At 52.6% G+C, this 97,863-nt stretch carries 86 protein-coding genes, 1 tRNA gene and 5 pseudogenes (1 of these 92 cut by a window edge); 35 read left to right on the plus strand and 57 right to left on the minus strand.

The window, feature by feature from the left end; translation table 11 throughout:
- Both cmoA and cmoB read left to right on the plus strand, forming a co-directional pair.
- Positions 1 to 96: the end of a carboxy-S-adenosyl-L-methionine synthase CmoA gene (cmoA, locus tag C7434_RS07350; RefSeq protein ID WP_039343163.1), read on the plus strand. It extends 633 nt beyond the left edge of the window; 96 of the gene's 729 nt are visible here — the last part of the coding sequence; its start codon lies beyond the left edge, outside the window; the stop codon is at positions 94 to 96.
- Positions 93 to 1,061 (plus strand): tRNA 5-methoxyuridine(34)/uridine 5-oxyacetic acid(34) synthase CmoB, encoded by a 969-nt coding sequence (cmoB, locus tag C7434_RS07355; protein WP_006120261.1) that lies wholly within the window; start codon positions 93 to 95, stop codon positions 1,059 to 1,061. The genes cmoA and cmoB overlap by 4 nt, the downstream gene beginning before the upstream one ends.
- 3 nt (positions 1,062 to 1,064) lie before the next feature.
- Here the strand turns inward: cmoB and C7434_RS07360 are convergent, their stop codons facing one another.
- Positions 1,065 to 1,688, minus strand: a complete 624-nt coding sequence (locus C7434_RS07360; protein WP_058701779.1) for a LysE family translocator — start codon at positions 1,686 to 1,688, stop codon at positions 1,065 to 1,067.
- A 146-nt stretch (positions 1,689 to 1,834) separates the two neighbouring features.
- Between C7434_RS07360 and C7434_RS07365 the strand changes: the two genes are divergently transcribed.
- Positions 1,835 to 2,932 (plus strand): glycerol dehydrogenase, encoded by a 1,098-nt coding sequence (locus C7434_RS07365; RefSeq protein ID WP_033741989.1) that lies wholly within the window; start codon positions 1,835 to 1,837, stop codon positions 2,930 to 2,932.
- 3 nt (positions 2,933 to 2,935) lie between these two features.
- Here the strand turns inward: C7434_RS07365 and C7434_RS07370 are convergent, their stop codons facing one another.
- On the minus strand, positions 2,936 to 3,781 hold the full coding sequence (locus tag C7434_RS07370) for a hypothetical protein (RefSeq protein ID WP_058701778.1): 846 nt from the start codon (positions 3,779 to 3,781) through the stop codon (positions 2,936 to 2,938).
- Positions 3,782 to 4,130: 349 nt separating this feature from the next.
- Between C7434_RS07370 and C7434_RS07375 the strand changes: the two are divergent.
- Positions 4,131 to 5,237 (plus strand): annotated as a pseudogene (locus tag C7434_RS07375) (site-specific integrase).
- A 146-nt stretch (positions 5,238 to 5,383) separates the two neighbouring features.
- On the opposite strand, the gene C7434_RS07380 reads toward C7434_RS07375, so the two are convergent.
- A complete protein-coding gene (locus tag C7434_RS07380; protein WP_133745268.1) occupies positions 5,384 to 6,373 on the minus strand; it encodes a hypothetical protein in 990 nt (329 codons plus the stop codon).
- A gap of 131 nt (positions 6,374 to 6,504) precedes the next feature.
- Positions 6,505 to 6,816: pseudogene (locus C7434_RS07385) on the minus strand (DUF4113 domain-containing protein); the annotation flags it as partial.
- A gap of 111 nt (positions 6,817 to 6,927) precedes the next feature.
- Between C7434_RS07385 and C7434_RS07390 the strand changes: the two are divergent.
- Positions 6,928 to 7,917: a P63C domain-containing protein gene (locus C7434_RS07390; protein WP_133745269.1), complete on the plus strand. Its 990-nt coding sequence runs from the start codon at positions 6,928 to 6,930 to the stop codon at positions 7,915 to 7,917.
- Positions 7,918 to 8,107: 190 nt separating this feature from the next.
- On the opposite strand, the gene C7434_RS07395 is transcribed toward C7434_RS07390, so the two are convergent.
- From C7434_RS07395 to C7434_RS07455, 13 genes and pseudogenes are all read right to left on the minus strand, one after another.
- Positions 8,108 to 8,428: a hypothetical protein gene (locus tag C7434_RS07395; protein WP_133745270.1), complete on the minus strand. Its 321-nt coding sequence runs from the start codon at positions 8,426 to 8,428 to the stop codon at positions 8,108 to 8,110.
- A 12-nt stretch (positions 8,429 to 8,440) separates the two neighbouring features.
- On the minus strand, positions 8,441 to 10,231 hold the full coding sequence (locus C7434_RS07400) for a phage tail fiber protein (RefSeq protein ID WP_133745271.1): 1,791 nt from the start codon (positions 10,229 to 10,231) through the stop codon (positions 8,441 to 8,443).
- A 5-nt stretch (positions 10,232 to 10,236) separates the two neighbouring features.
- Complete coding sequence (locus tag C7434_RS07405) at positions 10,237 to 10,530, minus strand: hypothetical protein (RefSeq protein WP_133745272.1); 294 nt, start codon at positions 10,528 to 10,530, stop codon at positions 10,237 to 10,239.
- A 64-nt stretch (positions 10,531 to 10,594) separates the two neighbouring features.
- The gene (locus tag C7434_RS07410; protein ID WP_133745273.1) at positions 10,595 to 11,035 is read right to left on the minus strand and encodes a cell envelope integrity TolA C-terminal domain-containing protein; all 441 of its coding nucleotides are present in this window, start codon (positions 11,033 to 11,035) and stop codon (positions 10,595 to 10,597) included.
- Between the two features lie 446 nt (positions 11,036 to 11,481).
- Positions 11,482 to 12,105: a hypothetical protein gene (locus C7434_RS07415; protein ID WP_133745274.1), complete on the minus strand. Its 624-nt coding sequence runs from the start codon at positions 12,103 to 12,105 to the stop codon at positions 11,482 to 11,484.
- A 57-nt stretch (positions 12,106 to 12,162) separates the two neighbouring features.
- A complete protein-coding gene (locus tag C7434_RS07420) occupies positions 12,163 to 12,639 on the minus strand; it encodes a lysis protein (protein WP_133745275.1) in 477 nt (158 codons plus the stop codon).
- Positions 12,636 to 13,175 (minus strand): annotated as a pseudogene (locus tag C7434_RS07425) (lysozyme). Before C7434_RS07425 ends, C7434_RS07420 begins: the two are co-directional and overlap by 4 nt.
- The gene (locus tag C7434_RS21940) at positions 13,153 to 13,530 is read right to left on the minus strand and encodes a phage holin (protein ID WP_166649047.1); all 378 of its coding nucleotides are present in this window, start codon (positions 13,528 to 13,530) and stop codon (positions 13,153 to 13,155) included. Before C7434_RS21940 ends, C7434_RS07425 begins: the two are co-directional and overlap by 23 nt.
- 152 nt (positions 13,531 to 13,682) lie before the next feature.
- Positions 13,683 to 14,009 carry a hypothetical protein gene (locus tag C7434_RS07435; protein WP_133745276.1) on the minus strand — a complete coding sequence of 109 codons (327 nt, stop codon included), beginning with the start codon at positions 14,007 to 14,009 and terminating at the stop codon, positions 13,683 to 13,685.
- Between the two features lie 39 nt (positions 14,010 to 14,048).
- On the minus strand, positions 14,049 to 14,450 hold the full coding sequence (locus tag C7434_RS07440; protein WP_133745277.1) for an antiterminator Q family protein: 402 nt from the start codon (positions 14,448 to 14,450) through the stop codon (positions 14,049 to 14,051).
- 20 nt (positions 14,451 to 14,470) lie between these two features.
- Positions 14,471 to 14,764 carry a DUF1364 domain-containing protein gene (locus C7434_RS07445; protein ID WP_133745278.1) on the minus strand — a complete coding sequence of 98 codons (294 nt, stop codon included), beginning with the start codon at positions 14,762 to 14,764 and terminating at the stop codon, positions 14,471 to 14,473.
- Positions 14,761 to 15,354 (minus strand): annotated as a pseudogene (locus tag C7434_RS07450) (DUF1367 family protein). Before C7434_RS07450 ends, C7434_RS07445 begins: the two are co-directional and overlap by 4 nt.
- A gap of 1 nt (position 15,355) precedes the next feature.
- The gene (locus C7434_RS07455) at positions 15,356 to 15,997 is read right to left on the minus strand and encodes a replication protein P (RefSeq protein WP_133745279.1); all 642 of its coding nucleotides are present in this window, start codon (positions 15,995 to 15,997) and stop codon (positions 15,356 to 15,358) included.
- 30 nt (positions 15,998 to 16,027) lie between these two features.
- On the opposite strand from C7434_RS07455, the gene C7434_RS07460 reads away from it, so the two are divergent.
- The 10 genes from C7434_RS07460 to C7434_RS07490 all read left to right on the plus strand — a co-directional run bounded on the left by C7434_RS07460 (position 16,028) and on the right by C7434_RS07490 (position 21,436).
- Positions 16,028 to 16,222, plus strand: a complete 195-nt coding sequence (locus C7434_RS07460; protein ID WP_133745280.1) for a cell division protein FtsZ — start codon at positions 16,028 to 16,030, stop codon at positions 16,220 to 16,222.
- A 76-nt stretch (positions 16,223 to 16,298) separates the two neighbouring features.
- Entirely contained in the window at positions 16,299 to 16,604 is a 306-nt protein-coding gene (locus tag C7434_RS07465) for a hypothetical protein (RefSeq protein ID WP_133745281.1), read from the plus strand.
- Between the two features lie 10 nt (positions 16,605 to 16,614).
- Positions 16,615 to 17,307 (plus strand): RecE family exodeoxyribonuclease, encoded by a 693-nt coding sequence (locus tag C7434_RS22160; RefSeq protein WP_226374490.1) that lies wholly within the window; start codon positions 16,615 to 16,617, stop codon positions 17,305 to 17,307.
- Between the two features lie 258 nt (positions 17,308 to 17,565).
- Positions 17,566 to 18,855 carry a PD-(D/E)XK nuclease-like domain-containing protein gene (locus tag C7434_RS22165; protein WP_226374491.1) on the plus strand — a complete coding sequence of 430 codons (1,290 nt, stop codon included), beginning with the start codon at positions 17,566 to 17,568 and terminating at the stop codon, positions 18,853 to 18,855.
- 23 nt (positions 18,856 to 18,878) lie between these two features.
- The gene (locus tag C7434_RS22170; protein ID WP_226374492.1) at positions 18,879 to 19,034 is read left to right on the plus strand and encodes a hypothetical protein; all 156 of its coding nucleotides are present in this window, start codon (positions 18,879 to 18,881) and stop codon (positions 19,032 to 19,034) included.
- 99 nt (positions 19,035 to 19,133) lie between these two features.
- Positions 19,134 to 19,973: a RecT family recombinase gene (locus C7434_RS07475; protein ID WP_226374527.1), complete on the plus strand. Its 840-nt coding sequence runs from the start codon at positions 19,134 to 19,136 to the stop codon at positions 19,971 to 19,973.
- 459 nt (positions 19,974 to 20,432) lie between these two features.
- Positions 20,433 to 20,627, plus strand: coding sequence for a hypothetical protein (locus tag C7434_RS07480; protein ID WP_133745283.1), 195 nt, complete (start codon positions 20,433 to 20,435; stop codon positions 20,625 to 20,627).
- Complete coding sequence (locus tag C7434_RS21945) at positions 20,624 to 20,797, plus strand: hypothetical protein (protein ID WP_166649048.1); 174 nt, start codon at positions 20,624 to 20,626, stop codon at positions 20,795 to 20,797. Before C7434_RS07480 ends, C7434_RS21945 begins: the two co-directional genes overlap by 4 nt.
- Positions 20,794 to 21,204, plus strand: a complete 411-nt coding sequence (locus C7434_RS07485) for a helix-turn-helix transcriptional regulator (RefSeq protein ID WP_133745284.1) — start codon at positions 20,794 to 20,796, stop codon at positions 21,202 to 21,204. Before C7434_RS21945 ends, C7434_RS07485 begins: the two co-directional genes overlap by 4 nt.
- Entirely contained in the window at positions 21,176 to 21,436 is a 261-nt protein-coding gene (locus C7434_RS07490; RefSeq protein WP_133745285.1) for a pyocin activator PrtN family protein, read from the plus strand. Before C7434_RS07485 ends, C7434_RS07490 begins: the two co-directional genes overlap by 29 nt.
- A gap of 250 nt (positions 21,437 to 21,686) precedes the next feature.
- Here the strand turns inward: C7434_RS07490 and cutC are convergent, their stop codons facing one another.
- On the minus strand, positions 21,687 to 22,439 hold the full coding sequence (cutC, locus tag C7434_RS07495; RefSeq protein WP_033741990.1) for a copper homeostasis protein CutC: 753 nt from the start codon (positions 22,437 to 22,439) through the stop codon (positions 21,687 to 21,689).
- A gap of 86 nt (positions 22,440 to 22,525) precedes the next feature.
- Between cutC and C7434_RS07500 the strand changes: the two genes are divergently transcribed.
- Entirely contained in the window at positions 22,526 to 23,668 is a 1,143-nt protein-coding gene (locus C7434_RS07500) for a PatB family C-S lyase (RefSeq protein ID WP_133745286.1), read from the plus strand.
- On the opposite strand, the gene C7434_RS07505 is transcribed toward C7434_RS07500, so the two are convergent.
- Positions 23,665 to 24,225 (minus strand): VOC family protein, encoded by a 561-nt coding sequence (locus C7434_RS07505; protein WP_110267419.1) that lies wholly within the window; start codon positions 24,223 to 24,225, stop codon positions 23,665 to 23,667. The two genes, C7434_RS07500 and C7434_RS07505, sit on opposite strands and share 4 nt — an antisense overlap.
- A gap of 630 nt (positions 24,226 to 24,855) precedes the next feature.
- Between C7434_RS07505 and argS the strand changes: the two genes are divergently transcribed.
- Together argS and aqpZ are read left to right on the plus strand one after the other, a co-directional pair.
- The gene (argS, locus tag C7434_RS07510; protein WP_006120253.1) at positions 24,856 to 26,586 is read left to right on the plus strand and encodes an arginine--tRNA ligase; all 1,731 of its coding nucleotides are present in this window, start codon (positions 24,856 to 24,858) and stop codon (positions 26,584 to 26,586) included.
- 322 nt (positions 26,587 to 26,908) lie between these two features.
- On the plus strand, positions 26,909 to 27,604 hold the full coding sequence (gene aqpZ, locus C7434_RS07515; RefSeq protein ID WP_133745320.1) for an aquaporin Z: 696 nt from the start codon (positions 26,909 to 26,911) through the stop codon (positions 27,602 to 27,604).
- A gap of 98 nt (positions 27,605 to 27,702) precedes the next feature.
- Here aqpZ and C7434_RS07520 read toward each other — a convergent pair whose 3' ends face one another.
- The 18 genes from C7434_RS07520 to C7434_RS07605 form a co-directional block, all read right to left on the minus strand.
- Positions 27,703 to 28,095, minus strand: a complete 393-nt coding sequence (locus C7434_RS07520; RefSeq protein ID WP_033741996.1) for a flagellar protein FlhE — start codon at positions 28,093 to 28,095, stop codon at positions 27,703 to 27,705.
- Positions 28,092 to 30,185, minus strand: coding sequence for a flagellar biosynthesis protein FlhA (gene flhA / locus C7434_RS07525; protein ID WP_133745287.1), 2,094 nt, complete (start codon positions 30,183 to 30,185; stop codon positions 28,092 to 28,094). Before flhA ends, C7434_RS07520 begins: the two co-directional genes overlap by 4 nt.
- Positions 30,178 to 31,329 (minus strand): flagellar biosynthesis protein FlhB, encoded by a 1,152-nt coding sequence (gene flhB, locus C7434_RS07530; protein ID WP_033742222.1) that lies wholly within the window; start codon positions 31,327 to 31,329, stop codon positions 30,178 to 30,180. The genes flhA and flhB overlap by 8 nt, the downstream gene beginning before the upstream one ends.
- Positions 31,330 to 31,519: 190 nt before the next feature.
- A complete protein-coding gene (cheZ, locus tag C7434_RS07535; protein ID WP_006120247.1) occupies positions 31,520 to 32,161 on the minus strand; it encodes a protein phosphatase CheZ in 642 nt (213 codons plus the stop codon).
- 9 nt (positions 32,162 to 32,170) lie between these two features.
- A complete protein-coding gene (gene cheY / locus C7434_RS07540) occupies positions 32,171 to 32,560 on the minus strand; it encodes a chemotaxis response regulator CheY (RefSeq protein ID WP_006120246.1) in 390 nt (129 codons plus the stop codon).
- 39 nt (positions 32,561 to 32,599) lie between these two features.
- Entirely contained in the window at positions 32,600 to 33,649 is a 1,050-nt protein-coding gene (locus tag C7434_RS07545; protein WP_006120245.1) for a chemotaxis response regulator protein-glutamate methylesterase, read from the minus strand.
- Positions 33,649 to 34,521, minus strand: coding sequence for a protein-glutamate O-methyltransferase CheR (cheR, locus tag C7434_RS07550; protein ID WP_006120244.1), 873 nt, complete (start codon positions 34,519 to 34,521; stop codon positions 33,649 to 33,651). The genes C7434_RS07545 and cheR overlap by 1 nt, the downstream gene beginning before the upstream one ends.
- 82 nt (positions 34,522 to 34,603) lie before the next feature.
- A complete protein-coding gene (locus C7434_RS07555) occupies positions 34,604 to 36,280 on the minus strand; it encodes a methyl-accepting chemotaxis protein (protein WP_039343223.1) in 1,677 nt (558 codons plus the stop codon).
- Positions 36,281 to 36,389: 109 nt separating this feature from the next.
- Entirely contained in the window at positions 36,390 to 37,952 is a 1,563-nt protein-coding gene (locus tag C7434_RS07560; protein WP_039343187.1) for a methyl-accepting chemotaxis protein, read from the minus strand.
- A gap of 255 nt (positions 37,953 to 38,207) precedes the next feature.
- The gene (gene cheW, locus C7434_RS07565; protein WP_006120241.1) at positions 38,208 to 38,705 is read right to left on the minus strand and encodes a chemotaxis protein CheW; all 498 of its coding nucleotides are present in this window, start codon (positions 38,703 to 38,705) and stop codon (positions 38,208 to 38,210) included.
- A gap of 23 nt (positions 38,706 to 38,728) precedes the next feature.
- The gene (cheA, locus tag C7434_RS07570; RefSeq protein WP_199227839.1) at positions 38,729 to 40,720 is read right to left on the minus strand and encodes a chemotaxis protein CheA; all 1,992 of its coding nucleotides are present in this window, start codon (positions 40,718 to 40,720) and stop codon (positions 38,729 to 38,731) included.
- A gap of 11 nt (positions 40,721 to 40,731) precedes the next feature.
- Positions 40,732 to 41,991, minus strand: coding sequence for a flagellar motor protein MotB (gene motB / locus C7434_RS07575; protein WP_033741999.1), 1,260 nt, complete (start codon positions 41,989 to 41,991; stop codon positions 40,732 to 40,734).
- On the minus strand, positions 41,988 to 42,875 hold the full coding sequence (motA, locus tag C7434_RS07580; RefSeq protein WP_006120238.1) for a flagellar motor stator protein MotA: 888 nt from the start codon (positions 42,873 to 42,875) through the stop codon (positions 41,988 to 41,990). The genes motB and motA overlap by 4 nt, the downstream gene beginning before the upstream one ends.
- 131 nt (positions 42,876 to 43,006) lie before the next feature.
- Positions 43,007 to 43,585 carry a flagellar transcriptional regulator FlhC gene (flhC, locus tag C7434_RS07585; RefSeq protein WP_033742000.1) on the minus strand — a complete coding sequence of 193 codons (579 nt, stop codon included), beginning with the start codon at positions 43,583 to 43,585 and terminating at the stop codon, positions 43,007 to 43,009.
- Positions 43,585 to 43,935 carry a flagellar transcriptional regulator FlhD gene (gene flhD / locus C7434_RS07590; RefSeq protein WP_006120236.1) on the minus strand — a complete coding sequence of 117 codons (351 nt, stop codon included), beginning with the start codon at positions 43,933 to 43,935 and terminating at the stop codon, positions 43,585 to 43,587. Before flhD ends, flhC begins: the two co-directional genes overlap by 1 nt.
- Before the next feature lie 978 nt (positions 43,936 to 44,913).
- Positions 44,914 to 46,350 carry an alpha,alpha-trehalose-phosphate synthase gene (gene otsA / locus C7434_RS07595; RefSeq protein ID WP_033742002.1) on the minus strand — a complete coding sequence of 479 codons (1,437 nt, stop codon included), beginning with the start codon at positions 46,348 to 46,350 and terminating at the stop codon, positions 44,914 to 44,916.
- The gene (otsB, locus tag C7434_RS07600; protein ID WP_033742004.1) at positions 46,347 to 47,135 is read right to left on the minus strand and encodes a trehalose-phosphatase; all 789 of its coding nucleotides are present in this window, start codon (positions 47,133 to 47,135) and stop codon (positions 46,347 to 46,349) included. Before otsB ends, otsA begins: the two co-directional genes overlap by 4 nt.
- A gap of 512 nt (positions 47,136 to 47,647) precedes the next feature.
- Entirely contained in the window at positions 47,648 to 47,911 is a 264-nt protein-coding gene (locus C7434_RS07605) for a hypothetical protein (protein WP_133745288.1), read from the minus strand.
- A 67-nt stretch (positions 47,912 to 47,978) separates the two neighbouring features.
- Here C7434_RS07605 and pmrA point away from each other — a divergent pair, with 67 nt between their 5' ends.
- The 4 genes from pmrA to C7434_RS07625 all read left to right on the plus strand — a co-directional run bounded on the left by pmrA (position 47,979) and on the right by C7434_RS07625 (position 50,942).
- Positions 47,979 to 48,665 (plus strand): two-component system response regulator PmrA, encoded by a 687-nt coding sequence (gene pmrA, locus C7434_RS07610; RefSeq protein ID WP_033742008.1) that lies wholly within the window; start codon positions 47,979 to 47,981, stop codon positions 48,663 to 48,665.
- Positions 48,662 to 49,729: a two-component system sensor histidine kinase PmrB gene (gene pmrB / locus C7434_RS07615; protein ID WP_033742011.1), complete on the plus strand. Its 1,068-nt coding sequence runs from the start codon at positions 48,662 to 48,664 to the stop codon at positions 49,727 to 49,729. Before pmrA ends, pmrB begins: the two co-directional genes overlap by 4 nt.
- Before the next feature lie 388 nt (positions 49,730 to 50,117).
- Entirely contained in the window at positions 50,118 to 50,657 is a 540-nt protein-coding gene (gene msrA, locus C7434_RS07620; RefSeq protein ID WP_006120229.1) for a peptide-methionine (S)-S-oxide reductase MsrA, read from the plus strand.
- Positions 50,658 to 50,854: 197 nt separating this feature from the next.
- A tRNA-Ser gene (locus C7434_RS07625) sits at positions 50,855 to 50,942 on the plus strand.
- Between the two features lie 738 nt (positions 50,943 to 51,680).
- Here C7434_RS07625 and C7434_RS07630 read toward each other — a convergent pair.
- Positions 51,681 to 52,628, minus strand: a complete 948-nt coding sequence (locus tag C7434_RS07630; RefSeq protein WP_033742015.1) for a sulfonate ABC transporter substrate-binding protein — start codon at positions 52,626 to 52,628, stop codon at positions 51,681 to 51,683.
- A 95-nt stretch (positions 52,629 to 52,723) separates the two neighbouring features.
- Positions 52,724 to 54,613: an aliphatic sulfonate ABC transporter substrate-binding protein gene (locus tag C7434_RS07635; RefSeq protein WP_033742018.1), complete on the minus strand. Its 1,890-nt coding sequence runs from the start codon at positions 54,611 to 54,613 to the stop codon at positions 52,724 to 52,726.
- 274 nt (positions 54,614 to 54,887) lie between these two features.
- Between C7434_RS07635 and ssuD the strand changes: the two genes are divergently transcribed.
- From ssuD to C7434_RS07660, 5 genes are all read left to right on the plus strand, one after another.
- Positions 54,888 to 56,060: an FMNH2-dependent alkanesulfonate monooxygenase gene (gene ssuD, locus C7434_RS07640; RefSeq protein WP_033742020.1), complete on the plus strand. Its 1,173-nt coding sequence runs from the start codon at positions 54,888 to 54,890 to the stop codon at positions 56,058 to 56,060.
- Positions 56,061 to 56,075: 15 nt separating this feature from the next.
- Positions 56,076 to 57,488, plus strand: coding sequence for an FAD/NAD(P)-binding protein (locus C7434_RS07645; RefSeq protein WP_033742022.1), 1,413 nt, complete (start codon positions 56,076 to 56,078; stop codon positions 57,486 to 57,488).
- 71 nt (positions 57,489 to 57,559) lie between these two features.
- On the plus strand, positions 57,560 to 58,969 hold the full coding sequence (locus C7434_RS07650) for an LLM class flavin-dependent oxidoreductase (protein ID WP_033742023.1): 1,410 nt from the start codon (positions 57,560 to 57,562) through the stop codon (positions 58,967 to 58,969).
- 196 nt (positions 58,970 to 59,165) lie between these two features.
- Positions 59,166 to 60,620: an MFS transporter gene (locus C7434_RS07655; RefSeq protein ID WP_058701492.1), complete on the plus strand. Its 1,455-nt coding sequence runs from the start codon at positions 59,166 to 59,168 to the stop codon at positions 60,618 to 60,620.
- The gene (locus tag C7434_RS07660; RefSeq protein WP_006120222.1) at positions 60,613 to 61,815 is read left to right on the plus strand and encodes an acyl-CoA dehydrogenase family protein; all 1,203 of its coding nucleotides are present in this window, start codon (positions 60,613 to 60,615) and stop codon (positions 61,813 to 61,815) included. The genes C7434_RS07655 and C7434_RS07660 overlap by 8 nt, the downstream gene beginning before the upstream one ends.
- A gap of 78 nt (positions 61,816 to 61,893) precedes the next feature.
- Here the strand turns inward: C7434_RS07660 and phoH are convergent, their stop codons facing one another.
- From phoH to putP, 5 genes are all read right to left on the minus strand, one after another.
- On the minus strand, positions 61,894 to 62,682 hold the full coding sequence (gene phoH, locus C7434_RS07665) for a phosphate starvation-inducible protein PhoH (RefSeq protein ID WP_006120221.1): 789 nt from the start codon (positions 62,680 to 62,682) through the stop codon (positions 61,894 to 61,896).
- A gap of 579 nt (positions 62,683 to 63,261) precedes the next feature.
- Positions 63,262 to 64,548 (minus strand): iron uptake transporter deferrochelatase/peroxidase subunit, encoded by a 1,287-nt coding sequence (gene efeB / locus C7434_RS07670; protein ID WP_033742025.1) that lies wholly within the window; start codon positions 64,546 to 64,548, stop codon positions 63,262 to 63,264.
- Positions 64,549 to 64,550: 2 nt separating this feature from the next.
- On the minus strand, positions 64,551 to 65,672 hold the full coding sequence (efeO, locus tag C7434_RS07675; RefSeq protein WP_033742027.1) for an iron uptake system protein EfeO: 1,122 nt from the start codon (positions 65,670 to 65,672) through the stop codon (positions 64,551 to 64,553).
- A gap of 50 nt (positions 65,673 to 65,722) precedes the next feature.
- Complete coding sequence (gene efeU, locus C7434_RS07680) at positions 65,723 to 66,550, minus strand: iron uptake transporter permease EfeU (protein WP_033742028.1); 828 nt, start codon at positions 66,548 to 66,550, stop codon at positions 65,723 to 65,725.
- A gap of 190 nt (positions 66,551 to 66,740) precedes the next feature.
- Positions 66,741 to 68,225: a sodium/proline symporter PutP gene (putP, locus tag C7434_RS07685; protein WP_033742030.1), complete on the minus strand. Its 1,485-nt coding sequence runs from the start codon at positions 68,223 to 68,225 to the stop codon at positions 66,741 to 66,743.
- Positions 68,226 to 68,666: 441 nt separating this feature from the next.
- On the opposite strand from putP, the gene putA reads away from it, so the two are divergent.
- Complete coding sequence (gene putA, locus C7434_RS07690; protein ID WP_033742031.1) at positions 68,667 to 72,611, plus strand: trifunctional transcriptional regulator/proline dehydrogenase/L-glutamate gamma-semialdehyde dehydrogenase; 3,945 nt, start codon at positions 68,667 to 68,669, stop codon at positions 72,609 to 72,611.
- Positions 72,612 to 72,821: 210 nt separating this feature from the next.
- Here the strand turns inward: putA and C7434_RS07695 are convergent, their stop codons facing one another.
- The 9 genes from C7434_RS07695 to C7434_RS07735 form a co-directional block, all read right to left on the minus strand.
- Entirely contained in the window at positions 72,822 to 73,901 is a 1,080-nt protein-coding gene (locus C7434_RS07695) for an acyltransferase family protein (protein ID WP_033742227.1), read from the minus strand.
- Positions 73,902 to 74,325: 424 nt separating this feature from the next.
- Positions 74,326 to 75,408, minus strand: coding sequence for an acyltransferase family protein (locus tag C7434_RS07700; RefSeq protein ID WP_033742034.1), 1,083 nt, complete (start codon positions 75,406 to 75,408; stop codon positions 74,326 to 74,328).
- Positions 75,409 to 75,645: 237 nt separating this feature from the next.
- Complete coding sequence (gene tcyN, locus C7434_RS07705) at positions 75,646 to 76,398, minus strand: L-cystine ABC transporter ATP-binding protein TcyN (protein ID WP_033742035.1); 753 nt, start codon at positions 76,396 to 76,398, stop codon at positions 75,646 to 75,648.
- Positions 76,395 to 77,063, minus strand: a complete 669-nt coding sequence (gene tcyL / locus C7434_RS07710) for a cystine ABC transporter permease (RefSeq protein WP_006118891.1) — start codon at positions 77,061 to 77,063, stop codon at positions 76,395 to 76,397. Before tcyL ends, tcyN begins: the two co-directional genes overlap by 4 nt.
- Complete coding sequence (gene tcyJ / locus C7434_RS07715; RefSeq protein ID WP_033742037.1) at positions 77,063 to 77,863, minus strand: cystine ABC transporter substrate-binding protein; 801 nt, start codon at positions 77,861 to 77,863, stop codon at positions 77,063 to 77,065. The genes tcyL and tcyJ overlap by 1 nt, the downstream gene beginning before the upstream one ends.
- Before the next feature lie 132 nt (positions 77,864 to 77,995).
- The gene (locus tag C7434_RS07720; RefSeq protein WP_006118889.1) at positions 77,996 to 78,982 is read right to left on the minus strand and encodes a D-cysteine desulfhydrase; all 987 of its coding nucleotides are present in this window, start codon (positions 78,980 to 78,982) and stop codon (positions 77,996 to 77,998) included.
- Between the two features lie 191 nt (positions 78,983 to 79,173).
- A complete protein-coding gene (fliZ, locus tag C7434_RS07725; protein WP_033742041.1) occupies positions 79,174 to 79,677 on the minus strand; it encodes a flagella biosynthesis regulatory protein FliZ in 504 nt (167 codons plus the stop codon).
- Positions 79,678 to 79,727: 50 nt separating this feature from the next.
- A complete protein-coding gene (locus C7434_RS07730; RefSeq protein ID WP_133745289.1) occupies positions 79,728 to 80,450 on the minus strand; it encodes an RNA polymerase sigma factor FliA in 723 nt (240 codons plus the stop codon).
- Between the two features lie 143 nt (positions 80,451 to 80,593).
- Positions 80,594 to 81,562 carry an HNH endonuclease signature motif containing protein gene (locus tag C7434_RS07735; protein ID WP_006118886.1) on the minus strand — a complete coding sequence of 323 codons (969 nt, stop codon included), beginning with the start codon at positions 81,560 to 81,562 and terminating at the stop codon, positions 80,594 to 80,596.
- Positions 81,563 to 81,904: 342 nt separating this feature from the next.
- Here C7434_RS07735 and C7434_RS07740 point away from each other — a divergent pair.
- From C7434_RS07740 to C7434_RS07770, 7 genes and pseudogenes are all read left to right on the plus strand, one after another.
- Positions 81,905 to 82,033 (plus strand): annotated as a pseudogene (locus C7434_RS07740) (sugar phosphate nucleotidyltransferase); the annotation flags it as partial.
- Entirely contained in the window at positions 82,031 to 82,222 is a 192-nt protein-coding gene (locus C7434_RS07745; RefSeq protein WP_226374530.1) for a dTDP-4-dehydrorhamnose 3,5-epimerase family protein, read from the plus strand. The pseudogene C7434_RS07740 and the gene C7434_RS07745, both read left to right, overlap by 3 nt.
- The gene (gene rfbD, locus C7434_RS07750) at positions 82,222 to 83,088 is read left to right on the plus strand and encodes a dTDP-4-dehydrorhamnose reductase (RefSeq protein ID WP_133745290.1); all 867 of its coding nucleotides are present in this window, start codon (positions 82,222 to 82,224) and stop codon (positions 83,086 to 83,088) included. Before C7434_RS07745 ends, rfbD begins: the two co-directional genes overlap by 1 nt.
- A gap of 12 nt (positions 83,089 to 83,100) precedes the next feature.
- Positions 83,101 to 83,943, plus strand: a complete 843-nt coding sequence (locus C7434_RS07755; RefSeq protein WP_033742047.1) for a WcbI family polysaccharide biosynthesis putative acetyltransferase — start codon at positions 83,101 to 83,103, stop codon at positions 83,941 to 83,943.
- Positions 83,944 to 84,346: 403 nt separating this feature from the next.
- Positions 84,347 to 85,513, plus strand: coding sequence for a carbamoyl-phosphate-synthetase (locus C7434_RS07760; protein ID WP_033742049.1), 1,167 nt, complete (start codon positions 84,347 to 84,349; stop codon positions 85,511 to 85,513).
- Between the two features lie 9 nt (positions 85,514 to 85,522).
- Complete coding sequence (locus tag C7434_RS07765) at positions 85,523 to 86,632, plus strand: Gfo/Idh/MocA family oxidoreductase (RefSeq protein WP_033742051.1); 1,110 nt, start codon at positions 85,523 to 85,525, stop codon at positions 86,630 to 86,632.
- A 33-nt stretch (positions 86,633 to 86,665) separates the two neighbouring features.
- On the plus strand, positions 86,666 to 87,772 hold the full coding sequence (locus tag C7434_RS07770; protein WP_033742052.1) for an FkbM family methyltransferase: 1,107 nt from the start codon (positions 86,666 to 86,668) through the stop codon (positions 87,770 to 87,772).
- Positions 87,773 to 88,014: 242 nt separating this feature from the next.
- Here the strand turns inward: C7434_RS07770 and C7434_RS07775 are convergent, their stop codons facing one another.
- The 4 genes from C7434_RS07775 to C7434_RS07790 form a co-directional block, all read right to left on the minus strand.
- Positions 88,015 to 89,157 carry a DegT/DnrJ/EryC1/StrS family aminotransferase gene (locus C7434_RS07775; protein ID WP_039342620.1) on the minus strand — a complete coding sequence of 381 codons (1,143 nt, stop codon included), beginning with the start codon at positions 89,155 to 89,157 and terminating at the stop codon, positions 88,015 to 88,017.
- Positions 89,158 to 89,233: 76 nt separating this feature from the next.
- Complete coding sequence (locus C7434_RS07780; protein ID WP_033742057.1) at positions 89,234 to 92,707, minus strand: glycosyl transferase family 2; 3,474 nt, start codon at positions 92,705 to 92,707, stop codon at positions 89,234 to 89,236.
- Positions 92,708 to 92,837: 130 nt separating this feature from the next.
- Positions 92,838 to 96,530: a glycosyltransferase gene (locus C7434_RS07785; RefSeq protein ID WP_033742059.1), complete on the minus strand. Its 3,693-nt coding sequence runs from the start codon at positions 96,528 to 96,530 to the stop codon at positions 92,838 to 92,840.
- A 186-nt stretch (positions 96,531 to 96,716) separates the two neighbouring features.
- Positions 96,717 to 97,622, minus strand: a complete 906-nt coding sequence (locus C7434_RS07790) for a flagellin (protein ID WP_039342628.1) — start codon at positions 97,620 to 97,622, stop codon at positions 96,717 to 96,719.
- Between the last annotated feature and the right edge of the window lie 241 nt (positions 97,623 to 97,863).

Consider the following 97,863-nt stretch of genomic DNA (forward strand, 5'->3'; position numbering starts at 1 on the left):
GAAACGCACAAGGCGCGCCTGAAACAGGCCGGTTTTTCTCATGCTGAGCTGTGGTTTCAGTGTTTTAATTTTGGTTCGTTGGTGGCATTAAAATGATCGACTTTGGCCGTTTTTATCAGCAAATCGCCGTGGGTCCCCTGGCAAAATGGCTGGAGGTGCTGCCTGCGCAAATCAGCGAGTGGCAGCGTGAAAATCTGCACGGGCACTTCCGTGACTGGTACAAGTCGCTGGAATATTTACCCCAGCTGGAACCTCAGCGGCTGGACCTGCTGCACAGCGTCAGCGCCGATCGGGACGATATCAGCGATCGGCACCGTCAGGGCATTGAGAAACTGCTGCGTAATCTGATGCCCTGGCGCAAAGGCCCCTATTCGCTTTACGGCACCGAAATTAATACGGAATGGCGCTCAGACTGGAAATGGGATCGCGTGCTGCCACACATCTCCTCGTTAGCCGGACGCACTGTACTGGATGTGGGCTGTGGCAGTGGCTACCATATGTGGCGCATGATCGGGGCAGGCGCGCACCTTGTGGTCGGTATCGATCCCATGCAGCTGTTTCTGTGCCAGTTCGAAGCCGTCCGCAAGCTGTTAAATGACGACCGCCGCGCCCACCTGCTGCCGCTCGGCATCGAACAGCTGCCGGTGCTTCAGGCGTTCGATACCGTGTTTTCCATGGGCGTGCTTTATCACCGCCGTTCGCCGCTGGATCATCTGATGCAGCTGAAAAATCAGTTAGTGAGCGGCGGCGAACTGGTCCTGGAAACGCTGGTGATTGAAGGCGATGTGAATCAGGTGCTGGTGCCGGGCGAACGCTATGCTCAGATGCGCAACGTCTACTTTATCCCCTCCGCCGAGGCGCTGAAAAGCTGGCTGGAGAAATGCGGCTTTGTCGATGTGCGCATTGTGGACTTTGCCGTTACGACCACAGATGAACAGCGCCGGACCGACTGGATGACCAGCGAATCGCTGGCGGAATTCCTTGATCCTGCGGACAGCAGCAAAACCGTTGAAGGTTATCCCGCACCGCTGCGTGCGGTGCTGGTCGCCACAAAGCCGTAATGCTCAGCGGCGAGACAGCGCCAGTTTCGCCGCGAAGCCAATAAAGACGCAGCCCGTCAAACGATCCATGATTATTAACACGCGTGGCTTCCTGAGCTGTGCCGCAAAATAGTGACTGCTGCCAATCAGCACGCTGCTCCAGATCAATCCAGTCACCATATGTGTCAGGGCCATCAGGGTGCACCAGACCGGGACCGAACCGCCCTGAGGGATAAACTGCGGTAAAAATGTTACGTAGAAAACGCCCACTTTAGGATTCAACAGATTCCCCAGTAACCCACGCAGAAAGCAGGCCAGATGCGTTTGCTGCGACGGCGTTTCGGCGGGCAGCGCTGCATTCTGGCGACGCGGATGCCACAGTAACCTGACGCCCAGCCAGAGCAGATAGGCTGCGCCAGCCCACTTCAGCAGGTTATACGCCGTTTCCGATGCCAGCAGCAGCGCCCCCAGCCCCAGCCCGACCGCAATGCCCCACGACAGACAGCCCGTCGCCACGCCCAGCGCGGTCGCACTGGCTCGTCGCCAGCCCTGTGCCGCCGCCGATCGCAAAATTAATGCCGTATCGAACCCCGGCGTCAGGGTCAAAATGATGATCGCAAACAGAAAAGCGAGGAATGAAGTCGTCACAGGCGTACTCCTGATTAGAAGTGCTTAACAATAACAAGCGTTTTTCACGCTGTACAGACAGCCTGGCGCGATTAACTGCTACGCTTTTTAGTGGCGTTATTAGCGGGCCGGTAACGGTCTCAATTGAAAAACCAGGAGCTACGATCATGAGTAAATTTATTTTCTCTTCGCCTCGCAAATATGTACAGGGTGCGGGCGTGCTCGATGAACTGGGAGAGTATGTCACGGAATTGGGCAATCACGCTTTCGTGGTGGCTGACGATGTCGTCTGGGGGCTGATTGGTGAGCGGGCGCAGTCTACGCTGGAAAAAGCAGGCATTACCCTCAGCCGTCAGCAGTTCAATGGCGAAGCCTCCAGTAATGAAATTACCCGGTTAAGTCAGCATGCGCAGCAGCAGGGCTGTAACGTGGTGATTGGTTTGGGTGGCGGCAAAACGCTGGATACGGTAAAAGCCGTGGCCGATGAACTCAAACAGCCGGTAGTGATTGTGCCCACCATTGCCTCAACCGATGCGCCCTGTAGCGCGCTGTCTGTTATCTATTCCGACAGTGGCGTTTTTGAAAGCTACCGTTTCTACAGTAAAAATCCCGATCTGGTGTTAATTGATACCGCCGTGTGCGCCGCCGCGCCCGCCCGCCTGTTCGCGTCCGGCATCGCCGATGGTCTGGCGACCTGGGTGGAAGCCCAGGCGGTGGCCCGTAGCCATGCGAAATCGATGGTCAATGGCGATCCGACTATTGCCGGTCTTGCCATTGCCCGGGCCTGTGAAGAGACGCTGCTGACGTGGGGCTACAGTGCCTATATCGCCGTCTCGGAAAAACGCGTCACGCCAGCGGTAGAAGCGGTAGTGGAAGCCAATACATTGCTGTCCGGTTTAGGCTTTGAAAACGCCGGTCTGGCAGGTGCGCACGCGATTCATAACGGATTCACCGCGATTGACGGCGATATCCACCATCTTACTCACGGTGAAAAAGTGGCCTACGGTACGTTAACTCAGATGGTGCTTGAGCAGCGTCCCGATGAAGAAATTGCCCGCTACATCCGCTTCTACCGTTCGATCAATATGCCGACCACGTTAAAAGAGATGCATCTGGACGGGGTGAGCTGGGAAGATCTGGTAAAAATCGGCGCGCTGGCGAACAGCGAGGGCGATACGCTGAAAAACCTCAATCCTAACCTGGCACCGGAACAAATCGCCCATGCGCTGCTGGGCCTGGATGCGTTCAGTAAAACGGTAAAATAGGGGCTATTCTGTCGCCTCAGTGGGTTTGTCCCAGTACTGATACTTATAAACCGCACTGAGGTGACGCTGCACCGTGCCTTTCTCAAAAACTTCGGTTTCATTCAGGTAACTCAGGGTGCAGTTGCCCTTGTCATCCCAGAACTGGCATTCATCCACGGTGCGCAGAGTGCTGACGTCGGTTGATGCCGTGCCGTTCAGGCGCAGCTCCCGCCCTTTATCGTCATAGGTATAGGTGTCTTTTCGCCGGGCAGAGGTGGTGCGGGTGACGAGGCCCTGCGGACTCCACGCGTAACGGTATTCCCCGTTGCTGACGGGATCGGTTCCGCGTGCAATGCTTTTCAGCAAACGATAGTGTTTATCGTAGCGGTACGTGGTGTCCGTGAATCCCGATTTGCCCATGCTGATGAATTTGTCTGAGGCGCTGATAATATTGCCGTTTTTTCCCTTGTGCCAGTTGATGGTGCCTTGTCGGTTATCCACCACCACTTCCTTTCCCTGTTTCAGTACTTTTACCAGATACGCATATTCGGCCACCCAACCTTCCTGCACACGCACCAGATGTTGTTCCATGCTCAGAATGACGTTACGCTCATTTTTGTCATAACTGATATCCGCCACCAGCAGGTCGCCACAGGGATCAAACTGCCCCAGCACCCGCTTTTGCGAATTGACGTCTTTGCCAAACTCCCCTGCGACAACCTGACGTACCGCCCCTTTCGCACTGCCGCCCAGCAGAATCCAGTTATTACTGTCAGAGACCGCTTTACTGTTTGATTTGCACGCGGCAAAGGTTAAGGGCGCATGGCATCCCATCACGGTGAGAACAGCGGAAAGCAGAATGCATCGCATGGCAGGGCCTCTGACATCAATGTCGATTAGGGTTAAGCTGATGACCCGCAAACGGGGGAACAGAACAGGGAAAGCAAAGCCGCGTTGACGGCAAACGGCGACACAGAATGCACACAATGCGTTGTTTCATCATCCACTATAGCGGAATACCGGACAAAAAATACCCCAGCAAATGTGCTGTGGAGCAAAAATTTAAAAAATAAATAAATCAAATAATATCAAATTGTTATATCGAAATAGTGCATTTAAAATTGCAAATTACTGTACATTAATACAGTATTATTTTCTATTTATTATCACCGAGGTCCCCTTCCAGCACCCCATGGGGACTTAACTTTAAGGGTATACCATGGCCTTCTATTCGATTGAGAAGCGTAAAACATCAACTGGTGAAATACGCTATCGCTGTTCTGTCGGTGTTAAAAAAGGTGGTAAATATTTTTACCGTGAAAGTAACACTTTTCCGAAGTTGGCCTTAGCAAAATCATGGGGACTATAACGAGTTGCTGACTTAGAAGCTAACGGATTGCCAGCTAAAATGAAGCCTTCTTCTATGACGTTTGGTGAGCTTATGGACCTCTACATGAGCCACCCACACATTAAGTATGGCAAAACTAAAGATGAAACGCTGCGTTTAATCAGACGTTGCGAGATAGCCACCATTCCCATTTCCTTGTTAACTCAGAAAACTTACATTGAACATGCGCAGTTTCGTGCATCGCAAGGGGCTGGGCCAGCGACAATCCGTAACGATATCGTATTCATTGGTTCTGTACTTCATGTAGCTAAACCAATGTTCGATGTAGATGTCAACTTGGATGATTTTGGTTATGCAAAATACCAGTTAAACAAAATACGTTTGATTGGATCATCTCAGAAAAGAAGCCGGCGCCCCTCGAACGATGAAACCGATAAGCTAATTGAGGCTCTTAAAAAGAGAGAGGACTCTTCATACAAAAAAAAACCCTTCTCTGGCCTTTTTTTGTTTTCAATTCTCACATGTATGCGTATAGGTGAAGTTACTAGAATCAGATGGGAAGACATTGATGATAAGCAGAAGGCTGTATTAGTTCGTGACAGAAAAGATCCTCGTAAGAAAGATGGTAACCACATGAAAGTAGCGCTCTTAGGTGATGCATGGAAATTTGTTCAGAATCAACTCAGAATTGATGCAAGAATTTTTCCTTTTAACGCAAAACATATATCAAACACTTTTGCTCAAGAACGGGACAAGTTAGGTATCGAGGATTTGAGATATCACGACATGCGCAGAGAAGGAGCAAGCCGTTTATTTGAGGCTGGTTTTACTATTGAAGAAGTTGCGCAGGTAACTGGCCACAGGTCGCTTTCTACTCTCTGGCAGGTTTACACAGAACTTTTTCCTCGGTCTTTGCATGACAGATTCGAATACCTCAAAAAAATAAATAATTATAAATTAAGTACTAGCTTAAAGTAATAAAATGAGATGAACGAGGACTTACTTTTTCTCTAAAATATTCCCTAAGGTTTAAAACCCCGCGATAATCCACTATCTTACTAACACAGAACTAACCTTTTACAGTCAAACTAACAAAAATTAAAAGCAAGTCGCATTTTAGATTTTCATTTTTGCTTTAGCTTCATCAATTCAGATAAAATGTTCGTTAACTTAGAATCAGATTCATTTTTAATTTTATCTTTCTCTAAAGATACAGTTGTTTGCCCCTTCTCCAACACAAAGTTTCTTTCTGTTTGCATTAGATTCAATGATAATTCTTTTATCATATCTTCATTTTTATATTCTAATGCATACTTCAAAGCCATTGTTTTCATCTCAATATTTGTGATTTCATTTTGAAAGTATTTTATTTCTTCAAACCCGTTTTTATATAGCCTTAGAAAAAAATATGCGAACAACTCAACAATCAGAACAAATGAAAATTTAGGCAAAAGATGTATTATAAAACTCACCCCTTTAAAACCATCGTATTGAGAATCATAAAGAAACACTGCAAGAACAACTATCCCAGAGATAGCAATAGTAGAGCCAATACCTAGATTAGCGCCGCCACGCCTGTTCAATCTTTCAATTTCATTTTCCAATCTGAATATCATTTCTGATTGAGCTTTAGAAATCTCGGTGTTTTTCTTGTATTTTTCAATATCCTGTTTAAGACTATCTTCGGCAAGTCGAATAGTATTACCAACTATTCTCTTCTTAGCCTTCTCAATAAAGTCCGCCCTTTCCTCATCAGTCAGGTTTAATTTTTTTTCCGATGAATCATTATTTTCAAGCCTCTTGATTCTTGCCTCTAACAATTCAATCTTTGCTTTATTTACGAAATCCCTATATTCATTAAAGGCGTTGACATCTTTCTTAAGTTTTTTTCCGCCAACATCTTTATTAAGATATCTGATTATGAAATATAAAAAGGTGGACACTGATATAAACGTGAGGGAAATAGTAAAAATTATATCTGCATTAGTCTTAACGAACTCATTAGCTTCTTTCTTTGTCAAAACAACAAAAATAACACTAAAAAAACCAATGACAAGCGCCAGAGCATCAAAACTTAATATTTTACTTAAAACCTTAACGACAAAATTAAACATTTTTACATTTTTCTTTGATGGTTTTTTAAAGAAAATAGATGATATTGATACAATTTGCAATTAATATTTTAACTCACTTTTGAGGTCATTTTTTCCCCATCAAGTTTGCTTCCAAAAGTAAAGTGATCAGGTCACTTTACTTTTGGAAGATCCGCGTATTTTGTTGTGTATGCCGGCGAAAGCATCTCGCGCTTCATCGCCCATGATTTCTCAATCCCCTGACCTGCAAAAAACAAACTGTTTTTACCACTCTGAGTTAGGCCATCAACAACACGCATTAGCGTTTCACTGTTTGGCTGTGGTCGGTACTCATCAAAAATGTTTAGTTGCGCCACACCCTGGCTGTAAAAATCCCCAAGCATTACACCTGCTTTCATATAGTGATGACCATACGGCCACATCCCCTCAAGCGCATCCATAGCCACCTGTATGATGTCGCGAGTAGTTAGATAAGCAGCAACACATACCTCATATAGCAAGCAAAATTTATTTTTCTGCTTGCCATAACAGGCATGCATGTTTATATTTTATTCAACTTATCGTGGAGATTGGCTATGTCAGAAGAAAAGAAGAAATCTGCAGGCGGTAAAGCAAGAGCTAAGAATCTAACTCCAGAAAGAAGATCTGAAATAGCCAGAATGGGAGCAATTGCAAAGTCTCTTCCGAAAGTAACTCACAAAGGAATCCTCAAAATTGCTGAAGTTGAGATTCCTTGTTTCGTGCTTGATGATGGTAGAAGAGTAATAACAGGAAGAGGACTTACGGCTGCAATTGGTATGAAAGGACGTGGCCAAGGGGTTGCGAGGATCACTGGTCATAGAATGCTTACTTATAATGAAAACAGTGACTTAGCCATGGCCATTGAAAACCCCATTAAGTTCATTGGGGGCTCCCCAAAAGTGGGGGTGCCAAGTGATGGTTTCGAAGCAACTGTACTTCAAGAGTTGTGTGAAGCAATTCTTGTGGCTAACGATAACAAAATACTTACTACGCCTCAGGAAGAGCGTTACCTTGCCTTTGCAAATATGTTAATCAGGGCATTTGCCAGAGTTGGTATAGTTGCTCTTGTAGATGAGGTTACTGGTTATCAAGAAATCCGCCCACGTGACGCGCTACAGGCTTATTTAGACAAAATAATCAGTAAAGAACTTGCTGCATGGGCAAAAAAATTTCCTGATGAATTTTACGAAAATATTTATAAACTTCGCGGATGGCCATGGGCTGGTATGAGTAAAAACCGGTTTAGCGTGGTTGCTCATTACACCAGAGACTTGGTTTATGAGCGACTAGGGGATGGAATCCTTGATGAGCTTGAAAAAAAATCGCCCAAAAACGATTCAGGTGCCAGGAAGAATAAACTACACCAATGGCTCACTAATGACGTAGGCAATCCAATGTTATCTCAGCACTTACATTCTATAGTCATGATTCAGCGCCTGGCCATAGCAAATGGTTACGGCTGGAATAAATTTGTAAAAATGGTCGATCAAGTTATGCCCAAAAAAGGAGGGACATTCGAACTTGAGCTTACAGACCCTACATAACAAAATGATCCACCCGGCTAATGTGCCGGGTTTTGTCATTTTCTGAACATCTGCGATTAAGAAATTAGTTAAGCATTTGGTCGGAAAGAGTAATTTCTTACGGACTTACAAACTCGAAATTATTGCGATGTGGATCCTATGCTCTCCTTGATTTTAGAAATGACCGTATCCGCTAAAGCCGGGTTAGCCTTCACTTCTGAAAATATGTCAGAGAGCATTTGCAGGATTTTTGTTTCCTCAGTGGGTGCGTTGTCGACTGGCGCTGGTGGGGTGTAGGTTTCACCCATTTGCCGTTAGACCATTCCCCCGTTTCTTTGTTAACAGTAGCGTTCTGATACTGAGCCTTATAAAAACCATCGCCAACGAGATCAGCAGTCCAGTTATCTGGATGTCCCCCGTCAACATAGTCAAAAAGATAGAAGCCCTGCGCATCAAGTTCATTCAGCTTCGGTGCAATTACGCTAATTGTGTGGGGCTGATCTTGCATGTTCATTTCATTGTTGCTAACCATTACTAATCCTCATTACTGAATACAGAAGTTGATTGTCAGGTGCATATCTGCATTTCCGCCTGTGTTGTAAATTCTGATTGTTCCGTCATTGCTGATAACTAAGCGAGGCGGTATGTTTGCGGATGCCCCGACCGCAAATGGCACAGCATGGATAGAAGCTGGCGGTCGGTAGCCGGTTGGAAGCGTTGCCAAAATTGTTCCGTCTCCAGTGTTTCCGCCTGCCGCATGCAGATCGATAAATGTCAGCCCCAATATTTTCCTAAACACCGCTCTTCCAGCCACTGACCAGCCACCTGTCAAAGTTAACTGACTCCATGGCGTACCGGTAACATCTGCTCCCTTGAATGAGTCGAGAATGCGAGGGTCGTTACCGACAGCCGCTGAACTTGCGTCGGTACCAAATTTTACAATGTTCGCCCAGGCGGCTGCTTTGTCGGCTACATCACTAAGGTTGCTGGCTTTTTTAAGTTGGTTCTCTGGGTTTGCTGACTGCGCGCGGTCAGCATCAGATTTAGCGCTTGTTGCTGATTGCGCCGCCGCGCCTGCTGAATTAGAGGCGTTAGTAGCTGACGTTGACGCATTGGCTGCTGAATTCGATGCACTGGCTGCGCTGTCACTGGCTTTTGATGCGTAATGCAGGGCTGAAAATTTCCCTCCAGTCACCTCAGTGCCTACCGGATTAGCCGCCCAATTCTGAGCCAGATTTGCGCTGTCGCTGGAATTACCTGCTGAAACAGATGCTGCGCTTGCACTTGAGGCTGCCGCCTGCTGACTGCTGGCCGCATTGCTTTCACTGTTTTTTGCTACCGTGGCGCTGCCAGCGGCCGCCGTGGCACTCTGTCCCGCCGATCCGTTAACCGTAAAAAGCTGATTGTAAGTAACGGCATCCTGCGGCTGAGAACCATCAGCGAGGCCGGTTAGCCTGAGTCCCTGCGCATCCCAGTTACCGCCAACGGGTTTACTGATTGAGCTCGAAAAGCTGGCGTTAATCTCCTGGAGTGCCAGCCAGATGCGATCAAAATCATCGTTGACTACGTCAGCCAGCAGATCGCCGTTGTCTGCGTAATCAGTCTGGCGAGTGTATGGCGTGGCGCGCTTGATCAATACTTCAAGCCCGTTGGCGGGTGCGGTAGTGAATACCACGTTACCGCCCTGGCTGTTGCCAACGCCGGTGGCCTCGATGCTGTCAGTGCTGCCAAGTTGCTGTTGCAGGCTCTGGCGCTGTGCTGTTTCGGCCTGGATACGCTGCTGGCGCTGCTGTTCAGCAATGCGGGCTGCCTCTGCCTGTCGCGCGGCTTCTGCTGCGGCTGCCTGTTGGGATGTTTGCTGTGCTGCCTGCTCTGGCCCCCTACGGTTAATCTCCTGCTGAATGTTGTTCAAAGAGGCTTGCTGGATAACTCGATTAAACCCGTTAAGCCGTGGATTCGTTAACGCCTGCTGTGCCTGGCTAGCCATGCGCTGTAGATCAGCAAAGCTGTATTGCCCCCAGGCACTGCCAGCATTGCTGCCGCTATTCCCCCCGTTGCCGCTGTTACTCCCACCGTTATTGCCATTTGGCGAGGTTCCCATTGTCCAGCCGCCTTTGGCAGTGACTGAACTTCCAGCAAAAGGCCCATCTAGCAATGTGTTATTAAGCGCCTTATCGTTACTCCACGAATAGCCACCACCACGATTAAAACCTACACCGGAGACTGAGCCGCCAAACAATCCACCAGTGCGGCCGCCGTAACCATTACTTCCCCCACCACTGCCATTATCTCCAGCAGCCCCGCCAACGGATGAACCAACTCCACCTGCTGCCATGGTTATTACTCCTCTGAATCAATGGCCGCCCAGCCATGCTTATTCAGCACCATGCCAGCCCACTTATCGCCAATTTTTGGTTTTGCAGCGTGGTACATGTTAATTACGTTTCCCTTTTCAGCTTCTACCGCTACCTGCTCCGCCATAGTTTCACTGTGAGGCGCTGGGGTGGTACTGGCGACGATCTCGCTCACCTGCTCCTGAATTGTCGGCTGACTGGTGTTCTCGTCTGCGCCAGGTGTTTCGATTTTGGTTCTACGTGGGCGACCGCGGCCGCCGTTTGGTTTACTTTGTTCCATCGGTTCACCTCAATTTTCAGACATAAAAAAACCCGCCGTAGCGGGTTGTCGTTTCTGGTTTAGATCAATTCGGCGCGAATCTCGACGCTACCTCGCCACCGAGAACTTTTGGCATTTTAGGGAATATGCCAGCCTTGATCGTTTCTTTGATAACACCGATAACCGCTGAACAAAGTCCAGGATCGCCACCCTCAGATTTTATTGAAACAGGCATCTGCCCTTCGGGTTGCTTAATTCGTACATTGCAATACTTACCGGCGTAGGAATTGACATCATAAAACTGAGACAGAACGGCGTTGGTATACTCACACAGCCACATATTAACTTCTTGCTTATTGCCCTCAAAATGGTTCTCGGATTCACACTTCTGTTGAATCTGCGCGATTCTCTCCGATGCAGGCGCTGAGGCTGGTAACGGTTTGTAGTTCGTTTGGCTGTGGTCTGATTGTGTCGTTCCACAACCGGCCAACGCCATAACGAACAAAACACCAATTAATTTTTTCATTTTTCTAATCCCAGAGTAATGTTTCGCCAGTTATATCACAGCAGGCCAACACCTGACAGTCAGGCAGAACGGCAGCGGGTGCAGAGGATAATTTCACGAAAACAGACCGCTTTTAACATAATAGGTCTAATGCGCACTTCGCCAGCATGCCAAATTGAAATGTCACCGTGAAACCTGCGTTTTCCTCAGTTATCCAGGCGAAAGCCACAAAACGACACTGCATAAACGGTGCATAAAACAGGCCCAAAAATGCATAGCCTCAAAACAAATCGAAACGCCCGTTTTCTGGGTTTTCCTGAATTTATGGTGCAGTGATTTTTTTCAAAAAAAAAACGATAACCGCATTTCCCTCTTTACCGCGCGCACGTGCGCGAAAAGACGCGCGCGATAAGAAGTGCGGTGACAGCTTTGTAATCGCTTGCCACCGCCATCATAAGAATCAGTCTTTATGAAAAATCAATAGCATGTTCACTATTAATCACGTAATCCACTTTGATTATTTGCCCTTGAGTATCGCCTGTTGAACTCGAAATTTCCGTAATTTTAAGAAGGGCGTATCTACCGTATCTGTTCTGCAAAATGATAACGTCATCGCGGTCCGGTGATTTATCTTCATTGGTAAGACGATATTTCGTAACGTCCTTAACTTCATTAAAAAAACCAACGTCATTTGCAACACCACTCAACTGAGTGTTTGGGTCATACCTAACTATAAGGTGCACAGAGGTCGGAGAGTTAGTCCCGAGATGAGCAATAAACTTGTATTTGTCCTCTCCTATTTCAATGCGCTTACTGTTATGCATATCAACAACAATTGAATCCTTAAGCCTTGTAGAGGTGTAGCGTGCTTTGAAGGGCCAATAGAGCGTCACTACAGGGATCGAACTTGCAAAAAAAGTTACTAAAGGCTCAACGTTTAGCCTTACGAACCAAGGCCATCCCTGAAGGCTAACGAAGTGTTTTTCTAATTCCCAGTTTTCTTTAGCAAACCAGAAAAAAGACAGCGCCACGGTTATGACACTCAAACTAAAGATCGTCTTTTTCTGGCCCTTACTGTAATTCTCGCTCATGATTCTCTCCTTAACGTAAAAATTCGTTATCGGAAAAAACCACTAAAACATTAGCGTTCATTGACATTGCTCAGTGATGTACTGCTGTAATCCCGCTATCTGCTTCCCTGCTATTTCGATTCTATCTCTGAGGGTGAAATAATCCCGTTGAGCGGAGTCTGTAAGTCTGGGGGTGGCAGCATCAGCCATGCCGGTGGCGCTGGCGGGGCCGGTCGTGGCTGGCTTACAGGTGGCGTTGAGTCGCAACCTGCGCTTGCCAGAATCAACATCAAGCTTAAGCTGATTGATAGTTGCTTTAGCATCGTTAAGTTCCTTTGTGTATTTGGCATCAAGCGCAGCAACTGAACGCTGGCGACGCTGCATATCGTTAATTGTCTCCTGCTGCTGCTCTGCCTGAGTTTTCCAGCCGTCGCGCTGCTCTTTAAACTTCACCGCGCTGTTTCGGTAATGGCTGGTGGCAAGTATCAGGCCAGCTATTAACACCACCAGCAGAATTGCCGCTACCAGGCTCACATTCGCTTTAAGCCACGTCATAGATCCAGCCCCCAGCAGGTAAGCTCTGATTCCTGGTCACGGCGGATAACCTGTCCGTAACAGCCATTAGAGCGAATGCGGCAATCTTTCCCGCCGTCGAATATCCAGCGCTTAATTTCAGCGCATGCGCCTTTACGATCACCGCTGTTTAATTTCCGGTAGAACGTTGATGGCAGGCATTTACCGGGGCCGATATTCCACGGACAGAATGACGCTATGCCAACCTTCTGCGGTTCGGTCAGTGGAACGTGTACGTTTTTATCTACCCAGGCTAACGCTTTGGCCTATTCTGCTCTGTCGATAGCACGGCACTGGTCAGCGTTCAGACGCATGCCCTTTACAACCGGCTTGCCATTAACACGCGTCACGCCGCCGCATATCGTCCAGATGCCTCCGTTGTCGGCGTATGCAATGAGGCGTGAACCCTCTTTTTCCTGCTGAAACTGATCCATCAGAACGGGGGCAGTGGCGCCACCAGCTATCAGGGCTACCATTGCCGCGCTCAGGGTCTTTTTAAGACTGGGTGACATCGCCATTTTTACCGTCCACGCTTTTGATTGTTGTGTTAAGCGCGGCGATTACTGCTGGCGAATCGCTGGAAGTTAATTTCGATGACCGCTGCGCCAGATTCTGGATTGCCTCTGTGCGTAAACGATCCTGCTCAATATCAAACTGGTGAGACGCCTCTTTGCGGGCATCATCGCGGCGTTTGTAATAAACGTTGACTGCGAATGTTGCGATACCCAGCAGCACGCCGCTGGATAAGCCGATAAAATTCCAGTCAAGACCGTGGAACCATTCAAACCAGCCGCCCCAGCCGCCTACAATTAACCCGCCAGATGTACCGTAATACAGGGTTGACGCTATTTTGTCTGGCATAGTTTTGCCCATGTGAATACCTCCGTGAGTTGACGGAAGCTGTGAGTAGCGGGAAAGGAAATAAAAAAGCCCCGCACAGAGGCGAGGCTTATAAGCTGTGTGGCGTAGTGACCACCCTTAGCAGAATATCTGTTTTTTACGATCGTAAACTTTTTCTTTAACTTCTAATCACCAACGCATTGATACTGTTTTGTAATACTGCCATTAAGCAACATTCCATATCCATTTCTCATGCCTTCAATCCTTGCATGGGGCGTTAATTCTTCTGCACTTTTGTAACCCCACTTAGAGCAAACTTTAGCTGCTATACCTACAGCATCACCCCATCTTGCACCGCTTCCATCATCACTGAGAGGGAGACTATCAGATTTGACAAACCCAACAGTCACTATTCCAGCAGAACGGTCAGCATTTACAACTTCAACTGGTTTTCCAGTCGAAGAAGCACACCCAGAAATTAATAAAATTGCAATGAGTATTGTTTTTTTCATAGCTTAATAATCTCTTTAAGAATTTTGGAAATGCAGAAATTAAGACGCTTTCTTTGCAAAACCATCATGCTCTACGTGAGGATCCATTTCCAGTTGAATATCCAACATTAAAAGCATGCCCTCCACAACACCCTCTGCTTTCTGCAACTGTTTGCCAATATACGTATCAGAGCAGCCATGTAACCGGGCAAGCTGCATAAAAGTTTTACGGTAGATGTAGTAATCCACCAGCAGATCATACATATCGAAATTATTTTTCATGAGCCGTGCCATGCAGCGATCGATAGTAATTCCGTCTTTGTCAGTGCATGAGGCGCGGCTACGTTGCTTCGACGGAAATACCCCCTTAAAGCCCGCCGCTATTGGCGCGTATCCTACGTTATCGCCGCCAGAGCATGACCACGCCCCCCGGCGCTCAAGAACCTGTTGAATATCACGCATAGCCTCACCCCAGATAATTATTATGAAAATATTAACGGCTCATCGATAAGCAATTGCTGTGTGCGAAAAACGCCCTCTGCGTGATACAGGCGGAGTTTATCGCGGGTAAAATCAGTTTTAATTCTGCCGTCTATGGCATCGTGACAGGCGTTACATGCGAAAGCGCCTTGTATGTCTGGCGGTTTAATTCCGGTACCGCATGAATCGGAAAGGCGATAATGCGCCAGTACTGTGGTTTCAGGATTGTGATTACATATGCTGGGAATTCTCACCAGGCAATTGCGGCCACGCGCTTCCTTGCGGATATTTGTCATGCGGCAAACTCCTGTAGCTGCGCGGCAGCGTTCTCTGCTGCCTGCTGGCTGTCGAATTTACGAAACAGGATTTGATACCAGAGGACATTAAGAACCGCTTTGTAAACCTCCTGAAATTCGTGCTCTTTCATGTTGGCGAACGAAATTGATTTGGCTTCGCGGCGCTGAGTGCCATCGGGCAAAATATATTCGTCGTAAAAGCCGGCCGTCATTACCGCCCATTTGCGGAATGCTTCGAACGACTTAACCAGCGCCACACCCTCAGCGCGATTGGCTCCTGTACGCGACAGAAATTCGTCCAGGGTTTCACTTAACACGCTTTGCTGGCCGGTCAGCGTACTGAGGTAATCCACGTACTGGCGCAGTAACGATTTCTCGGATTCCAGCACAGCGCCAGCCGTGGGCGTCCAGTACTCAAAGCCCAGATTCAGCAGTGCAAAAAAGCGTTTGTGGAAATTGTAATTACGCGCCTGACGCACGTCGCAACTCAGCTAGGCACCGGTTTTGATGCGCGCCAGCACTTCGGCGGCTTCAGCGTTGGCCACCATCATGGTTGTGGCAGAGGTTTTAACCAGATGCATTTGAGCCATATCACACCATCCCTTTTCGGCGCAGATATTCAGCCTTAAGAATCGCGGCAGGCGTTGGGCCGCTGTCCTGTGCTGGTGCTGATAAAGCCTTGCGAACGGGTGGCACAGGCTTGCCCTCAGTAACGCGGTCATCCCAATACTGAATCAGCTTTTTAGCCTCGGCCAGCAGTTCAGGTTCGGTAAGCTGACGCTCATTGCTGCGGCGGCGTAGTTCCAGGCAGATGTGATACATAACCGCCTGTGACCATGGGTATTGTTCGCTGGTGGGGTACCGGAAAACCGTCCTGCGCCAGTGCCAGAACTCTTTAAGCACCTCAGCGGCGGTAATCCCCAATGCGCCTTTGCCCTCACGGCACCAGGCGACGAACTGGCCAGGCGACGGCAGGAAGGGTTTTTCCTGTTTACGGGCTGCCCGCATGCCAGCGTTGACCTGCGCCATTGTGGTGATCCCGTTCTCGCGAAATGACAAAAGCCACTGGCGCCGGAATTCGTTTAATTCCTCCTGGGTGCGCAGATTTGCCATGGCAGCCGGGAAAGCCGCACGCAACTGACCAAAGAGCGTGTTAAAAATTTCGGCAACCTGCTCTACCTGCTGCGGCGCATCGTCCTGAATTTCCGCCAGACCGTTTGCAACACGTTTCATGTTTTCACGGTCAAGGTTAAGGAGATCACCATGTACGGTACCGCTTTATTGCCCCGCCGTGATGTGCTTCCGGGCACGCTGATCCGCTACAACGGTAAATCATGGCTGGCGTCTGCCAACGTCGATAAAGGGCTTTATGCACGGTCTGTTTTTAAAAGTGTCCGCATTACCAGTGAAAAAATTGAAGTTGTTTTAAATAATCGCGGGCAACCGCAAGTTAATTAAATCTCAGCACAAATATATCCCGTGGCGCATGCGTCAGGTAAATCCACATTCTGAAATCAGAAAAGGAAGATTAATTATGGCGCTTAACTTTGCCGTTGAATTAGAACCCGCCAGCGTAATTGCTAATGAAAATCACCGTGTTGATTCTATTTCTGTTGCCGGTGAAATTATTGGTTATATCAGCGTGAGTAAAGCTGATGACATCACAACTGCTTTTAATGCCGCTGGCCGTATTAGCGATGAGCACTGCCCTAACTGCGCCCTGCGTACCCTGTTCGCATGGAAAACTGGCCTGGACGTTGATGCAGTACAAATCGCCTCTGATGAAAATCCGGCTGCTGTCGTTATGTCCGCAATTATCTCTGCCGCTGTAAGACACTGAGGAACCGGCCATGACTGCACTTAAACCTTTCTTCGTATATCTGCGCGCCAAGAAAAAAGCAGGCCAGAAAGACCACGTTTTCTGGGAAACGCGCGCCAGTAAAAACCGCGTCACTCGCGATGCCGCCAACGCTATGGAAGATGCCGGACTCAGTGAGGAAGATTTCTTTTCTCCTGCTGTGACCAATTTCCATGTGGTTGACGATCTGCCGCCAGAGGGTGTGCTCGATTCCTCATGGTGTGAGCGCTACCAGCTTGCCAGCGACAAAATGAACTGGGAAAAAAACCCTGGCGCCGAAGGCTCAACCACTGCTGAACCCGCTGCACCAGCAACGGTTGATCCTGTCGTTGAAACTGAAACCACGCTGGACGGCATTATTGCCCTGGAAGATTTGACCGTTGAACAGGCTGTTATCGGTGCGTGGATTTTTGGCACTCAACGCGAATACACCAAAGTGGATTTAGCCGCGGTAACTGCGCTGGCGATGGATACCGACGAATCCTATCCGCAAAACCTGCTGCTGGTGGCCCGCAATACCAAAGTGATGCAGTTGCAACACGCCTACCGGCTAACGGTTGCAGAATGGGTTGAAGCGGCTAAATCCGTGTGGGTGCCCGGTACCGCCGTTCCGCAGGTTTCTGACCTGCTGAAATTCACTGGCGAATGGCTGGATGCGCACAATGATGCCTCTGCCCGCGCCTAGGGTAATCACAGTCGCCGCAGTGACGTTACGGCGAAATGGGCTGCCCGTATCACTGGCAAATCTCAAACCGTGACCACCTCCACTGTGACAGAGAAAACCGCCAGCGGTGCCACGGCGGGCGGCGGTATCAAAACTGATCGCAATCCTGACTATGAACATACCCTGCAAACGCTGGGTATCGAAATTGCCTGCGCCCTGTTCCCGTCTGATTTTGACATTTACGAAATCCCTACGCCGATTTTCCGTAGGGCGAAGGAAATGGTCGCCGAACGTAATGATCCCTGTGCAGCATGGAATCGCGCCCTGAGCAACACGCCCGGCATCCTTGATAACTCACGCGCGGCTATCTTTGCTTTAATCCGCTCTGCGCCGGAAGACATTCACCTTACCCCGGGGCAGTTGCAGTACTACATCAATTCAACCCTGGCCGAAACAGACCACGCCAATCCGTCACAGGAAACGCTTGCGGCTGCTCACAGCACAAATAATGCCATAACACCTGAGCCAGAGCCTGCCCCTGCAACAACGGCGGTGCCAGTGGCTGACGAGCCTATTAAAAATATGGGTAACGGCATATTTGATGTCACTGCCCTGCTGGGTGAAACCGCCGCGCCACAGGTGGAAACTCATGCGCCAGTAGCAGAACCGGTAACAGCAGAGCCAGCAGAAACCACCTCAAATGAGAGTGAAAAAACGGAAGTGGTGCCGGAAATCGCTGATATAGCTGAAACATTCCCTGCTGTGTTTGAGCCTGGCCTTTATGAAAATATTCCAAACGAGGCATACCATGCCGCCAGCGGTATCAGCAGCAGCATGGTTAAAGATGCCCGGATCAGCCTGATGTATTTCCACGGCCGCCACGTCACTGGCGTAATTCAGCGTGAAGTCACCGACGTGCTGACGTTCGGCACCCTAGTACATACGCTGGCGCTTGAACCAGAAAAGCTGGAACAGGAATTCGCTATTTTCCCCGGTATCCCCGCAGGCGCATTCACTAACACCGATTCACTCAAGGCATTCATCCGTGAATTTAACGCGGATAAGCCGAAAGCCGAACAACTGAAACTCACCGGCAAAAAGGAAGAATTACAGGAGGCCATTCGTGCCGTGAAACCTGATGCAATCTTCGCAGACGAGTTTGAGCAAAAATGGCTGAACGACAATTGCCACAAAACCATTCTGACTTCATCACAGATGAGCCTGGCGACAGATATACGCACTGCACTGCTGCGTCACCCATCAGTCGCAAACCTACTTAACCACCCGTCACGTGTTAACGAGGTTAGTTACTTCGGTATGGATGACGAAACCGGTTTAGAGGTGCGCGTACGTCCAGATATTGAACTGGAAATCGACGGAATACGCATTGCTGCTGACCTGAAAACCACCAGCATGGGCCGCATTAAGCAGGGCTATTTACGCCCCGCCTGCACCGCGAAATCACAGAGCGCGATTACCACCTCAGCGCGGCGATGTATTCCGAGGTTGCTGGCTTCGATCAGTTCTTTTGGATCTTCGTCAACAAAGACCCTGGCTACCACTGGGTAGCGGTTATTGAGGCGTCACAGGATTTGCTTGAACTGGGCTCGCTCGAATATCACCGCACCATGTCAGCTATTGCCCGCGCGTATGACACCGGCATCTGGCCTGCCCCGATTACCGACGATTACACCGATGAACTGAATGATTTTGATTTGCGCCGTCTTGAAATGCTGCGCCCCGTTTAAGGAAACCAGATTATGACTACCGAAATCGTAGCCTCAGAAAACAAGAATCAGAAAATCGACAACATTTCGATTCTGACCAACGGCGATTTATTTAATCGCATGCAGTCACTGGCCACCGTTATGGCGGCCAGCGGGGAATGTGTGCCGGCACATTTCAGGGGCAAACCAGAAGCATGCATGGCAGTTGTCATGCAAGCCGCGCGTTGGGGCCTTGACCCGTTCGCCGTTGCCCAGAAAACCCATATCGTTAGCGGCACCCTGGGCTATGAGGCTCAACTGGTTAACGCAGTGATCAATACCATGTCGCCAACAAAAGACCGCCTTCACTTCGATTGGTTTGGCCCGTGGGAAAACGTCATTGGCCGCTTTGAAGAAAAAACCAGTTCCAAGGGCAACAAATATATTGCTCCGGCCTGGAGCCTGAAAGATGAGGCGGGCATTGGGGTAAAGGTCTGGGCGACGCTCAAAAATGAAAACGAGCCCCGCGAACTGACTATTTTGCTGTCACAGGCGCAGGTGCGTAACTCAACATTGTGGGCCAGTGATCCCCGCCAGCAACTGGCCTACCTCGCAACCAAACGCTGGGCGCGTCTCTATTGCCCGGATGTGATTTTAGGTGTGTACACGCCAGACGAAACGGAAGAACGTCAGGAGCGTGAAGTATTCGACGCGCCAGAATCACGCGTAAATCTGGCCGGTCTTTCTTCGGCAGCATCACCGGAAAATTCCGCAGCCGCAGCAGAGCCAGCGCAGGCCGATACTCAGCCTGCGACTAACACAGTGGACTTAGCCGAAAAATTTCGTCTGGCCATCATCAATGCAGATGCTCCGGCAGTCGTACAGACCCTGCGCGGTGAGATCGATAAAGCAAAATCCAGCCTCGGTACCGCGCTGTTTGTCGAATTAAAAATCGTGCCGTTGCCCGGTTCTACCTGCTGACCGCGATCGAAAAACTCAACCAGGCGATTAACGAACTGCCTAAACCCGGCGCTGATGGTGCCAGTGATGCATTCGCCGCGCTGGAACGCCTGTACACCAGCAACAAACGTCATCTGGGCGCAGAACTGGAAGAACAGTACAGCGTCACTCTGGCCGACATGAAACCCGAATACGCCGCATAACTCGTCGGCCCTTCGGGGCCGGTTAAGGAAATAGATATGAGCCACGATTTCATCGGCCTTAAATATGCCAGGCGGTTTGAGCCCGACGATGGTTGCGATCACACAGCGCTGATCGTCTGGGGAATGCGCCGCCGCGCCAACATCCGTAACGGCATAAATGCACCACGTCCGGTACCAGTAAAAGTGATTGAGGTTAGAGCCAATGACGAACGTAAGTCACCTAAAGCAAAGCGCGCTAAATCTACTGGAAAGCCTGCCAGCGCCACAGGCAGAGCTTTTGACACTCCTGTTGGAAGCGTTCGAAAAAGAGCAGCAGCGCAGCACTGTGTTGGCTGAGGCGGCCAGCTTTGTGGCGTCGCCCGCCAACTGGATTCAGCGTGACGACAATATCTGGGAGTGGCGCGTGTCATCCCGTAAAGAATTTATGCAGGTGCTTAAGAGCGCCTTAGCCAAAGCGGAGATTATGCAATGAGACACGTCACCGCCACCGAAGTAATGATCGCACAGAACGATCAGTTAGCGCGGGATCCTCGGCACCTGAAACGCCTCATGGAGTTCTGGCCACGTGAAAATATTGTGCACTGCATGGCGAAATTACTGTTGGAAGAAATCGAGCGTAATAACGCTAAAGAGGAACCATGAAATATAAATTTTCTCTTAGCCTGGCAGTACGCAAGTTGTGCCGCCGCCAGGGGCTTTACTTGAGTCAGTTCGCAGAGCGTGCGTCAATTTCAAAATCAACGCTTCAGGATGTAATGAAAAGCAATTCACCCAAGCTGGAAACATGTGAACGTAGTGCGGCGGGGTTCGGCATACCGTTGGCAGAATTCATTGCTGAGGGCTATCCAATATCAAAAAGAGAAAAGATGATAAGGTTACCGGCCGTTTGCAGACCCAACATTGATGACGCTAGCGAAGTTAATGCGATCAGAGCTTACGCGGTAGCTGAAGGGGAAACTAAATATATGAGCAAAGCGCTATCAGCTATTAGCGCAGCGGGTGTCAAAGTAGAGGTGATGCATGAACACAATGTTTTTACTGATGGCTGAATACGAAACTGCTGCTGTACCGCTTAGTCAGGTATGCGAGAAGTATTTTGGAATGAAGGCTTTCACCGCAGAGCGAAAGGCAGCAGATAATAAACTTCCAATTCCAACATTTAGAACCGGCGACAGTCAGAAAGCACCAAGGATGATTCATATTGCAGACCTCGCAGATTACATTGACAAGCAGCGTGCCGAGAGCAGGCAAATCCATCAGTCAATTTATGCTAGGAATTGAATACTTGAAACTCTGATTGCCCGGCTAATGAGTCGGGCTTTTTTTCCGAACAGGAAATCGTAGTCTTCAAATTGTCGTTGATTTCAGTGCTTTTACGGTTTATTTTCACAAGCAAAGGGTCCCCATGAGCACCCATTTGACATTAACCTATTGTTTTGGATAAAAAATACCCCAGCAAATGTGCTGGGGTTTGGTACTTGCAAACATCACGTCATCAATCGGCGTGCTGCGCGGCAAAACTGGTTATGAGTCAGGCCACCCGGGCGGTATTCATTTGCATGACACTTTTCATTGCCTCTACAACATCACCATCGACGCAGTAACGGCTGAACTCATCAATTTCGGCTTCGGAACACATGGAAACACCCGCTTTGCGGTAACGCATCGGTGATGCCACCAGGTGGCTTGCCGAGCTGTGTACCTCACGAATATCTGCATCAAGAAACTTTTGCAGGTTACTTAAACGAACGCCAGCACCTGCCATAATGATAGGACCGCTGCTGTATTCATTAAGTTCCCTCAATAATGCAATTCCGTTTTCCGCACTCTGCTGCTGCCCGGAAGTGAGGATACGTTTCACGCCAAAATCGGTTAAAACATCGAGCGAACGTTTTGGCCGGTGGCAGAGATCGAAGGCGCGATGGAAGGTCACCGCCATGCCGTCGCACAGCGCCATGATCTGCCGCATCTGCCCCACATGAATATGGGCATCTTCATCCAGCATCCCTAACACTACGCCCGGAAAGCCCAGTTCGCGAATCCGCGCGACATCCGATTTCATTGCCTCGAACTCCCGGCTGGAATAGCAAAAATCTCCGCCGCGCGGGCGGACAATAGGATGCACCGGAACAGAAATGTCACGACGGGCGACTTCCAGCATGCCAGCAGAAGGTGTCAGGCCGCCTTCACGCGGTGCCGCACAGAGTTCAATTCGATCGGCCCCCGCCTGTTGAGCGGTTAAGGCACAATCCACCCCATAGCAACAAATTTCCAGTGTGGTCATTCTCTTCTCCTTTACATGACGTCCTGTTCACGCCAAATTCGTCAGGTATGCTTATCCCTTAGAACAGTTTACGTGGAAAACTAACTATGACATTCAATTTTGACCAACGGATAGACCGCCGTCACAGTGATAGCCTTAAATGGCACAAATATGCGGGCCAGGATATTCTGCCGTTGTGGGTAGCGGATACGGATTTCCGATCGCCTACCCCCATCATTGAGGCCATTAAAGCCCGCGTTGATCATGGTGTTTTCGGCTATGGCGATAAGCCTCAGGGATTTATCGATGCGCTGATTGCCCGCTGTAAATCACGCTATCGCTGGGAAGTTAAACCGGAATGGGTGGTCGTGTTGCCCGGCGTAGTCTGCGGGTTAAATCTGGCCGTGCGGGCGTTTACCGCGCCGCACCAGGGTACCGTCGCGCCGCATCCCATTTATCCCCCTTTCCGTTCAGCCGCGAAGCTGGCTGAACGAGATCAGTTGAATCTGCCTCTGACGTTGCAGGAAGGCCGCTGGGTCATGGATCTCACTGCAGCAGACGGCCACATGCAGGACAAAACGTTGCTGATGCTTTGCAATCCGCAGAATCCTGGCGGCACGGTTTACCGCCGGGAAGAACTTGAAGCGCAGCTGGCCTTTGCGCAGCACCATGATTTAATCGTCTGCTCTGACGAAATTCATTGCGATTTACTGTTAACGCCGGGGCTGCAACATATCCCCTTTGCCTCCCTGAGTGATGATGCGGCCCAACGGAGCATTACGCTGCTTTCGCCATCCAAAACCTTCAATATTGCCGGGCTGGGCGCTTCCGTCGCTGTGATCCCGGATCCTGAACTACGGGCGCGATTCACCGCCGTGCGCCAGGGCATTGTGCCCTCAGTCGATATTCTGGCCCTGGTTGCGGCGGAAGTCGCCTGGCGGGCCTGTGATGACTGGCTTGATGCCCAGCTTGATTATCTGCGCGGCAACCGGGACTGGCTGGTTTCCGAAGTCAATGCGCTGCCCGGCCTCAAAATGACCTCTCCGGAAGGCAGTTATCTGGGCTGGATCGATGCGCGTGAACTCCAGGTTGCCAGCCCGGCGCTGTACTTTGAAAAACACGGGCTTGGCTTCTCGCCAGGGCGCGACTTTGGTGATGACGGCTTTGTACGGATCAATTTCGGTTGTCCCCGCGCCTTGCTGGAAGAAGCCGTCAGACGGCTCAGACGCGCGGTTGAAGCCCGGGGCTAGCGCTGTTCACTGGCCACAATCTCGTCCAGTCGCCATGGGTGAAACTTAATCGTGGTTTCCCCATCGGTCACTGCCAGCGTAGGATTCGGCAGACGCTCGTTTTCCCCTTTCGGTGAGCTGGTTTTGAATGAAATACCCGGCTGTGTGAGTGCCTGATCGGACAGCAGCGCCATGGCACGCATGCCCAGTGTTTCAGGCTCGCCTCGTAATACCACCTCAATATGTTCCCAGCGCTCGTGGCGGTAACGTTTTTCACCCGGCCAGGGCAGCTCAACGACGTCTATCGCCCAGCCGGCAATCATTAACGGTTGGTGCAGCTTAAATAAACATACCGGTCGTCCGTTAATCATCGCCGCCGAGAACTGCTCCCCGAGTTGCAAAAACCCTTTTTGCCAGCGTTCGGCCGTCGCATTCTGATGACACCGCACGGCCACATGATCGACGTCGAGGTCTGTAGAGTTTAACCCCAGACGCTGTGAAAAATTTTGTAACCGTTCTTCGAAAGCCGCTAAATCGGCCTGTAAATCGTCCAGTTCGGGTGGAAATATCATGCTCACCGTAAGCTGTCTCCTCACTTTTTTATGACCAGGGAATGCTGTAACTCATTGTTACTGAACTATCGTAATGAACAAAAGGGTAAGATTCATCTTATTTGGCTGGCGTTTTACGAGAAAAGCAAAAAATTAACGCTTTTAATTCAGATTAATCTTCTGGTTAGATCCACCTTTTTGTTGACAAAAGTAACTTAAGTTACTGTTTTGTATGGTTATCATTAACACAATAAGATAAGTCTTACTTAACAGTGGCATGATTGCAGCCTGCATAGCTTTCTATTAAATTTGCATTAACACTATTATAAGGAAAGTTTTTATGACGATGCTCATCGTAGTTGCCATCTTAATTGCACTGATGGGGTTTGCCCTTGCGCGCCACTGGAAGGTACGTGCAGACAAAAGTGTTAAAAACGCGCGCCGCGCGCGTCGTCGCTAATCTCTGCGGGAAACATCTTCGGCTCTGTTTCCCTGCCTTTATCGCGCTACTGACTCACGCTGACAATTCACGTATACTTTTTCCCTCATTTTTTCCTTTTGCCGGGCCAGGACCTGTGGTCATTGCACCCGGCAGAATCATGACGACAGCCCGCTGCCCAAATAGCGTGCTTTTCTCTGCATATGTAAGGTAACCCGGTGAATATTCAGGCGCTTCTTTCCGCAAAAGTCAGTCAGGCAATGGTGCTGGCTGGTGCTCCCTCCGATTGTGAACCTCAGGTTCGTCAGTCGGCTAAAGTTCAGTTTGGTGATTATCAGGCTAACGGCATCATGGCCGTGGCGAAAAAACTGGGCCAGGCGCCACGACAATTAGCTGAAACCGTGATTCAACATCTGGACCTCACTGGCATTGCCAGCAAAGTGGAGATCGCGGGGCCGGGCTTTATCAACATTTTCCTGGATCGTCAGTGGCTGGCCGACCATGCCCGGCAGGCGCTGAATCATCCGCGCCTTGGCGTGAACCCGGTCGAACCACAGACAATCGTCGTGGACTACTCTGCCCCCAACGTGGCGAAAGAGATGCACGTCGGCCATGTGCGTTCCACTATCATTGGCGACGCCGCGGTGCGCACCCTCGAGTTTCTGGGTCACAACGTGATCCGCGCGAACCATGTGGGCGACTGGGGCACGCAGTTCGGCATGCTGATTGCGTTTCTTGAAAAACAGCAAAATGAAAACCACGCGGAGATGGCGCTGGCGGATTTAGAAGGTTTTTACCGTGAAGCCAAGCGCACTTACGATGAAGATCCTGAGTTTGCAGAGCGTGCGCGCGGCTATGTCGTGAAGTTGCAAGGCGGTGACGACTACTGCCGTCAGATGTGGAAAAAGCTGGTTGATATCACCATGACGCAAAACCAGCATATCTACAACCGTCTGAACGTCACCCTGACGCGTGATGATGTGATGGGTGAGAGCCTCTATAACGACATGCTGCCGGAAATTGTGGCCGATCTGAAAGCCAAAGGTCTGGCCGTCGAGAGTGAAGGCGCCACCGTGGTATTCCTGGAAGAATTCCAGAACAAAGAAGGTGAGCCGATGGGCGTGATCATCCAGAAAAAGGATGGCGGCTATCTTTACACCACCACCGATATTGCCTGTGCCAGGTATCGCTATGAAACCCTGCATGCGGACCGCGTAATTTACTACATCGACTCACGTCAGCATCAGCATTTACAGCAGGCGTGGACCATTGTCCGTAAAGCCGGCTATGTGCCTGCGTCCGTTCCACTTGAACATCATGCGTTCGGTATGATGTTGGGTAAAGATGGCCGTCCGTTTAAAACCCGCAGTGGCGGCACCATTAAGCTGTCAGATTTGCTGGATGAAGCCTATGAACGCGCGTACACGCTGGTACGCGAGAAAAACCCGGACATGACGGAAGAGGAAGTCAGCACACTCGCGGAAGTCGTCGGCATCAGCGCCGTGAAATATGCCGATCTGTCAAAAAGCCGCACCACTGATTACATTTTTGACTGGGATAATATGCTGGCGTTTGAGGGCAATACGGCGCCTTACATGCAATATGCTTATACGCGCGTGCTGTCCGTGTTCCGTAAAGCCGGTATCGACGCCGATGCGATTCAGGCAGAAATCGTGCTGACGGATGACCGTGAAGCCCTGCTGGCAACGCGTTTGCTGCAGTTTGAAGAGGTCATTACCCAGGTGGCACGCGATGGCACACCGCATGTGATGTGTGCCTATTTGTACGATCTGGCGGGCCTGTTCTCCGGCTTCTACGAGCACTGTCCGATTCTGGCCGCAGAGGACGACGTGACGCGCCTGAGCCGTTTACAGATTGCGGCACTGACCGCAAAAACCCTGAAACTGGGTCTGGATACGCTGGGGATCAAAACGGTCGATCGCATGTAATCTGTTAAGGCGCTGAGAGCTGACTGTTCTCAGCGCCTGCCTCAACCTCGCCCTTCCCGCTCTGCCCGTCACCCGCACAATTTTCCTTCGTGTAGCGTCATCTTTGACATTGCCCTCCCTGTCTCCACGATACAAAGACGTTAATTCGTATTTCAGCACCAGAGATGATCGCAGCACGCGCCGTGCAAACCCGCTCAGGCAACCCTGATGTCGCGTATATCAAGGTCCTGTCGGGACAAGATTCTTTTCTTATTCCCGCGCTCTACTATAAGCCCGCGTTTTATCAGGTTTAACGTGTTAACGAGAAAGGAAGAATAAGTTGATGTTAAGAAAAGCGGTTGCCGAGCTGTTCGGCACCTTCTGGCTGGTATTCGGAGGCTGCGGCAGCGCCCTGCTCGCCGCGAATTTTCCCCAAACCGGGATTGGGTTTGTGGGCGTGTCTCTGGCATTTGGCCTCGCCGTACTGACAATGGCCTTTGCGGTAGGCCACATTTCGGGCGGTCACTTTAATCCCGCCGTCACCCTGGGCTTATGGGCCGGTGGCCGCATCGACAGCAAGACCATCTTGCCCTACATCGTGGCACAGATGGCTGGCGGTATTGCGGCGGCGGGCGTGCTGTATCTGATCGTCAGTGGTCAGGCTGACTTTACGATGGCAGATAAGGGTTTCGCTGCCAACGGCTTTGCGGCGCACTCGCCAGGCGGCTATTCCCTCTGTGCGGCCGTCATCACTGAACTCGTACTCAGCGCGTTCTTCCTGATGGTTATTCAGGGTGCGACGGATAAACGCGCGCCGGCGGGTTTCGCTCCCATTGCGATTGGTCTGGCATTAACGCTCATTCACTTAATCAGTATCCCGGTAACCAATACCTCGGTGAATCCGGCACGCAGTACCGCAATGGCTGTTTTTCAGGGAGGCTGGGCGTTACAGCAGCTGTGGGTTTTCTGGCTGGTACCGATAGCGGGTGGCGTTGCGGGGGGATGGCTTTACCGCTTTCTGCTGCAAAAAGACGCGTAGCCTGAACCGCGTTATGACATCGGGAGTGATCGGGCAGACCGACAGCATCAGTCTCTTGATGATGCTTGTCAGTCTGCCATGAACAGGGCGAAAAAGGCTTAGTGGTAGTTGACCGTCACCGCTGTGCTGACGACCTTCAGCCCCGGCGGCAAACTTCCGCCACCGGCGAAGCCAAACACCATATGTAACGTTTCACCGGCGGCGACCTCAGCCAGACCGCGTGTGCTGCCGCTGGCACCGTCCAGTTCGGTACAACGCTGTTCTGCACAGAGCCGGACCTGTAAACCGGAAGGCACCGGTTGGGTAAACTGATAACGCCAGTTCACCACGGTGATCGCCCCACTGACCTGACCTGGCGGGGTCAGCGGCTGCGACGACTGCCAGCTTCCCCGGTTCGCCATCAGTGGACCCGCCGCGCTGGCGCTCCAGGCACCGTCAGCGGCCTGAGCAAACAGCGGAAGCAGCAGCGAAAACAGCATTAGCGATCTCATTGTTTGCCACCGATGGTTGCGGTCATGCGAATCTGACGGTTATCGCTTAATTCCATATTGGACAGCACCACCAGCTGCGGCATGTTACGGCGCAGGAAGCGTGCCAGTAAGGCGCGTAACGGATGATTGACCAGCAGGACAGGCGGCGCGCCCATCATTTCCTGCCGTTGCAGGGCCTCCTGCGTCTGGGCTAACAGCCGATCGGCCAGGCCTGGCTCAAGTCCGCCACCGCCCTGCAAGGCCTGCAGCAGCAGGCGCTCCAGTGTCGCATCCAGGCCAATCACCTGCACTTCACCCGTGCCCGGGAACCACTGCTGCGTAATCGCTCTGCCCAGCGCCACGCGCACCACGCTGGTGAGTTCCTGCGGATCGCTTTGAACCGGCGCATGCTCTGCCAGGGTTTCAATAATGGTGCGCATATCACGAATCGAAACGCGCTCAATCAGCAGGTTCTGCAGGACTTTGTGCAGCGTTGTCAGCGTAATCACGCCAGGCACTAAATCTTCGGTCAGTTTCGGCATCTCTGAGGAGACGCGGTCCAGCAGTTGCTGCGCTTCCTGACGGCCAAACAACTCACTGGCGTACTGGCCAATCAGATGATTAAGGTGCGTCGCCACAACGGTACTGGCTTCTACTACGGTAAAGCCCTGAATCTGGGCCTGCTCTTTGAGCGCACCGTCAATCCACACCGCCGCCAGGCCAAAGGCAGGATCGACGGTTGCTTCACCCGGCAAGGTACCCGCGGCTGTGCCGGGGTTAATCGCCATCCAGCGTCCGGGATAGGCATCACCGCTGCCAATCTCCACGCCTTTCATTAAAATGCGGTAGCGCGCGGGTGGCAATTCCATGTTGTCACGGATATGCACCACCGGCGGCAGAAAGCCAACATCCTGCGCCACTTTTTTACGGATACTGCGGATACGACCAAGCAACTCACCGTTCTGGTTGTGATCGACCATCGGAATCAGGCGGTAACCCACTTCCATGCCCAGCGTGTCTTCAAGCTGCACATCAGTCCAGGAGGCTTCGGCAGAGGCAGGCGTTTCCATGGATTTTGCGATGCTGCTCGGCGATTCGACATTCTTCTTCGGCTGCATCTCGCGGCCACGTAACCACCACGCCAGCCCCAGTAAGGCCGCCGTAAACAGCAGGAACACAAAGTTAGGCATGCCAGGCACAAGCCCCAGCAAACCGATTACGCCGGCACTCAGCATGAGGACGCGCGGATCTTTGAACAGCTGCCCGACCATCTGCTCGCCGACGTCCTGGTCGGTTGCCACGCGCGTCACGATAACACCCGCCGCGGTAGAGATGACCAGCGCAGGGATCTGTGCGACCAGACCGTCACCGATGGTTAACAGCGTATAGGTTTCTGCCGCGTGGCCCGCATCCATACCATGCTGAACGATCCCCACCAGTAAACCACCGATCACGTTAATGACCATGATCAAAATACCGGCGATGGCATCCCCGCGTACAAACTTACTGGCACCGTCCATCGAACCGTAAAAGTCCGCTTCCTGAGTCACTTCGGCGCGACGACGCTTCGCTTCATCTTCGCCAATCAGACCCGCATTCAGGTCGGCGTCGATAGCCATCTGCTTACCCGGCATCCCGTCAAGCACAAAGCGCGCACCCACTTCGGCGATACGGCCCGCACCTTTGGTGATAACCATAAAGTTGATGATCACCAGGATGATAAACACCACGATCCCGATGGCGAAGTTTCCGCCAACCAGGAAGTGGCCAAAGGCTTCCACCACCCGTCCCGCCGCCGCGGCACCGGTATGCCCTTCCAGCAAAATAATACGCGTAGAGGCTACGTTCAGCGACAGGCGCAGCAGGGTCGAAAACAGCAGAATGGTGGGAAAGGCCGCAAACTCCAGCGTGCGCTGGGTAAACATGGCGACCAGCAGCACCATAATCGACAAGGCAATGTTAAAGGTAAACAGCAGATCAAGGATAAACGGCGGTAAGGGCAGAACCATCATCGACAAAATCATGATGATCAGCACCGGACCCGCAAGGACCTGCCATTGCATGTCTTTGAAGTTGCCTGGAAGGCGTAGTTTAGCGGCCAGATTAGCCATCGTTTTTGCTCTCTCCTGCAAAGTCCATCTCTGCCGGGACCGGCAGGTCTTTAGGTTTTACGGGCACCAGGCCACCTTCGCGCTTCCAGCGGCGAAGCTGCCAGACCCAGGCCAACACTTCCGCGACGGCCGCATAAAGGGCGCCAGGAATGTGTTGTCCGATTTCGGTATGACGGTATAACGCACGCGCCAGCGGCGGTGCTTCCAGAACCGGAATGCGGTGTTCTGCGCCCAGTTCACGAATGCGTAAGGCGATCTCGCCAGCGCCTTTGGCAATAACCTTGGGCGCACTCATTTTCTTCTCGTTATATTGCAGCGCAACCGAATAGTGTGTTGGGTTGGTAACGATCACGTCGGCCTTGGGCACATCGGCCATCATGCGACGACGGGCTGCCGCACGCATCTGCTGACGAATGCGCCCTTTAACGTGCGGGTCACCTTCCTGCTGCTTGTGCTCATCGCGAATTTCCTGGCGTGACATCCGCAATTTTTTAAAGTGGCTGTAAAGCTGCCAGAAAACGTCGTATCCCACCATGGGGATCAGGCCGAGCATGACCAGCGCACAACAGATAGCGATCATGTCCATGCCATGGATCAGGGCTGTGGTCGGCGACTCGGCAATCAGCCGAAGCATATCGGGCCAGTGCGTCCAGATGTACCAGCCTGCCACGCAGCCCACCAGAATGGTTTTCAGAATGCCTTTAAACAGCTCCGTCCAGGCCTGCGCGGCGAACATGCGTTTGAAGCCTGGCAACGGGTTCAGCTTGCTAAAATCCACTTTGATGGATTTGCCGCTGATGACCACGCCGCCCAGCAGCATCGGTGAGGCAATGGCCACCAGAACCAGCCCGCCCAGAAGCGGCAGAAGCGCGGCAATGGCCTGCATGATCAGATTACCGACGTGGGCGATGATAATTTTGTCATCGGTCACCATGCCGTGGTCGAAACTGAGTCCGGTTGACACCATTGCCGCCAGTCGATGGGCCATTGCCGTCCCGCCAACCCATAAAATCATGATGCCTGCCAACAGCATCAATAGTGAGGTTAACTCGCGCGAACGCGGAATCTGGCCCTCTTCACGCGCTTTTTCAAGTCGGTGGGCCGTGGGCGATTCTGTTTTGTCCTCATCACTGTTTTCTGACACCACAAACCTCGGTTGGCAGGAATTCTGAGCATAGAATGCCAAATTTGAGTTTGGTTAAAGCGTGGATAAAACGTGAAAAACACATGCTCTTTCACGGATAGCAAAAGAGAAAAGCGGAGTGGCCCGCGGTGAGCAGGCCACTTTTCAGAAGGGACCATCGCAATTTCGCGATGGCGAGACAGCCAGGTGATTAGAAACCGAGGCTGTCCAGCAGGTCATCTACCTGATCCTGGTTCGCAACAATGCCAGGGGCGGCAGCGTTAACCTGAGGACCGTTAAGCAGCGTAGTGCCAACCTGACGTTTTTCGGCGCTCACTTCTGGCATGTTTTCCAGCAGCACCATTAACAGCTGGCGCTCGATCTCCTGAATCACATCCATCATGCGTTTGATCACCTGACCGGTGAGATCCTGGAAATCCTGCGCCATCATGATGTCGAGCAACTGCTTGTTAGTAAAAGAGGTGTGCTCAGGCACTTCCCCTAAATACTGACGCGTATCCGTCACCAGCTCGCGCGCATCGGCAAGTTCAATAGGATTCTCAAACCATGCATCCCAGCGTCCTTTAAGCGCAATCGCTCCCGCTTCCATTTTGTCCTGGTGCGGTTGCGCTGCTTCGACGCTGTTCAGCGCCCGGTCGGCCGCCTGAGCGGTCTTTTGCACTACATAGTCCAGACGATCACGGGCGTCAGGAATGGCTTCAGCAGCTTCTGCAATGGCCTGATCCAGCCCCAGCTCACGCAAACTATCACGCAGCATGCGTGTCAGTGAACCGATGCGGGAAATGATATCTTGTGCCGCGGCTTGCTCAGCTGATTTCGGAAGGTCGCTCATCACATCTCCTTACATACCCAGTTTTTCAAAAATTTTGCCCAGCTTCTCTTCAAGCGTGGCGGCCGTAAACGGCTTAACGACATAGCCGCTTGCACCCGCCTGAGCGGCAGCAATGATGTTTTCTTTTTTCGCTTCAGCCGTCACCATCAACACAGGCAGACTGGCCATGGCCGCATCTGCGCGAATGGTCTGCAGCAGTTGCAGGCCATCCATGTTAGGCATGTTCCAGTCGGAGATAACGAAATCGAAACCACCTGCCTTGAGTTTGGTTAACGCATCGACGCCGTCTTCCGCTTCTTCTACGTTATTGAAGCCCAGCTCTTTCAGCAGGTTACGGACAATACGACGCATCGTATTGAAGTCGTCCACCACTAAAAAGCGCATATTTTTGTCAGCCATATCTACTCCTGTGTTATCTCGCCCGGCAGGACGGGCCTGTTAAATACGCAATGCCTGTCCGGCGCTAATTTTCGCCAGCATGTGCTGGCTGATGTTGCTTAAATCCACTACTTCGCTCACACCGCCGCTGGCTATCGCCTCGCGTGGCATGCCAAAAACGACACAACTTGCTTCATTTTGCGCGATGGTCCAGGCGCCGGCACGATGCATTTCCAGCATGCCTGCTGCCCCATCGTTACCCATACCGGTCAGGATCACGCCAACGGCATTTCGCCCGGCGTTGATCGCCACCGATTTAAACAACACATCGACTGACGGTTTATGACGGTTAACTGGCGGACCGTCGTTCAGCTTCACGACATAGTTCGCACCACTGCGACCCAGCTCCATGTGCATCGCGCCGGGCGCGATATAAGCATGGCCAGGAAGAATACGCTCACCATCTTCGGCCTCTTTCACCGTAATCTGGCAGAGCTTGTTTAGCCGCTCGGCAAACGAACGGGTAAATCCCGGTGGCATATGTTGCGTAATCAGCAGCGCAGGGCTGGTGGCCGGTAGCGGCTGCAATACGTGGCGGATGGCTTCTGTACCGCCCGTCGATGAACCAATCGCAATCAGCTTTTCACTACTCAGCAGCGGACCGGCTTTCAGCGTGACCGGGGCAGGCATGGTGGTGCGCACATGCAGACGTGCCCGGGCAGCCGCGCGAATTTTATCGCCAATCATCTGGCTGTAAGCCAGCATACCTTCACGAATGCCTAACTGTGGTTTGGTCACGAAATCCACCGCACCGAGCTCAAGCGCACGCAGCGTGATTTCTGAACCCTGTCCCGTCAGTGATGACACCATCACGACCGGCATCGGGCGAAGACGCATCAGTTTTTCAAGAAAATCCAGTCCATCCATGCGCGGCATTTCAACATCCAGCGTCAACACCTGCGGATTAAACTGTTTAATTAAATCGCGGGCCACTAATGGATCCGGGGCCGTCGCCACCATTTCCATATCAGGATGACTGTTGATGATTTCTGTCATCAGTTGCCGCATCAGCGCAGAGTCATCTACGCACATCACGGTAATTTTGCTCATCATCTTTCCTTCGTCAGTCCATAAACGGTTTGCCCACGCAGCCAGAACTCTTTACTAATCTGGCTAAAGTTTTCTGAGTGTCCGGCGAACAGGATGCCGCCAGGCTTAAGCAGTGGAACAAAACGACGTAGAATTTTTTCTTGTGTTTCTTTATCGAAATAGATCATTACGTTACGGCAGAAAATGGCATCGAACGGACCCGGCAGGTTCCAGTCGTTGGCCAGCAAATTCAGCTGACTGAAATTCACCATATTCGCCAGTTCGGGGCGCACACGCACCATGCCAGCATGCGGGCCCGTACCCCGTAAAAAGAAACGTTGTAGCTGTGCAGGCGACAGCGTCCGTAATTCTTCCTGGCGGTAAACGCCCGCCACGGCTTTTTCCAGAACCTGGGTATCGATATCACTGGCATGGACCTGGAATTTACCGGGTCCGGTTCCCAGCGTTTCGGCCAGGGTAATCGCGATAGAGTAAGGTTCTTCGCCCGTTGAGGCGGCCGTGCTCCAGACGCTGAAATTGCCCTGACGTTTACGTGCATGTTCCGCCAGGATAGGAAAATGGTGCGCCTCGCGGAAAAAAGCGGTCAGGTTAGTGGTCAGAGCGTTGATAAACGCCTGCCACTCAGCACTGTTAGGATCGTTCTCCAGCAGGGCCAGGTAGCGACCAAAATCATCAATATTCAGCGTGCGCAGACGACGTACCAGACGGTTGTAAACCATCTCGCGCTTATGATCGGCCAGCACGATACCCGCGCGCTGATAGATGAGCTGGCTGATACGGCGAAAATGGGTATCGGAGAGGGGCAGCCGCTGCACCATCTGTGAGAGCAGCGTTGTCGCCTCTGGTTGATCTAATAACGTCGATTTCTTCATCTTTGCACCTGGCCTGAACTACACCTGTTAAACGTCTGCTGCTATGCCCAACCGCACATCAGCGGTTGGGCCATCCAGGCAATTAGAAGGTTTCCCAGTTCTCATCACTGCGTGATGAGGGTTGGCGAATGCCCTCTGACGGACTTTCTAAACGTAAACTTTTTGCCGCCGTTGTCTTGTTAACGGCCTGCGTGACAATTTCTTTACCAATATTGAAGACAGAAACCGCTTGTTTTAAGTTGCTGGCCTGATCTTCCAGTGCCGCAGCGGCGGCGGCCGACTCTTCAACCAGCGAGGCGTTCTGCTGTGTCACGCGATCCATCTCGGTCACGGCCAGGCCAACCTGGTCGATGCCACGGCTCTGTTCGTCTGAAGCAGAGGCAATCTCTCCCATGATGTCGGTGACGCGTGTGACGGCGCTGACGATTTCGTTCATGGTATCGCCTGCGCTTTCAACCAGGACTGAACCGGTATTCACGCGACTGACGGAGTCCTCAATCAGCCCTTTAATCTCTTTCGCCGCCTGTGCACTGCGCTGTGCCAGATTGCGCACCTCACCGGCAACCACCGCAAAGCCACGGCCCTGCTCACCCGCGCGTGCCGCTTCCACGGCCGCATTCAGTGCCAGGATATTGGTCTGGAAAGCAATGCCATCAATCACGCTGGTGATATCGGCAATTTTTCTGGAACTGCCCGCAATTTCTTTCATCGTGGTCACGACACCGTCCACCACTTTGCCGCCCTGCTGTGCGGTTTCAGAGGCATTCAGCGCCAGCGTCGACGCCTGACGGGCATTTTCAGCATTTTGCTTCACGGTCGCGGTAAGCTGTTCCATGCTGGCAGCGGTTTGCTCCAGCGAAGCCGCCTGCTGCTCTGTTCGCGACGACAGATCGTTATTCCCTACGGCAATTTCGCTGGCGCCGGTATAGATCGCATCGGCCCCATCACGGACGGTGCTGACCGTACGGACCAGTTCACGTTGCATCTCCTGCAGAGACGTCAGCAAATCGCCAATTTCATTACGTACGGTAATGGCGATAGGCTGCGTCAGGTCACCCCGTGCGATATGCTGGATATGATCGATACTCTGTTTTAACGGGCGAATCAGCAGGCTGCGCATAAGATTCCACACCAGCACGATCACCAGCAGCGTAACGACCAGCGTCCCCGCAACCAGCATAATCATGCGCTGATAAGCGGCATTATTGGCATCGATGCCTTTCTGGCTCAGTACCAGGTTGTAGTTAAGCCAGTCGTCATAATCTTTTTGGAATTTGTCCTGATAACTTTGTGTCGGCTGATCAACAAACCCTTTAAAGTTGCCGTTGCCCAGAAACACAATCAGTTCCGCCAGACCATCGTGGAATTGTTTGTAATTGGCCTGTAGCGTCAGCACGTTAGCCGCACTTTTTCCTTTCTCTGACAGGTTGGCATTGAATAATTCATAGCCCTTTTCAGCCTGTTTCAGCTCACTGTCAGCCAGCGCCACCAGCTCTTTTACGGTGGCTCCCGAACCTGCCATCTGCCCATCCTGCAAATAACGAATGCCCGCACGGTTTAAGGTATTACGTGCCTGGACAAGCGCAACCCATGACGTTCCCATGGCGCGTTGCAAGGTGCTAAGACGCTGGTTATAAGCAAAGTTTTCTTTATCTTCCGTAACCGTTTTGAAAAATACCCCACCCGAGAAAACCTGCAGCAAGGCAAAAAGCCCCAGTACACACAGGAGGCCGGTGACAACGCGTACTCGACTAAACATAGAAACCTCATTCATTAGCAATTCGATTCTGTTTATCGGCCCGCGCAGGCGGAACTTTACTGACAGCGTGAATTGATCATCACGCTGGCAGTAAAAACTGTCAGAACGCTTAAGTACGGGAGATTTTGAAGACGGAAACGGCCTGGGACAGTGAGCTCGCCTGTTGCTCCAGCGCGGCGGCGGCGGCGGCAGATTCTTCCACCAGCGAGGCGTTCTGTTGCGTCACGCGATCCATTTCTGTCACCGCCTGCCCCACCTGATCGATACCGCGGCTTTGTTCATCCGATGCCGAGGCAATTTCACCCATGATGTCGGTCACGCGGGTGACGGCACCCACAATATTATTCATGGTGCTGCCCGCGCTCTCGACCTGCTGCGAACCACTGTCAACGCGGGCAACAGAATCTTCAATCAGCCCTTTAATCTCTTTGGCAGCCTGCGCACTGCGCTGCGCCAGGCTACGTACTTCGCCGGCGACAACCGCGAAGCCACGGCCCTGCTCGCCTGCACGCGCCGCTTCGACGGCGGCGTTCAACGCCAGGATATTCGTCTGGAAAGCAATACCATCGATCACACTGATAATGTCAGCGATTTTCTTAGAACTGTCTGCAATTTCTTTCATTGTGCTGACGACGCCATCCACAACTTTGCCACCCTGCAAGGCGGTTTCAGATGCGGTATGGGCGAGTTGTGAAGCCTGACGCGCATTATCCGCATTTTGTTTCACCGTGGCGGTCAGTTGCTCCATGCTGGCGGCGGTCTGCTCAAGCGAGGCCGCCTGCTCTTCCGTGCGTGCGGACAAATCGTTATTGCCCGCGGCGATTTCGCTGGCACCCGTAAAGATCGCATCGCAACCGCTGCGGACTTCACCCACCGTTGTCACCAGAGATTGTTGCATCTCACGGATCCCGGCGGCCAGTTGGCTCATCTCATTACGGCCTTCTACCTTCACTGGCTGCGTCAGATCACCGGAGGCAATCGTGCGGATATCCACCAGCAGACGTTGCAGAGGATAAATCAGCACCTGGCGCAGGCCAAACCAGCAACCAATGATCACCACGACCACCAGAGCGCCGACCATGCCCAGCAACCACATCATCTGAGTAAAGGCTTGCTGGTTTTGTTCTGCACCGTGGGAAGACAGCTCGCTCTGCTTAAGACGCCAGGCCGTATAGGTGGCCTGCATGGCCTGTTGCTTCTGTTCAATGTTCTGTTTGAACATGCCTTCCAGATCTTTGGCTTTCAGGCTGGCGATCATCCCGCGCAGACCGGTCAGATAGGCGGCAAAATGGTTTTGTAACTGATCGCGCATTTCGGTATCCGCGCCTGGCGTTTCCGGAATGGCATTAAACTCGGCAAGATACTGCTCACCTTTATTGGCTTCGCTAATGGCTTTGTCCGTCAGGCTGTCCAGCTGACCGCCGTTCATTTGCGATGCCAGACTGGTTTGTAACCGCAACATGGCGCGGTTGAGCGTAGTACGTGACTGGTTCAGAGCCATATAGGCATCCGTCATGGCCGCCACGTTGCGTGTTGAAATCTGCGACAAGGCAAACGCCGCTTTATCATTATTGAGCGCTGACCAAAACAGGCTGCCTGACAGCAGTTGCAGGGCACCGAAAAGCATCAGTACCGTAATCAGACTGGTCACCACTTTTATCCGTTTTAACATCTTTTTCCCCGACTAAATAAGTAACGTGCAGGGGCTGTATCGGCGGCAACGCAGGATGTTTTAGCCATTCCGCTTTTAAAAAGGGGTTCAAATGACTTTTGTAATTATTGAAACCAGAGCAATATGCTAATCCTGGAGCAGGATCACAGACAGCGTGTTTTTTGAAAGGTCGACGGGTGAAGGAAAGGCGGTGATGACAGGTTCGGCGTGCAGAATAACAACACGGGCCAGCGTTGGCTGGCCCGTGTTTAACGATTACGCGGTACGCAGGTTGTCGACCAGCGCCATCTCTTCGCTGCTCAGCAGCTTTTCGATGTCGACCAGAATCAACATGCGCTCGCCCAGTGCACCCAGACCTGTCAGGTACTCTGTTGACATAGTCACAGCGAACTCAGGTGAAGGACGGATCTGTTCCTGCGTCAGCGACAGGACATCCGACACACCGTCAACCACGATACCGACGACGCGGTTTTCGAGATTCAGCACGATCACCACGGTATTTTCGTTGTACTCAACGTCTGGCTGTGAAAACTTCACGCGCAAATCGATAATTGGCACGATAACGCCGCGCAGGTTTGTCACGCCGCGAATAAAATCAGGCGTGTTGGCAATGCGGGTTACCTGATCGTAACCACGAATTTCCTGAACCTTCAGAATATCGATGCCGTACTCTTCATCACCCAGCGTGAAGACCAGGAACTCCTGTCCAACGGTTTCGCCAGCAATTTTTGTCACGGTTGCCATTCCACTCATGTTATTTACCCTTTCGTTATCAATCAGGCGGCAGCGCCGGCCACACGTTTTTCACGGTTAAGTGATTGCAACGCCGAAACGTCTACAATCAGCGCCACGCTGCCATCGCCAAGGATGGTGGCGGCTGAAATACCTGGAACTTTGCGATAGTTGCTTTCCAGGTTTTTGACCACAACCTGGTGCTGACCGATTAACTGGTCCACCAGCAAAGCGTAACGCTTGCCCGCGCTCTGCAGAATCACCACAATGCCCTGCGTCGCTTCGGTTTTCGCCTCTTTCACGTCAAAGACGTTCCACAGTTCAACCAGTGGCAGGTATTCGCCGCGCACTTCCAGAACACATTCGCCGCCCGCCAGGGGTTTCAGCTCTTCAGCACGCGGCTGTAACGATTCCATCACCGCATTCAGCGGCAGAATAAAGACTTCGTTCGCTACGCGCACTGACATGCCGTCCAGAATCGCCAGCGTCAGCGGCAGCAGAATACGGATGGTGGTGCCTTTGCCTTGTTTTGAGGCAATTTCAACATGGCCACCCATTTCCTGAATGTTACGTTTCACCACGTCCATGCCCACACCGCGGCCAGATACGTCGGTGACCTGCTCTGCCGTTGAGAAACCTGGCGCGAAAATCAACATGCCGACTTCTTCATCGCTCATGTTTTCATGCACCGGCAGTCCCGATGACAGAGCTTTTGCCAGGATACGTTCGCGGTTAAGGCCCGCACCGTCATCTGACACTTCGATACAGATGTTGCCGCCCTGGTGTTCTGCTGACAGCGTCAGATTACCTGTGGCAACCTTACCTGCCGCAATACGTTTTTCCGGGGTTTCGATGCCGTGGTCAAGACTGTTACGCACCAGGTGCGTTAACGGATCGATGATACGTTCGATCAGACTCTTATCGAGTTCCGTCGAGCTACCCAGTAACGTCAGTTCAACTTCTTTGCCCAGCTTGCTGGCCAAATCACGCACCAGACGTGGGAAGCGACTGAAGACGTACTCCATAGGCATCATACGAATCGACATCACAGATTCTTGCAGGTCACGCGCATTACGCTCAAGCTGCCCCATGCTGTTCAACAGTTCGCCGTGCGCGACCGGGTCCAGTTCACCTGAACGTTGTGCCAGCATTGACTGGGTAATCACCAGTTCACCCACCAGGTTAATCAGCTGATCGACCTTCTCAACCGCAACACGGATGCTGCTTGATTCGCTGGTCTTCGCGGGCGCGGCAGCGCGTTTGCTTTCGCGTTTCACTGCGGCAACCGGCAATTCGGTCACGGTCGCAGTCTGAACATCGGCAACCGCAGGCGCATCCACGCTTTCGGCTACCGCCGCGGCAGCGTCAGCACCCGGGAAGCGAATCTGCGCTTCATCAATAACGAAACACAGCACAGCAATAATGTCGTCTTTGCCTACGCCGGTAATGTGGCACTCAAGCGTATTGCTGCCTTTCTTCACGTTGCTGAGCGTGCCAAGATTACCCAGCTCTTCCAGCATCAGGTCGATATCTTTTTCTTTCAGGTCGACCAACTGGAGGTGAACACCTTCAGCATCAGTGGAGGCGGATTCTGCCTGACTGACAGGCGTTTCAAGCGCAACCACAACCGGTGCTTCAACCGGCTGACCTTTCGCCTCTAACGCCAGCTGGCGTAATGCTTCACAGATATACTTGAAGCTTTCCGCGTTAGGCTCTTGCGCGGTTTTATAAGCATCTAGCTGTTCCTGCATAATATCTTTAGTTTCCAAAAACAGATTGATGATGTCGGTGCTGAGCTGCATCTCGCCGCGACGAGCACCATCCAGAATGTTTTCCAGGATGTGGGTTGTTTCCTGTAAAACCGTAAAACCAAAGGTTCCGGCTCCGCCTTTAATCGAGTGGGCGGCGCGGAAGATGGCGTTAAGCTGTTCAGAGTCTGGCTCCTGGGGATCGAGTCCCAACAGGTGTTGCTCCATATCCGCTAACAGCTCATCGGCTTCATCAAAAAACGTCTGGTAAAAATCGCTGATGTCCATGCTCACGGGAATCACCTCGGCTGTGAGGGGGCTGCTGTATTCACCGCACCTGCCGAAGACGCTGGCGGTGCGGAGGTTGTTTTCGTTGCATCCGCCGGTAGGGCTGACGGTGCAGGCGTTATTGTTGTTACCGCACGAACCGAAGAGGTTGACGTCGCGGAGGTCGCTGTTTTCGCCGCGACCGCCGGTGAGGCTGACGATGCGGAGGCTGCTGTTTTCACCGCGCTCGTCGATGACGCTGACGAGGCGGCGGTCGCGGCTTTCTCTGCGCTCGTCGATGCGGCTGACGGTGCGGAGTTCGCTGTTTTCACTGCATCCGCCGACGTGGCAGTTGCAGGTTTGGAAGATGTTTTATCAGCCGCATTACTGCCGGGTGCTGACGGCGCGGTCACTTTTTCTAAGGCAGAGGGATCGCTAATCTGAACCGCGTCACTTTCTGCGTTCTCTTTCTCAATCGCGGCTTCGGTATCATGGTTCAACACCAGCAAACTGATACGACGGTTAACGGCATCATCGCCGCCGCGATTTTTCAGTTTCATGGTATCCGCCATGCCGACGATACGCAGAATCTTTCCACCATCCAGCCCACCAATCACCAGTTCACGACGTGACGCATTGGCACGGTCCGCTGACAATTCCCAGTTGCTGTACCCTTTATCACCGGTCGCATACTGAATGTCATCCGTATGGCCCGCGATACTGATACGGTTAGGGATGTCATTCAAAATCGGGGCAATCGCGCGCAAAATATCACGCATATAAGGTTCAACTTCTGCACTGCCGGTCTTGAACATCGGGCGGTTCTGGCTGTCGATGATCTGAATACGCAGCCCTTCATCAACCATATTAATAATCAGGTGCGGACGCAGCGCTTTCAGGCGCGGATCAGCTTCGATTAACTGGTCGAGCTTTTCACGCAGGCGGTTGAGGCGAATTTCATCCAGCTTGCGTTTCTGCGCATCCATATCCACAACCTTTTTGACTTCACCTTCTTTCTTCGTAGCATCGTCTCCTCCGCCTGGGATCGGGCTGCTACTGTCGCTACTTCTCTGTCCACCCGTCAGCGCCACTTTTAAGGGCGTCTGAAAATATTCTGCTATCTGGATAAGCTGTTGTGGGCTGGCGATCGACAGCAGCCACATCACCATAAAAAATGCCATCATCGCCGTCATAAAGTCGGCATAGGCGATTTTCCATGAGCCATGTCCTCCTTCATGTTTTTTATGTTTGCGCTTTCTAATCAGCACAATTGGGCGATTGCCATGTTTCATGAGGTCTGATCCGAAGTCTGTTTAGCCGGGTTCTTCGCGTTGCGAACGTGTTCTTCCAGTTCGCTGAACGATGGACGCTCAGCTGAATAAAGCGTTTTACGACCAAACTCGACGGCGATCTGCGGTGCATAACCGTTCAGGCTGGAAAGCAATGTCACTTTCACGCACTGCATCATCTTGGTCGTTTCAGCACACTTCTGACGTAATACCGACGCCAGAGGCGAAATAAAACCGTATGCCAGTAAAATCCCGAGGAACGTTCCCACCATGGCATGTGCCACCAGTGCACCCAGCTCGGCGGCTGGACGGTCAGCTGACGCCAGGGCATGAACCACGCCCATTACCGCCGCAACGATACCGAAAGCGGGCAGGCCATCGCCGACGGCAGCGATACTTTGTGCCGGCACTTCACACTCGTGTTCATAGGTTTCAATCTCTTCATCCATCAATGCTTCGATTTCGAAAGCATTCATGTTGCCGCTCACCATCAGGCGTAAATAATCGGTGATGAAGTCGACTAACTGTTTATCGGCTAAGATGCGGGGATAATTAGCAAAAATTTCACTCTGGGCGGGATCTTCAATATCACGCTCAAGCGATAACATGCCTTGCTGGCGAGATTTCGCCATCAGCCGGTAAAGCAATGCCATGAGATCCATGTACACCGCTTTGTTGTATTTCGAGCCGCGGAACAGCAGCGGCAGAGCTTTGAGGGTCTTCTTGATCGATTTACCGTTGTTGCCCACCAGAAACGCGCCGACGCCCGCCCCGGCGATCATCAGCAGTTCTGCAGGCTGGTAAAGCGCGCCAAGATGGCCGCCCACTAAAGCGTATCCGCCCAACACGGAACCTAATACAACGATGTAACCTAAAATTATCAGCACAGAAAAATCCTTACGTCCGTAACGTGTTGGTCGACGTTAAGCCAGAGAAACCGGAGATGTTCACCCTGTGGAGGCAAAAAAAAAGCAGCGGGATTAACCGCTGCTGGATGACTTCCACATTGCGAACAAATTTAAACGGCGTGTTTAACCTGTTCATCCAGCAGTTGTGGAAAGATATCGGCAGTATCTGCAGAAAGTTTACGTCTTTTTACGGCACGTGATGGTGGCTGGCACAGGCTGCAGACAAAGCTGCCAACAGGCTGATGTGCATGATTAATAAAGCTGCCGCTGCAGCATTTACAATCTGATAATTCCAGCATACCGCTTTCAACGAATCGCACCAGGGTCCAGGCGCGTGTTAGCGCCAACAGCGGGCCCTCGTCCGATTGCGGGCACTGCTCGAGATAAAGGCGGTAGGCTTTAATCACCGCATCAATCCCTTTGCTCAAACCGGTTTTCAGTAAAAACGTCCAGGCATTACAGAACATTGAGGCATGAATGTTCTGTTCCCAGGTCATGAACCAGTCAGTCGAGAATGGCAACATACCTTTAGGGGGTGGACTGCCACGCAACTCTTTATAGAGTTTGATCAAGCGACCGCGGCTCAGCTGCGTCTCGCTCTCCAGCATTTGTAAGCGCGCACCCAGTGTGATCAGCTCCATAGCGAGCTGAATATCACGCGCTTCCTGAACAATACTTTTCTCACCCATTATACCGCCCTCTTTTTAGTAGGCGCGGCGTCTTTCGACGCACTGCGTAATAAACGGCTGGATAAAAGAATCCCAGTATGGATTTGTTGTAAATCATCCACACGTGATTCCTGCGTCAGGCGATTAATAACGGTGCTATCGGTGAAACGAAACTGACACACAAGTTGGTTGGTCTCAGCTAATTTCACCATTTCAGGTAAGGTTAATTCAGACAATGCGTCAGCCATCTTTTCATCGATCCCGAGGCGAAACATCGCAGAAGCTTTTTCCTGGTTAATTAATCGCTGCGCGAGCAGTAAATATGACAAGTTGATATCGTAAATATGTTTTAGTAATTCAGATGTACCCATTTTTCCATCCTGAGAGACGCGACGTAACTTACCGCAGATGACATCTCTGCGTATCGAGCTGCTGGTTGGTAAATCTAAAGATGGCAAAATAATTAAACATAAAAAGCAATGGTTCTGAGTTCTGCTTCTTTTTGCGACCCTGTCTGTCCGGTCAGAAGTCAATCTTTTCAGTCCACCTTATTCTTAAGTCGATAACCTTCTTCCCTGAGGCTTGCTTGCTTTTTTTAAGACTAATCCGAAAACAAGGCAAATCTATATCGGATGATCCTTACATACAACGACAGTTCGGTGAAATTTTAGATAAAGTGTGACGCAGGTCACACTTTTACCTCTATTTTCTTCAGTAACGCTTTATTATCCCTTCCTCACTGTCTGTTTTTTGCGCAATTTGACGTTTTTTTTACAGGGATTTGTCCTGAGCTGGACTTAATTGGCTACAAAAATCAGGGATGATTCTGTAAGGCAGGCAGAATTCCTGTTTATCTCAATGAATGGAATTTGCACCCTATTTAGAACCAGCCAAAACCATAAAACCAGTGGAATATGCTACCCATGGCGCGCATTATTTGTATTTAAATTAGTCAGTTAGGTGATAAGACAAAAAGAAGGGAAAACAGGGGCAGAAGGCCGACAATTCTGATTACGCGCTTTCTGACAATCCGTCGTAAAGGCTGAAAGCAACCCGTTTAGAGAGCGTACACCGATGTAACAAGGAGTTACATTAAGGATATGAATGAATTGCAGGCAGGAGAGTTTTATGCATTTTAACTATCGGCAGGAATGAAGAGAACTTTAGCTTAAACAGGTAAAGAAAGTGAATGGTGGTGTTAATTGCACATTTTTACGCCACTTTGCCGTCAGACGGACGCCTGGCGACGCAAAAGCGCTTTTGAGTTAGGGGACAATCATTAGCAACAGCGTGTATGCAAAAGCGGCGGGATGTAACGCACAGCAAGCCTTCCCTGGCTTGCTCTGCTGTCAGGCGAGTTTCGGAAAGGTGGCAACCTTGTTTGCCATGCCGTGATCGGCACTCCGCGGGGCAATCTTCTCAAGATCACGCAGGAAGTTTTCGCGCCATGCGGTGATGTCGTTTTTACGCAGTACCGCCATCATATCGTTATAGCGTGAGATACGCTCGGTACGGGGCATGGTAATCGCTTTATCCAGCGCCGCGGCCACTTCATCGCGGTCATAAGGGTTCACGATGAGCGCGGACGTCAGCTCGTTAGCCGCACCGGCAAAACGGGACAGTACCAGCACACCCGGATCGTCCGGGTCCTGCGCCGCCACGTACTCCTTCGCCACCAGGTTCATCCCGTCACGCAACGGCGTCACTAAGCCGACATCCGTTAAACGGAAAATTTTCATCAATAAACGACGGTCAAAGTGCTGGTTAAGATAATAGAGTGGCGTCCAGCCCAGGGTGCCGTATTTCCCGTTGATGCGCCCTGCCTCGGTTTCTAACTGATGACGAATATCCTGATAGGCCTGCACATCGCCACGAGACGTTGGCGCAATCTGCGAGTAACGAATCTTGCCGTGATGCTGCGGGTAGTTTTCCAGCAGCGCTTCATACGCCAGGAAGCGTTCCGGCAAGCCTTTCGAGTAATCCAGACGTTCGCAGGCAATGATATTGCGCACATCGCCCAGCTCCTTCTTCATCGCCGCCATTTTGGGTGGCAATGGCCCTTCAGCCATCTCCTTAATGCTGTCAGGTTCAATCCCTATCGGGTACACCTCCGTCATAAAGGTATTGCCATAGGCGCGATGTTTTTTGTCACCTTTATTCTGCAACTGCGTCAGCTGGCTCACACTGTCGAGGAAGGCGACGCGATCAGATTCCGTCTGGAATCCTAACAGATCGTATTCGCACAACATTTCCAGCAGTTCTCTGTGCGGCGGCAGCGCATTGAAAATTTCGGGCGTCGGGAAAGGAATATGCAGGAAGAAACCGATGCGGTTGTTGATGCCTGCCCGGCGCAGCGCGGCGGCAAACGGCAGGAAGTGGTAGTCATGAATCCACAGAATGTCGTCAGGCTTGATCAGCGGTTTCAGCCGCTGCGCGACGGCATCATTAACTTCGCAGTATCCTTCCCAGGCTTCACGCTGGAACTGCACCAGGTCTAAGCGGTAATGGAAAGCAGGCCAGATAACGGTATTAGAAAACTGACAATAATAGAGATCGTACTCGTTCTGGCTCAGCGGGAAGGAGGCATATTCAATACCATCATGCTCCGTTACCGATACCGGGTTTTCTTCCTCACCCGAAAATTCACTTATCTCACCGTTCCAGCCAAACCACAGTCCACCCGTGCTTTTCAGCGCATCCAGGATGCCAACGGCAAGGCCGCCCGCGCTGGTTTTGTTCCCATTTGGCATGGCGATACGGTTAGATACAACAACTAAACGACTCATAACCTAAACTCCTTACCAACGTTATCTTGCTCTAATTGTAATCGTGTTCTTTCCAGCCAAGCATAGACATCCGTAACGTCATGTAAACGATAACGTGCCTGGCTTTCGCCTTCTCCCACTTTCACGGAAATCCCGTGCATGGCATTGACGGCGGCAAAGCCTTTCTCATCGGTCAGATCGTCACCGATGAACACCGGAATACGTCCCGCGAACGGGGCTTCCTGCATAAATGCCTGTACAGCCGCGCCTTTATCAATGCCGGTCGGTTTAATTTCAACCACACACTTTCCGGGCTGCAACGTCAGACCCGAGAAACGTTCGACGGCGGCCTGCGCAAGGTGCAATATGTCCTGCTCATGTGCCATCGCCCGACGATAATGGAGGGCAAACGCCATCCCTTTCGCTTCAAGCTGCGTATCTGGCCAGTGGGCCATTTCGGCTTCCAGCATCTGTTTTAGCTGACGTTCAGTCTCTTCGGGCAGTGACACGCGGTGCACCTTGCCCTCCGCGTCACGACGTTCAGCGCCATGCACGCCGGCAGCCGGCGCGTGCAACGGTGCCGCAAGCGCATCCAGTTGCTCAACAGGACGACCTGATACCAGCGCCAGCGCGCCGTGGCATAAAGAAGAGAGGCGTTGCAGCTCTGCTACAACCTGTTCTGGAATGAAAGCGGCATCCGGCTGGGGCTGTATCGCTGCCAGCGTGCCATCAACATCAAAAAAGAAGGCATACAGACCGCCGCTCAATGACGGAAACGAGGCATTACTTTCTGCCGTCTGGGTCACGTGTCTTCTCCTGTAAACGGGTTCATCATCAGGACATCGCAGCAGAGAGCGTTCAGCAAGAGGTCGGCGCAAGGCCGAATGAAGTAAGGAGACTGCGCGGTAAAACCCTGCAATTCGGTAACTCTTTCTCCAAAAACATACGCGTTAAGTGCTGAAAAACTCACTGACTGTCGTTGTCGCCCCATAAAGTGTAGACGCAATCCTGCATTCTGCCAGAAATATGCATTTCCTGTGCCAGCCGTCACGCTTAATTCTGCTGCTGGCAATAACGGCGATTACCGGCCTGCTCACGCCGACTTATTTTGCGCCTGCAAAAAAGAAATAAAAATGTAATAAATGGTCCTGTTTAAGGTTTTCCTAATCTTTCTTATCCATACTGTTCACTTATTACCGTCTGACTTTCATTGTTGCGCGTTAATGCGAATGTATTAGCCAATAATAATGGAGACATTCACTAATGATTCAACCCGGATAAAATAACATTTTTTATTATTCCGACTTTATATTAATAGTCAGTCCGTCATGTTGCCCTTTCGCATTTGATAAAACGTCTTATTACGGGTTAAGGCATTATGCCGGGCGAGACGAAAAGGGGCTGATTTGCAGCCCTTTATCTCATCTTTAATTAACGTTTCCGCTGAGCTAATTTGAGTGACAACATTCGTCATGTCAGCAACAATCCCGGCATGTTTGCCCAAAGCAGGCACAGCCGACGAAACCGGGACGGCCTGCCTTATCCACTTGCCGGACAAGGTTGTCAAGGTGAGTTCGCGCAAGAGCGACCCGCTATTGCTGTGTCCGGTCATCGGTACTGATACAAAAGAGGTATCCTGTTAAGCGCTTATGAAAATATTAATTGTTGAAGACGATGCTCTGCTGCTGCAAGGTCTTGTTCTGGCGCTGGAAGGCACGGGCTATGTCTGCGATGCGGTTTCAACGGTCCGTTCCGCGGAAGCTCATCTTGCCAGCGGGCTTTACAGTTTGATCGTGCTGGATGTCGGCCTGCCGGATGAGGATGGACTGCACTTTCTGCAGCGTCTTCGCCGTCAGAAGCAGATGCAGCCTGTATTGATTCTTACCGCGCGTGACACGATTGATGAGCGCATCGCCGGGCTGGATGCAGGTGCCGATGACTATCTGATCAAGCCTTTCGCGCTGGATGAACTGCTGGCAAGGATTCGTGCCCTTATCAGACGTCATGTTAACCAGGGGGATACGCGCGTGGAGGTGGGCAACCTGTCGCTGGATATGACACATCGCCAGATCCATCTGGATAACGCCTTGCTTGATCTCACCCCTAAAGAGTTTTCGATTCTGTCTCGCCTGATGCTCAAAGCGGGCCATCCGGTGCACCGCGAATTGCTGTATCAGGATATCTACAATTTTGATAACGAGCCTTCGACCAATACGCTGGAAGTGCATATCCACAACCTGCGTGACAAGATCGGCAAAAGCATGATCAGAACGGTTCGCGGCTTCGGCTATGCCCTGTCCCCCTCCCAAACTGATAACGAGATGCCCGAGACATGAATACTGACCGCACCGGGACGACCATGCGTTTTCGGCTGCTTCTCACGATTGGCCTCATTATGCTGTTTTTCCAGCTCATCAGCGTGGCCTGGCTCTGGCATGAAAGTCAGGAACAGGTGCAATTTTTAGTTGAGGCGCATCTGCAGAACCGCAACATGGACCGGCATGTGCATAAAGAAGTCCGCGAAGCCGTGATGAGTCTTGCCCTGCCCAGTCTGGTGATGATTACGCTGACGCTGCTCCTGTGCTATCAGGCGGTACGCTGGATTACCCGCCCGCTCTATCAGTTGCAGCGTGAACTGGAGAACCGGAGCGAGGTAAACCTGGAACCTATCACCTTTTCCGGATCGGTGCAGGAGATTGACGCTGTTACGCACTCTGTGAATCGCCTTGTCGCACGTCTGACAGACAGTCTGGAACGTGAACGCCTGTTTACGGCCGATGTGGCCCATGAGCTGCGAACGCCGCTGGCAGGTTTACGCTTACATCTTGAGTTGCTACAACGAAATCAGGCCGTCGATACGCAACCTTTATTACATCGTCTGGATCAGATGACAGGAAATGTCGCCCAGTTGCTGCAGCTGACCCGTGCCGGCCAGCAGTTTACCTCGGGCAGCTACCAGCAGGTTGCCCTCATCGATGAAGTGATTGTGCCTATGGAAGCGGAGTTGAGTGCGATGCTTGCCGTGCGTCATCAAACGTTAACCCTTGATGTTGAGCACAGCTTCAGGGTGAAAGGCGATGCGATCCTGTTACGAATGCTTCTGCGCAATCTGGTGGAAAACGCCCACCGTTACAGCCCATCTGAAAGTAATATCACCGTGCGGCTTGAAAACACACCAGGCCCGGCGCTGATTGTGGAAGACGAAGGTGACGGCATTGATGAAAGCAGGCGCGGCGAGTTAAGCAAAGCCTTTGTCCGCATGGATACGCGCTATGGTGGCATTGGGCTGGGCCTGAGTATCGTCAGTCGGATTGTGCAGTTACATCATGGACAGTTTCTGCTGGAAAATCGCCCTGACCGTTCAGGTTGCCTGGCCAGGGTCCTTTTCGCGGTGGACTGATTCAGTTCACAAACCAGCAGGCCAGAAAGCTGATGACAGCGCTGACGGCAAGAATAACGGCAACGTACTCGCTGAATGGGCGTGATACGAAAGAGGTGGCGGTAACAGTCGTGGTTTTCATAGCGTCTCCTGTAGAATCCACCTCAGTATCGCTGCCCTGTGTTAAGGAAACATTAAGCGCTACATTCCCTGTCGCTGCTTAAACCTTCCCGACAGGGTGCCCACCGCTTGCCCTGTTCCCTGCTACGCTAAACGCATCGTGTGACAAAAAGGCCCCACATCAGACGGCGTTTAACGCGGCTCTCTTTACGCTGACGTCTTCAGAGATGTTGAAAATGCCTGACGTCATCCCCACCTCTTTCCTTCAGACCAGACAGGAGTAACATTTATGGCAATCGAATATGCAGTAATCGCAGGCGGCTGTTTCTGGTGTACAGAAGCGGTTTTTAAAGACGTGATTGGCGTTGAGTCAGTCGAAAGCGGTTACACCGGCGGCGAGCGCCCTAATCCGACCTATGAGCAGGTCTGCAGTGGCGCCACCGGTCATGCAGAAGCCATTCGCATTGGCTTTGATCCTGAGAAGGTCAGCTATGGCGATTTGCTGGACATCAGCTTTGCCACGCATGATCCAACACAGCTTAATCGCCAGGGCAACGACATCGGCACTCAGTATCGCTCCGCCATTTTCCCCGAAACACCCGAGCAGGAAGCTGAAGCCCGTGCCGCGATTGCACGCGCTCAGCAGGATCATGATAAACCGATTGTCACAACCATTGAGCCATTAAAGGCCTGGTATCCGGCAGAAGGTTATCATCAGGACTACTGGGAAGGTGCCGGCCAGCGAAACGGCTATTGCATGGCGGTGATTCCCCCTAAACTGCAAAAGCTGCGCAAGAGTTTTGCCAGTCGGGTTAAAACCGCCCAGTAACCGCCTGCCGCTGAGCGGACTTTACACTGCGTAAAAACGGGCGTTTTGTGATTAAAAAACCCGATTTTGCGCAGCCTTAACGCGATTCGTTCAGAGCTTAAGCGAATAGAAAAAAAGAAAAAAATAGTGCTTGACCGTTTCAGGTCGACTCCCTATAGTAGCGCCCCGTTGACCCAGCGCGGTCAGCAACAATTTGCGGTGAGGTGTCCGAGTGGCTGAAGGAGCACGCCTGGAAAGTGTGTATACGGCAACGTATCGGGGGTTCGAATCCCCCTCTCACCGCCACATTCAAAGAAGAGTCCAGACTAACCTCTGGACTTTTTTTTTGCCTGTTCTCCTGAGAGGGGGATGAGAACCCCCGACCGGGGGCGACAAAACGGCAACGCCGTTTTGCATGGCCGCCAGGCCACCCGAAGGGCGAGCGCAGCGAGTGAATCCCCCTCTCACCGCCAGATTTGAAGAAGCGTCCAGACTCACCTCTGGGCTTTTTTTTGCATATTCTCCTGAGAGGGGGATGAGAACCCCCGACCGGGGAACGACAAAACGGCAACGCCGTTTTGCATGGCCGACAGGCCACCCGAAGGGCGAGCGCAGCGAGTGAATCCCCCTCTCACCGCCAGATTTGAAGAAGCGTCCAGACTCACCTCTGGACTTTTTTTTGCATGTTCTCCTGAGAGGGGGAGGAGAACCCCCGACCGGGGGGCGACAAAACGGCAACGCCGTTTTGCATGGCCGCCAGGCCACCCGAAGGGCGAGCGCAGCGAGTGAATCCCCCTCTCACCGCCAGATTTGAAGAAGCGTCCAGACTCACCTCTGGACTTTTTTTTTTGCATATTCTCCTGAGAGGGGGGATGAGCACCCCCGACCGGGGGGCGACAAAACGGCAACGCCGTTTTGCATGACCGCCAGGCCACCCAAAGGGCGAGCGCAGCGAGTGAATCCCTCTTTATCGTCCTCTGTCGCACCCAATAAAAAAGGCCTGCCGGTTCGCCCGCAGGCCCTTAAAGCACTCGCGCTCACGCGTTACTGCTTATCCCGTGCCCACGTCGCGCTGCTGACATTCACCTTCACCGGCAACAGACCGATCTGGGTAAATTTATCGGCCAGCGCCTGCTGTTCGTTAAACACGTTGGGCGTCATACGTTCCGCCCCAAACGGCATGCGGGCCAGCGCGCGCTGCCAGATGGGTACAGGCAACCCCGTGGAGCCGGAAAGGATTTTTGCGGCGTCAGCCTGATGACTGTTTGCCCAGGTGCTCAGCTGACTCAGCGCGTTCAGCACCTGTTTCGCCGTCTCGGGATGACCATCAGCAAATTTGCGGCTGGCCAGGAAAAAGGTGTAATGCGGCACTAAGCCTTCGGCATTTTTCAGCAGGCGCGCATGGGCCGTGGTTTCGACTTCGGCCAGATACGGATCCCAGATAACCCAGGCGTCGACAGCACCGCGCTGGAAGGCGGCCTGGGCATCGGCAGGCGGAAGATAAACCGGCGTAATATCTTTATACATCAGCCCCGCCTGCTCCAGCGCAGTCACCAGCAGATAATTAACATCCGATCCTTTGTTCAGCGCCACGCGCTTGCCTTTCAGATCCTTGACACTTTTGATCGTGGAATCGGCCGGCACCACAATGGCCTCGGTCTGCGGGTTGGCCGGCGAGTGGCCAAGGTAGACCAGATCGGCCTGTGCCGCCTGCGCGAAGACAGGTGGCGCATCGCCGGTGGCCGCCAGATCGATACTGCCTACGTTAAGCCCTTCCAGCATCTGCGGGCCTGCCGGGAACTCCACCCAGCGCACATCAATGCCCTGCTTTTTAAATTCGCTGTCGAGCGTGCCACGGTATTTCAGCAGCGCAAAAATATTCGCTTTCTGGAAACCGATATTCACGACCTGGGGTTTGTCTTCCGCCTGTGCTGTCACGAAGGTGCCAAGTTGAGCGAGCGCAATCAGTGCGCTTATCACTATTTTTCTCATTTTTTTTGTCCTGAACGAAGGTGTTGTCAGCGCAACATAACAAATCCGTGCCTGAGGGCTTAATGCGTATAAGTTCTGTCCTTAGTCATAAAACGTCATTGCGGCCAGACTCTGTCCCGGACGTTGATGGCGCGGGGAAACAGACCGAGCGCATAGAAACGATCGGCGATTCTCTGCTGCTCGCGAATAATCGCTAAGTTCATCGCCTGAGTTCGATGACTACGCCGCGCCAGCGCCTGACGTAATGCGCTGTCGGACATGCCCAACTCCTTTGCCAGTAACCCGGCAGCCTCGGCCGGATGGGCATCGATATACTGGCCAGTCTGCTCCAGCGCGGTCATCAACAGGCGCAGTAAATCGGGTGAATGCGTAGCAAACTGGCGATCCGCCAGATAGAACTGATGGTTGCTGACCCGGCCCACGCCATCGGCAATGACGCGCAGTTGATCGCCACGTTCGGCCTCACTCAGTAAAGGGTCCCACATCATCCAGGCATCGACCGCATTCAGGTCGCTGGCGGTTAACGGATATTTCGGTGGGGCATACACGATACGCACGTCGTCCAGCGTCAGGCCTGCTTCATCGAGGATCTGCAGCAGCAAAAAATGGACGTTAGAACCTTTATTCACCGCAATGCGCTTGCCTTTGAGATCGGCAATCGTCGTGATGGCGCTGTGTCTGGCGACCATCAGGGCAACACTTTGCGGCGCAGGCGGTTCCCAGGCCACATAGACCATGGTGCCCTGATCGGCCTGGGCAAACAGGGGCGGAACTTCGCCTGTCGTACCAAAGTCAATTTCCTGATCGCGCAGAGCATGCAGCAACTGTGGCCCCGCAGGAAATTCACTCCACAACACGCGGACATTCTGGCCCACCAGCTGCTGCTCAAGATGCTGACGGGCTTTGAGAATGCCAAGATTGCCGAACTTCTGGTAACCAATACGCAACTCGCGCTCCTGCACCACAGAGTCTGTCAAAACACGCGATGGCGCGATGGCGCTGCTGCGGCGCGGCTTAATGATGCCGCAGTGGCCCAGATGGGTGCGCAGGCTGTGACGGCTGATCCCCAACAGCGCTGCCGCCTGGAGCTGATTTCCCTGACTCAGCGCATAGGCATTGCGCACTAAGGATTCAATAATTCTGGGATACAGGGGCGTTTCACTGTGCTGCAGTTGCTGCCGGATAAACTGATCAATCACATCCTGTTCAGGCACCGGTTCAGCCTCAGTCACGTGGCCCAGACGCAGATGCCCGGGGCCAATGAGTGTTTCCTGGCTGAGCAGAACAGCATTATGTAATGTGTTTTCCAGCTCCCGAATATTGCCCGGCCAGGCGTACCGGCTTAACGTCGCGATCGCCTCCTCACTCAGACGCAGCTGAGGTCGGCCCAGTCGGCGCGCATAGTGTTGCAGAAAATACGCGGCCAGCACCGGTATATCCTCACGGCGCTCGCGCAGAGGCGGCAGCGCCACGCTGGCCACATTCAGCCGGTAATAAAGATCCTCGCGGAAGCGCCGTTCGGCAATCGCACCGGTCAGGTCGCGGTTCGTGGCGGCAAGCACCCGAACATTTACCTTTATAGCCTGAGATGAACCTACCCGGGTAATCTCTCTCTCCTGCAATACGCGCAACAGTTTTACCTGGAGCGGCAAACTGAGTTCACCGATCTCATCCAGCAGCAGCGTGCCGCCCTGCGCCGCCTCGAACCAGCCACGATGACGTTCCGTGGCACCGGTAAACGCGCCCTTCTCATGCCCAAACAGTTCTGACTCGGCAAGACTTTCCGTCAGTGCGCCGCAGTTCACGGCGACAAAGGGCGCGCGGCGGCGCGGGCTGTGGTGATGCAGATAGCGCGCCATCACCTCTTTACCGGTGCCGGTTTCGCCAATGATTAACACCGTGGCATCCGTGGGTGCCAGGCGATCCAGGATACTTTTGAAGGCCAGAGAAGCCGGGTCAATTAAATCGGGACCAGCGTGTTCCATAGCGAATACCTGCAAAGTGACTGAGCGCTCACGATAACGCTAAGCGTGAAGGGAAACGAGCCACGGGCTGAGCCCCTGTGCTGCAAATGCAGCACTGAAGTTCAACGCCTGCTGCATGTGCAACAGCGCGTACCTGAAAGCTGAAATCATAACGCTATAAATTCAAAGGAAAAAATGACCAGACACAGTTGGCACGTATTCTGCTAATGGCTTTATAACTGAAAGATTGCTTTTCATTTGCCAATTTCAAATATCGTTATAAAGGAATCTGCTAATGCCTGAAGCCTCTGAGAAAAACATTAATCTGTTCTGGTTTTTACCCACCCACGGTGACGGACGTTATCTGGGGACCACCCAGGGCGGAAGAGCGGTCGATCTGCCCTATCTGCAACAGGTCGCCCTGGCGGCAGACAATCTGGGTTTCTACGGCGTACTGATCCCCACGGGTAAAAGTTGTGAAGATTCCTGGCTGGTGGCGGCGGCTCTGGCCCCCATCACTAAACAGCTGCGTTATCTGGTGGCGGTCAGGCCGGGGTTGCAGCCGCCGAGCCTGGCGGCGCGCATGGCGGCAACGCTGGACCGTCTGTCAGACGGGCGCTTACTGATCAATGTGGTGACGGGTGGCGATCCGGTGGAAAATAAAGGCGACGGTATTTTCCTGAGTCATGCCGAACGCTATCAGGTCACGCGGGAGTTCCTGGAGGTCTATTCCCGTTTGCTGAAAGGCGAGAAAGTGGACTTCCACGGTGAACATATTCGTGTGGAGGGCGCTGAAATTCTGTTTCCGCCTGTGCAGGCCGACGGTCCACCGCTCTACTTTGGTGGTTCGTCGGACGATGCGGTCGACGTGGCCGCCAGTCAGGTCGATACTTATCTCACCTGGGGCGAACCCGTTGAGCAGGTTGCCGCCAAACTGGACGTTGTGCGCCAGCGGGCGCAGGAACGTGGCCGGGCGTTGTCCTACGGCATTCGACTGCACGTTATTGTGCGTGAAACCGAAGAGGAAGCCTGGGCAGCAGCCGATAAACTGATAGCTTATCTGGATGATGAAACCATCGCATCCGCTCAGAAGATCTTTGCCCGTATGGATTCGACGGGCCAGGCGCGCATGAGTGCACTGCACGGCGGTTCACGCGAAGGCTTACGCATCGGCCCCAATTTATGGGCAGGCGTCGGACTGGTGCGCGGCGGCGCGGGCACTGCACTGGTCGGCAACCCTCAGCAGGTGGCTGCGCGGATTCGGGAATACCAGGCGCTGGGGATTGATAACTTTATTCTGTCGGGCTATCCGCATCTGGAAGAAGCGCACCGGGTAGCCGAGTTACTGATGCCACTGCTGCCGCTGTCGACGCACGCCGGGAAAGCACAGCGCAGCGTGAATACAGGTCCCTTTGGTGAAACTATCGGTGGCGATCGTCGTCCCGAAAAAAGCGCCAGTGCCAGCTAACAAATGAGGCGGTTTATGTCAGAGCAGCATATTGTCATCGTGGGCGGTGGATTTAGCGGGACAGCGCTGGCCGTGCATCTGGGTCGTCTGGGCCAGGCCGGACTGCGTGTCACGCTCATCGAACCCCGGTCGCAGCTGGCGCAGGGCGTTGCCTACTCGACGGCCGATCCGGCTCACCGCCTTAATGTACCCGCGTCACGCATGCAGCTGGCGGGAGAGGAAGAAGGCAGCTTTGATCGCTGGTATCGCGCCTCTGATGCATATGTCAGCGATCCCGCCGCGCGCTGGCACGATGGTCATGTCTATCCTCAGCGCAGGCAGTTTGCCCGTTGGGTCAATGCACAGTTCGAGGCGGCACAACGTGAGTCGCCTGTCGTTCTGGCGCATCTGCAGGATCGCGCTGTGGCTTTCCGGGACGGCACGGTCAGCACCGCCGCCGGCAAACACCTTGCCGCCGACATTGTGGTCCTGGCCGTCAGTCATCCCGCGCCGTCGTTGCCTGGCGCGTTAACCGCACTGGCTGACCATCCCGCCATCATCGCCGATCCCTGGCAGGAGAAAGCCCTCGCCTCTGTCGGTCCGGAGGAGCGCATCGCCATTGTGGGCAGCGGCTTAACGATGGCGGATATGGTGGCCACGCTGGATCGCCAGGGGCACCGCGGCCCTGTCACCGTGTTTTCACGCCGTGGACAACTTCCCCGGCCCAATATCAGTCAGCATGACCTCAGTTGGTCGCTTGAAGGGCACCTTGCCAGGCCAGCGGGTGTGCGCTGCTGGTTACGGCGCATCCGCCAGGACATGCGTCTGGCGGCGGCGCGCGGGCTTCCGTGGCAGGTCGTCTTTGATGAGGTTCGTCGGCAGGGCCAGACCCTCTGGCAGAGCCTGCCACTGAATGAGCAACGGCGCTTTCTGCGCCACCTGCGGCCGTGGTGGGATGTGCACCGCTACCGCATTGCGCCACAGGCAGGCCAGGTGCTGAACGCGCGGCAGGAAAACGGATCGTTGCAGGTGATGGCGGCGCGGCTGACGGCGGCAGAGTCCAGCTATTCTGCGGTACGGCTGCATCTGCAAACTCGCTCGGGCGAAGTCGTGACGCGGGAGGTGGATAAGGTGATCGTGACCACCGGCCCGGCGCACGGGAAACTGGTACAACATGATGCCCTGCTACGCCAGTTGTGTGATGACGGCGTCATCCGGCCCGATCCTTTAGCGCTTGGCATTGATGTCAATGCCCTGTCGCAGACGCGAACGGCACAGGGCCACAGCAATTCCCATCTGTATGTGGTCGGTCCCGCGGCCCGCGGTCGGTTTGGTGAACTGATGGGCCTGCCGCAGGTGGCAATGCATGCGGAAGCGGTTGCCCGTCAACTGCTGAATCTCACAACCGCTACGCTAAACGAGCGATGTCCCCTTTCACTGACTGACTAATCACTTACCTGTTTATTATCCCCCTAAAAAGTGGGCGGCACCGGCGTGCCGCATCCGCTCAGGAGCCTGCTATGCCTAAACAACGTGAAATCCGCTTAAATGCCTTTGATATGAATTGCGTGGGTCATCAGTCACCCGGCCTTTGGGCGCATCCGCGCGATCGCTCCTGGCAGTACAAAGACCTGGAATACTGGACAGACTTAGCCGTGCTGCTGGAGCGCGGTAAATTTGACGGCCTGTTTATCGCCGATGTACTGGGCATTTATGATGTCTTTAACGGCAACAATGATGCCGCCCTTCGCAGTGCCTCTCAGGTGCCGGTTAACGATCCGCTGGCGCTGATCACCCCAATGGCGATGGTCACTCAGCATCTCGGTTTCGGCCTGACCGCCTCGCTTTCGTTTGAGCATCCTTATCCGTTTGCGCGCAGGATGTCGACGCTGGACCATCTTACCAAAGGGCGGATTGGCTGGAACATCGTCACCTCCTATCTGGAAAGCGGCGCACGCAATCTGGGCCAGGCCACGCAAACCCGTCATGATGCCCGTTACGATTATGCAGATGAGTATTTGCAGGTGGTTTATAAACTGCTGGAAGGCAGCTGGGAAGACGACGCCGTTATCCGCGACCGGGAGCGCCATATCTTCAGCGATCCGAACAAAGTCCATCCGATCAACCATCAGGGCACCTTTTTCCAGGTGCCGGGCATTCACCTGTGTGAGCCGTCACCACAGCGCACGCCGGTGTTATATCAGGCGGGTGCCTCCAGCCGCGGTAAAGCTTTTGCCGCGCAACATGCCGAGTGCGTGTTTGTTGCCGCGCCGTCTAAGGTGCTGCTCAGGAAAACCGTGGCCGATATTCGTCGGCGCGCAGAGGAGGCCGGACGCGATCCGCGCAGCATTCTCATTTTCAATATGCAAACCGTGATCGTGGGCGAGACCGATAAGCTGGCCCAGGCCAAATGGCAGGATTACAAACGTTATGTCAGCCACGAAGGTGCCCTTGCCCTGATTTCCGGCTGGACCGGCATTGACTTTAGTCAGTATCAACCTGATCAGGTGTTTAAACATCTTCATACCGATGCGATTCAGTCTGTTGTAGAGAGCTTCTCGACCGCCGATCCGCAGCGTGAATGGACGGTGCAAAACATGGCCGACTGGGTAGGCATTGGCGGCTTTGGGCCGTTGCTGGTGGGCAGCACCGAAACCGTGGCAGATGAACTACAGAGCTGGGTGGAGGAAACAGACGTTGACGGTTTTAATCTGGCTTATGCCGTTACCCATGAAACCTTTGCTGACGTCGTGAACCTGCTGGTGCCGGAACTGCAAAAACGCGGCGTATATAAGCAGGATTACCAGCCCGGCACGTTACGGGAGAAGCTTTTTGGGCTGGGCGATCGCCTTACTCATCCTCATCCTGGTGCCAGCTACCGACGCACGCCCTCGTCAGCGGGCCTGATCGTCCCTGCTGAAGCCTCATAACATAACGAGACGGCTTCGTTAGCCTGATTCACCCAACCCATACCGGAAGCGTGCCCACGTTTCCGGTATTTTTCATGCCTGAGAATAAAAAATAACTTATTGAAATTAAAGCATTCCTTATCACTTTTTCTTGTTTGTTTACTGCGTATGCACTGCTTATAAAGGCAGCACCTGTACAGACAATAACGAGGATAACATGAGCACTCTCAATATCGATGATGATGTGGCGATCCCCTCGCCGCCTTCCACACCGGTTCGCTCCGTCAACGATGTGGCCCGACTGATCAATACGCAAAGTGACAAAAACAGCTATGCGCGCTGGATCGTGTTTCTGGCGCTGGGGGGCGTTTTTCTGGATGCCTATGACCTCACGACGCTGTCCTACGGCATCGATGATGTCGTTAAGACGTTTAGCTTAACGCCAACCTTAACCGGGCTGGTCACCTCCTCCATTATGATCGGCACCATTGTGGGCAACCTGGCTGGCGGCTGGCTGACCGATAAATACGGTCGCTATTCGGTGTTTATGGCAGACATGCTTTTTTTCGTCGTTTCTGCCCTCGCTGCCGGTCTGGCTCCGAATGTCTGGGTACTGATCGGGGCGCGCTTTTTGATGGGCATTGGTGTGGGAATGGATTTGCCTGTGGCCATGGCCTATCTGGCCGAATTCTCGAAGTTTTCGGGTAAAGGCAACAAAGCTGCGCGACTGGCGGCCTGGTGCCCGATGTGGTATGCCGCCTCGTCGGTCTGCTTTTTCATCATCTTCGCCCTCTACTTCCTGTTGCCAGCCCAGCACATTGACTGGCTGTGGCGGGCATCGCTGTTGTTTGGTGCCGTGCCTGCCCTGCTGATTATTGCCGTGCGCAGCAAGTTTATGAACGAATCGCCTTTATGGGCGGCTAATCAGGGAGATTTACGCGGTGCCGTCCGTATTCTGCGCGAGTCCTATGGCATCCAGGCACATGAAGATAAGTCCTCTGCCATCGAGCCTGTCGCACCGGCGGTCAGTTTCCGCGTGCTGTTCCAGAAGCCATATCGCGAACGCACTATCGTGGCAGCGGTGATGAACGCCTGTATCGCTTTTGAATATACGGCTATCGCATTTTTCCTGCCCTCGATTCTGGCGCAGTTTCTGGGCGCGGGCGTGTTCGAAACCATTGCCGCCTCACTGGGACTTAATGCGCTGTTCGCCTTTACCGGCGGCCTGCTGGGCATGCGACTGGCCTGGAAATTTCCCTCTCGTCATGTGGCCATCGCGGGGTTTGCGCTACAGTTTATCGCCCTGATTTCACTGGCCTTGATCGGGCATCCTGAAGCCACTTACGGTGTGGTCTTTGCCATTCTGCTGCTGGGAGTGTGGCTGTTTGCCGAAGGGTTCGGACCCGGTGCGCAGTTAATGATCTATCCCGCCCTCGCCTATCCCACATCTATTCGCGCCACCGGCGTCGGGTTTAGCCGTTCGATCTCTGGCGCAGGAAGCGCACTGGCGCTGTTCATTCTGCCGATATTGCAGGCGGCTTATGGCACCAACCTGTTCTGGATCGTGTCACTGGCCGCTCTCATCCCCATCATTTTCCTGCTTGTGGTGCGCTTTGAACCGACGCGCCACGATATTGATGACCCGTCAGCTCAAGGAGAACACCATGTCTGAACCTGATTACACCCGTCTGGCAGAACGCTTTCGTCCTGTTTTTGCCCGCATCGCCGACGGGGCCGCTGCACGCGAACGCGACCGGACACTGTTGCATGAGCCGATAAACTGGCTTAAGGCGGCGGGCTTTGGCACGCTGCGTATCCCAACGGCTAATGGCGGCCTGGGAGCCTCGCTGCCGCAGCTTTTTCGTTTGCTCACCGAGCTGGCAGAAGCGGATTCCAATCTGCCTCAGGCTCTGCGTGCCCATATGGCCTTTGTCGAGGATCGCCTCAATCAACCTGACAGCGAAGACCGTCAACGCTGGTTTCGCCGCTTTGTTGATGGCGACATCGTCGGCAGTGGCTGGAGTGAAACGGGCAGCGTCAGGCTGGGAGACGTGAATACCACCGTTTCCCCTACCGGGCACGGTTGGCAACTGACGGGCGAAAAGTTTTACAGCACCGGCACACTCTATGCCGACTGGATTGATGTGTACGCTAAGCGCACCGACAACCAGCGCGACGTGATTGCGGTGGTGAGCACTCATCAGGACAGCGTTGAGCGGGACGATGACTGGGATGGATTTGGGCAACGCCTGACCGGTAGCGGCACTACGCGCTTTCGCGAGGCGCACGTGGAGCCTGCGCATGTGTATGACTTTAGTGAACGCTTTCGCTATCAGACGGCTTTTTATCAGCATGTCTTACTCGCGACCCTGGCCGGCATTGGTCGCGCTATTGTGCGGGATGTGTCCCGGAGCGTTGCACAACGAAAACGCATTTACAGCCACGGTAATGCCCGCCAGGTCAAACAGGATGTGCAGGTGTTGCAGGTTGTCGGCCAGATAAGCAGTTGGGTCTGGGCGACAGATGCCGCCGTGCAGCAGGCTACGCCGTCGCTCCAGCTTGCGTTTGATGCGCACCAACAAGGGCAAGCAGAAAGCCTGATTCACGCCGCCAACGTGCAGGCCGAAGTGGAGGCCGCCAAAGCGCAGGTCGTCGCCGTTGAATGGATTACCCGCGCGGCCAGCGAGTTATTTAATGCGCTGGGCGCGTCAGATACGCGGGTGATAAACGCGCTGGACAGGCACTGGCGCAATGCCCGAACCATCGCGTCCCACAATCCGGTGATCTACAAGAGTCGAAATGTCGGCGACTGGGAAGTGAACCGGCGCGATCCGACCTTTATCTGGCAGATCGGCAGCGGTGAATGATCGCGCCAGACGGCGGGTCTGAGACACAAAAAAACCCGGCCGGAGCCGGGTTTGGTCGCTACATGACTCAATCGAACGCTAGCTGTACGCGTGCAGAGTGCGCTGACACAGCGCGGAACGCACACAATCCTCTTTGCCGAAACGGACAATGCCAACCATCTCGTCCTCTTCGAAACGCGCCAGCGCGTCTGCGAGACCGGAAGGCACCCCAGCGGGCAAATCGCACTGGGTAATATCGCCGTTAACAATCACCGTGACATTTTCGCCAAGGCGGGTCAGGAACATTTTCATCTGCGCAGCCGTCACGTTCTGCGCTTCGTCCAGAATCACTACCGCATTTTCAAAGGTGCGGCCGCGCATATAGGCAAAAGGCGCAATTTCCACTTTGCCGATTTCCGGACGCAGACAATATTGCATAAAGGATGCGCCAAGACGTTTAACCAGAATGTCGTAAACCGGGCGGAAATAGGGGGCGAATTTCTCTGAGATATCACCGGGAAGGAATCCCAGATCCTCATCCGCCTGTAGCACCGGGCGCGTAACGATAATCCTGTCGATATCCTTATGAATCAGGGCCTCTGCTGCTTTCGCAGCACTAATCCAGGTTTTGCCGCAGCCCGCTTCGCCCGTGGCGAAGATAAGCTGTTTTGTTTCTATGGCGTTAAGATAATGCGCCTGAGCTTCATTTCGGGCTTCAATCGGCGCCCGGTCACGCACATCGCGTGCCATGCCAATTGCATCAAGCCCACCCATTTGCACCAGCGAAGTGACCGATTCTTCTTCACGCTGACGATGACTGCGTGAGTCATTACGAAGCACTCGTCTTGCTTCTCGACGCGCTTTGATCACTGCTTTCTGTCTTCCCATAGTGGCACCTTACAGTTGGTTTCATTTCCCGCTTCAGGCAATACGCCCGTTGCGATTACGTGAACGCTTTAGAGGTTTCAGTTGGCTTCCTTTAGAGCCGTGACAGGCCATGACGATTGATATCCGGCAGCAAAACAGCCTGACCGTATACCGGTAAAAAAGGAGTGAAGTTGAAGAGAGAAAACACATTGAGATGTAAAAGCGGTTGAGGAAGAACGTCCCTCACGGGTGAGTGCGATATTGTTTACTGCTGAACGGCTGTAAAAACATCTATCCATGCGCGAACTCCAGTGTGAGACATCAACACGCCCGATTACGCTTTCATAGTAAAGTGAACCATCTTATTGGTATTTTGCAACAGTATTTTCACTTTCATGAAAAATAAATATTCAACCGACCGTTAACGAAGACCTTACTTAAATTAAATTACGTATTTATTACAGAGAGTTAGTATATTTTACGTCACGTTAAAAAGCGTGTTAAACGGGGCGATAAAAAAGCCGTACGGGGAAAAAAACGGCAATATGAAAACATGGCACGCTGCGCTGTCAGGCCCAGAATGCCGCGCCTAAAATTTAATCAACTTTCCAGTAAGGACTGGCCTAAATAATGGTTTTCATTCACCACGCCGGGCAAGACAAAAAAGTAACCGCCGCCAAACGGACGTATATACTCTTCCAGCGCTTCGCCATTTAAGCGGTTCTGGACGGTAAGGAAACCCAATTCCAAATCATGCTGATAGCAGACGAAGAGTAATCCCATCTCCAGTTGACCTGAAGCGGAAACACCGGACGAATAACTGTATCCCCGGCGCAGCATCAGGCTGCTTTCCGTGGCGGGCGTACGGGGGTTTGCCAGACGAATATGCGCATCCAACGCAATTATCTGGCCATCCGGATCGTTACGGTAATCGGGAACGTCATGTTCATTTTTCATACCCAGCGGCGCGCCGCTCAGCTTTTCGCGACCGAAAATGGTCTGCTGTTCGCCCAACGGTGTGCGATCCCACATTTCCACGTGGAAACGAATCAACCTTACCGCCTGATAGCTGCCATTCCGCGCCCAGGCTGGCTCGTGCTGATCCGCGGTGACCCAGAGCAGCTTATCCATCAAGGCGTAATTGTGCGTGTCCGGATTTGCCGTGCCGTCTTTAAAGCCCAGCAAGTTAATGGGCGTTTCTTTGCCCGCGCTGCGCGCGGCATGATCGGAGATAAACCCTTCCCGCCGCCAGCGTACGCCCAGCAGATCCGGCGTATGTTTGATGATATCGCGCAGCGCGTGGATCACCGTGTCCTGGGTATTGGCGCAAATCTGCAACAGCAGATCGCCATGGCACTGACTGGCATCCAGCGAATCATTAGGGAACCGGGTCATCGGCTGCAGTTTCGCGGGTTTGAGCGCAGCCAGACCGAACCGCCCGTCAAACAGCGCGTTACCGACTGACACCGTGATGGTCAGATTATCGGGGGCAATCTCGGCCCCCAGGATACCGGAATCCATCGGTGGCAGCTGTGGGTTGACCACGGCGGGGGCCTTGCCGCCCGCCGTTAAAAACGCAATGCGCTGTGTCAGCAGTTGAAACAACCGCTGCAGCTCACGCCTGTCGTTGGTCAGCACATCAAACGCCACCAGCATCATGGCGGCCTGCTGTGGGGTAATAATGCCCGCCTGATGCACGCCATAGAAAGGCTGTCGTTGCTGACGCGCGTTCGGCGTAACCGTGCCCGGTGCAAAACTGTCGGGCTGCTCAGCAGCCCCGGCATGAAACGGACAGCCCGCGCCTACCGCAGCCGCGCCGCCCAGCATGCCCAGCCCTTTTAATAAACGCCGCCGCGCAGGCTGCTGTAATTCCTGATCCTTGTCCATGATTAGTTCAGGCCCAGTGTGCCACGCAGTAGGGAAAGATCTTCCGCCAGAGCGGTGATCGGCCCTTTCAGCGCCGTGCGGTCAGCCTGGGTCAGTTTTTCATAGGATTCATAACCTTGCTGCGTGCGGTATTTATCCAGAATCGCATCCACTTTACTGAAGTTAGCGTCTATTTTTGCTAAAAGCTGTGGGTTCGCCTGCTGCAGTACCGGACGTAAAAGTGTGACAATTTTTTGTGCGCCATCCACATTCGCGCGGAAATCCCACAGATCCGTGCGGCTGTAGCGATCCTCTTCGCCAGAGATTTTGGTCGCTGCCACCTCTTCAATCAGCCCGGCGGCTCCGCCCACCACTTTCGCCGGAGGAAATGCCAGTTCACTCACGCGTTGTTGCAGGTCATGCACATCGTGATTTAACTGGTCGGCATAGCCTGCCATGTCTTTCGTCGTGTTATCTGCAAACAGGGCTTTTTCGAGACGATGGAAGCCGGTAAATTTCGGATCGTCGGCTTTTTTCTCGTAATCATCTTCGCGGGCATCAATACGACCATCAAGGTCAGAAAACAGCTCCGCGATCGGCTCAATGCGCTCGTAGTGCTGACGGGTGGGCGCAAATAACGCTTTGGCTTTAGCCACATCACCGGCTTTCACCGCATCCGTAAACGCCTGCGTGCCGGATACCAGCTGACTCACTTCCTCAGTGACATAGGCTTTATAGGCATTAATGGGGCCCGCCAGTTGCATCAGTTCGGGTTTGCCTTGTTGCGCACTTTTGCTCCCGGTGCCCTGCACGATCAGTTTGCCTTTCGGGTTCGTCAGCAGGCCACAGGTCATGTCATATTCCCCGGCTTCCAGGTTGGCCGTCAGTTTCTGGCTAAAGCCCGGCGCAATATTTTCGCGCTCTTCGACCACCATCACGCCTTTGAGAATTTCCCATTCCAGCGCTTTTTGGCTGTTATTTTTAATCAGAAACTGAGTTTTACCGGCCTGTACCGTAACTGACATGGGCTCACACTGTTTGTCCGTCACAGTGACGCTGACCTGCGGAATGGCTGCAGCCAGTGAAGAGCCAGAAAACGCCAGCAGAGAAGCCAGTACCGCATTACGGTTAAAACGCATCATCATATTTTTTCCCTGTTCAGTCAGAGGCGCGGCTGACGCGCCGGGTAAACGCGTTAGCGCGCAGCTGCTGAGGTATCAGCGCGTGCAGGCATAACAAACAATAATAAAGCGGGGATCAGATAGAGCAGCCAGACAGCGACTTCACTGACGCTGGGCGCTTCCTGATAGCCAAGCATGCCTTCCAGCACTGTGCCAAACAGCGAATGCGTGGACAAGATCGGGCTCATATCAAAGGCCACCTGCTGAAAATGGTTCCACAGCCCTGCCTCATGAAAAGCGCGAATAGCCCCTGCCGCCAGGCCTGCTGCCACCAGCAGAATGAAAATACTGGTCCAGCGGAAAAAGTGCGCCATGTTCAGACGCAGGCCGCCCCAGTAGATCAGCATGCCCAGCACCACCGCCGTGGCCAGCCCCAACACCGCACCCAACGGCGGCGCATAACCGACATCCTGTGTGAACGCGGCCAGCAGAAAGAACACTGATTCCAGCCCTTCGCGTGCGACGGCCAGAAACACCATCATCACCAGCGCCAGGCCGCCGCCGGCCGATTTATGCAATGCCTCGTCGACGGCGTGTTCAAGTTCCCGTTTGATATTGCGCGCGACCCGGCGCATCCAGAACACCATCGAGGTCAGGATAACGACCGCGATTACCGCCACGATACCTTCAAACAGCTCTTGCTGTTTCTGCGGAAACTCACCCGTGGTCTGGTTGATAAAGATACCCAGCCCAAGGCAGAGTGCGGCGGCGATAAAGACGCCCGCCCACATCGCAGGAAACCACTGAGTGCGCTGAGTGCGCTTCAGATAACTGGCGATCAGGCTGACGATCAACGCGGCTTCAAGCCCTTCGCGCAGCATAATGAGAAACGGAACAAACATCGCCAACCTCTTGAATGTTAACCGGCGTCAACGACGCGTAAAGTTACGTAAAAACGAACGATACCGATTATCATTACCACTCAAAAAAATACAAGTTCCACAACGAAATAATTTCGTAACTGTCTGTGCCAGATAACGGGCAAAAAAAAGCCTGCCCTCACGGGGGCAGGCGGTGGAAAAAAGAAGGCGATTACTTCGTCTGGAACTCGGCCTCAGCGGCATCGAAACGTGCCATCGCCTGGGTTGACGGTGCGCGACTCGCCAGGCTAAAGACGACGATGGCGAGACTGGCCAGGATAAAGCCCGGGATGATTTCGTACAGACCGAGCCAGCCATACTGCTTCCAGACCACCACGGTCACCGCACCGACAACCATGCCCGCTAATGCGCCATTGCGGTTCATACGTTTCCAGCACACGCCGAACAGCACAACCGGCCCGAACGCCGCACCAAAGCCCGCCCATGCATAGCTGACCAGGCCTAATACCCGGTTTTCAGGGTTGGCGGCCAGCGCGATGGCAATCAGCGCGACCAGCAGCACCATCAGGCGACCGACCCAGACCAGTTCTTTCTGGCTGGCATTTTTGCGCAAAAAGCCTTTATACAGGTCTTCGGTCAGGGCGCTGGAGCACACCAGCAGTTGGCAACTGAGTGTCGACATGACGGCCGCTAAAATGGCTGACAGCAGAATCCCGGCAATCCAGGGGTTAAACAGAATACGTGCCAGCTCAATGAAGACACGCTCGCCGTTTTGAGTTACACCAGCGGCCTCGCCCGGGTTGTTCTGGAAATAGGCGATACCAAAGAAGCCAACCGCGACGGCGCCGGCCAGACACAAAATCATCCAGGCCATACCAATACGGCGCGCGGTACGAATTGACCGGTGTGAATCCGCCGCCATAAAGCGGGCCAGAATATGGGGCTGGCCAAAATAACCTAATCCCCAGCCCAGTAGCGACAGGACCGCAACCACATTCAGTCCTTTGAACATATCCAGGTTTTCCGTGCTTTTAGCCTGAATGACTGCGAGCGAATCGCTTAAACCGCCGACGGCCATGATGACGATAAGCGGCGTCAGAATCAGGGCGAAGATCATCAGGCTGGCCTGAACCGTATCTGTCCAGCTTACCGCCAGGAATCCGCCCACCAGCGTATAGAGAATGGTCGCCGCCGCACCGGCCCATAAGGCCGTGGCGTAGTCCATTCCAAAGGTGCTTTCAAACAGGCGCGCACCAGCAACCACACCGGAAGCACAGTAAATGGTGAAAAACATCAGGATGACGACCGCAGAGATCACACGCAGAATTTTGCTGCGATCTTCAAAGCGGCTGGTGAAAAAGTCGGGCAAGGTTAAGGCGTTATCATGATGTTCTGTCTGGACGCGTAAACGACCCGCGACAATTTTCCAGTTAAGCCAGGCACCGATAATCAGGCCAATGGCGATCCAGCTTTCTGAAATGCCGGAGAGAAAAATGGCACCGGGTAAGCCCATCAGCAGCCAGCCGCTCATGTCAGAGGCACCCGCTGACAGCGCGGTAACCACACTGCCCAGGCTGCGACCGCCCAGAATGTAGTCATCAAAGTTTTTGGTTGAGCGCCAGGCAATAAAACCGATGAGCACCATCCCGAGGATATAAATTAAAAAGGTCACCAGCATGGGTGTACTTACTGTCATGTGTTTCTCCGTTATTATCCGATCTCTTAAGAGAAATCTTTTCCTGCGCCACCGGAACGGGGTAGCGTCAGCGTATTACCGCATCGATAAAAGTCCCGTTTCCCTTAAGGCGCGGTATCCTGCCGTAAAGGCACGTTCTACACAATGCATTTAACACATCCGTTACATCAGTTTCACCTCTCTCCCTGTTTTAAATGTTCACAGGTTGCGCCCGCTCACACTTAAGTTGCACCTTTACCACCACAACCCTGTTTAAATTGAAGGGGGTTGCAACATTGGCGAGTTTCTTGCAGCAAGATTTGTGCCGCTTTTAAATGTTAATGGCAAAAGCAGCGGTAAAGTGTGGAAGCAAGGTCACATTTAACACGGTTGCACAAAGTTGCAACATGAGTGATAGTGCAGCCCTTGCTCTGGTAAAAAACGTTTTAAGGAACAGAAATCATGGGAACAACGACCATGGGGGTGAAGCTGGATGAAGCCACCCGCAGTCGCATTAAACTGGCGGCACAGAAAATGGATCGCACGCCGCACTGGCTGATTAAACAAGCGATCTTTAACTATCTTGTGCAGTTAGAAGCCGGTGAAACAGTGGAAGAGATTCCCCTGCAGCTCAACGAATCGGCTTCTGATGAGGTCGCTGCGGACGAGATGGTTCAGCCGTTCCTTGACTTCGCAGAGCACATCCTGCCGCAGTCGGTAGCCCGTTCGGCCGTGACGGCCGCCTGGCGTAGACCGGAAACCGATGCCGTTCCCATGTTGCTGGAGCAAGCCCGCCTTCCCGCTCCGCTGGCTGAAAAAACCCGGCAGCTCGCCTTTACCCTGGCCGAGAAGCTCAGGCACCAAAAAGGGGCAACCGGACGCGCCGGTATGGTGCAAAGTCTGCTTCAGGAGTTTTCATTATCTTCACAGGAAGGCGTGGCGCTGATGTGCCTGGCGGAAGCGTTGCTGCGTATTCCGGATAAGCCGACGCGCGATGCGCTTATCCGTGACAAGATCAGTAACGGCAACTGGCAGTCGCATCTGGGCCGCAGTCCGTCCATGTTTGTTAACGCCGCCACCTGGGGCCTGTTATTTACCGGCCGCCTGGTCTCAACGCATAACGAAGCGAATCTGTCGCGCTCGCTCAACCGGATCATTGGCAAGAGTGGTGAACCGCTGATCCGTAAAGGCGTGGATATGGCGATGCGCCTGATGGGTGAACAGTTCGTGACGGGTGAAACCATCGCCGAAGCACTGGCTAACGCCCGTAAGCTTGAAGAGAAAGGTTTCCGTTACTCTTACGATATGCTGGGCGAAGCCGCCCTGACCGCCAGCGATGCGAAAGCCTATCTGGTTTCGTATCAGCAGGCGATTCATGCGATTGGCAAAGCCTCCAATGGCCGCGGCATTTATGAAGGCCCGGGCATTTCAATTAAGCTCTCTGCCCTGCACCCGCGCTACAGCCGTGCCCAGTACGACCGGGTGATGGATGAGCTGTATCCGCTGCTTAAGTCGCTGACGCTACTGGCCCGCTCTTACGACATCGGCATTAATATTGATGCAGAAGAAGCCGACCGCCTGGAACTCTCTCTTGATCTGCTCGAAAGGCTGTGTTTTGAGCCTGAACTGGAGGGCTGGAACGGTATCGGCTTTGTCATTCAGGCCTATATGAAGCGCTGTCCGTTTGTTATTGATGAGCTGATCGACCTGGCGCAACGTAGCCGCCGCCGTTTGATGATTCGTCTGGTGAAAGGCGCTTACTGGGACAGCGAAATTAAACGCGCCCAGATGGAAGGCCTGGAGGGCTATCCGGTGTACACGCGCAAAGTGTATACCGACATTTCGTACCTGGCCTGCGCGCGCAAGCTGCTGGCGGTGCCGAACCTGATCTATCCGCAGTTTGCCACGCACAATGCGCACACCCTGGCCGCCATTTATCAGCTGGCAGGCAATAACTACTATCCGGGTCAGTACGAGTTCCAGTGCCTGCACGGCATGGGTGAACCGCTGTATGAACAGGTGGTCGGCAAGGTTGCAGACGGTAAACTTAATCGTCCCTGCCGTATTTATGCCCCGGTCGGTACGCATGAAACGCTGCTCGCCTATCTGGTGCGACGCTTACTGGAGAACGGCGCGAATACCTCCTTCGTTAACCGCATCGCCGATACGTCCCTGCCCATCGACGAACTGGTCGCCGATCCGGTTGCCGAAGTTGAAAAACTGGGCCTCAGCGAAGGGACACTGGGCCTGCCGCACCCGAAAATTCCCTTACCACGTGACCTGTATGGCGAGGACCGCGTAAACTCCGCCGGTCTTGATATGGCGAATGAACATCGTCTTGCGTCGCTGTCCAGCGCGCTGCTGAGCGGTGCTACCGAAACATATGTGGCGCAACCGCTTATCGACGGCCCTTTAACGGGAGGGGAAAGCGAGCCAGTGCTCAATCCGGCCGTCCCTGCGGATGTGGTGGGCACCGTGCGCCAGGCATCCGAACAGGAGGTTTCCCTGGCCATTGAGGCCGCCGTTAATGCCGGCCCTATCTGGTTTGCCACGCCGCCGCAGGAGCGTGCCGCCATTCTGGAGCGCGCCGCACAGCTGATGGAAAGCCAGCTACAGCAACTGCTGGGTCTTCTGGTGCGTGAAGCCGGAAAAACCTATAACAACGCCATTGCCGAGGTGCGTGAAGCGGTCGATTTCCTTTATTACTATGCCGGCATTGTGCGCCATGATTTCGATAACGAAACCCACCGCCCGCTTGGCCCGGTAGTCTGCATCAGCCCGTGGAACTTCCCGCTGGCCATTTTTACCGGCCAAATCGCCGCGGCTCTGGCGGCAGGTAACAGCGTGCTGGCGAAACCCGCCGAGCAAACGCCGTTAATTGCCGCACAGGCCGTCAATATTTTACTGAGCGCTGGCGTGCCCGCCGGTGTACTGCAACTGCTGCCGGGTCAGGGCGAAACCGTGGGGGCACAGCTCACCGGCGACGAACGGGTGCGCGGCGTCATGTTTACCGGCTCTACCGCCGTTGCCACGCTGCTGCAACGCAATCTGGCGGGCAGACTCGATCCGCAGGGCCGTCCGACACCGCTGATTGCGGAAACGGGCGGAATGAATGCCATGATTGTGGACTCCTCCGCGCTGACCGAACAGGTGGTTGTCGACATCGTGGCATCGGCCTTTGACAGCGCGGGACAACGCTGCTCCGCCCTGCGTCTGCTCTGCGTGCAGGAAGACGTCGCAGACCACACGTTAAAAATGCTGCGTGGCGCGATGGCGGAATGCCGCATGGGCAACCCGGAACGCCTGTCCACCGACATCGGTCCGGTGATTGATCAGGAAGCCAAAGCCAACATCGAACGCCATATTCAGGCCATGCGTAATAAAGGCTTTAAGGTCTACCAGACGGCACAGGATAACCCACATGACAGCAAAGAATGGGCCACAGGCACCTTTGTGAAACCAACGCTGATTGAGCTGGATAAGGTCAGCGATCTGACCCAGGAAGTGTTTGGTCCTGTCCTGCACGTGGTGCGTTTTACCCGCAGCAACCTGCCGCAGATCGTTGAGCAGATTAACGCCACAGGTTATGGCCTGACCCTGGGTGTTCATACGCGCATCGACGAAACCATCACGCAGGTCACCGCCAGTGCCAAAGTGGGTAACCTGTATGTTAACCGCAACATGGTCGGCGCGGTCGTCGGTGTGCAACCCTTTGGGGGCGAAGGCCTCTCAGGTACCGGTCCAAAAGCGGGCGGCCCACTGTATCTTTATCGTCTGCTGGCTCACCGCCCGGATGAGGCGCTGAGCACCACCCTCGCCCGTCAGGATGCGGAACGTCCCGCAGACAACAGTCAGCGTCAACGCCTGTTAGCGCCGCATCAGGCACTGACCGACTGGGCAAAAGATAAGCCACAGCTGTCTGCGCTGTGTCAGCATTATGAACAGCTGGCGCAGGCCGGTACGGTTCGTCTGCTGCCGGGCCCAACAGGAGAGCGCAACACCTTCCTGTTACTCCCGCGCGAACAGGTGCTCTGTCTGGCAGATAACAACGACGATGCGCTGATTCAGCTGGCTGCGGTAACCAGCGTCGGCAGTCAGGCCCTGTGGCCGGATGATGACCTGCATCGTACGCTGCTTAATACCTTACCGGCAGCGGTGAAGAGCCGTATTACCCTGGCGAAGGATCCGCTGACCGCGCAGTTTGATGCCGTGATTTATCATGGTGATGCCGACCAGCTCCGCAGCCTGTGCGAGCAGATTGCGGCGCGTGAAGGTGCGATTGTCTCGGTACAGGGATTTGCCCGCGGTGAAACCAACCTGTTACTGGAACGCCTGCTGATTGAACGCTCTTTGAGCGTCAACACCGCCGCCGCGGGCGGTAACGCCAGCCTGATGACGATCGGTTAACTGTCGGCGCGTTTCATTCTGGTTGTGATCAAGGTTCATGCCTGGCATGAACCTTTTTTTATGACGGATGAAAAACCCGCGGCCGTTGAGCGCCTCAGCAGTGGAGAAGTGCGAAGGGATTCGCGCTATCAGATGGTCTCTGCGCGCACATCCCCCGCATACGCAATCCGGACGCGCCGCAGAGACAGGTGGCTGACATGCGTACAACGGTCAGGCTGCCGGAATAGAAGGCCGTTTCATCAGATGTGGCAAGCGAAACAGCGCGCGTCCCGGTCCCCGATTCAGCAATGACCAGACCGCCATGGAGCACAAGGCGCAGATCGTAACCATCACCGGAGGATAGAGACAGGCCCAAAGCCATGAAAAGCCTGTCAGCTCAAAAAGCTGGTGACGTTGCGCATATAAAATCGCCGTCATCCCGAAATATTCAATGAAAATACGGTGAATAATGTAAAGGGGTAAGGTATGGCGGCCTGTCCAGTTCAGCCAGGCCATACAGCCCAGCTGGCTTAACCATCGGCAGGCGGCCACGCTGGCCAGAATGGCAATCAGACAGAGAAAAAGACGGCTGTTCAAATCAAGCAGGCCCTGTAGTACAGCCAGCAGTCCCAGTAACAGCCACGGCAACCTGTTCTCCCGTCGCCCTTCGCTCAGTCGTAGCATGGGTGCCCACCAAAATGCGCCCAATACAAAAAAGATAAAATACTGCGCCAGACTTTGCGGTCCCCAGAACGGGATACTCTTTTCGACCGCCAGATAGTTCAGCACAGCGGCTACGATAAGCAGCGGGATTTTGTAATGTTGAAACCATTTGGCGCACAGGAAATAGAGTGCCAGACCATATAAATACCAGGCGGTACTCATGGCGAGAAAGGTCAGTCTGAGAAATTCTGAAAACGAACCGGCATAGGCCGCATTAAGATTTTGCGAAATACGCTGTCCGGTAATTTCCGTCGCGATGCCGGAAATGGATCCCCACTGAATGACGCCCCATAACAGATAAAGGTAAAACAGATTCATAATGCGGCTGGTGGCGACAGACTGCCAGGGCCGGTGAAGAATGGCATGACTGGCCAGCAGACCCGATACAAAGAAAAAGGCGGGCATGCGCAGCGGCGACAGTAGCAGGTTAAACCGGACCCACAGTTCAGCCGGGAGCAGGCCCGCGGTCAGATGTGTTACCGTATTATCAAAGCCGGGTAATACCGTGTGATACAGAATAACCAGCAGGATACACAGGCCTTTGAGTGTATTAATCCAGGCAATTTCTTCTTTTTCTTTGCTCATCATCGGCACATTTCCGCTGCGGTGAAACGGCAATTCACATCGCCTTCTCTTGTGCGAAAAGTATTCCGTATGTTCTTTCTGCTGAATGTAGCGAAAGTCTTAAATACCCGCGTTGCGGTGCGTTTCGGACCGTACTTTACACTTAAAGGGATTTATTGACACTGCGCCCGGCAAGCGCGTTATTCAGACGCCTTTTCCTTTCCTGTCTGGTTATCCTTATGACATAAACCGAGGCTCTGCCCTGCTTTCAACAGGCGTACCGTACGGACTGACGTAGGCGCTTTTATCCCGTTTACCCGATAAAAAATGGATTCACGGTCAGGCGTGCGCTGACCTGGCTCCGGGCTCGCGGGCATGACGGGCATGACGGGCAACGGAGAAGTGATCTGGCGGATGAAAAAAGGGGCCAGCGCGCTGGCCCGGATCTTCAGGATAAGGTTTGCGTTTCGGGCTGACGTTGACTGACCAGGCGTGGATGGAGAAACAGCATACGTCCCGGCCCGCGATTAAGTAACGACCAGACCAGCAGCGACAGCAGTGTGCATACCGCCACACCGGTCACCGGCATCAGCAGCGCCCAGGCCCAGCTAAAGCCAGCATTGCCGAACCAGCCGAAATTCAGGGCCAGTGTGATAGCGCTCAGTCCGAGCAGTTCGATAAAAATGCGGTGTAACACATAGATTTGTAATGTATTTCGACCGATAGCGTTCAGCCAGGTCATTCTGAAATGCGCGTTGAGAAAACGACACAGCACGATGCCAAACACGATCGTCAGCAGGCTGTAAAACGGGTTTTTATAGATGCCACCTGCATGATGGGCGATGCCGACAAGTGCAATCGCGCCAAGCCACAGCCAGTGACGTCCCTTGAGGGCGCTCAGTTCAATTAGCCTCGCGCTGAAAAATACGCCCAGCAGGAAATACAGAGAGTTCTGCGCCACGCTGGCCGGGCCCCATCCGGGGATCAGGTTAAACTGCGCAGCGTAGTTCGCCGCTATCGCCGCCGCCAGCAGAACCCTTTTCTGTTGATGGAAAAGCTTAGTCACCAGGAAAAACCCTGCCAGCGCGTACAGGTACCACAGGCTGGTCATCGACAGCATCAGCAGCTTAATAAACTCAAGAGGCGAATCCGCATAGGCGGCATTTTTGCTACTGGACAGCCGTTCGCCTAAATGGGTGGAAATGTAGTGGATACTCAGCCACTGAATCACGCCCCACAGCAGGTAGAGGTAAACAATATTGCTGAATTTTTTCGTAAACACTTCCTGCCAGCTTTTCTTCACGACCGCGTTAGCGGCCAGCAACCCAGACACAAAGAAGAAAGCGGGCATACGCAACGGCGAGAGCCAGGTATTAAACGCCACCCATCCTTGTGCCGGTAGCAGACCCGCGGTCAGATGATGAAGCGAGGGTGCGAACGTGGTGATGATGGCGTGATGCAGTACGACAAGTAAAATGCACCCTCCTTTGAGGGTATTGATCCAGAGGATTTCCTTCCTGGGGTGAGTCATTATAACGTCCCGACAGCGCGATGAATTTGTGAAGAATTATTAATATTTTCACTGTCACCTCAATCGGGGAGGTCTTAAAATTTACACTCTGTTACGTCATTGAAATATCATTCAGTATAACCGAAGCGATAACAACAGGTTAAGGAAAGACCAGCCGTAAATTTTCAGAAGAAACTGAGCGCGCAGGCAGGAAAAAAATAAATAAAACGCCGCCCGTGTCGGGCGGCATTTTGGGGATTATTGATTAAGAAATTTATCCAGAAACTGTTGGGTACGCGCCTGCTGAGGAGCGCTGAACAACGCTTTGGCCGGGCCCTGTTCTACCACGCGGCCCTGATCCATGAAAATCGCCCGGTCAGCGACATCACGGGCAAAGCTCATCTCATGGGTCACAATCACCATCGTGCGCTTTTCCTGCGCCAGCGCCCGGATCGTATTCAACACTTCGCCCACCAGCTCGGGATCCAGCGCCGAGGTCGGTTCATCAAACAAAATGACTTCAGGCCGCATGGCAAGCGCGCGGGCAATGGCAACACGTTGTTGCTGTCCGCCGGAAAGACGACGTGGATAGCTGTCTTCTTTACCCTGCAATCCCACTTTTTCAAGCAGACCACGCGCCCGCGCGACCGCGTCCGCTTTGGTTTCGCCTTTGACGATGACCGGCCCCTCAATAATATTTTCCAGCACCGAGCGATGCGGAAACAAATTGAAGTTCTGAAACACAAACCCCACCTGCTGACGGAGTTGGCGCACCTGTTCTTTCTGCTTATTGATCCCCAGACTGGCGTCAATCGTAATATCGCCGACTTTGATGCGCCCGGCCTCAGGCACTTCAAGCAGGTTGATGCTGCGCAACAGCGTCGTTTTACCGGATCCGCTCGGGCCGATAATCGCCACAATTTCACCCGGCGCAACATCCAGATCGATGCCGTGCAGTACCGTTTGGCCGTTAAACTGTTTCACCAGTTGGCGCACTTCAATCGCACTCATTTCGCCTCCTGATCCTGACGGTTAACGTGTGCTTCGAGCCGGTTCTGTAAGGCAGACAGCACGGTAGCCATGATCCAGTAGATAACCGAGGCCGCCAGATACATCGTAAATACCTCCAGCGTACGTGAGGTAATCAACTGGGCCTGACGAAATAACTCCGGTACCTGAATGGTCGCCGCCAGTGAGGTATCTTTGACCAGGCTGATGAAGCTGTTACCCAATGGCGGTAAGGCGGTACGGGCAGCCTGAGGCAAAATAACCCTGCGCAGCGTTTGCCACGGCGTCATGCCAATGCTGGCCGCCGCTTCCCACTGTCCGCGCTCAATCGCCGCAATGGCACCACGAAGCGATTCCGATGCATAGGCTGCTGTATTCAGCGACAGGCCAATCATCGCGGAAGGAATTGGATCCAGCTCAATGCCAAACTGGGGCAGACCGTAGTAGATCATAAACAACTGAGCGATAAGCGGCGTGCCACGAAAAATCGACACGTAGATACGTGCCAGCCAGCTGATGGGCCAGAAGCGCGACAAGCGCATCAGCGCCAGCACAAAGCCCAGTATCAGCCCAAAAAACATCCCGCCAATACTGAGCTGAAGCGTAAACAGCGCGCCTTTAAGAAGGAATGGTGCTGACTCCAGCACCAGTTGTAAACTTTCCTGCATTATTGCGTAACGTCCGCGCCAAACCATTTCTCAGACAGCTTTTTGAGCGTGCCGTCTTTCTGCATCTCTGCAATCGCCTGGTTAATGGCTTTCAGTAAATCTTCGTTACCTTTACGCAGTGCAACGCCCGCTTCAAGACGCGAGAACGCAGGGCCAGCAACGGCCATCGTGTCACCGGTTTTCTTCACCAGATCCAGTGCCGCCAGACGGTCCACCAGAATCGCATCAACGCGACCTGAACGCAGATCCTGGTATTTGGTAGGATCGTCATCATAGGTACGAACATCGACACCTTTCACGTTTGCACGTAACCACTGCTCGTAGTTGGTGCCCAGACCGACACCCACTTTTTTACCTGCCAGATCTTCGGGGCGGGTGATGCTGCCGGCATTTTTCTTCAGCGTCAGCGCCTGCACGCCCGAAATGGTGTACGGCGTGGAGAAGTCATATTTCTTTTTACGCTCATCGGAAATGGTGACCTGATTAATCACCACATCGATACGTTTGGAATCCAGCGCGGCCAGCATGCCATCCCATTTTGTCGGTTTCAGCACGGCTTTCACACCCATGTGTTTCGCCAGGTCCTGGGCGAACTCCACCTCAAATCCGGTCAGCTTGCCTTTTTCATCCTGGAAACTGAAAGGCGGATAAGTGCCTTCCAGGCCCACACGCAGTTCGCCTTTACTTTTCACTTGCTGCAGCAAATCTTCTGCGGCAAAGGTTTTAACACTAACGCCAGCAACCAGCGCAACCGCCATCATTCCCGTCACCAGCTGGCGACGAATCTGTGAGAAAGCCATGTGTACCCCATTTATTATTCGTGAGTGTGCTGTTGAGCGGCTAAACCCCGTTTGCCGCTCTGTCATTATGGGCGTTATTTACCTGAGACAGCAAAATAACGGCCGGATTATAAACCTTTTTTTCGCGACGTCTCAGACCGAAGGGTGATAAGCAAATAACGCGGGCGCACCGCCGGTATGCACAAACAGGAGCGGTCCTTCGCGGCGGAAACGATTCTGACTGATCCCATCAATTAACCCCGCCATCGCTTTGCCAGTATAAACCGGGTCGAGCAGGAGGCCTTCCAGCCGGGCCAGCAGCTTGATCGCCTCTGTGCCCTCTTCATTTGGCTCGCCATAGCGTGGCCCAAAGTAGTCATCCCACAGCGTCACCGGGGCCTTTGCCTCTACCGACAACTGCGATGCCAGCGCCTGACGAATAGCGTCCACTTTCGGCAGCTGTTCATCACGCTGACGCGATACGGTCACGCCCACCAGCTCGGTTTGCGGCATGAGGTGTTCCAGCCCAATGGCCAGCCCCGCATGCGTTCCGGCACTGCCAGACGCGACGACTACCGCAGCAAAATCCACCACGCCTTCACTTTGATGCACGATCTCCTGGGCGCACTCTACATAACCCAGCGCGCCTAGCGCGTTTGATCCGCCAACAGGCAGGGTATAGGGTCGAAAACCCTGCGCCTCAAGGCGTTCCGCCTGTTCCGCCAGTTGTGCGGCAGGATCGGTCAGTGCCTCAACCATCACCACGTCAACGTCCATCAGTTCCAGCAGCAGCCGGTTACCGTTAGTGAGATAATTCTCGCTCTGGGTCGCGATGGGGTTTTCGAGTAATGCCACGCATTTCAGCCCAAGTTTGGCGGCGACCGCAGCGGTCTGACGCACGTGGTTAGACTGGATCGCACCGGCGGTGAGCAGCACATCGGCCCCCTCACGCAGCGCATCGGCCGCCAGGAACTCCAGCTTGCGCAGTTTGTTGCCGCCCAGCGCCAGCGGCGTTACATCGTCGCGTTTGATAAAAATGTCACGACCTAAGAAGTCCGACAGACGGGGCAAAAATTCCAGAGGCGTGGGCGCACCCAGAAGTTCAATACGGGGAAACTGATGAATAAGATGTAAAGACAATGCGGCCTCCAGTCAGGCACAGAGCAGTTATCATTACAGTGTTACAGAAGATGAAGAAAGGATCATCCTGAATTGAGGTCAGGAACGTGGAAGACGGGAATGCACAACATCCCCACGTTTCTTCCGATGGTGAGAAGAAACGTGGGGCGGGAAATCGACTGACCGTGCATCCTGTGCCCGGCATTTTTCCCTTAACGTTGCTGCCAGCCTAAGAACTGGTCGTATTTGCGCAGCGCAATTCGATAATTATTGTTGCCTGCATCGGGTAAATCTTTTTCCAGGCATTGATGCCAGCTATTGCCTTTCAGTTTTTCTGCCGGAAAATTTCGCGCCTTCAGCATATCGTCAAGCCGACGTAACCGAACCACATACTCACGAATCGTGCTTGGGCTCATTTCCGTCTGCTCGAACAGATATTGTTTAAACGCCATAATGTCAAAATAGTTAGGATGTGTATTACAAAAAATATCGCTGCAAAAACGACAAAGTGCCGTTAATTCTGGCTGCAGTTTTAGCCAGAGTGGCTCATCAATCATTTGGTCCATCCGTGCGATGGCCTCTTTATTGATGATCTGGCCACGAAAAACCAGCGCCATTCGGTCTAGTACTTTGCCACAGTGTGAACAATTGGTTTGGCTGTGTTTATAGTCTTTAAGATAGCGACTTAAAGGTCTGGCTTTGGTTTTGGCTCCCACTGTTGAGTCCCCGATTTCTTATATTTATAGATCTCCAGGAACTGAGCCTTCTAGCGCGCTCCCGTAAGTCGGGCACGCAAGCGTTTAATCGCCTGACTGTGCAGTTGGCTGACCCGGGATTCCCCGACATCAAGTACCGCGCCAATCTCTTTAAGATTCAGTTCTTCCTGGTAGTACAGTGTCAGCACCATTTTCTCGCGCTCAGGCAACGCCTCGATCGCTTCTATGACGCGTTCACGCAGACTCCCTTCCATTAACTGATGAAGTGGATTGGCCTCTTCGTGCCCTTCCGTCACCAGCTCCGCACTGTCACCGTGTTCTTCCCGATACTCGTCGTATGAAAAGAGCTGACTGTTGTTGGTATCCAACAGAATCTGCCGGTACTCTTCTATCGAAACATTCAACTGTTGCGCAACTTCCAGCTCGGAAGCGGCCCGACCCAGCATCTGCTCAACCTGATGCATGGCTCCGGCTACCTCACGTGCATTACGTCTGACGCTGCGTGGCGCCCAGTCCCGGCTGCGAAGCTCATCAAGCATTGCGCCACGAATGCGCTGGACTGCATACGTGGTAAAGGCGGTACCCTGAAGCGCGTCGTAGCGCTCCACCGCATTCAACAGACCAATGCCCCCGGCTTGCAGCAGATCGTCAAGTTCCACACTGGCAGGCAGGCGAACCTGCAAGCGCAGTGCTTCATGACGCACCAGTGGGACGTAGCGCTGCCAGAGCGAATGTTTGTCCATCACGCCTTCGGCGGTATAGAGATCGTTCACGTTGACTACCCTGCGTTAATGAAGTTATCGGCATGATTATGCAATTCTGTAGGACTTTCGATTGGCAGAATAGGCGGGATAAACCGAGGTTATTTCAAATTTGTGATGTTTCAGAGCGGAAGATTCCGCTCTGTCTCAACAGGCTAACCTAATGACAGTAAACGTTGACGAGTGGCGGAGGGCACGCTGTCCCATAAAGCACAAACCTGCCCTTCCATTTCCTGATAAAAAGGGCTAATGCTTTCGCGGGTTTTTTCATCCCCATTAAAACGGACCTTGCCGGAATCACCATCAATACTAATCATTCGGTTAACAAAAAGTCGCTGTAAATCGCTGCGCAGGAATAATCCGTTATCCACACTGTTATCCGCCAGAAAACCTTCATCATTCTCTCGCGTATCAATATGGCAGGCTTCCACCCATGGCCACGGATGCTGATCGATCAGACTGGTGCCGGTAATGACACAGGCACCATAACGGGCTTTCACGGCGGCCATAAATTCGGCCTGGCTGGCTCGCTGCAGCACTTTAGCCTTTACCCGCCGCCCGACTTCAGTACCAGGCATCACTGCGGCGGGTGTTTTATGTCCGGGTGTACTCAGTACCACAATAAACTGGATACGCTGTGATTGCGGAAAGCACGGATTGGAGTGCATGTTAAACAACTGCCACCAGGCATCGTCGCCGTCTTCTCGCATCAGCACCAGTTTGTATCCCCGGCTGTTGATCAGGTTCTGCGCCTGTGCTGAATGGGGATCGATCATGGCATATACGTAGCTTTGGCCAATCACTTTCCACAAATTCTCCGCTTTGTCCTGCTCTCCCCGGCGGAAATAGTGAAAAGGAGCCTGCTGCTTCAGGTAATACTCAAAACGGCGCAGGTAATTTTTACGTTCATTGTCGTTCGCAATAAATAACAGGTCTTCCAGCGGACTGTTGCTCTCTTCCTGTGCGAAGACAGCACGAATCTTTAGCGTCCGAAAGCTGGTCGAAGGACTCAGCAGCGCTCGCGCTGTTAATTCTTTCTCATCAGGGTATTGCTGTGCATAGCGCCGGGCGATCTCCTCGAAGGAAAGCCGTTCACCCGGTAGCAGGTCATAGTTGAAGCGCATAACCACCCCAGAACACGCGAAGTTGTAGCCAAATTAAACTTATCCTGAAGAGTGTTATCGGCACCATCTGTATGAACTGTAACGTTTATCCAACTTTTATCGCGCCGAAAACTCTAATCCACAATCACTTCCTTCTGGTTGACGCGATTTGCATTACTGCGCGATAAAATGTGCCCGCTTCGCTTATGCTGATTTATTTCATTAGCCGCTATGGATGCGGGGACGGACTTATCCTTGACTTTACCCGCTTTTTTGTCGGTTATTCGTGCCATTACTTTCACTCGAACACTCGTATTCTTTCACCATCACGCTGCACGCGCAGACGAGTTATGAAGGAAGCGAATGATGAAAGGCATAGTACTGGCAGGCGGAACCGGTTCCCGACTGCATCCGGTGACCTGTGGCGTCTCTGAGCAACTGCTGCCGGTCTATGACAAGCCCATGCTCTCTCTTCCCCTTTCACTCTTGATGCACTTGCATCCATTCGTCTCGCGCCCGGACATTGCTGATTTTGAATATACCTGTCCTCACTATGACAATCCTAAGGATGAAGCCTGCCTGATGTGGAATGCCCCTGATGTTGCGATTCAATGGTCTGTCGAACAGCCGATATTATCGGTGAAAAATCAACAAGGACTCTCATTGCAGGAGTTGGTGTAATGCGCGTTTTACTTACAGGTGCTTATGGTCAGTTGGGGCGCTGTTTACTGGATCGTTTTCCCGCCGACTGGATTACGCTGGCGTGTGGTTCGGCGGAACTGGATATTACCGATCGCGTTGCCGTTGTGCGCGTGGTTAAAAAATTTAAGCCCGATGTCATTATGAATGCAGCGGCTTATACCGCCGTTGATAAAGCAGAAACCGACCGGACACGTGCCTTAAAGATCAATGCGATTGGCCCTGAAAATCTGGCTCAGGCCGCCAAAATGATCGGGGCGCGTTTCATTCATATTTCCACAGATTATGTTTTCGACGGGGTGAAAAGAACGCCCTATACCGAACAGGATCCGCCCTGCCCGATTAATTTTTACGGCCTGAGTAAGTGGGAAGGTGAAAAGCGCGTCTTTGAGGTCCTGCCCGAGGCGATCGTGATCCGTACTTCATGGATGTTCAGCGAATACGGTAATAACTTCGTCAGTACCATGCTTCGTCTGGCGCAGACACGTTCCGAGTTACATGTGGTGAACGATCAGTATGGTTGTCCGACCTACGCGGGTGATTTAGCCCAGGCCATGATCACGCTCGCCGACATGCCCGAAAAGCATGGTCTTTACCATTATTGTGGCGACGTTGCCGTCAGCTGGTGCGAATTCGCTCAGACAATCTTTGTCGCGGCGCAACAGGACGTGGTCGTGCATGGCATTATCAGCTCGCACTATCCGTCTGCGGCGATTCGGCCGGCGCGCAGTGTGATGAACAGCGACGCTCTCAGCACCATGGGCATCCCCCCCTCAGACTGGCAGGATAAACTTCGCCTCTGTCTGAATCACCTGGCGACCCCCTTTCCCTACGCGAATACTTTATAAGGAGATAATGTAATGAAAGTAGCAACGATTGGTAACTGTCAGCTCGAAGTCGTTGGTCAGTTATTAAGTAATTATTCTGAGCTTCATCGTGGCGCAATAACACACGTTGTTAATACACCTCTGTATAAACTTGATGCTCAGCGAGACATTATCAATCTGATGCACGAACTTGAAAGCTGCGATCATATTTATATGCAGTATCATTCTGAACGCTGGGGTTTGCTGTCAACCGCGAAACTGACCGAGTATTTCGATATCCGCATATTACCCACAATGGAATCAAGCGTATCAGCACCGCAGCTAGGGTATTATTCTGCTGCCGTGCCCGATTTAATGGTGTATGTTGATTACCGTTTTTTGCATCTCTATTTGACCGCACATGCCTGTGCGGATGCCGTTGCTGCGTACCACAATGTCAGTTACGACGAGGCCAGGCAGCATAACATGATCATGGACGACGCTAATCGCTACCAGCGGTTGTTCAAAGAAGGTAAGGTGGCGTTTGATTATTCAGACTTTTATCGGGACGCCCTGTTAAAAGATAAACATTGCTACAGCACGGTAAGCCACCCCAATAACAAACATTTAAGCATTTTCTTTAGTGCAATCTTTTTTGATTTATTTAAAGAGAATAAGAACTTCGATCTTGGCGGCAACGATTTGCTTAAAAACTATATTGCTCCAGAGGTAGGCAGTGGCGAACAGCATTATTTCATGATGCGCGAAACAGGGCTTTCTCTGGCCTGTAAAATTAACTATCACTTCTTTTCTTCACAACCGCGTGAACAACTCTCAGAAGCCTTACTGCGTTCCACTTATTATCGTAGCCTGAAATCCGGCTATCAAAACCTCTGAGCCTTTGCTGTAAGCCTGAAGATGCATCTTATCGATCAGGCTTGTCAGCACACAAAACAGTACCATTCAGTCACGGCGGCAATGCAATCAATACTGCGATGTTGCTTTACTGTATTAATACAGCGTTATATCGCTTTGTGGCGTCTGCCTGTCTCTGCCATTCCGGTCATTATGACTCTGCATAAAACATTCACGTTGCCGCCAGAAAGAAGCGCGGTTCCTGACGAGCCTGCCTGTCCCCGTTTGCGTTAAATACACACTAAAAAGGGCTTTATTTACGGCATCAGTTCGGCCTGCCGGGATTACAATCTGCTATAAAAGCGCGCCTGGCACCCCATCCATACCAGGAAAAAACTTTGCCAGCTAAACAATGTGTTAGCTGCACCACCTCAGGCAAATCATAATGAGCAGTAATAAAAAAGCACTTATGCTGGATGCCGGTTTTGCTGCCATGCCTCTTTTGATGGCACTTAAGCATTCCGGTTATGAAACAGCCGTATGCAGCGGCAAACCGCAGGATCCGGGTCATCAACTCGCGGCCCACTCTTTTTGCCTGAATTATGCCAACGTACAGGACGTACTGACCCTGGCGAAATCACTCAATATTACATCACTTCTGCCTGGTGTTACCGATGTGTCTTACCTTACGGGTGCCAGTGTCGCTGAGGCAATGGGCTTACGCGGTTTTGATCGCCCTGATGTAGCAGAAATTATTTTTAAAAAAGACGTCTTCCGCCAGTGGGCACAGGATAAGGGTTATCCAGTCCCTGTGGCCGTGAGCTGTCCTGAAGAGGCGGCGCAACTTCCGTTACCGTTGATGATAAAACCTGTCGATTCCTACAGCGGATTAGGGATTTCACTGGTGGCTGAGCGCGAACACATCTCCGCCGCCTGGCGAGATGCCTGTGCGGCATCATCCTGTGGCCAGGCGCTTATAGAGCGCTGGATAGCTGGCGATTTACACAGCCACTCCGCTTTTATCGTGAATGGAAAAGTGGCGGTCGAATATTTTGTCGATGAATTTTGTACCGTTTACCCCTGGCAGGTAAACAGTAGTAGCCTCAGCCTCAATCTTCCTGCGTCGATAAAAGACCAGGTCAGCGACTGTATACAGGCACTCGTTGATGAGCTCGGGCTTTGTGATGGTTTACTGCACACTCAGTTTATCTCGGATGGTAAAAGCTTTTCTCTGATAGAAATGACACGCCGATGCCCGGGTGACCTGTATAATCAACTCATTGAATATTCTACAGACACGCCTTATTCACTCTGGTTCACCCATGCCTTTACCGGCACGCCTTTTACGCCAGCCAGTCGGCGTCCCGAACATGTCAGATTAATCGCTCGCCATACTGTGTCTGTTGATCAGGAACAAACCTTTACCTCCGTCAGCTTCGCAGCATTACCGGCCAATATCCTTTCTTTTCTGCCACTTAAGAAAACAGGCGAGAGAATCCAGCGCGCGCCTCACGATCGCGCCGCGCTTATTTTTGCTGAATTCCACCAACGTGATGAACTGGCCCGCTTCACACCACAGTTAAAAAATTTTTTTACGCTTGGTAAGTACTAGGAAACCGATATGAAAAAACGACTACAACTTGGTTTTATTGGCGGTGGCGCGAATTCGGCTATTGGTCTTACCCATAAAATTGCCTCACAGCTCGACGGGGATTTTACGCTTGTGGCGGGCTGTTTTAGCCGCAATCCTGAGCAGAATCGTCACACCGGTGAGAGCTGGAATATTCATCCTGAACGTATTTACGAGAGTATTCAGGCGTTTATTTTGCAGGAGCGCCATCATCTTGATGCAGTTGCGGTGTTAACACCCACCCCTGACCATCATGAAATTATCACCGCCTGTTTCGAAAACGGTCTGGCTGTAATTTGCGAAAAGGCGATGGTTGAAAGCCATCAAAGCGCTTTGCACATCATGAACAGCGAGCACCAACATCAGGCAAAATTGTTTGTCACTTACAATTACAGTGGCTATCCCATGGTGCGCGAACTGCAAAAGCGCGTACAGCGCGGCGATTTCGGGGCCATTCAGCAGGTCATGGTTGAAATGCCTCAGGAAGGTTTTGCACGCCATAATCAGCATGGCGATGTGCCAAAACCGCAGAGATGGCGGCAGCAGGATGCCGTCATTCCAACCGTTTCGCTCGATCTTGGCGTTCATGTTCACCAGCTTATTGAATTTATCACCGGGGATCACGCCGTCGATATTTATGCGATCAATGATACGTACGCCAAAATTCCCGGCGTTATCGACACCGTACATATCTTATCGCGTTATCAAAGCGGTATGACGTGTAATTACTGGTATGGCAAAGCCGCTCTGGGATACCGAAATGGCCTGCGGATTCGCGTCATGGGAAGTCAGGGCAGCGCAGAATGGCTCCAGATGGATCCTGAATTCCTGTATGTCAGCGGTTTGCAAGGCAGTCGTTCTGTTATCGATCGCACAGCCAATGACAACATTGTTGCTGCTGATGCACGTTACTGCCGTTTTAAAGCGGGTCACCCTGCTGGCTTTATTGAAGCATTTGCCAATTATTATGCTGACATTGCCTCTGCATTGAGAGGGGAACCTAACGATTACGTGATGGGTTCAGACGTTGCGGCTCGCGGGCTTCACTTTCTTGAAAGTGCCGCGAAAAGTGCAACAAGTCAGCAAAAATGTACCCTTTAAACAATAAAAAGATAAAATATAACGGAGTTCCTCATGAGTTTTCTTAGTGAAATAGTCGAGAAAAATAACCATTTTCTCGTTACGCTGGAGAAAATGTACCAAAACCGTAATCCGGTAGTCCTCATTGGCGCAGGCTGTCTGGCTACCAAGACCAGTGAATATATGGCGCGTAATCACTTGCATATCGATTATGTAGCGGTCAATGAAATGTATTTTTCTCCTGGTCAAACGTTAAACGAACTGACTGTTGTGCCTCTGGAAAGTTTGCTCAACACCAATAAAAAATATAATTTTATTATTGCACTACAGTATGTGGATCCGGCGTTTTTGAATTCATTATCAGACGTTCAATCTGAAGTGCTGGTCTATGACCCCTCTTTTACGGGCGTAAACACCGAAGATATTATTTCCTATGATTTTTGTCAGACCCATGCTGACGCCCTGCATTCCTTATATGAAAGTCTTGGTGATGATAAATCTCGCGAGACGTTTATCGCATTCATGAATCAGCGTATTAGCGCACGCCCTGACTATATTAAAACAGTGTATGATGAGAACCATTACTTCCCAACCGACATTGTCGCGTTGAGTAAGTCCGAGGTTTTTGTTGACTGTGGCGCTTATAATGGTGACAGCGTGAATGCTTTCGAAGCCGCACTGGCCACCCGCGGACTCCCTTCGCCGAAAAAAATCTTTGCCTTCGAACCTGACAACGTCAATTATCCGTTGCTGTGTGCCGCTACAGCGGATAAAGCGTATTGTGAATGCCACCAGGCAGGCGTATGGAGTGAAGAGACAACGCTGTATTTCGACTCAGGAAAAGCGTTGGATTCAAAAATTACTGAAAAGGTCACGACTAACAGTATCGCATTAACCACACTCGATAGCGTTATTGCGGACAGTAAGGTGACATTTATCAAAATGGATATTGAAGGCGCTGAGCTTTCTGCGCTGGAGGGGGCGAAAAATAGTATTCAACGCTGTTACCCACTGTTGGCAATCAGCGCTTATCATAAACCGGATGATCTTATAAAGATTCCTGCTTATATCAAAAGCATTATGCCCGGGTATCGATTTTATCTCCGCGCCCATCATCCTGTTCATGCTTTTGAACTGGTATTGTACGCGATTCCTGCCTGATTTTTTTTTGCATCAGCCCGGCTCTCGCGTATCAGCCGGGCAGAATTGTTCTCATTACCTGTATCCGTCGTCTGTGCCCTTCCCGTTTCTTTTTCGATATACCGCTGTCAGCAACGATTTTTGAGATGAGAAACGGTTAAGAAAGCAAGATCGTGCAGATGGAAAGCATGTGAGATGTGCAGCGTCAGGCAAAAGCATGTTCCCTTTTGCCTGACGGGCTTATAAAGATCCGGATTGAAGGCTTACGCAGCATTCACATTGCTGGCACGCATAATAATGTTAATAATCTCATCCTGATCCGCTTCCGCCAGGTTCGGATGCACCGGTAAACACAACACCTGCTGAGAAATTTGACTGGCCACCGGCAAATTTGAAGGAGCCGATGATTCATAGCCTTTATACATCGGGAAATCGGAGATGAGCGGATAAAAATACCGTCTGACATAAATATTTTGGCTTTTGAAGTGATGATACAGTTCATCACGCGTCATCGGGAATAATCCCGCGTGAACAAAGACCGGGCAATATGCATAGTTCCAGTCGGTTTCATCAACGAGCGGTAGTAGCGTAAGTCCGTGTATATGCCCTAATGCCTGCTGATATTTTTCGTAGATGACTTTACGCTTAGCCAGCGCTGAATCCACATGCTTCAGTTGGAGTAATCCAAATGCCGCCTGAACTTCATTCATTTTGCCATTGATACCCGGCGCAACCACCGTGGTTTCATCGGCAAAGCCAAAATTCTTTAAATAATCAATACGTCGTTTGATTTTTTCATTCGGGCAGATAATGGCGCCGCCTTCAAACGTGTTAAATACCTTTGTCGCATGGAAGCTTAAAACAGAAAGATCGCCGTGATTCAGGATACTGACGTTTTTTTGTTTAACACCAAAACAGTGCGCGGCATCGTAGATGACTTTCAGACCGTAGTTGTCGGCAATACGTTGAATGCGGTCGACATCGCAGGGAATGCCATAGCAGTGAACGGGTAAAATTGCACTGGTGGTAGGCGTAATGGCGGATTCGATTTTTTCAGGATCGATATTGCAGGTAACAGGATCAATATCGACGAATATGGGTTTTATGCCGTTCCATAATAAGGAATGGGATGTCGCGACGAAAGAATAGGGAGTGGTAATCACCTCCCCCGTTATTCTGAGCGCCTGTAGCGCCGTCACCAGCGCCAGGGTACCGTTCGCGAACAAACTGAGGTGCTCGACACCGAGATAATCGGCAAGGGCCCGTTCCAGCTCCTGGTGATACGGACCACCATTTGTGAGCTGTTTACTGTCCCAGATACGTTCTAGATAAGGCAGGAACTCTTCCAGGGGCGGCAGAAGAGGACTTGTCACCAGCACATTTGATGAGGGTTTGTTTATCTTCATCGGATAACTTCCTGACCTTAAATAATTGTTGAATGCGTACAGGGCTTTTATCTGGCGCGTTGTCTCTGCACGTCCTTTATGCCTGAGTGGCTTCAGATAACGCCTGTATCCGGCCGAAAAGTGTCATAAGCGCGTCCTGGTTTACCTCGTTATACGCTTTTTCTTTCAACTGCTGACTGAGCGTGTCACTCAGCGACGTATCAGCACAAAGCGTTGCGATAGCCTCTTTCCAGGCGTTCGGGTTATGTTTTACTCTCCAGCCGGGAACGGACTCACCGAATGTAGGATGATCGCTATACATCGCCGGTATCCCCATTACCGCTAACTGCATGAGTACGTTGTTATCTTTGTAACGGTTTTCATCATTGTTGCAGCGCGGAAGCACGGCGATATCGGCGTCACAATGCAGCAACTGCGCGACCAGGCGGGCCTCAGTCTGAAAACGGTACGTTTCCCTGATATAAGGCAGCCATTCCGGCGGACAATGTCCAATGACAATCCAGTCAAGCTTTTCCGCACTTGCCGTTATCGCTGGAGTCAGTAATTCACAATCTTTCTTCCTGAGATCGTATGTGAAACACACGACACGGCATTTGTCTTTTTTCTGCTTAACCCTATCCTGACAGGGTTGCACTAAAACATTGGGAAGAATAACGACAGGTTTATGGCGCTTTTTGAGCCAATTGGCCAGTGCATCGCTGTACGTTAGCCAGTTATCGATAACATTATCTTCAATTAATTTTTTATATTTCCGCGCATTCGGATCGTCCTGAATAAGATAATGAACACGGCAGGTTATGGCGTTTTTGAGTTGCCTGATTGTCTGGCAGGCGAGATCCGACAGTTCGCCGCTGATAACGAGCTCGTCAGGATGATGCCGCAATAATTCTGGCGCGGAGGGTATCTGTTCAAGAAGCACGCTTTTGACGCCACCGGCATTCGTCAGCCTGTCCAGCGCGGTGGTAAATCGCTGCACGCCAGTATCATTCTGATCCTGCGCGATAAAAATGACGGTGCGTGTTTCGCCAGGTTTGAGCGGGCTCCAGCCCGTGACTAACGTGCTGTCTGCGGTAAAAAGGGTTCTGTTCAGGCTTAAATTTTTATTATAAGCCGGATCATCTGCCAGAACAGGGAGCCAGGCGTGATAGAAACGGTCAAGTTCCTGTGAAGGCGACAACGCATATTGTGGCGGAAAGTCCGTCACGGCTTCCTGTTTTGCTACAACGCTGTAAGGTGTGCATATTGCCCGACCGCCCTGCTGAACCAGTCGCAGATTCAGGTCCAGTCTGGCCAGCAGAGGTTGTGTATAAGCCGTATCAAATCCACCGACCTCCAGCCATCTGTCTTTTCTGATTAACAGACAGTCTGTGGCCAACGTCGAATAACTACAGTCGCTTTGATAGCGTGACAGGTAGCCTGCATTGCCCCATCTTTCGGCATAACCAACAGGGAAGGCCAGGCCCCTGACCCCAAGAATTTCTCCGGCACATAAGATCTGACTGTCCAGGTTGATAATATGAGGCGCGACGCAGACAACATCATGCCGAAGGGCATGACATGCCAGCGCCTCCAGCCAGCCGCGGCTGACAAATAAAACACGGGGATCCAACAACAGCAGAAACTCGCCTTCTGCCTGCCCTATTGCCTCATTAATCGCCGCTTCCTGGGTTTGGCTGCCATGACTTTTCAGGATGTTGATGTTAACCGACGCTGTTGACAAATTTGTCGTCAGCCAGGCCGTGATGGCCTCAGAGGTCGCCGGCGTCACAATAACAATCAACTGGCATACCGGTTGATGGGTTTGTTCAAATAACGTAGTGATGCAACACTGCAGTTGATGGATATCTGTGCCAGCGACAAGTATGATGCTGAGCGAAATAACCGGCTCCGTGCTGTATTTTAACCGCCACGGCTTACCCGGCTGGTGCTCCACTACACCCCGGCTGAAGCCCTGCTGCTGAAGATAAGATTGCAACACAGCATGTTCCTGCTGCAGATCCTGTGCCACACAGCTGTTCAGAGGCGTCACGGTAAAGACCTCTGAAACATGACCAAACACGTTGCTATCGCGCGTAGCTAACAGTCGCGTAATCGCATCCAGCTCATAGCACGCGGATAAATCAGCATTAAACCCGCCGATAGCCATCAAGGCGTTTCGCGCGAAGATCCCGCGCTTAAGGTAGAGTGAAGGCTGACTCAGAAAAAGGTCCGGGCAAAATGCAGGTTTAAAATGAGGATGAATTTTCCCTTCCTTGTCAGAGAGGCCTTCATCCGCGTAAACAAAGGCGCATCCCGTTCTGCTGTGCAAGGCCTCAGCAAGGAGTCGTAAACTTTCCGCTGTAAACTGACACCCGGCAGGAACGACGTATATCCAGTCGTAAACGTTCTGCTCCAGATGACAATTCATTTCATTCAGCCACACATCAGACCGAGTCTGAAAGACACGATCGTCAGAAACGTGGCACGTTTCCTGCGGCGTCGCCAGTAAAACGGCGCATCCTGTTACCTGATCTAACTGAGGCAATAAGGCATTCAGCGTCGAGGTCCTGTCCGCTTCGCTGCCTGGCTGGACGGCAATCAGCATTCTGAGGAGTGGCAGTGATGAAGGACTCTGCACCTCTTCAGCAGGAGCCGGAAGTTGCCGCTTATACAGCCAGTCATTCAAAGCGTGTCGCTTATCCTGCGCGGCACGTTGTTCGGCCTTTTCTTGTGTCAACGTAACGAAGTTTTCAAACTGTTGCTGACTTCGCGCGCGTCGGACCAGAAAATAGTCTCGCATCTTCCATAAATTCTGGCGCTCGGTATCAATAGCTTCCTGGGTGTTTTCCCAGCAAAATCCAGCGCCACCGTTGTCACGCACGGTTTCCTGCGTAATGGCATACTTTTCATAACCCGGTGCGGTTAACGCAACTACAGGACTTCCGCATAAAATCGCCATTGCGCAGGTGCCCGAGGACTCATACGAATAAAATACGCGCGTACGCTTGAGCACAACGGCAAGTTCTTTCAGCGTCAATGGGTTTGCCATGGACAAGATTTTGGTATCCGAGGGTAGCTGGCTGAAATCAACGACCGACTCAGGCACACGATTCAGGTAGAGGATATTCAGGTCTTTCTGCGGGTTGTCGTCACAAAATAATTGCAGATCAAAGGATTCGATTCCCAATATTTGTGGGTCAACGGCTTTTTCAGCAAACTCATTGCGGTACCAGAAAAATAAATCATCCGGTCCTTCATGGATCCGGTTATTCATGATCACGCCTTCCCGGTTCAGCATATAGCGAACACATACGGGCGCGGAAAGAGGATTACCCGATACGATTTCAGGGTAAATGGCAATCCAGGGTTGCCCGCTGTTTTGAATAACTTTCCAGTCTTCACTGTTTATCACCGGCGTATTCCATTCTGGATTCACGCGGCAATTAACCATCCAGGCTTTACCGCCCTGTTCATTAATCATGTGACAGAGCTGATGGATAACCTGAACGCCGGATGAAGATTCGATGTAATCCGGTGCCAGAAGTAAGTAAGGAAAGGTGAACCCACGCATAACAGCCTCTTTTTCTACAGGCGCGACAATGAAAAGCTGGCGTTGCCTGAACGTTGTGTGTCTCTATGGAGACGTTATGTCCGGTCATGTAACGACGGCGTCATCATCAGGACGACGCGCCGCCACTGTCTCAGGCAGAAAGCCAACCTCTCTGCCATTCGTTTAATCCCTGCTCCCTCAGGTACCAGTCCTGATGGACCGCCGCGCGAAGTTGATCGCCCAGACGACGAGTGGCATCCATATCCGCAAGGTGCGCGCGTATAGCGCTCATCCAGTCTTTAAAGCGGTTTTCAACGAGCGTGACGGGCAGGCCACAACGATAGGGTTCGATACTGGTGGCAATGATCGGCACGCCACAGGTGCCGATCTCCAGTAACCGCAAATTACTTTTGCATTCATTGAACTGGTTGACTTCGAGCGGCACCAGCGCCAGATCCAGGTTCAGGCTGGCCAGCTTTTCTGGGTACATATCAAACGGCACGCCAGTGTGGAACTCACAGTGCACGCCCCGCGGTTTCATTCCCATGAAAACCCATTCAACCTTGTCTTCCAGCTCCTTGATAAGCGGCAGCAAAATTTGCAGGTCACCGGCATGCGTACTGCCGCCCGCCCAGCCGATACGCACTTTACGCCCCACGCCGCGCTGGCTGGTCAAATGGCCCCACTGACCTTCTGCGAGACGGTTCTGTGCAATGCGGATATCATGATGGAAACGGCTGTAGGCATCCGCTAACGGTGCGGTTGACACAACCACCCAGTCCGCGCACTCCATTACTTTGCGAAGATTTTTGACAATCTGTTTAGGGAACTGGTTACGGTTGCCATTTTTTACCGGTACGTTGAGCAGGTAGTCGTCGTACTCAACCACAATTTTGGCATCGCAAACGTCGCGATATTGCGCCATGACCGACGGGAAACGGCCGCCACTCAGCGACTCCAGCACAATAATATCAGGCTGTAGAAGTGCGACTTCCATTACGCCGGGAATTTGCTGAGTCAGTCCGCCCTCAAGCAGCAACTGACTTTCCATGGCCTTGAACGGTTGCAGGATGCGGTGATTGCCACATCCCTGCCAGTCGACATGGTGTGCGAGCACGACAGGCAGTGGCCTGCCCGGCAGCGGCTGCTGAAAACGCGCCGTCCCTGCACCCAGCGTAAACGGTTTACCTGCCCGCTGCATCAGCGGATGGTTACTGGGATCTTTTAACAGCGTGGCGCGCCACTGCTGGCGAAGCCGACTATAGTCATGCTGAAACGGCCTTTCCTGTACGTTGAACTTTTCTGGCATCAACCGCGTTGCACCGCCCATATGGCGAACACGCGACCACGGCGTCCAGACGTTTAAGTAACCTTGTTGCTGCGCACGTAACCCCAAATCGACATCCGCGAAGTAAAGCGAGAAATCGTTCTCAGCAAAGCCACCCAGACTAAAGAACACGTCTTTACGGACCATCATGCAGGACCCACTCACTGCAGCAAGATTGTGCTCCGTTTGCAGGTAGCTCTGGAAACCTCTGGCATGTTCCTGCATCCCCTCCCACGGACTGTCAACGCCGTTCTGTACCCCCAGCAGATAACCGCCGTGCTGAACCCGGCCATCGTGGTATTCAAGGCGCGCCCCGACTAATGCGACCTCTGGCCGCAGTGCATGCTCCAGTAGCGCATCCAGCCAGTCAGGTTGCGTAATCTGGCAGTCGTTATCCAGGAACAACAAGACATCGCCCTTCGCCTGCTCTGCGGCGCGATTATGCATGGCGGCGAAATTAAACGGCGCGTCGTAACGCAGTACCTTAATCTGTTCGATATTGAGTTTGTCGAGATCGTTGAGAAAGGTACAGGCCTGCGCATCCACGGACTGATTGTCGACGATCAGTAATTCATAATAGGGATAACGCGTTTTCTCCATCAACGTATCGATGCAGGCACGGAGTAAGGCGGCATGGTCACGCGTGGGGACGATAATGGAAATGAGAGGCTGCGTGTCCCACTGATAGCGCACCCGTGCAAAACCGGGATTCACGCCGGCATCAAGTGACACTTTTATCCCTAAACGCTGTAAATGCGCCTCGACAACGCGCCGATAGCCGGCTTCACAGGACTGCGCTTCATGCCAGCGCCCGTTCTCTTTTTGGCCTCTGACTACGACATCTGACACATGTCCAAGCGCGCCCGGTCCCTGATTTTCAATGCAACGCCACAGCCATTCATACATGATCATAGGATTGACGGCATCCTCGCCCTTCCCCGCCGCCTGCACTTTCCGGCGGTCAAACAGCAACGTGCGGCCTACGTAAGGCGTACTTCTTAACAGATCGATATTGGGATCGGGACGAAGAATCGCTCCCGGCTCATTCATATCATCATTAAAGGTTTCATCGACATACCACACAGCCGTTTCCGGGCGTCGCAAACGCTGCTCTGCCAGCAACAGCAACGCGTCAGGCAAAAGCTCATCCCCTGCCATCACCAGCAACAGCGCAGCTGGCCCGGTTTCGTGATAAACGACCTCGTTAAGTTCAGCGACCCAGCCTGAGGCACAGGCGCTTATCGTCCCCTCATTTAACGCAATGTCGACATCGCTCAGTAACATGACCGTCGCGGGCGGCAATGTTTGCTGCCTGACGGCGGCAAGGGAACGTTCACAGGCTGCGGCATCGCCGTTTTCATCAATGATCACGATCCCGATGTCGCCACTTTCGGGCACAGACTGAATAAATGACTGTAACGCTGCGCGTCGGGCTTCGGTAATTGACCTGTCTTTCAGCCACTGTTCAATGGAGTAATTTTTATCGGCCCAGGACAGGACGGACTGTCTGTGAAAGCGTAACGCATGTTGCGCCGGGTCATCCATGGACCAGCGTTTGGGCGCAGGGAGCTGGCTGAGGATAGTCTGGATCGCAGCAGGCATCGTCCATTTATCGCCAAAGCGGCCCTGGTTCGCCCGGGTCCATGCCACGGCTTCACTGAAACCCCGTTTGAGTGCGGCGATCCACTCCTCCGTCTCCGGGCAAAACTGCAGATTCACCACGGTAAAATGCGATTGTTCAAACTCCTGAAGGTTATGCGCGTTCAGATAACCTTCCACGCCGGTTGTAGACGCTAAAAATACCGGAATACCCAGTATTAATGCCTTGGCCACAATTTCATCGCCACCCATGACCATATCGTAGTTATCCAGCCACTCAGGCTCAATCCGACTCACAGGCTGGCTACAGTCGAACCATTCCAGCGTAATGGACTGACTTTTCAGTTGCTGTTGCAGCTCATACATTTCTGCGGAAATATCCGGGGCGTAATAAAGTATGCGTTTGAGCGCAGTGCGGGCATTACGAGATGGATAGCAACTGAATGCGGAAGGAACGGTAAACGGCAAAACAGCGATCTGACTGGATAGCAGTCCGTTTTGCAGCAAACGTTCTGATACCACAGGCGACAAACTCAATGACAGGGAGGCGAGCTGATTTTCCAGCTCAGCGCCCCACGGCATATAAATGTCATGATAATCATAAAAGTGGCGGAAAATAACCGGGGCCGTGCCTGTTAACGTTTCCAGCACGGGTAACAATTTTTGTGCAATAAAACCCTTATAGACCCAGATGAGGCTATAAGCATCAGCGAGCGTGCCTTGCTTATCACTGATAATGCGGAAAGCCGGGTTGGATTTGTACTTTTCCAGTTCAAACGACAGCGTTTTACCATAGGTACTGGTGACAATATCCACCTGCCATCCCCAGGGTAAAAAAACATCAATGATATCGAGCGCCTCATTCACGTGAAGAGAAAACTGCTCAACTCGGTCAATGCTTATTAAAAGCCTGTTCATCTGACATCCTCTGGTTGTGCATAGCACTATCCTGCACGTAAGTACCTTACCTGTTTCAGACTATTGTAAATTTTTGGGTATTAATTTAGGGCGGGAAAAGCTATAGCAAAGCGGGCTAATTAGACCGATTAAGAAAAAACGCCCTCATTTCTGAGAGCGTTTTTAATCTGACGGGCTGTGCGGCGATTAACGCAGCAGAGACAGCATGGTCTGTGGCACCTGGTTGGCCTGTGCCAGTACAGAAGAACCGGCCTGCTGCAGGATCTGCGCGCGGGACATGTTTGACACTTCCGTCGCGTAGTCCGCATCCTGAATACGGCTGCGGGCAGCGGTCAGGTTGGTCACGGTGTTGTTCAGGTTGCTGATGGTGGATTCAAAACGGTTCTGAGACGCACCCAGCAGGCTGCGCTGGTTGTCGACCGCTTTGATGGCCGCATCGATGTCCGCCAGAGGTGAACCATCGGTGGTGCCACCGCTTGTTACGGTCCCGCTCATCACGTCAAAACCTTCAGCCGCGGTAGTACGCGCGTTGCCATTGATAGTCTGACCGGTTGTCTGAGCAGTCGCACCAGAGGTATTGAACAGGTTGAAACCGTTGCTTGCACTGATGGTGATACCGATGGTTTCGCCGTCTTTTGCGCCAACCTGGAAGTTATACGTCTGAGAACCTGAACCGGTATTCAACACTTTAATACCGTTAAAGTCAGTCTGCTGAGTAACGCGGTTGATCTCTTCCATGCGCTGGTTAACTTCCGCCTGGATTGAGTCAATGTCAGACGCTGAGTTAGAGCTGTTCTGCGCCTGAACGGTCAGGTCACGTACACGCTGCAGGTTGTTGTTCACTTCAGTCAGGGCGCCTTCAGCCGTCTGCGACAGAGAGATACCGTCGTTGGCGTTACGGGCTGCAACGGTCAGGCCGTTGATGTTAGAGCTGAAGCGGTTAGCGATAGCTTCGCCGGCTGCGTCGTCTTTTGCGCTGTTGATACGCAGGCCAGAAGACAGGCGCTCAATCGCCGTACCCAGTGATGACTGAGATTTGGTCAGGTTGTTCTGAGTAACCAGCGACAGGGTATTGGTATTAATGACTGCCATAATAATTATCCTTCATGATGATAGGGTTCAGATTTGGGCTGCGGCTTTATCGCCTTCATTATTGTTATCGTCGAACGGGGGACAAACTTTATACATTACTTAAATTTTTTTAACTGATTTGGCAAAAAAAACGCCCTCATTTCTGAGGGCGCTTTTAATCAGACGGGCTGTGCGGCGATTAACGCAGCAGAGACAGCATGGTCTGTGGCACCTGGTTAGCCTGTGCCAGTACAGAAGAACC

Origin of the sequence: Pantoea sp. PNA 14-12, assembly GCF_004364735.1 — a bacterium.
Lineage (GTDB): Bacteria > Pseudomonadota > Gammaproteobacteria > Enterobacterales > Enterobacteriaceae > Pantoea > Pantoea stewartii.

Excerpts from the sequence above, each read along its gene's own strand:
- cmoB (WP_006120261.1), top strand. The coding sequence starts at position 93 with ATGATCGACTTTGGCCGTTTTTATCAGCAAATCGCCGTGGGTCCCCTG.
- C7434_RS07365 (WP_033741989.1), top strand. The coding sequence starts at position 1,835 with ATGAGTAAATTTATTTTCTCTTCGCCTCGCAAATATGTACAGGGTGCG.
- C7434_RS07370 (WP_058701778.1), bottom strand. The coding sequence starts at position 3,781 with ATGCGATGCATTCTGCTTTCCGCTGTTCTCACCGTGATGGGATGCCAT.
- C7434_RS07380 (WP_133745268.1), bottom strand. The coding sequence starts at position 6,373 with ATGTTTAATTTTGTCGTTAAGGTTTTAAGTAAAATATTAAGTTTTGAT.
- C7434_RS07390 (WP_133745269.1), top strand. The coding sequence starts at position 6,928 with ATGTCAGAAGAAAAGAAGAAATCTGCAGGCGGTAAAGCAAGAGCTAAG.
- C7434_RS07395 (WP_133745270.1), bottom strand. The coding sequence starts at position 8,428 with ATGGTTAGCAACAATGAAATGAACATGCAAGATCAGCCCCACACAATT.
- C7434_RS07400 (WP_133745271.1), bottom strand. The coding sequence starts at position 10,231 with ATGGCAGCAGGTGGAGTTGGTTCATCCGTTGGCGGGGCTGCTGGAGAT.
- C7434_RS07405 (WP_133745272.1), bottom strand. The coding sequence starts at position 10,530 with ATGGAACAAAGTAAACCAAACGGCGGCCGCGGTCGCCCACGTAGAACC.
- C7434_RS07410 (WP_133745273.1), bottom strand. The coding sequence starts at position 11,035 with ATGAAAAAATTAATTGGTGTTTTGTTCGTTATGGCGTTGGCCGGTTGT.
- C7434_RS07415 (WP_133745274.1), bottom strand. The coding sequence starts at position 12,105 with ATGAGCGAGAATTACAGTAAGGGCCAGAAAAAGACGATCTTTAGTTTG.
- C7434_RS07420 (WP_133745275.1), bottom strand. The coding sequence starts at position 12,639 with ATGACGTGGCTTAAAGCGAATGTGAGCCTGGTAGCGGCAATTCTGCTG.
- C7434_RS21940 (WP_166649047.1), bottom strand. The coding sequence starts at position 13,530 with ATGGGCAAAACTATGCCAGACAAAATAGCGTCAACCCTGTATTACGGT.
- C7434_RS07435 (WP_133745276.1), bottom strand. The coding sequence starts at position 14,009 with ATGAAAAAAACAATACTCATTGCAATTTTATTAATTTCTGGGTGTGCT.
- C7434_RS07440 (WP_133745277.1), bottom strand. The coding sequence starts at position 14,450 with ATGCGTGATATTCAACAGGTTCTTGAGCGCCGGGGGGCGTGGTCATGC.
- C7434_RS07445 (WP_133745278.1), bottom strand. The coding sequence starts at position 14,764 with ATGACAAATATCCGCAAGGAAGCGCGTGGCCGCAATTGCCTGGTGAGA.
- C7434_RS07455 (WP_133745279.1), bottom strand. The coding sequence starts at position 15,997 with ATGAAACGTGTTGCAAACGGTCTGGCGGAAATTCAGGACGATGCGCCG.
- C7434_RS07460 (WP_133745280.1), top strand. The coding sequence starts at position 16,028 with ATGTACGGTACCGCTTTATTGCCCCGCCGTGATGTGCTTCCGGGCACG.
- C7434_RS07465 (WP_133745281.1), top strand. The coding sequence starts at position 16,299 with ATGGCGCTTAACTTTGCCGTTGAATTAGAACCCGCCAGCGTAATTGCT.
- C7434_RS22160 (WP_226374490.1), top strand. The coding sequence starts at position 16,615 with ATGACTGCACTTAAACCTTTCTTCGTATATCTGCGCGCCAAGAAAAAA.
- C7434_RS22165 (WP_226374491.1), top strand. The coding sequence starts at position 17,566 with ATGGTCGCCGAACGTAATGATCCCTGTGCAGCATGGAATCGCGCCCTG.
- C7434_RS07475 (WP_226374527.1), top strand. The coding sequence starts at position 19,134 with ATGCAGTCACTGGCCACCGTTATGGCGGCCAGCGGGGAATGTGTGCCG.
- C7434_RS21945 (WP_166649048.1), top strand. The coding sequence starts at position 20,624 with ATGAGACACGTCACCGCCACCGAAGTAATGATCGCACAGAACGATCAG.
- C7434_RS07485 (WP_133745284.1), top strand. The coding sequence starts at position 20,794 with ATGAAATATAAATTTTCTCTTAGCCTGGCAGTACGCAAGTTGTGCCGC.
- C7434_RS07490 (WP_133745285.1), top strand. The coding sequence starts at position 21,176 with ATGAACACAATGTTTTTACTGATGGCTGAATACGAAACTGCTGCTGTA.
- cutC (WP_033741990.1), bottom strand. The coding sequence starts at position 22,439 with ATGACCACACTGGAAATTTGTTGCTATGGGGTGGATTGTGCCTTAACC.
- C7434_RS07500 (WP_133745286.1), top strand. The coding sequence starts at position 22,526 with ATGACATTCAATTTTGACCAACGGATAGACCGCCGTCACAGTGATAGC.
- aqpZ (WP_133745320.1), top strand. The coding sequence starts at position 26,909 with ATGTTAAGAAAAGCGGTTGCCGAGCTGTTCGGCACCTTCTGGCTGGTA.
- C7434_RS07520 (WP_033741996.1), bottom strand. The coding sequence starts at position 28,095 with ATGAGATCGCTAATGCTGTTTTCGCTGCTGCTTCCGCTGTTTGCTCAG.
- flhA (WP_133745287.1), bottom strand. The coding sequence starts at position 30,185 with ATGGCTAATCTGGCCGCTAAACTACGCCTTCCAGGCAACTTCAAAGAC.
- cheZ (WP_006120247.1), bottom strand. The coding sequence starts at position 32,161 with ATGAGCGACCTTCCGAAATCAGCTGAGCAAGCCGCGGCACAAGATATC.
- cheY (WP_006120246.1), bottom strand. The coding sequence starts at position 32,560 with ATGGCTGACAAAAATATGCGCTTTTTAGTGGTGGACGACTTCAATACG.
- C7434_RS07545 (WP_006120245.1), bottom strand. The coding sequence starts at position 33,649 with ATGAGCAAAATTACCGTGATGTGCGTAGATGACTCTGCGCTGATGCGG.
- cheR (WP_006120244.1), bottom strand. The coding sequence starts at position 34,521 with ATGAAGAAATCGACGTTATTAGATCAACCAGAGGCGACAACGCTGCTC.
- C7434_RS07555 (WP_039343223.1), bottom strand. The coding sequence starts at position 36,280 with ATGTTTAGTCGAGTACGCGTTGTCACCGGCCTCCTGTGTGTACTGGGG.
- C7434_RS07560 (WP_039343187.1), bottom strand. The coding sequence starts at position 37,952 with ATGTTAAAACGGATAAAAGTGGTGACCAGTCTGATTACGGTACTGATG.
- cheW (WP_006120241.1), bottom strand. The coding sequence starts at position 38,705 with ATGAGTGGAATGGCAACCGTGACAAAAATTGCTGGCGAAACCGTTGGA.
- cheA (WP_199227839.1), bottom strand. The coding sequence starts at position 40,720 with ATGGACATCAGCGATTTTTACCAGACGTTTTTTGATGAAGCCGATGAG.
- motB (WP_033741999.1), bottom strand. The coding sequence starts at position 41,991 with ATGAAACATGGCAATCGCCCAATTGTGCTGATTAGAAAGCGCAAACAT.
- flhC (WP_033742000.1), bottom strand. The coding sequence starts at position 43,585 with ATGGGTGAGAAAAGTATTGTTCAGGAAGCGCGTGATATTCAGCTCGCT.
- flhD (WP_006120236.1), bottom strand. The coding sequence starts at position 43,935 with ATGGGTACATCTGAATTACTAAAACATATTTACGATATCAACTTGTCA.
- otsA (WP_033742002.1), bottom strand. The coding sequence starts at position 46,350 with ATGAGTCGTTTAGTTGTTGTATCTAACCGTATCGCCATGCCAAATGGG.
- pmrA (WP_033742008.1), top strand. The coding sequence starts at position 47,979 with ATGAAAATATTAATTGTTGAAGACGATGCTCTGCTGCTGCAAGGTCTT.
- pmrB (WP_033742011.1), top strand. The coding sequence starts at position 48,662 with ATGAATACTGACCGCACCGGGACGACCATGCGTTTTCGGCTGCTTCTC.
- msrA (WP_006120229.1), top strand. The coding sequence starts at position 50,118 with ATGGCAATCGAATATGCAGTAATCGCAGGCGGCTGTTTCTGGTGTACA.
- C7434_RS07630 (WP_033742015.1), bottom strand. The coding sequence starts at position 52,628 with ATGAGAAAAATAGTGATAAGCGCACTGATTGCGCTCGCTCAACTTGGC.
- C7434_RS07635 (WP_033742018.1), bottom strand. The coding sequence starts at position 54,613 with ATGGAACACGCTGGTCCCGATTTAATTGACCCGGCTTCTCTGGCCTTC.
- ssuD (WP_033742020.1), top strand. The coding sequence starts at position 54,888 with ATGCCTGAAGCCTCTGAGAAAAACATTAATCTGTTCTGGTTTTTACCC.
- C7434_RS07645 (WP_033742022.1), top strand. The coding sequence starts at position 56,076 with ATGTCAGAGCAGCATATTGTCATCGTGGGCGGTGGATTTAGCGGGACA.
- C7434_RS07650 (WP_033742023.1), top strand. The coding sequence starts at position 57,560 with ATGCCTAAACAACGTGAAATCCGCTTAAATGCCTTTGATATGAATTGC.
- C7434_RS07655 (WP_058701492.1), top strand. The coding sequence starts at position 59,166 with ATGAGCACTCTCAATATCGATGATGATGTGGCGATCCCCTCGCCGCCT.
- C7434_RS07660 (WP_006120222.1), top strand. The coding sequence starts at position 60,613 with ATGTCTGAACCTGATTACACCCGTCTGGCAGAACGCTTTCGTCCTGTT.
- phoH (WP_006120221.1), bottom strand. The coding sequence starts at position 62,682 with ATGGGAAGACAGAAAGCAGTGATCAAAGCGCGTCGAGAAGCAAGACGA.
- efeB (WP_033742025.1), bottom strand. The coding sequence starts at position 64,548 with ATGGACAAGGATCAGGAATTACAGCAGCCTGCGCGGCGGCGTTTATTA.
- efeO (WP_033742027.1), bottom strand. The coding sequence starts at position 65,672 with ATGATGATGCGTTTTAACCGTAATGCGGTACTGGCTTCTCTGCTGGCG.
- efeU (WP_033742028.1), bottom strand. The coding sequence starts at position 66,550 with ATGTTTGTTCCGTTTCTCATTATGCTGCGCGAAGGGCTTGAAGCCGCG.
- putP (WP_033742030.1), bottom strand. The coding sequence starts at position 68,225 with ATGACAGTAAGTACACCCATGCTGGTGACCTTTTTAATTTATATCCTC.
- putA (WP_033742031.1), top strand. The coding sequence starts at position 68,667 with ATGGGAACAACGACCATGGGGGTGAAGCTGGATGAAGCCACCCGCAGT.
- C7434_RS07695 (WP_033742227.1), bottom strand. The coding sequence starts at position 73,901 with ATGATGAGCAAAGAAAAAGAAGAAATTGCCTGGATTAATACACTCAAA.
- C7434_RS07700 (WP_033742034.1), bottom strand. The coding sequence starts at position 75,408 with ATGACTCACCCCAGGAAGGAAATCCTCTGGATCAATACCCTCAAAGGA.
- tcyN (WP_033742035.1), bottom strand. The coding sequence starts at position 76,398 with ATGAGTGCGATTGAAGTGCGCCAACTGGTGAAACAGTTTAACGGCCAA.
- tcyL (WP_006118891.1), bottom strand. The coding sequence starts at position 77,063 with ATGCAGGAAAGTTTACAACTGGTGCTGGAGTCAGCACCATTCCTTCTT.
- tcyJ (WP_033742037.1), bottom strand. The coding sequence starts at position 77,863 with ATGGCTTTCTCACAGATTCGTCGCCAGCTGGTGACGGGAATGATGGCG.
- C7434_RS07735 (WP_006118886.1), bottom strand. The coding sequence starts at position 81,562 with ATGCGCTTCAACTATGACCTGCTACCGGGTGAACGGCTTTCCTTCGAG.
- C7434_RS07745 (WP_226374530.1), top strand. The coding sequence starts at position 82,031 with ATGCACTTGCATCCATTCGTCTCGCGCCCGGACATTGCTGATTTTGAA.
- rfbD (WP_133745290.1), top strand. The coding sequence starts at position 82,222 with ATGCGCGTTTTACTTACAGGTGCTTATGGTCAGTTGGGGCGCTGTTTA.
- C7434_RS07755 (WP_033742047.1), top strand. The coding sequence starts at position 83,101 with ATGAAAGTAGCAACGATTGGTAACTGTCAGCTCGAAGTCGTTGGTCAG.
- C7434_RS07760 (WP_033742049.1), top strand. The coding sequence starts at position 84,347 with ATGAGCAGTAATAAAAAAGCACTTATGCTGGATGCCGGTTTTGCTGCC.
- C7434_RS07765 (WP_033742051.1), top strand. The coding sequence starts at position 85,523 with ATGAAAAAACGACTACAACTTGGTTTTATTGGCGGTGGCGCGAATTCG.
- C7434_RS07770 (WP_033742052.1), top strand. The coding sequence starts at position 86,666 with ATGAGTTTTCTTAGTGAAATAGTCGAGAAAAATAACCATTTTCTCGTT.
- C7434_RS07775 (WP_039342620.1), bottom strand. The coding sequence starts at position 89,157 with ATGAAGATAAACAAACCCTCATCAAATGTGCTGGTGACAAGTCCTCTT.
- C7434_RS07780 (WP_033742057.1), bottom strand. The coding sequence starts at position 92,707 with ATGCGTGGGTTCACCTTTCCTTACTTACTTCTGGCACCGGATTACATC.
- C7434_RS07785 (WP_033742059.1), bottom strand. The coding sequence starts at position 96,530 with ATGAACAGGCTTTTAATAAGCATTGACCGAGTTGAGCAGTTTTCTCTT.
- C7434_RS07790 (WP_039342628.1), bottom strand. The coding sequence starts at position 97,622 with ATGGCAGTCATTAATACCAATACCCTGTCGCTGGTTACTCAGAACAAC.